At 51.6% G+C, this 115,343-nt stretch carries 99 protein-coding genes, 4 tRNA genes, 4 rRNA genes and 1 other RNA gene (2 of these 108 running past the window's edge); 63 read left to right on the top strand and 45 right to left on the bottom strand.

What is annotated here, in order from left to right; genetic code table 11:
- Window positions 1–398: the 3' portion of a thiamine ABC transporter ATP-binding protein gene (thiQ, locus tag J0X00_RS10120; protein ID WP_136485114.1), read on the top strand. Its footprint begins 316 nt before the window's first position; only the last 398 of its 714 coding nucleotides appear in the window; the start codon falls outside the window, past its left edge; its stop codon occupies window positions 396–398.
- A gap of 72 nt (window positions 399–470) precedes the next feature.
- On the opposite strand, the gene yjgA is transcribed toward thiQ, so the two are convergent.
- Window positions 471–998 (bottom strand): ribosome biogenesis factor YjgA, encoded by a 528-nt coding sequence (yjgA, locus tag J0X00_RS10115; protein ID WP_218562673.1) that lies wholly within the window; start codon window positions 996–998, stop codon window positions 471–473.
- A gap of 109 nt (window positions 999–1,107) precedes the next feature.
- Between yjgA and pmbA the strand changes: the two genes are divergently transcribed.
- Complete coding sequence (gene pmbA, locus J0X00_RS10110) at window positions 1,108–2,451, top strand: metalloprotease PmbA (protein ID WP_218562674.1); 1,344 nt, start codon at window positions 1,108–1,110, stop codon at window positions 2,449–2,451.
- A 104-nt stretch (window positions 2,452–2,555) separates the two neighbouring features.
- Here the strand turns inward: pmbA and mgtE are convergent, their stop codons facing one another.
- The 12 genes from mgtE to J0X00_RS10050 form a co-directional block, all read right to left on the bottom strand.
- Window positions 2,556–3,914: a magnesium transporter gene (gene mgtE / locus J0X00_RS10105; protein ID WP_136485107.1), complete on the bottom strand. Its 1,359-nt coding sequence runs from the start codon at window positions 3,912–3,914 to the stop codon at window positions 2,556–2,558.
- 203 nt (window positions 3,915–4,117) lie between these two features.
- Window positions 4,118–4,396, bottom strand: coding sequence for an HPr family phosphocarrier protein (locus J0X00_RS10100; protein ID WP_136485105.1), 279 nt, complete (start codon window positions 4,394–4,396; stop codon window positions 4,118–4,120).
- A 9-nt stretch (window positions 4,397–4,405) separates the two neighbouring features.
- Window positions 4,406–5,266: an RNase adapter RapZ gene (rapZ, locus tag J0X00_RS10095; protein WP_136485103.1), complete on the bottom strand. Its 861-nt coding sequence runs from the start codon at window positions 5,264–5,266 to the stop codon at window positions 4,406–4,408.
- A gap of 8 nt (window positions 5,267–5,274) precedes the next feature.
- A complete protein-coding gene (gene ptsN, locus J0X00_RS10090; protein WP_136485101.1) occupies window positions 5,275–5,727 on the bottom strand; it encodes a PTS IIA-like nitrogen regulatory protein PtsN in 453 nt (150 codons plus the stop codon).
- Window position 5,728: 1 nt separating this feature from the next.
- The gene (gene hpf, locus J0X00_RS10085; protein ID WP_136485099.1) at window positions 5,729–6,016 is read right to left on the bottom strand and encodes a ribosome hibernation promoting factor; all 288 of its coding nucleotides are present in this window, start codon (window positions 6,014–6,016) and stop codon (window positions 5,729–5,731) included.
- A gap of 23 nt (window positions 6,017–6,039) precedes the next feature.
- Window positions 6,040–7,518, bottom strand: coding sequence for an RNA polymerase factor sigma-54 (locus tag J0X00_RS10080; protein ID WP_282478000.1), 1,479 nt, complete (start codon window positions 7,516–7,518; stop codon window positions 6,040–6,042).
- A 50-nt stretch (window positions 7,519–7,568) separates the two neighbouring features.
- Complete coding sequence (gene lptB, locus J0X00_RS10075) at window positions 7,569–8,294, bottom strand: LPS export ABC transporter ATP-binding protein (protein WP_136485095.1); 726 nt, start codon at window positions 8,292–8,294, stop codon at window positions 7,569–7,571.
- An 8-nt stretch (window positions 8,295–8,302) separates the two neighbouring features.
- Window positions 8,303–8,794, bottom strand: a complete 492-nt coding sequence (lptA, locus tag J0X00_RS10070; protein WP_136485092.1) for a lipopolysaccharide transport periplasmic protein LptA — start codon at window positions 8,792–8,794, stop codon at window positions 8,303–8,305.
- Window positions 8,775–9,338, bottom strand: coding sequence for an LPS export ABC transporter periplasmic protein LptC (gene lptC, locus J0X00_RS10065; protein ID WP_136485090.1), 564 nt, complete (start codon window positions 9,336–9,338; stop codon window positions 8,775–8,777). Before lptC ends, lptA begins: the two co-directional genes overlap by 20 nt.
- Window positions 9,335–9,892 carry a 3-deoxy-manno-octulosonate-8-phosphatase KdsC gene (gene kdsC, locus J0X00_RS10060; protein ID WP_136485088.1) on the bottom strand — a complete coding sequence of 186 codons (558 nt, stop codon included), beginning with the start codon at window positions 9,890–9,892 and terminating at the stop codon, window positions 9,335–9,337. The genes lptC and kdsC overlap by 4 nt, the downstream gene beginning before the upstream one ends.
- The gene (gene kdsD / locus J0X00_RS10055; RefSeq protein ID WP_136485086.1) at window positions 9,892–10,866 is read right to left on the bottom strand and encodes an arabinose-5-phosphate isomerase KdsD; all 975 of its coding nucleotides are present in this window, start codon (window positions 10,864–10,866) and stop codon (window positions 9,892–9,894) included. The genes kdsC and kdsD overlap by 1 nt, the downstream gene beginning before the upstream one ends.
- Window positions 10,867–10,878: 12 nt before the next feature.
- A complete protein-coding gene (locus J0X00_RS10050; RefSeq protein WP_282477999.1) occupies window positions 10,879–11,844 on the bottom strand; it encodes a calcium/sodium antiporter in 966 nt (321 codons plus the stop codon).
- A 343-nt stretch (window positions 11,845–12,187) separates the two neighbouring features.
- Between J0X00_RS10050 and mlaF the strand changes: the two genes are divergently transcribed.
- The 8 genes from mlaF (at window position 12,188) to J0X00_RS10010 (ending at window position 17,590) form a co-directional block, all read left to right on the top strand.
- The gene (mlaF, locus tag J0X00_RS10045; RefSeq protein WP_136485081.1) at window positions 12,188–12,991 is read left to right on the top strand and encodes a phospholipid ABC transporter ATP-binding protein MlaF; all 804 of its coding nucleotides are present in this window, start codon (window positions 12,188–12,190) and stop codon (window positions 12,989–12,991) included.
- Window positions 12,981–13,772, top strand: a complete 792-nt coding sequence (gene mlaE, locus J0X00_RS10040) for a lipid asymmetry maintenance ABC transporter permease subunit MlaE (RefSeq protein ID WP_136485079.1) — start codon at window positions 12,981–12,983, stop codon at window positions 13,770–13,772. Before mlaF ends, mlaE begins: the two co-directional genes overlap by 11 nt.
- A 2-nt stretch (window positions 13,773–13,774) precedes the next feature.
- Window positions 13,775–14,263 carry an outer membrane lipid asymmetry maintenance protein MlaD gene (gene mlaD / locus J0X00_RS10035; RefSeq protein ID WP_136485077.1) on the top strand — a complete coding sequence of 163 codons (489 nt, stop codon included), beginning with the start codon at window positions 13,775–13,777 and terminating at the stop codon, window positions 14,261–14,263.
- 21 nt (window positions 14,264–14,284) lie between these two features.
- The gene (mlaC, locus tag J0X00_RS10030) at window positions 14,285–14,926 is read left to right on the top strand and encodes a phospholipid-binding protein MlaC (protein ID WP_168797020.1); all 642 of its coding nucleotides are present in this window, start codon (window positions 14,285–14,287) and stop codon (window positions 14,924–14,926) included.
- Window positions 14,923–15,252, top strand: a complete 330-nt coding sequence (locus tag J0X00_RS10025) for a lipid asymmetry maintenance protein MlaB (protein ID WP_136485075.1) — start codon at window positions 14,923–14,925, stop codon at window positions 15,250–15,252. The genes mlaC and J0X00_RS10025 overlap by 4 nt, the downstream gene beginning before the upstream one ends.
- Window positions 15,245–15,499, top strand: coding sequence for a BolA family iron metabolism protein IbaG (ibaG, locus tag J0X00_RS10020; protein ID WP_136485073.1), 255 nt, complete (start codon window positions 15,245–15,247; stop codon window positions 15,497–15,499). The genes J0X00_RS10025 and ibaG overlap by 8 nt, the downstream gene beginning before the upstream one ends.
- 9 nt (window positions 15,500–15,508) lie before the next feature.
- Window positions 15,509–16,774 carry a UDP-N-acetylglucosamine 1-carboxyvinyltransferase gene (murA, locus tag J0X00_RS10015; protein WP_218562675.1) on the top strand — a complete coding sequence of 422 codons (1,266 nt, stop codon included), beginning with the start codon at window positions 15,509–15,511 and terminating at the stop codon, window positions 16,772–16,774.
- A gap of 72 nt (window positions 16,775–16,846) precedes the next feature.
- On the top strand, window positions 16,847–17,590 hold the full coding sequence (locus J0X00_RS10010) for a 1-acylglycerol-3-phosphate O-acyltransferase (protein WP_168797016.1): 744 nt from the start codon (window positions 16,847–16,849) through the stop codon (window positions 17,588–17,590).
- A gap of 150 nt (window positions 17,591–17,740) precedes the next feature.
- On the opposite strand, the gene J0X00_RS10005 is transcribed toward J0X00_RS10010, so the two are convergent.
- From J0X00_RS10005 to J0X00_RS09985, 5 genes are all read right to left on the bottom strand, one after another.
- Window positions 17,741–18,130: a RidA family protein gene (locus tag J0X00_RS10005; RefSeq protein ID WP_136485067.1), complete on the bottom strand. Its 390-nt coding sequence runs from the start codon at window positions 18,128–18,130 to the stop codon at window positions 17,741–17,743.
- Window positions 18,131–18,258: 128 nt separating this feature from the next.
- Entirely contained in the window at window positions 18,259–18,726 is a 468-nt protein-coding gene (gene pyrI, locus J0X00_RS10000) for an aspartate carbamoyltransferase regulatory subunit (protein ID WP_136485065.1), read from the bottom strand.
- Between the two features lie 12 nt (window positions 18,727–18,738).
- Window positions 18,739–19,668: an aspartate carbamoyltransferase gene (pyrB, locus tag J0X00_RS09995; RefSeq protein WP_136485063.1), complete on the bottom strand. Its 930-nt coding sequence runs from the start codon at window positions 19,666–19,668 to the stop codon at window positions 18,739–18,741.
- Between the two features lie 229 nt (window positions 19,669–19,897).
- Window positions 19,898–20,902, bottom strand: a complete 1,005-nt coding sequence (locus tag J0X00_RS09990) for an ornithine carbamoyltransferase (RefSeq protein ID WP_136485061.1) — start codon at window positions 20,900–20,902, stop codon at window positions 19,898–19,900.
- 116 nt (window positions 20,903–21,018) lie between these two features.
- A complete protein-coding gene (locus tag J0X00_RS09985; RefSeq protein WP_136485059.1) occupies window positions 21,019–22,395 on the bottom strand; it encodes a PhoH family protein in 1,377 nt (458 codons plus the stop codon).
- 465 nt (window positions 22,396–22,860) lie between these two features.
- Here J0X00_RS09985 and rapA point away from each other — a divergent pair, with 465 nt between their 5' ends.
- Window positions 22,861–25,770 carry an RNA polymerase-associated protein RapA gene (gene rapA, locus J0X00_RS09980; protein WP_282477998.1) on the top strand — a complete coding sequence of 970 codons (2,910 nt, stop codon included), beginning with the start codon at window positions 22,861–22,863 and terminating at the stop codon, window positions 25,768–25,770.
- Window positions 25,771–25,863: 93 nt separating this feature from the next.
- On the opposite strand, the gene J0X00_RS09975 is transcribed toward rapA, so the two are convergent.
- Complete coding sequence (locus tag J0X00_RS09975; protein WP_282477997.1) at window positions 25,864–27,138, bottom strand: Nramp family divalent metal transporter; 1,275 nt, start codon at window positions 27,136–27,138, stop codon at window positions 25,864–25,866.
- Between the two features lie 296 nt (window positions 27,139–27,434).
- Here J0X00_RS09975 and J0X00_RS09970 point away from each other — a divergent pair, with 296 nt between their 5' ends.
- Both J0X00_RS09970 and J0X00_RS09965 read left to right on the top strand, forming a co-directional pair.
- Complete coding sequence (locus J0X00_RS09970) at window positions 27,435–28,172, top strand: pseudouridine synthase (RefSeq protein WP_136485053.1); 738 nt, start codon at window positions 27,435–27,437, stop codon at window positions 28,170–28,172.
- A gap of 31 nt (window positions 28,173–28,203) precedes the next feature.
- On the top strand, window positions 28,204–29,166 hold the full coding sequence (locus tag J0X00_RS09965) for a D-2-hydroxyacid dehydrogenase (protein ID WP_218562678.1): 963 nt from the start codon (window positions 28,204–28,206) through the stop codon (window positions 29,164–29,166).
- 90 nt (window positions 29,167–29,256) lie between these two features.
- Here J0X00_RS09965 and J0X00_RS09960 read toward each other — a convergent pair whose 3' ends face one another.
- The 3 genes from J0X00_RS09960 to pepA all read right to left on the bottom strand — a co-directional run bounded on the left by J0X00_RS09960 (window position 29,257) and on the right by pepA (window position 34,333).
- On the bottom strand, window positions 29,257–32,118 hold the full coding sequence (locus J0X00_RS09960) for a valine--tRNA ligase (protein ID WP_282477996.1): 2,862 nt from the start codon (window positions 32,116–32,118) through the stop codon (window positions 29,257–29,259).
- Window positions 32,119–32,210: 92 nt separating this feature from the next.
- A complete protein-coding gene (locus J0X00_RS09955; protein WP_136485046.1) occupies window positions 32,211–32,660 on the bottom strand; it encodes a DNA polymerase III subunit chi in 450 nt (149 codons plus the stop codon).
- A 164-nt stretch (window positions 32,661–32,824) separates the two neighbouring features.
- A complete protein-coding gene (pepA, locus tag J0X00_RS09950; protein ID WP_136485044.1) occupies window positions 32,825–34,333 on the bottom strand; it encodes a leucyl aminopeptidase in 1,509 nt (502 codons plus the stop codon).
- Window positions 34,334–34,524: 191 nt separating this feature from the next.
- On the opposite strand from pepA, the gene lptF reads away from it, so the two are divergent.
- The gene (gene lptF / locus J0X00_RS09945; protein ID WP_136485042.1) at window positions 34,525–35,631 is read left to right on the top strand and encodes an LPS export ABC transporter permease LptF; all 1,107 of its coding nucleotides are present in this window, start codon (window positions 34,525–34,527) and stop codon (window positions 35,629–35,631) included.
- Window positions 35,632–35,634: 3 nt separating this feature from the next.
- Window positions 35,635–36,705: an LPS export ABC transporter permease LptG gene (gene lptG / locus J0X00_RS09940; RefSeq protein WP_136485040.1), complete on the top strand. Its 1,071-nt coding sequence runs from the start codon at window positions 35,635–35,637 to the stop codon at window positions 36,703–36,705.
- A 66-nt stretch (window positions 36,706–36,771) separates the two neighbouring features.
- On the opposite strand, the gene J0X00_RS09935 is transcribed toward lptG, so the two are convergent.
- Window positions 36,772–37,245 carry an RDD family protein gene (locus tag J0X00_RS09935; protein ID WP_282477995.1) on the bottom strand — a complete coding sequence of 158 codons (474 nt, stop codon included), beginning with the start codon at window positions 37,243–37,245 and terminating at the stop codon, window positions 36,772–36,774.
- Between the two features lie 150 nt (window positions 37,246–37,395).
- Between J0X00_RS09935 and J0X00_RS09930 the strand changes: the two genes are divergently transcribed.
- Window positions 37,396–38,883, top strand: a complete 1,488-nt coding sequence (locus J0X00_RS09930) for a GGDEF domain-containing protein (RefSeq protein ID WP_282477994.1) — start codon at window positions 37,396–37,398, stop codon at window positions 38,881–38,883.
- 144 nt (window positions 38,884–39,027) lie between these two features.
- Window positions 39,028–39,112, top strand: a tRNA-Leu gene (locus J0X00_RS09925).
- A 247-nt stretch (window positions 39,113–39,359) separates the two neighbouring features.
- On the opposite strand, the gene J0X00_RS09920 is transcribed toward J0X00_RS09925, so the two are convergent.
- Window positions 39,360–39,788 carry a hypothetical protein gene (locus tag J0X00_RS09920; protein WP_136485023.1) on the bottom strand — a complete coding sequence of 143 codons (429 nt, stop codon included), beginning with the start codon at window positions 39,786–39,788 and terminating at the stop codon, window positions 39,360–39,362.
- A 407-nt stretch (window positions 39,789–40,195) separates the two neighbouring features.
- Window positions 40,196–41,116 (bottom strand): homocysteine S-methyltransferase family protein, encoded by a 921-nt coding sequence (locus tag J0X00_RS09915; protein ID WP_282477993.1) that lies wholly within the window; start codon window positions 41,114–41,116, stop codon window positions 40,196–40,198.
- Window positions 41,117–41,358: 242 nt separating this feature from the next.
- On the opposite strand from J0X00_RS09915, the gene J0X00_RS09910 reads away from it, so the two are divergent.
- The 10 genes from J0X00_RS09910 to rrf (J0X00_RS09865) all read left to right on the top strand — a co-directional run bounded on the left by J0X00_RS09910 (window position 41,359) and on the right by rrf (J0X00_RS09865) (window position 51,015).
- The gene (locus J0X00_RS09910; protein WP_282477992.1) at window positions 41,359–42,930 is read left to right on the top strand and encodes a sensor domain-containing diguanylate cyclase; all 1,572 of its coding nucleotides are present in this window, start codon (window positions 41,359–41,361) and stop codon (window positions 42,928–42,930) included.
- Between the two features lie 127 nt (window positions 42,931–43,057).
- Window positions 43,058–43,462 carry a glyoxalase/bleomycin resistance/extradiol dioxygenase family protein gene (locus J0X00_RS09905; protein ID WP_136485014.1) on the top strand — a complete coding sequence of 135 codons (405 nt, stop codon included), beginning with the start codon at window positions 43,058–43,060 and terminating at the stop codon, window positions 43,460–43,462.
- 132 nt (window positions 43,463–43,594) lie between these two features.
- Complete coding sequence (locus J0X00_RS09900; RefSeq protein WP_136485012.1) at window positions 43,595–44,854, top strand: HD-GYP domain-containing protein; 1,260 nt, start codon at window positions 43,595–43,597, stop codon at window positions 44,852–44,854.
- A 540-nt stretch (window positions 44,855–45,394) separates the two neighbouring features.
- Window positions 45,395–46,945 (top strand): 16S ribosomal RNA (locus J0X00_RS09895).
- Window positions 46,946–47,011: 66 nt separating this feature from the next.
- A tRNA-Ile gene (locus tag J0X00_RS09890) sits at window positions 47,012–47,088 on the top strand.
- A gap of 42 nt (window positions 47,089–47,130) precedes the next feature.
- Window positions 47,131–47,206: transfer RNA gene (locus J0X00_RS09885), tRNA-Ala, on the top strand.
- 331 nt (window positions 47,207–47,537) lie between these two features.
- Window positions 47,538–50,427: ribosomal RNA gene (locus J0X00_RS09880) — 23S ribosomal RNA — on the top strand.
- Between the two features lie 150 nt (window positions 50,428–50,577).
- Window positions 50,578–50,693: ribosomal RNA gene (gene rrf, locus J0X00_RS09875) — 5S ribosomal RNA — on the top strand.
- A 96-nt stretch (window positions 50,694–50,789) separates the two neighbouring features.
- A tRNA-Thr gene (locus tag J0X00_RS09870) sits at window positions 50,790–50,865 on the top strand.
- A gap of 34 nt (window positions 50,866–50,899) precedes the next feature.
- Window positions 50,900–51,015, top strand: a 5S ribosomal RNA gene (gene rrf / locus J0X00_RS09865).
- The 16S, 23S and 5S rRNA genes sit together here with 3 tRNA genes alongside, the layout of an rRNA operon.
- Before the next feature lie 168 nt (window positions 51,016–51,183).
- Here the strand turns inward: rrf (J0X00_RS09865) and J0X00_RS09860 are convergent.
- The 5 genes from J0X00_RS09860 to leuA all read right to left on the bottom strand — a co-directional run bounded on the left by J0X00_RS09860 (window position 51,184) and on the right by leuA (window position 56,927).
- Window positions 51,184–51,972 (bottom strand): DUF547 domain-containing protein, encoded by a 789-nt coding sequence (locus J0X00_RS09860; protein ID WP_218562683.1) that lies wholly within the window; start codon window positions 51,970–51,972, stop codon window positions 51,184–51,186.
- Window positions 51,973–52,122: 150 nt separating this feature from the next.
- Window positions 52,123–52,725 (bottom strand): 3-isopropylmalate dehydratase small subunit, encoded by a 603-nt coding sequence (gene leuD, locus J0X00_RS09855; RefSeq protein ID WP_136485969.1) that lies wholly within the window; start codon window positions 52,723–52,725, stop codon window positions 52,123–52,125.
- A gap of 18 nt (window positions 52,726–52,743) precedes the next feature.
- Window positions 52,744–54,150 (bottom strand): 3-isopropylmalate dehydratase large subunit, encoded by a 1,407-nt coding sequence (gene leuC / locus J0X00_RS09850; protein ID WP_136485971.1) that lies wholly within the window; start codon window positions 54,148–54,150, stop codon window positions 52,744–52,746.
- Between the two features lie 74 nt (window positions 54,151–54,224).
- Window positions 54,225–55,316, bottom strand: a complete 1,092-nt coding sequence (gene leuB / locus J0X00_RS09845; protein ID WP_136485973.1) for a 3-isopropylmalate dehydrogenase — start codon at window positions 55,314–55,316, stop codon at window positions 54,225–54,227.
- A gap of 60 nt (window positions 55,317–55,376) precedes the next feature.
- Window positions 55,377–56,927 carry a 2-isopropylmalate synthase gene (gene leuA, locus J0X00_RS09840; RefSeq protein ID WP_282477991.1) on the bottom strand — a complete coding sequence of 517 codons (1,551 nt, stop codon included), beginning with the start codon at window positions 56,925–56,927 and terminating at the stop codon, window positions 55,377–55,379.
- A gap of 534 nt (window positions 56,928–57,461) precedes the next feature.
- Between leuA and J0X00_RS09835 the strand changes: the two genes are divergently transcribed.
- From J0X00_RS09835 to ilvN, 6 genes are all read left to right on the top strand, one after another.
- Window positions 57,462–57,995 carry a phosphatase PAP2 family protein gene (locus J0X00_RS09835; protein WP_136485977.1) on the top strand — a complete coding sequence of 178 codons (534 nt, stop codon included), beginning with the start codon at window positions 57,462–57,464 and terminating at the stop codon, window positions 57,993–57,995.
- Entirely contained in the window at window positions 57,992–59,038 is a 1,047-nt protein-coding gene (locus tag J0X00_RS09830; RefSeq protein WP_282477990.1) for an MJ1255/VC2487 family glycosyltransferase, read from the top strand. The genes J0X00_RS09835 and J0X00_RS09830 overlap by 4 nt, the downstream gene beginning before the upstream one ends.
- A gap of 360 nt (window positions 59,039–59,398) precedes the next feature.
- Complete coding sequence (gene leuO, locus J0X00_RS09825) at window positions 59,399–60,355, top strand: transcriptional regulator LeuO (protein ID WP_136485981.1); 957 nt, start codon at window positions 59,399–59,401, stop codon at window positions 60,353–60,355.
- A 175-nt stretch (window positions 60,356–60,530) separates the two neighbouring features.
- The gene (locus tag J0X00_RS09820) at window positions 60,531–62,339 is read left to right on the top strand and encodes a long-chain fatty acid--CoA ligase (RefSeq protein WP_282477989.1); all 1,809 of its coding nucleotides are present in this window, start codon (window positions 60,531–60,533) and stop codon (window positions 62,337–62,339) included.
- 422 nt (window positions 62,340–62,761) lie between these two features.
- Entirely contained in the window at window positions 62,762–64,483 is a 1,722-nt protein-coding gene (locus tag J0X00_RS09815; protein ID WP_218562686.1) for an acetolactate synthase 3 large subunit, read from the top strand.
- A 1-nt stretch (window position 64,484) separates the two neighbouring features.
- Entirely contained in the window at window positions 64,485–64,979 is a 495-nt protein-coding gene (ilvN, locus tag J0X00_RS09810; RefSeq protein ID WP_136485987.1) for an acetolactate synthase small subunit, read from the top strand.
- A 127-nt stretch (window positions 64,980–65,106) separates the two neighbouring features.
- Here ilvN and serA read toward each other — a convergent pair whose 3' ends face one another.
- The 5 genes from serA to J0X00_RS09785 form a co-directional block, all read right to left on the bottom strand.
- Window positions 65,107–66,336, bottom strand: a complete 1,230-nt coding sequence (gene serA / locus J0X00_RS09805) for a phosphoglycerate dehydrogenase (protein WP_218562687.1) — start codon at window positions 66,334–66,336, stop codon at window positions 65,107–65,109.
- Window positions 66,337–66,712: 376 nt separating this feature from the next.
- A complete protein-coding gene (gene rpiA / locus J0X00_RS09800) occupies window positions 66,713–67,369 on the bottom strand; it encodes a ribose-5-phosphate isomerase RpiA (protein ID WP_218562688.1) in 657 nt (218 codons plus the stop codon).
- 119 nt (window positions 67,370–67,488) lie between these two features.
- The gene (locus J0X00_RS09795) at window positions 67,489–68,079 is read right to left on the bottom strand and encodes a 5-formyltetrahydrofolate cyclo-ligase (RefSeq protein ID WP_136485993.1); all 591 of its coding nucleotides are present in this window, start codon (window positions 68,077–68,079) and stop codon (window positions 67,489–67,491) included.
- 3 nt (window positions 68,080–68,082) lie between these two features.
- Window positions 68,083–68,266, bottom strand: a non-coding RNA gene (ssrS, locus tag J0X00_RS09790) — 6S RNA.
- Between the two features lie 18 nt (window positions 68,267–68,284).
- Window positions 68,285–68,593 (bottom strand): cell division protein ZapA, encoded by a 309-nt coding sequence (locus tag J0X00_RS09785; protein ID WP_136485995.1) that lies wholly within the window; start codon window positions 68,591–68,593, stop codon window positions 68,285–68,287.
- A gap of 240 nt (window positions 68,594–68,833) precedes the next feature.
- Between J0X00_RS09785 and J0X00_RS09780 the strand changes: the two genes are divergently transcribed.
- From J0X00_RS09780 to J0X00_RS09770, 3 genes are read left to right on the top strand one after another with little or no spacing between them, the layout of a single operon-like run.
- Window positions 68,834–69,409 (top strand): YecA family protein, encoded by a 576-nt coding sequence (locus tag J0X00_RS09780; protein WP_282477988.1) that lies wholly within the window; start codon window positions 68,834–68,836, stop codon window positions 69,407–69,409.
- A 20-nt stretch (window positions 69,410–69,429) separates the two neighbouring features.
- Window positions 69,430–70,605 (top strand): 2-octaprenyl-6-methoxyphenyl hydroxylase, encoded by a 1,176-nt coding sequence (gene ubiH, locus J0X00_RS09775; RefSeq protein ID WP_282478283.1) that lies wholly within the window; start codon window positions 69,430–69,432, stop codon window positions 70,603–70,605.
- A gap of 15 nt (window positions 70,606–70,620) precedes the next feature.
- Window positions 70,621–71,847 carry an FAD-dependent 2-octaprenylphenol hydroxylase gene (locus J0X00_RS09770; protein WP_136486001.1) on the top strand — a complete coding sequence of 409 codons (1,227 nt, stop codon included), beginning with the start codon at window positions 70,621–70,623 and terminating at the stop codon, window positions 71,845–71,847.
- Window positions 71,848–71,916: 69 nt separating this feature from the next.
- Here J0X00_RS09770 and J0X00_RS09765 read toward each other — a convergent pair whose 3' ends face one another.
- The 3 genes from J0X00_RS09765 to ygfZ form a co-directional block, all read right to left on the bottom strand.
- Window positions 71,917–72,123, bottom strand: a complete 207-nt coding sequence (locus J0X00_RS09765) for a DUF1107 domain-containing protein (RefSeq protein WP_282477987.1) — start codon at window positions 72,121–72,123, stop codon at window positions 71,917–71,919.
- 564 nt (window positions 72,124–72,687) lie between these two features.
- The gene (locus J0X00_RS09760) at window positions 72,688–73,167 is read right to left on the bottom strand and encodes a YbaK/EbsC family protein (RefSeq protein ID WP_282477986.1); all 480 of its coding nucleotides are present in this window, start codon (window positions 73,165–73,167) and stop codon (window positions 72,688–72,690) included.
- Window positions 73,157–74,128, bottom strand: coding sequence for a tRNA-modifying protein YgfZ (ygfZ, locus tag J0X00_RS09755; RefSeq protein ID WP_282477985.1), 972 nt, complete (start codon window positions 74,126–74,128; stop codon window positions 73,157–73,159). Before ygfZ ends, J0X00_RS09760 begins: the two co-directional genes overlap by 11 nt.
- Before the next feature lie 267 nt (window positions 74,129–74,395).
- Here ygfZ and J0X00_RS09750 point away from each other — a divergent pair, with 267 nt between their 5' ends.
- Complete coding sequence (locus tag J0X00_RS09750; RefSeq protein WP_136486007.1) at window positions 74,396–74,656, top strand: succinate dehydrogenase assembly factor 2; 261 nt, start codon at window positions 74,396–74,398, stop codon at window positions 74,654–74,656.
- Window positions 74,625–75,017: a hypothetical protein gene (locus J0X00_RS09745; RefSeq protein WP_256612443.1), complete on the top strand. Its 393-nt coding sequence runs from the start codon at window positions 74,625–74,627 to the stop codon at window positions 75,015–75,017. Before J0X00_RS09750 ends, J0X00_RS09745 begins: the two co-directional genes overlap by 32 nt.
- Window positions 75,018–75,039: 22 nt before the next feature.
- Here the strand turns inward: J0X00_RS09745 and nadB are convergent, their stop codons facing one another.
- A complete protein-coding gene (nadB, locus tag J0X00_RS09740) occupies window positions 75,040–76,653 on the bottom strand; it encodes an L-aspartate oxidase (RefSeq protein WP_136486009.1) in 1,614 nt (537 codons plus the stop codon).
- A gap of 443 nt (window positions 76,654–77,096) precedes the next feature.
- Here nadB and rpoE point away from each other — a divergent pair, with 443 nt between their 5' ends.
- From rpoE to acpS, 11 genes are all read left to right on the top strand, one after another.
- Window positions 77,097–77,669, top strand: a complete 573-nt coding sequence (gene rpoE, locus J0X00_RS09735; RefSeq protein WP_136486011.1) for an RNA polymerase sigma factor RpoE — start codon at window positions 77,097–77,099, stop codon at window positions 77,667–77,669.
- A 30-nt stretch (window positions 77,670–77,699) separates the two neighbouring features.
- On the top strand, window positions 77,700–78,329 hold the full coding sequence (locus tag J0X00_RS09730) for a sigma-E factor negative regulatory protein (protein WP_136486013.1): 630 nt from the start codon (window positions 77,700–77,702) through the stop codon (window positions 78,327–78,329).
- Complete coding sequence (gene rseB, locus J0X00_RS09725) at window positions 78,326–79,294, top strand: sigma-E factor regulatory protein RseB (RefSeq protein WP_136486015.1); 969 nt, start codon at window positions 78,326–78,328, stop codon at window positions 79,292–79,294. The genes J0X00_RS09730 and rseB overlap by 4 nt, the downstream gene beginning before the upstream one ends.
- Entirely contained in the window at window positions 79,291–79,761 is a 471-nt protein-coding gene (locus J0X00_RS09720) for a SoxR reducing system RseC family protein (protein WP_282477984.1), read from the top strand. The genes rseB and J0X00_RS09720 overlap by 4 nt, the downstream gene beginning before the upstream one ends.
- A gap of 299 nt (window positions 79,762–80,060) precedes the next feature.
- Window positions 80,061–81,854, top strand: coding sequence for a translation elongation factor 4 (gene lepA, locus J0X00_RS09715; protein WP_136486019.1), 1,794 nt, complete (start codon window positions 80,061–80,063; stop codon window positions 81,852–81,854).
- Window positions 81,855–81,947: 93 nt separating this feature from the next.
- Complete coding sequence (lepB, locus tag J0X00_RS09710; RefSeq protein ID WP_136486022.1) at window positions 81,948–82,844, top strand: signal peptidase I; 897 nt, start codon at window positions 81,948–81,950, stop codon at window positions 82,842–82,844.
- 35 nt (window positions 82,845–82,879) lie between these two features.
- Entirely contained in the window at window positions 82,880–83,557 is a 678-nt protein-coding gene (gene rnc / locus J0X00_RS09705) for a ribonuclease III (protein ID WP_136486024.1), read from the top strand.
- Window positions 83,550–84,515 (top strand): GTPase Era, encoded by a 966-nt coding sequence (era, locus tag J0X00_RS09700; RefSeq protein WP_282477983.1) that lies wholly within the window; start codon window positions 83,550–83,552, stop codon window positions 84,513–84,515. The genes rnc and era overlap by 8 nt, the downstream gene beginning before the upstream one ends.
- Window positions 84,516–84,615: 100 nt before the next feature.
- Window positions 84,616–85,341, top strand: coding sequence for a DNA repair protein RecO (recO, locus tag J0X00_RS09695; protein ID WP_218562692.1), 726 nt, complete (start codon window positions 84,616–84,618; stop codon window positions 85,339–85,341).
- Entirely contained in the window at window positions 85,338–86,069 is a 732-nt protein-coding gene (gene pdxJ / locus J0X00_RS09690; protein ID WP_136486030.1) for a pyridoxine 5'-phosphate synthase, read from the top strand. Before recO ends, pdxJ begins: the two co-directional genes overlap by 4 nt.
- Before the next feature lie 14 nt (window positions 86,070–86,083).
- Window positions 86,084–86,461, top strand: coding sequence for a holo-ACP synthase (gene acpS, locus J0X00_RS09685; RefSeq protein WP_136486032.1), 378 nt, complete (start codon window positions 86,084–86,086; stop codon window positions 86,459–86,461).
- A gap of 60 nt (window positions 86,462–86,521) precedes the next feature.
- Here acpS and barA read toward each other — a convergent pair whose 3' ends face one another.
- Window positions 86,522–89,320, bottom strand: a complete 2,799-nt coding sequence (barA, locus tag J0X00_RS09680) for a two-component sensor histidine kinase BarA (RefSeq protein WP_168797027.1) — start codon at window positions 89,318–89,320, stop codon at window positions 86,522–86,524.
- A 174-nt stretch (window positions 89,321–89,494) separates the two neighbouring features.
- Here barA and rlmD point away from each other — a divergent pair, with 174 nt between their 5' ends.
- The 5 genes from rlmD (at window position 89,495) to eno (ending at window position 97,252) form a co-directional block, all read left to right on the top strand.
- On the top strand, window positions 89,495–90,817 hold the full coding sequence (gene rlmD, locus J0X00_RS09675; RefSeq protein WP_282477982.1) for a 23S rRNA (uracil(1939)-C(5))-methyltransferase RlmD: 1,323 nt from the start codon (window positions 89,495–89,497) through the stop codon (window positions 90,815–90,817).
- 62 nt (window positions 90,818–90,879) lie between these two features.
- Window positions 90,880–93,105: a GTP diphosphokinase gene (gene relA, locus J0X00_RS09670; RefSeq protein WP_136486038.1), complete on the top strand. Its 2,226-nt coding sequence runs from the start codon at window positions 90,880–90,882 to the stop codon at window positions 93,103–93,105.
- A gap of 135 nt (window positions 93,106–93,240) precedes the next feature.
- The gene (gene mazG, locus J0X00_RS09665; protein ID WP_136486040.1) at window positions 93,241–94,050 is read left to right on the top strand and encodes a nucleoside triphosphate pyrophosphohydrolase; all 810 of its coding nucleotides are present in this window, start codon (window positions 93,241–93,243) and stop codon (window positions 94,048–94,050) included.
- Window positions 94,051–94,235: 185 nt separating this feature from the next.
- Window positions 94,236–95,873 (top strand): CTP synthase, encoded by a 1,638-nt coding sequence (locus J0X00_RS09660; protein ID WP_136486042.1) that lies wholly within the window; start codon window positions 94,236–94,238, stop codon window positions 95,871–95,873.
- Between the two features lie 77 nt (window positions 95,874–95,950).
- The gene (eno, locus tag J0X00_RS09655; protein WP_136486044.1) at window positions 95,951–97,252 is read left to right on the top strand and encodes a phosphopyruvate hydratase; all 1,302 of its coding nucleotides are present in this window, start codon (window positions 95,951–95,953) and stop codon (window positions 97,250–97,252) included.
- A 220-nt stretch (window positions 97,253–97,472) separates the two neighbouring features.
- On the opposite strand, the gene J0X00_RS09650 is transcribed toward eno, so the two are convergent.
- Complete coding sequence (locus J0X00_RS09650) at window positions 97,473–98,687, bottom strand: multifunctional CCA addition/repair protein (RefSeq protein ID WP_282477981.1); 1,215 nt, start codon at window positions 98,685–98,687, stop codon at window positions 97,473–97,475.
- 89 nt (window positions 98,688–98,776) lie between these two features.
- Here J0X00_RS09650 and J0X00_RS09645 point away from each other — a divergent pair, with 89 nt between their 5' ends.
- Both J0X00_RS09645 and J0X00_RS09640 read left to right on the top strand, forming a co-directional pair.
- Window positions 98,777–100,372: an ExeA family protein gene (locus J0X00_RS09645; RefSeq protein ID WP_282477980.1), complete on the top strand. Its 1,596-nt coding sequence runs from the start codon at window positions 98,777–98,779 to the stop codon at window positions 100,370–100,372.
- Entirely contained in the window at window positions 100,372–101,223 is an 852-nt protein-coding gene (locus J0X00_RS09640; RefSeq protein ID WP_282477979.1) for a general secretion pathway protein GspB, read from the top strand. Before J0X00_RS09645 ends, J0X00_RS09640 begins: the two co-directional genes overlap by 1 nt.
- 94 nt (window positions 101,224–101,317) lie before the next feature.
- Here J0X00_RS09640 and J0X00_RS09635 read toward each other — a convergent pair whose 3' ends face one another.
- The 3 genes from J0X00_RS09635 to J0X00_RS09625 all read right to left on the bottom strand — a co-directional run bounded on the left by J0X00_RS09635 (window position 101,318) and on the right by J0X00_RS09625 (window position 104,174).
- Window positions 101,318–101,926, bottom strand: coding sequence for a TIGR04211 family SH3 domain-containing protein (locus J0X00_RS09635; RefSeq protein ID WP_136486053.1), 609 nt, complete (start codon window positions 101,924–101,926; stop codon window positions 101,318–101,320).
- A 164-nt stretch (window positions 101,927–102,090) separates the two neighbouring features.
- Window positions 102,091–103,350 (bottom strand): inorganic phosphate transporter, encoded by a 1,260-nt coding sequence (locus J0X00_RS09630; protein WP_136486055.1) that lies wholly within the window; start codon window positions 103,348–103,350, stop codon window positions 102,091–102,093.
- 143 nt (window positions 103,351–103,493) lie between these two features.
- A complete protein-coding gene (locus J0X00_RS09625) occupies window positions 103,494–104,174 on the bottom strand; it encodes a TIGR00153 family protein (RefSeq protein ID WP_168797028.1) in 681 nt (226 codons plus the stop codon).
- A 205-nt stretch (window positions 104,175–104,379) separates the two neighbouring features.
- Here J0X00_RS09625 and J0X00_RS09620 point away from each other — a divergent pair, with 205 nt between their 5' ends.
- From J0X00_RS09620 to hldE, 4 genes are all read left to right on the top strand, one after another.
- Window positions 104,380–105,897 (top strand): inorganic triphosphatase, encoded by a 1,518-nt coding sequence (locus J0X00_RS09620; RefSeq protein ID WP_218562698.1) that lies wholly within the window; start codon window positions 104,380–104,382, stop codon window positions 105,895–105,897.
- A gap of 329 nt (window positions 105,898–106,226) precedes the next feature.
- Window positions 106,227–107,483, top strand: coding sequence for a methyl-accepting chemotaxis protein (locus J0X00_RS09615; RefSeq protein WP_136486061.1), 1,257 nt, complete (start codon window positions 106,227–106,229; stop codon window positions 107,481–107,483).
- Between the two features lie 246 nt (window positions 107,484–107,729).
- Complete coding sequence (glnE, locus tag J0X00_RS09610; RefSeq protein WP_282477978.1) at window positions 107,730–110,573, top strand: bifunctional [glutamate--ammonia ligase]-adenylyl-L-tyrosine phosphorylase/[glutamate--ammonia-ligase] adenylyltransferase; 2,844 nt, start codon at window positions 107,730–107,732, stop codon at window positions 110,571–110,573.
- 50 nt (window positions 110,574–110,623) lie between these two features.
- The gene (gene hldE, locus J0X00_RS09605; protein WP_282477977.1) at window positions 110,624–112,054 is read left to right on the top strand and encodes a bifunctional D-glycero-beta-D-manno-heptose-7-phosphate kinase/D-glycero-beta-D-manno-heptose 1-phosphate adenylyltransferase HldE; all 1,431 of its coding nucleotides are present in this window, start codon (window positions 110,624–110,626) and stop codon (window positions 112,052–112,054) included.
- A gap of 129 nt (window positions 112,055–112,183) precedes the next feature.
- On the opposite strand, the gene tolC is transcribed toward hldE, so the two are convergent.
- Window positions 112,184–113,500, bottom strand: coding sequence for an outer membrane channel protein TolC (gene tolC, locus J0X00_RS09600; protein ID WP_136486067.1), 1,317 nt, complete (start codon window positions 113,498–113,500; stop codon window positions 112,184–112,186).
- 233 nt (window positions 113,501–113,733) lie between these two features.
- Between tolC and nudF the strand changes: the two genes are divergently transcribed.
- The 3 genes in view from nudF to cpdA are tightly spaced (at most 17 nt apart) and all read left to right on the top strand, a layout consistent with a single transcriptional unit that may run on beyond the window.
- Window positions 113,734–114,363 (top strand): ADP-ribose diphosphatase, encoded by a 630-nt coding sequence (gene nudF / locus J0X00_RS09595; protein WP_218562700.1) that lies wholly within the window; start codon window positions 113,734–113,736, stop codon window positions 114,361–114,363.
- The gene (locus J0X00_RS09590) at window positions 114,351–114,800 is read left to right on the top strand and encodes a DUF1249 family protein (RefSeq protein ID WP_218562701.1); all 450 of its coding nucleotides are present in this window, start codon (window positions 114,351–114,353) and stop codon (window positions 114,798–114,800) included. The genes nudF and J0X00_RS09590 overlap by 13 nt, the downstream gene beginning before the upstream one ends.
- A gap of 17 nt (window positions 114,801–114,817) precedes the next feature.
- Window positions 114,818–115,343, top strand: partial view of a 3',5'-cyclic-AMP phosphodiesterase gene (gene cpdA / locus J0X00_RS09585; protein ID WP_282477976.1) — the 5' portion only. 296 nt of this gene lie beyond the right edge of the window; only the first 526 of its 822 coding nucleotides appear in the window; the start codon lies at window positions 114,818–114,820; its stop codon lies off the right edge, out of view.

Raw genomic sequence — 115,343 nt, 5'->3', positions numbered from 1 at the left:
GTCAGATTCAGCAGCAGCAGGTGGCTCAGGCGGCGCAAATGGTCGGGGTCGGGCATCTGCTGGAACGGCTACCGGAGCAATTATCCGGCGGGCAGAGACAACGGGTGGCGCTGGCACGCTGCTTTGTGCAGCCCAATCCGGTTTGGTTGCTGGATGAGCCGTTTTCTGCCCTAGATCCTGTGCTGCGTGAAGAGATGCTCAACCTGGTCCGCAGCCTGGCCGCTGAGCGTAACATTACCGTGTTGATGGTGACTCACCATCTTAGTGATGCGCGTGCGATCGCCTCGCATTTTGCCTTCATGGCTGAGGGACAGGTGCAGTGTATGGCTCCGATTGGCGAGCTGACCGCCAACCATCCGCATCCGCCGTTGGCGGCATTTGTCCGTGCCGGCGAATAAAAAAAGAGGTTGGCATCAGCCAACCTCTTTGCATTGATTACATCACAAGCCGCTAATAATGCGCTCGCTCGTTTAATACGGTTGATCGTTGAGTACTTTCAGAACCTGGAAAATCTCACGCGACGCTTTCGGCGCTTTATTCGCTTGCTTCTCTTTTTTCGCCTGACGCGCCAGTTGGCGCAGACGCTGACGATCCGCTTCCGGGTACATTTCCATCACGTCCTCAATCGCACTGTCGCCTTCTTCTACCACACGATCACGCAACTGCTCCAGTTTGTGCAGCACGGCACTGGACTGAGAATGCTTGTTACGTAATTTATCCAGCGCCGCTTGCAGTGGCTCAGGATCGATATTACGCATCAGGCGACCGATGTATTGCAGCTGACGACGGCGCGCTTCATTTTTAAAGCGCTGTGCGTCTTTAATTGCCTCGGCCAGATCGTCAGGTAACGGGAATTTTGCCAGAGCAGAAGGTTTGAGAGCCACCAGCTCTTCACCGAGCTTTTGCAGTTCAATCATATCGTTTTTCAGCTCGGTCTTACTGACCAAGATGATTTCTTCTTCATCTTCCCAAGGGGCTTTTTGATTCTTACGCGCCATCTTCATTCACTAATGAGTTATTTATGTCTGCTATTTTAGCAAGAATCGTGGGGAGAAAGCGAAATTCTTGTTATCCTAACCAGATTAAAGCGCAACAGTTGGATGAGATATGGATGTAAAACAGCAAGTCGCTGCGCAACGAGCCGAGCTTGAAGCTGCCGTTGCAAAAGCGCTCGACATGGCTTCAGCTCAGGCTGACGCCGCTGAAGTCGCCATTACCAAAAGCACAGGTTTAAGCGTTTCGACCCGCATGTGCGAAGTGGAAAACGTGGAATTCAACAGTGACGGTGCTCTGGGCATTACCGTTTACCGCGGACAGCGCAAAGGCAGCGCATCAACGTCGGATTTGAGTGAGAAGGCTATTCAGCAGACGGTGCTGGCGGCGCTCGATATTGCACAGTTCACTTCGGAAGATCCGTTTGCCGGCCCGGCCCCGAAAGAGTTGATGGTACAGGATGTGCCGGATCTGGATCTGTTCCATCCGGATGAGCCGAATCCGGACAAAGCGGCGCGTATTGCGATTGAAGCCGAGCAGGCTGCGCTGGCCTACAGCAAGAAAATCAAACAGAGTGACGGCGGCAGCTACGACAGCCACTACGGCGTTAAAGTATATGGTAACAGCCATGGTATGCTCGCCAGTTATGCGTCCAGCCGCCAGAGCATCAGTTGCTGCGTGATTGGTGTTGGTGAAAATGGTGAGATGGAGCGTGATTACAGCTACACCGTGGCGCGCCATATTGATGATCTGTGGTCACCGCAAGCGGTGGGTCTGGAAGCGGCCAAGAAGACAGTATCGCGTCTTGATGCGCGCAAGATGAAAACCGGCCACTATCCGGTGATGTTTGCTGCTGATGTGGCGACGGGTCTGATGGGCCATCTGGTGATGGCGATCAGTGGCGGAAACCTGTACCGCAAAGCGTCGTTCCTGCTTGATCATCTGGGTGAGCAAATCCTGCCGTCGTGGTTCAATATTGCTGAGCGTCCGCATGTACTGCGCGGACTGGCTTCGAGCCCGTTTGACAGTGAAGGTGTGAAGACCGAAGATCGCGAAATCATTACCGATGGTGTTCTGGCCAGTTATCTGCTGACCAGCTACGCGGCCCGCAAGATGAAGATGACGCCGACCGGCCATGCCGGTGGTATCCACAACTGGTTTGTGAAGCACACCGGCCAGGACTTTGAGCAGATGCTGCAAGAGCTGGGTACCGGCCTGTTAGTCACCGAAGTGATGGGGCAGGGTGTCAATGTGGTCACCGGTGATTACTCGCGCGGCGCGGCGGGATTCTGGGTTGAAAACGGCCAGATTCAGTATCCGGTCTCCGGTATTACCATTGCCGGTAACCTGAAAACCATGTTCCAGCAGATTGTGGCGGTGGGCAGTGATACTGAAACCCGCTCACAGATTCAGACCGGTTCGATGCTGATCGAATCCATGAAGGTGGCGGGTGAATAAACGGCCCCGAAGCAAAAAGCGCTGACCTGAGGTCAGCGCTTTTTTGTTGCTTGGTTGATAACCTTATGGCCGGTTATCCGGTAAGCATGATCAGGTAATGAACATCAGGTAATGAACAGGGTCGCCAGGCCAAGGAAGACCGACAGACCGACTACATCCGTCACGGTGGTCAGTGCCATCCCTCCCGCCAGGGCCGGGTCGATATTCATTTTCTTCAGCACTACCGGAATCGTCACTCCGGCGATGCCGGCCACCAGCAGGTTGGTGAGCATAGCCGCGGAAATAATCCCGCCTAGCAGCCATTCCCCTTTCCAGGCGACGACAATCGCACCGATGATCAGTGCCCAGGTGATGCCGTTCAGCAGGCCGATCGCCGCTTCTTTGAGCAGCAGTTCACGCCGGTTACTGTCACCGATATGACCCAGAGCCAGGCCGCGGATCACCAGCGCAACCGTCTGGTTACCGGCCACCCCGCCCATCGAAGGGACGATGGTCATCAGAATCGCGATTGCCGCCATCTGTTCCAGCGTGGCTTCAAACATGTTGGACACGGAAGCGGCGGCCAGTGCGGCCAGCACGTTGGCACCAAGCCAGATGCTGCGCTTGCGAGCCGATTTAAACACCGGTGCAAAGGTATCTTCGTCATCGTCCATACCGGCCATACTCATCATCGAGTGTTCGGCATCTTCACGAATCACGTCCACCACGTCATCGATGGTAATCCGGCCGACCAGGTGCTGATTCTCATCCACCACCGGCGCCGAAACCCAGTTACGCCGTTCAAACAGACTGGCGATGTCAGAGTCTTTGGTATCGACCCGAATCGCTTCGTCTGCGTCGTCCATCACTTCACTGACCGGAACATCCGGCTGGGTGGTGATCAGCGTGGTCAGTGATAAATGGCCAATCAGGCGGCTTTCATCATCAATGACGTACAATGCATCTGTCGCCGCCGGCAGTTCGCCGCGAATGCGCAGATAACGCAATACCACGTCGACGTCGACATCACCGCGAATGGTGATAACGTCGGTGTTCATCAGGCCGCCGGCGGTATCTTCCGGATAGGAGAGCGCCGTTTCGACCCGTAAGCGGTCGGCGGCATCCATCTGGGCCAGCACTTCCCGTGACAGTCCGTCCGGCAGACTACGCAGAACGTAGGCCACATCGTCGGTGTCCATGCCTTCAGTGGCTTCCGCCAGTTTTTCTGGTGCCATTTTGGACACCAGCGCATCTTTGACGTCTTCGCTCAGCTCGTCGAGGATCTCACCATAATCCTCCGGGTCGGTCAGTTGCCACAGTACGTCACGTGCTTTACGTGGCGAGGCTTCTAACAGGTTGGCGATGTCTTCGGGTTCCATGTCCTGCAGTTGGCGACGAACATGGACAAAGCGGCCGTTTTCCAGCGCTTCGGTGATCTCTTGGAGGGTGAGGTGAGCTTGGTCAAATTCAATCTGCTCTGCCATAGCTTCCCCCTAATCTGTGAATGGTGACAATATTTTGAATAATATCGTACTTTTATGTCTTATTTAATAAGAAGTTATTAATCGTCAGCCGATAGTTTGGTTAATGAAACTTCTTTCTGTGTGGCACAAAGTGTCATCGGGGCAGAGGTTTGCTTGGTAACAGGCATTTACTTGTTAACAGGCGTTGTATCTGCACCAGACATTCAGTCATCTTCTTCAAATTTGTCTTCGATCAGATGGCAGACGGCATCCAGTGCCTGCTCAGCTTGTGAGCCTTCCGCGCAGATGGTGACATTCTGGCCCTGAGCGGATTCCAGCATCAGCAGTCCCATTACGCTGTCGGCGGTGGCTTCTTTGCCATCCTGACTTTGAATGGTGAGCACGGCATCAAAAGATTGCGCCAGCTCGACCAGTTTGATGGCGGCACGGGCGTGAAGACCAAGACGGTTCTGGATAAGAACAGTACGGCAAGCTTGTGGCATGTCTGCTCCTTATGAGCGATTTTTTTCTAACGAGGTGTGGCGGATCTGAACCTGATGCCCCATTTCGGCAAAATATTCGCCCAGCTGCTGGGTCAGGTAGACCGAGCGGTGTTTGCCGCCGGTACAGCCGATCGCTATGGTCAGATAGCTGCGGTTGTTTTTTTCCAGCAGGGGTAACCAGTGTTCGATAAACTTCTGGATCTGATATTTCATCTCCATCACATCGCTGTGACTTTCCAGAAACGCTTTGATTTGTGCATCAAGACCGGTCAATGGTCTTAAGTCCGGCTGCCAGTGCGGGTTAGGTAAAAAACGCACGTCGAACACGTAATCAGCGTCGCTCGGCAGGCCGTATTTAAAACCGAAGGATTCAAACACCATCACCAGGTCTTTGCGTTCACGTCCTTCGATACGGCGTCTGACTGTTTCACTCAGTTCATGCAGTGACAGGTCACTGCTGTTGAGCACCAGATCGGCGCGCTCTTTGAGCGGTGCCAGTAACTGGATTTCCATCTCAATCGCCTGATCCAGGGTGGGCTTGCTTTCGCTCAGCGACAATGGATGGATGCGGCGGGTTTCACTGTAGCGTTTGAGTAATGTCTGTTTACTGGCATCGAGAAACAGCACGCTGACATCATTGTTTTGTTTGAGCTGGTCGAGGACATCATCAACCAGGCCCGGCTCTTTCGGCAGGTTGCGGATATCAATGCTGACCGCAACATTCTGCTGACTGCCTTGGACTGAGTGAATAAAGGCGTCCAGCAAGCTGACCGGCAGGTTATCCACACAGTAGTAGCCGAGATCTTCCAGTACCCGCAGCGCGACACTTTTTCCGGCTCCGGATTGACCACTCACAACAATTAAACGCATGGTGAGACCTATTGAGGTTGGTTAACCATGATACTGTACAGCTCTTGATCGCTTTTGGCGCCACGCAGCTGTTTAAGAGTCTGCTTGTCATTCAGGCGTTCAGCCATCGACGACAGCGTTTTCAGGTGTTGCTTACACTGTTCTTCCGGCACCAGCAGAGCGAACAGCAGATCGACCGGACGGTTATCGATAGAGTCAAACTCAATCGGCTCTTCGCACTGCAGCAGCACCGCAACCGCTTCGTCGCTGGCAGTCATACGGGCATGAGGGATGGCAATGCCGTTACCGATACCGGTACTGCCCATTTTCTCGCGGCTCAGCATACATTCGAACAACTCGGTGGCGTTCAGACCTGTGTGCAGGGCGGCTATCTCACTGATGATTTCCAGCGCTCTTTTTTTGCTAGAACACTGGACTGCACTCTTGGTGCAGTCCAGTGAAAGTACTTCGCTTAATTGCATGTTAGTGGCTACTTAGCTTTTCTTTATGCTTGTTGAGTTGACGAGAGAGTTTGTCCACCAGGCCATCAATCGCTGCGTACATAACATCTTCTTCCGCAGTGGCGTGGACTTCTCCTTGGTTAATATGAAGCGTAGCTTCAGCGATTTGGCGCGTTTTTTCAACACGTAAAATCACCTGACAGTTATTAATATGGTCGAAAAATCGCTCAAGCTTTTGAAATTTAGAGTGAACATAGTCTTGCATTGAATCGGTAAGTTCAATGTGATGGCCTTGAATATTGATTTGCATAGACTTTCCTTCTCAGTTAGGCCTTATAGCAGGCGTTTGCGCTGACTCGATGGGGAAATACCCAAGGATTCCCGGTACTTAGCAATAGTACGTCTTGCTACCTGAATCCCTTGATCAGCGAGTAGGGCCGCGATCTTACTGTCGCTTAATGGTTTGGCTGGGTTTTCCGCAGCGACCAGTTTTTTGATCAGAGCTCGAATCGCGGTAGATGAACATTCTCCGCCATTGTCGGTACTGACGTGGCTGGAAAAAAAGTACTTCAATTCGAATATGCCACGTGGGGTATGCATGTATTTCTGTGTGGTAACACGAGAAATGGTTGATTCATGCATGTCCACCGCCAGCGCGACGTCATTAAGAACCATCGGCTTCATGGCTTCTTCACCATACTCGAAGAAATCACGCTGATGTTCAACTATGCACTTGGCAACTTTGAGCAGCGTCTCGTTTCGGCTCTCCAGACTCTTAATTAACCATTTCGCTTCTTGCAAATTGCTGCGGATATAGTTGCTGTCGGCATTGTTACCGCGCACCATATCGGCGTACTGCTGGTTGATCTTGAGTCTTGGCACGCTGTCCGGATTGATGGTCACAATCCATTTGCCATGTTCTTTAAACACCGACACATCGGGAATGACATACTCCGCATGCTCGGTGGCAATCCGGCTGCCCGGACGCGGGTCCAGTTGTTGGATCAGTTGCAGCACTTCACGTAACTCTTCCTCTTTGAGTTTAGTCTCTTTCAGAATGAGTTTGTAATCGCGGTTGCCAAGTAGGTCGATGTACTGAGACAGGAGGAGTTTGGCTTCGTCCAGCCAAGGGGTCTCTGCCGGAAAGGTGGCCAGTTGCAGCAGCAGGCAGTCCTGCAGGTTGACGGACGCCACACCCAGCGGGTCAAACTGCTGAACCCGCTTTCTGACCGCTTCAATTTCATCCAGCTCAATCGCTTCACCGGCAATCTCTTCGCCGGTAAAGTTTTCCAGAATTTCTTCCAGTGACTGGGTCAGGTAACCGTAGTCGTCGACAGCATCGATTAGCGCCATTGCAATCGTGCGGTCGGTTTCACTAAACGGCGTGAGATCCAGCTGCCACAGCAGATAGTCCTGCAGTGACTGGGTGGTTTCGCCCTGATAAACAGGCGCATCGTCGTCAACAGAAATACCGGTGCTGCCGGTATTGGCACTGTAGACATCTTCCCAGGTGGTATCGATTTCCAGTTCTGAGCTGATTTCCGATTTTTCGATCAGCTCTGAGCTGTCCTGAGGTTCAGGTTCGGCAACATCAGCACTGGCTTCTTTTTCCTCACGATGGGGCTCGGGTTCAGACGGTGCCGCGAACTCTTCCATCGACTCTTCAACATCAAGCAGCGGGTTCGATTCCAGCGCTTCCTGAATTTCCTGTTGCAGATCCAACGTCGATAGTTGCAGCAGACGAATCGCCTGTTGCAACTGGGGTGTCATGGCTAACTGCTGACCTAGCTTGAGCTGTAATGAGGGTTTCATTCAGTATTGACTGCCTTGTTTTTGTTAGGATTGATCTCAATCTATGTTAATCATAGACGGAATTGTTCGCCGAGATAAACCTGTTTCACTTGCTCGTTGTCGAGCACTTCCTGTGGTGTGCCTTCCGCAATTAAGCGGCCCTGACTCACAATATAAGCTTTTTCACACACATCCAAGGTTTCCCGGACGTTGTGGTCGGTGATCAGCACGCCTAAACCGCGATCACGCAGATGTTCGATGATTTTTTTGATGTCGATAACCGAAATCGGGTCAACCCCGGCAAACGGTTCGTCGAGCAAGATAAATTGCGGATTGGCGGCCAGCGCTCGGGCGATTTCCACTCGGCGGCGTTCACCACCGGACAATGCCATACCGGCACTGTGGCGAATGTGCTGGATATGAAACTCTTCCAGCAGATCCTCCAGTTTATCCTGGCGCTCTTCACGGGTCATCTCTTCCCGCGTTTGCAGCACAGCCATGATGTTGTCTTCCACCGACAGCTTACGGAAGATGGAAGCTTCCTGTGGCAGGTAACCGATACCGAGCCGTGAACGGCTGTGCATAGGCAGCACGCTGATGTCTTGTTCATCGATGCTGATGGTCCCTTCGTCACGTGCAACCAGGCCTACAATCATGTAGAAAGAGGTGGTTTTACCCGCACCGTTCGGACCGAGCAGTCCGACGATCTGACCGGATTCAACCTTAAGGCTGACGTCGGAGACCACTTTACGCTTTTTATAGCTCTTGGCTAAATGTTCTGCTTTAAGTGTTGCCATAGTCGTTCTTATTGGGCCGCTTGAGGCTGCAGTACGGTCGAGACACGTCCGTTGCCTTCACCATCTGCAATCAACTTCTGCGACGAAATTTTGTAGCGGATTTTTTTACCGCGGATTTCACTGTCATCCTGAGCCAGCATCGCTTTTTCAATCATGGTCAGTTCGTCTTCGGACATCTTGTAATGCAACTCTTTCGCTTCACCGTACAGAGTCTTACCCTCATCCGTCAACTGGGAAAAAGTCGCCAGGTTGCCATAACCTTCGATGGTTTCAATCTGGCCGGATTTGGCATCGCGTACCACAACCAGTTTATCGGCGTTAATGTTGATGCTGCCCTGCTTGAGTTTTACATCACCCAAAAAGGTCACGCGGTTGCTTTTCATGTCCAGTTGCTGACTGTCTGAATCGATGTAAACCGGTTGCTTAGAATCGGTGGTCAGAGCCAGTGCCTGGCCGGACGCCAGCAGGCAAGCAATCAAACTAAGGTGTGAGAATTTCATATCTACCTTGCACATGGTTATACAGAACAGCCGAGTGTTCGGAGAAATTTCCTTTCATCGCCTGTCCGCGAGTTTCAAACTGCGGGCCGTTCATTTTAACTTCGCTGTCGGCCCAAAAATCGCGGTTATCGAGCTGAATACTCAGCTTGGCCGTTGACAGTTCGTCAAAGGCAGAGCCCGCCAGTAAGTTGTTTGCCATCACGTTGTCATACAAAATCAGCACATGGTCTTTGGTCAGAATGCCGCGATTGGCGGTGACCTGCCACTCCTGGGTAACCCCTTGCTGATAGACTTTCAGTACCGGATATTCGAAAGTGGTGTTGCCACTTTTCGCGTAGTAATCCAGATGCTGTGAAGTAATAACATAGTTCCGCACGCCTTGCTGATTATACGAGACGTTATCCAGATTTTTACCACTAAACATCGGCAACTCATAATTAGGAGCCACCTGAATAGCGCTGTTTTGCTTTTTGTCCAGCAGGTAATAGGCTGACCAGGAAGCAATAAAGAGAAGTATCGCGTAAAGGATACGAGAAAAACTCATATACTCAGGCCTTTATGTACGTCGAGCTCATTCCGTGCTTGTAAAATTAAATCACACACTTCGCGTACTGCGCCGTGTCCGCCTTTGATGCGGGTCACGTAATTGGCCCGCTTGGCCAGCAGAGGATGGCCGTCAGCCACACACACTTTGAGGGCGACTTTTTCCATCACCGGCCAGTCGATCAAATCATCACCAATGTAACCGGTATGCTTTGGGTCGATCGCCAATTTTTCGCAAATATCCTGATAGGCTTTGACCTTGTCGTCCTGACCTTGGTAGATCAAAGAAATGCCCAGCGCCTGCATCCGGTTTTCGACGATTTGCGAACGTCGTCCGGTGATAATGGCTATCTCAATGCCGGCATTCATCAGTGATTTTACGCCATATCCGTCGCGGGTATGAAATGTTTTCAGCTCTTCGCCCTGATTGCCCATGTAGATAAGCCCGTCAGAGAACACGCCGTCTACATCACAAATCAGCAGTTTTATCTGCCCGGCGGTAGCCAGAATATCAGCAGCGACCTCGCCGTACAGAGTTTCGACCATCTGGCTCATTACATCACTCCTGCTTTTAATAAGTCGTGCATATTCAAAGCACCGACCACCTGGCCGTTTTCGACCAGCATCAGGCCGTTAATGCGCTTGTCCTGCATCAGGTTGAGTCCTTCTACGGCCAGAAGATTCGGTGAGGCGACGGTCGGGTGACGGGTCATCACTTCGCTGATTGTCGCGCTGTGAATATCGATGCGTTTATCCAGGATACGACGCAGGTCACCATCAGTGAATATGCCGACCAGCTGATCATCACCCTCGACCACTGCGGTCATCCCGAGCCCTTTGTGACTGATTTCGAGCAGGGCATCACGTACCAGCGCATTCGGCTGAACCTTGGGTAAAGCGTCACCCGAATGCATGATATCGCTCAGCTTCATCAGCAGTTTACGCCCCAGAGCGCCGCCTGGATGCGATAAAGCAAAGTCTTCGGCGGTAAAGCCGCGCGCCTGCAGCAGAGCAACCGCCATCGCATCTCCCATCACCAGCGTGGCGGTGGTGCTTGAGGTCGGCGCCAGGCCGAGTGGACACGCTTCTTTCGGTACCGTCATCTGCAGGTGAATATCGGCCAGTTTAGCCATATTCGATTGCGGATTACCCGTCATACTGATGATACGATTATTGAGGCGCTTTAAAACCGGGAACAGAGCGAGAATTTCGGACGACTCACCGGAGTTGGAAATGGCCAGGACAATATCGCCGCTCTCAATCATGCCCAGGTCGCCATGTGAGGCTTCGCCGGGGTGAACAAAGAAGGATGAGGTGCCTGTGCTGGCGAAGGTGGCCGCCATTTTACGGCCGATGTGGCCGGACTTGCCGATGCCCATCACCACGACTTTACCGCTTTTATTCGCCAGAATCATCTCACAGGCACGGCAGAAGTCATGGTTAAAATATTGGTCCAGTTGTTGTAGTGCTTCGATCTCCGTTGCCAGCACCTGGTTGGCAACACTGCGGTAGTCAAAGTTATCCGACATCCTACACTCCCGTTAAGCGGTCATATTCATGAACAGGTAAATCTGATATGCCAAAAAGGCAACGAACAGGATAGTGCCTTCAATGCGGTTGATGCTGCGTGATTTACCCAGCGCCATCATCAGCAGCAGGACCGAGACCGCCAGCATCACCCAGAAATCGCGCCCCATTGCGTGCTCACTCAGCACGGAAGGGTTGAGAATGCCCGGCAGGCCCATGACCGCCAGAATATTAAAAACGTTGGAGCCGATAATATTACCGACTGCCATGTCATCTTCACCTTTCAGAACCCCTGCCAGAGAAGCCGCCAGCTCTGGCAGGCTGGTCCCAATCGCAATAATGGTCAGGCCGATCACCAGGTCGCTCATACCGAAGTATTTAGCAATCACCACGGAATTATCGACCAGCATACCCGCGGCAATCGGCAGTAAAATCAGGCCAATCACCACCCACATGCCCGCTTTCATATTACTTACCCCTTGCGGGATCTCTGATTCGTGCTCTTCGAGCAGGGCATCGCCATTGCTCTGCTCACTACGGCTGATTTTCAGCATCGCCAGAATAAACAGCGCAAACAGGACGAACAGCAGGACGCCTTCGTAAAAGCCCAGTTGGTTATCCCACAACAGTGCGCCGGCTAATAAAGTGACACCAAGCATCAGCGGCAGTTCACGACGAATCACGGTTGAGCTGATCGACAGCGGTTTGATCAGGGCGGTAATACCAAGAATCAGCGCGATGTTGGCGATGTTCGAGCCCAGCACGTTACCGACTGCGGTATCGGTTTTGCCTTCCAGCGCAGCCGTGGCGGACACCATCATTTCCGGAGCCGAAGAGCCCATAGCCAGAATGGTCATACCGATCACCAGCGGTGAAATGCCTACGTTGCGCGCCAGGGCGGCAGAACCGAAAACCAGTTTATCGGCACTCCAGACGAGCAAAATGAGACCTACAATAAGAAACGCAATGGCTTCGAGCATGACAATTCCTAACTTTATGAATAACTGAACGAGTAACCGCTAATTTTGACGTGTTGGTCATTAAAAGGGAAGTCGAAGATACAATTTATTGTCGCATTTTCGTGGTTCTGTGTGGTGATGATGCGTTGCTACTGACCGCATGTTTTGCTGTTTTCATCATCACAAGCGGATGTCGGTGGGTATTGATTTGATGATATTATCAGCAAACCAGAACTGCAGGCCGAATGGGGCGTGAATTGCTAATTGTCGGTTAAATGTAATTGAACGGTGCTTTTAATTTCGCAGTAATGTGCTTATGATTGCCCATTCTTAGCAGGAAATCCGACAACAGCGAATTGTGAGTATGTCTGAAACCGAATTAATCACCATCAAAAATCTGACCTTCTCCCGTGCGGAGCGCGTGATTTTTGATGACATCAGCTTGCAGGTTCCGAAGGGGAAAGTGACCGCCATTATGGGGCCTTCTGGTATCGGAAAAACCACCCTGTTACGTTTGATTGGCGGCCAGTTACTGCCCGAAAAAGGCGAAATCTGGTTTGACGGCCAGAACATTCCCGCCCTTAGCCGCAGTAAATTATACAAAATCCGCAAAAAAATGAGCATGTTGTTCCAGTCCGGAGCCCTGTTCACCGATCTTAATGTGTTTGACAACGTGGCGTTTCCGCTGCGCGAGCATACTCAGCTTGATGAATCGCTGATCAAAACCCTGGTGTTGCTTAAGCTGGAAGCGGTCGGCCTGCGTGGCGCAGCCCAGCTGATGCCCAGCGAGTTGTCGGGTGGTATGGCCCGCCGTGCAGCGCTGGCGCGCTCTATTGCACTCGATCCTGAACTGATCATGTTTGATGAACCGTTTGTCGGGCAGGATCCGATTACCATGGGTGTGCTGGTTGAGCTGATTCGTAATCTCAATCAGGCGCTGGGTGTGACGTCAGTCGTGGTGTCGCACGATGTGCCGGAGGTAATGAGTATTGCCGACTGGGTCTATTTACTCGCTGACGGTAAAGTGATTGCGTATGGCACGCCAGAGGAATTGCGTCGTAACGAGGATCCGCGCGTGCAGCAGTTTTTGCAAGGCAATGCTGATGGTCCGGTACCGTTTCGCTTCCCGGCGCGGCCGATAGAAAAGGATCTGTTCCATGTTGGATAATTTAAAACACGGTATCAGTGGCCTGGGCCGACGTTATTTTGCCGTGTGTGAAGCGTTCGGCCGGGCCAGTCTGATGTTATTCGGCGCCTTAGCCGGTCGTCCGCGGCCACTGAAAAATCTGCCGCTGCTGATCAAGCAACTCTACAGTGTCGGCGTTCAGTCGCTGGCGATCATCATCGTTTCCGGCCTGTTTATCGGCATGGTGCTCAGCTTGCAGGGGTACGTCATTCTGGTCGATTACGGCGCAGAAACCAGCCTGGGGCAAATGGTGGCATTGTCGCTGCTACGTGAACTGGGCCCGGTGGTGACCGCCTTGCTGTTTGCCGGTCGTGCCGGTTCGGCGCTGACGGCAGAGATTGGCCTGATGAAAGCCACTGAGCAGCTGTCCAGTCTGGAAATGATGGCGGTTGATCCGCTCAAGCGTGTCATTGCGCCACGCCTGTGGGCCGGACTCATTTCTATGCCGCTGCTGGCGATGATCTTTATGGCGGTCGGTATCTGGGGCGGGCAGTTGGTCGGTGTCGACTGGAAAGGCATTGACCACGGCAGTTTCTGGTCCGCGATGCAGGCCTCGGTGGAGCTGGGACAAGATATTGGCAACAGTGTGATTAAATGTGTGGTGTTTGCCATTACTGTCACCTGGATTGCTCTTTTTAATGGCTATGATGCGATTCCGACGTCTGAAGGCATCAGCCGTGCAACAACACGAACCGTAGTGCATTCGTCACTGGCTGTATTGGGCCTCGACTTTGTACTGACCGCACTGATGTTTGGGAATTAATCATGCAACAAACACGTAAACTAGAATTTTGGGTAGGCAGTTTTGTGCTGGCAGGAATTTGCGCAATTCTGGTAATGATTTTTCAAGTCGCTGACGTGAAAAGTCTGGGCTCTGGGGATACTTACACGCTCAAAGCGGAATTTGACAATATCGGCAGTCTGAAAGTGCGCTCGCCTGTGAAAGTGGGTGGCGTAGTGGTTGGCCGGGTGGAAGACATTTCGCTCGATAAAGAGCGACTACTGCCAACCGTGACCCTGTCTATCGACAGCCGTTACAGTCAGTTCCCGGATACGTCCAGCCTGCAAATTCTGACCTCAGGTCTGATTGGCGAGCAGTACATCAGCCTGATCCCGGGCTTTGTATTTGAAGATGAACAGATGCTGAAAGAGGGTGATCGGATTGAAGACACCAAATCAGCCCTGGTTCTGGAAGATTTGATTGGTCAGTTCCTCTACAGCGTAGGTGGATCTGACGATGAGAAAAGTGAGTAATCTATGATGACTAAATCTATGCTGTGGAAGCGTTATTTTGTCCTGCTGCTCAGTGTTCTGGTCTCTTGGTCGGCAAGTGCGGCGCAGGACGTTGATCAGACCAACCCGTATCAGATGATGAAACAGGTCGCTCAGCAGGCGTTTGACCGCCTTAAAGCTGAACAGCCAAAAATCCATCAGGATCCGAACTATCTTAAAGTGATCGTTGAAGAAGAGCTGATGCCGTATGTCAATGATCAATACGCAGCTCTGAAACTGCTGGGCTCTAACCTGCGCGGCGCGAAACGCGAAGAGGTGGGTGAGTTTATTCAGGCCTTCCGCGCTTATTTGATCACTAACTACGCTCAGGTGCTGACCCAGTACACGGATCAGACCCTTGAATTTGCGCCGGAACTGCCAGTCGAAGATGACCGCCGCATCACCAGTGTGAAAGTTGATATCATTGATGCGCCGCGTCCGAACATCAATCTTGAGTTCAAACTGCGCAAAGAGAAATCCGGTGAATGGCGTGCTTTTGACATGGTTGCGGAAGGCATCAGTCTGTTGTCGAGTAAGCAATCAGAGTGGAACACGAAAATTCGTCAGGAAGGTATTCTGGCGGTGGCCAAAGAGCTGGAAAAACAGGCGCAGCAACCGATCCGTTTTGAGAGTAAATCCGAATGAGCCATCCGCAATGGCAAGTCCTCAGCCCCGAGCAGTGTGCTCTGAATGGCGCGCTGGACCGGGACAAAGTCCCGTCTTTGTGGGTGATTTTACAGCAATGGCAACCACAAAGTGCGCGTTGTACCCTCTCTTTGCGTGATGTATCACGAGTCGACTCTGCAGGGATGGTAATGTTAATTCATTTAATAGAGCATGCAAAAAAACAAAACTGTCATATAATGCTCAGTTTCGTGCCAGAACAACTGCGCACACTGTTTCAACTGAGCAACATCGAAACCATGATGGCTCAGCACTTAGAACAACCAGCCGGGGTGAATTGTGGATAGCGCACAAGTACAACAGATATTAGAACAAGCACTCGAACTTCAAGAGATTCACGTCAAAGGTGAAGGCAGCCACTATGAAGTGCTGGCTGTGGATGCTGCATTTGAAGGTATGAGCCGTGTGAAGAAACAGCAGATGATTTACGCTCCGTTAATGGAGTACATCCAGCGCAACGACATTCACGCCGTTTCGATTAAAGCGTTCACGCCAGATGAGTGGGCTCGCGATAAGAAGTTGATGTCGCTTTAAGGTTTGTGAATGGATAAGTTTCGAGTTATCGGGTCAGATAAGCCCCTGCAGGGCGAAGTGACCATCTCTGGTGCAAAGAATGCTGCACTGCCTATTTTATTTGCTTCGATTCTGGCTTCTGAGCCGGTCGAGGTCGCCAACGTTCCGCATCTGCGTGATATTGACACCACGATGGAGCTGCTTAAGCGCCTGGGGGCCAAAGTTGAACGCAACGGTTCAGTGCATGTCGACCCAAGCCAGATTGACCAGTACTGCGCGCCGTATGACCTGGTGAAAACCATGCGTGCTTCTATCTGGGCTCTGGGTCCGCTGGTGGCGCGTTTTGGCCAGGGTCAGGTGTCTCTGCCGGGCGGCTGTGCGATTGGCGCACGTCCGGTTGACCTGCACATCCATGGCCTGGAGCAACTGGGTGCGACCATTACTCTGGAAGACGGTTACGTCAAAGCCAGTGTCGATGGCCGCCTGCAAGGCGCTCACATCGTGATGGATAAAGTCAGCGTCGGTGCCACCATTACAATTATGTGTGCTGCGACACTGGCAGAAGGCAAAACCGTGCTGGATAACGCCGCGCGTGAGCCGGAAATCGTCGATACCGCGATGTTCCTCAATCAACTGGGGGCCAAAATCAGTGGTGCCGGCAGCGATACCATCACCATTGAAGGCGTGGAACGTCTGGGTGGCGGTAAACATTCGGTGGTGGCTGACCGCATTGAAACCGGTACTTTCCTGGTTGCCGCGGCCGTATCAAATGGCAAGATTGTGTGTCGTAACACCAACGCAAAATTGCTCGAAGCGGTACTGGCTAAGCTGGAAGATGCCGGCGCACTGATTGAAACCGGTGATGACTGGATCAGTCTGGATATGACCGGCCGCGATCTGAAAGCTGTGACGATTCGTACCGCACCGCATCCGGGTTTTCCGACCGACATGCAGGCTCAGTTCACCCTGCTTAATATGATGGCGAAAGGTGGCGGCGTGATCACTGAAACCATCTTTGAAAACCGTTTTATGCATGTGCCTGAACTGATGCGTATGGGCGCTAAAGCAGAGATCGAAGGGAATACTGTGATCTGTGGTGATGTCACGTCTCTGAGCGGCGCTCAGGTGATGGCGACCGACCTGCGTGCATCGGCCAGTCTGGTGATTGCCGGCTGCATTGCCAAGGGTGAAACCATCGTTGACCGGATTTATCATATCGATCGCGGTTACGAAAAGATTGAAGACAAGCTATCGGCACTGGGCGCCAACATTGAGCGCTTCAGCGAGTCGAGTTAAACTGCTGTTTTGTTTATGGGCCGAAATCCGTGGGTTTCGGCTTTTTTATTCGAGCTCCTTTGGAGAATCTGGATGATTGCTTTATTGCGTATTATTGCGGTGGTGATGTTTGCCGTCGTAATGTTTGTGTTTGGTTGTGGCTACTGTCTGCTCAGTCCGCGTAACCCGAAGCACGTGTTCACGTTTGGACGTATGTTCGGTGCGATGTCGAAAGTGTTCGGCATTAAACTGGAGCTGCGCATTCCGGACAATGCTTATAACCGCGGCCAGGCGATTTACATTGCCAACCACCAGAACAACTGGGATCTGGTTACGGTTTCTTCGGCAGTGACGCCAAAAGTGGTGACGGTCGGTAAAAAGAGCCTGGCGTGGATGCCGTTGTTCGGTCAGCTTTACTGGCTGACCGGTAATATTCTGATTGACCGTGCCAATAAGACTAAGGCGAAAGGCACGATCGATCAGGTTGTCGACAGCATGAAAAACAGCGATGTGTCGGTATGGATGTTCCCGGAAGGGACCCGTTCGCGCGGTCGTGGCTTGCTGCCGTTTAAAGCCGGTGCATTCCACGCGGCGATCGGCGCCGGTGTGCCGATTATTCCTATCGTGTGCAGCTCAACCGATAAACTGCGTATTAACCGCTGGAACAATGGTCATATCATTGTTGAGATGCTGCCACCGGTCAGCACGGAAGGCCTGGGCAAAGAGCACGTGCGTGAGCTGACTAAGCAGTGTTACCACGACATGAAAGCTAAGCTGCAGGAGCTGGATGAAGAAGTTGAGCTGCTGAACAGCCACAAGGTGACATCCAACAGCTAAGGTTCAAGCTCAGCACTGCCTCAATAGCAGCAGGAGTGGATCGTCAGCGATAAAAAAGGTTGCTCAGAGAGCAACCTTTTTTGATCCGGTCACGGATGATTGGCGCACTGCAGTTTATTTGTGTACTGCAGTTTACTTGCGTACGGGAATCTATTTACGTACTGCAATCGCTTCGATTTCGATGCCAACATCTTTTGGCAGACGAGCAACTTCCACACAAGAGCGAGCAGGGTAATGAGCAACCTGGTGCTCATCAAAGAACTTGCCGTACACTTCGTTCACTGTACCAAAATCGTTGAGGTCTTTGACAAACACGGTCAGTTTGACGATGTCGCCAACAGTCAGGCCTGAAGACTCAACCACAGCTTTCACGTTTTCCAGTGACTGGCGAGCTTGCGCGGCGATATCAGCCGGCACTTCACCTGTTGCCGGGTTTACCGGGATCTGACCTGAAGTCAGAACCATGTTACCTAGGTCTACGCCCTGAATGTACGGGCCGATTGCTGCTGGTGCAGACTCAGTATGCAGAACTTTAGTCATGCTTGTTTATTCCATTGTTTAAGCAAAAAGCGGGACGATTAGTGTGCCTGTTCTTGCCTGAGAGGTAAAGAGCCAGTCACCCATTCCGTGCGACTGGCCGTCGTATCCGATCACTGAAAATGACCTCATCAGGCTTCGCGTTCAGTCACGATTTCGCGTGAGAATACTTTTTCGCAGTACTTACACTTAAGGCGGATATCGTGGTTTTTTTCGAAAATGCGGAAGCTGCTTTCCACCGGTTCATTGTGTGAAATGCAGTTGCTGTTCGGACAGGCGAAAACATCGTTGATACGCTCAGGCAGCACCAGTTCAAGCTTCTTCACCACCTGATAATCTTCAATCTGGTTCACGGTCGCGTGTGGCGCATACAGCGCCAGCTTGTTGGCCTGCTCTTCACTGATGAACACGTTCTCGATTTTGAGCAGATCTTTATGGCCCAGAGCCGAAGAGGGCAGATTCAGGCCGATCGTGACACGCTGACTGGAGTTGTGCATATCAAACAGGCGCAGCACCTTGATGCCGACTTTGGCCGGAATGTGGTCGATCACTGTGCCGTTTTTAATCGCTTCGACTTGCAGTTTGGTTTCTTTACTCATAACAGACTCCGGTTACAGTGATTCATTCAGGACAAGGGCAAGCAGGGCTTCACGAGCGTACACACCGTTTTCTGCCTGCTGGAAGAAGTACGCGTGCGGAGTCTTATCGACATCTGTGGTGATCTCGTCCACGCGTGGCAGCGGGTGCAGCACTTTCATATTGGGACGCGCGTCCTTCAGGTGATCGGCAGTCAGCACGTAAGCCGATTTGATATGTGCGTATTCCGATTCGTCAAAACGCTCTTTCTGCACCCGGGTCATGTACAGAATATCAAGTTCAGCAATCACGCTTTCCATATCATTGTGCAGGCTGTATTCAATCCCGGCGTCGTCAAGATCTTCACAGATGTAGTCCGGCATCGCCAGTGCTTCCGGCGCGATGAAGAAGAAGCGGTTGTTATTGAACTTCGCCAGCGCCTGAGTCAGCGAGTGCACCGTACGGCCATATTTGAGGTCACCGACAAAAGCCACGTTGAGGTTATCCAGGCGGCCCTGGGTTTCATACAGCGAGAACAGATCGAGTAAGGTCTGGCTCGGATGCTGGTTAGAACCGTCACCGGCATTGATGACCGGCACGCCGTTGGAGAATTCAGACGCCAGACGCGCCGCACCTTCCTGCGGGTGGCGCATCACAAACGCATCCACGTAAGAAGAGATAACCTGCACCGAGTCAGCCAGGGTTTCGCCTTTTTTAGCCAGAGAAGTGTTACCGCCGTTATCAAAACCGATCACACTGCCGCCGATACGCTGAATCGCCGTTTCAAACGACAGGCGGGTACGGGTTGATGGTTCAAAGAAACAACTCGCGACCACTTTGTTCTTAATCAATTCCGGATTTGGCTGCGCTTTCAGCTGGCCCGCGGTTTTGACAATCAGTTCCAGCTCTTCACGAGACAGCTCAGAAATGGAGATGATGTGCTTTTGATAAAGCGAATTCGCCATGATCTTCTTCCCTTTAATATGTAGCAATACAAAGCTTTTAGCCATAAAAAAGCCCCCCGATCTGGGAGGCTTTAAAATCATTGGTGAGGAGCAAAAAATAGCAGGCCCTGTAAGCATAGTCGCTTACCAAACGTGCTTGCAGTATCTAGAACCTGATTCAGTTTCACTGGCTACCCCTCAGACAAATTGCTCGGAATTATACGCCTAGTTTGTGTGAGCGCAAGGATAATCAGCTGCCGAGGGTCGCGACCATAATCGCTTTGATAGTGTGCATGCGGTTTTCTGCTTCATCGAACACGATCGAGTGGTCAGACTCAAATACCTCTTCGGTGACTTCCAGTCCTTTCATGCCGTATTTCTGCGCCACTTCTTTACCGACGGTGGTTTCGTCGTTGTGGAAAGCTGGCAGGCAGTGCATGAATTTGACCTGCGGATTGCCGGTGGCTTCCACTACGGCCATGTTAACCTGGTACGGTTTCATCAGCGCAACCCGCTCATCCCAGGCTTGCGGAGCTTCGCCCATTGATACCCATACATCGGTGTAGAGGAAATCCACTCCGTTGACACCTTCATTGACATCTTCGGTCAGCGTGATGCTGGCACCGGTTTGCTCGGCGATTTGCTGGCAGGTTTGCACCAGTTCAGCTTCCGGCCAGTACGCTTTTGGTGCAACCAGACGAATATCCATGCCCATTTTCGCTGCGCCGACCAGCAGGGAATTGCCCATGTTATTACGGGCATCACCCAGGTAAGCAAAGCTCAGCTGATGGAGTGGTTTGCCGCCACCGTGTTCTTGCATGGTGAGAAAATCGGCCAGGATCTGGGTCGGATGGAACTCGTCAGTCAGGCCGTTCCAGACCGGAACACCGGCGTATTGCGCCAGCTCTTCAACGATCGCCTGACCATAACCACGGTATTCAATGCCGTCATACATACGACCCAACACCCGAGCGGTGTCTTTCATTGATTCTTTATGGCCGATTTGCGAGCCGGACGGGCCGAGATAGCTGACTTGCGCACCCTGGTCAAATGCGGCCACTTCAAACGCACAACGGGTACGGGTTGACGACTTTTCAAAGATAAGCGCGATGTTTTTTCCCACCAGCTTTTTTTGTTCTGAACCTGTGTATTTAGCACGTTTCAGATCCGCCGCCAGGTCGAGTAAAAATTGAATTTCCTTCGGCGTGAAGTCGAGCAGTTTGAGAAAATTGCGGTTACGTAAATTGAAAGCCATATCTCAGTCCTTAGCAATAACAATTGAGTCTGGCTAGTAAAACATACTAATGCGGTTAAAGTGAATAATTATTTTAAATAAATGGCGAGATATTCGAGATATCTCGCCAGATGTGATTATAAATTCTCTTCGGCGAATTCGGCCAGACGGCTGCGAACCACGCCATTGAGGTGGATGTTAGCGCTGCCTTCAAAGTTTTTGAAGCGCTCTACCATATAAGTCAGGCCGGAGGTCACCGGAGTGAGGTAAGGGGAGTCAATCTGCGCCAGGTTACCGGAGCAGACGATCTTAGTGCCTTCGCCACAGCGGGTAATGATGGTTTTGATTTGCGAGGCAGTTAAGTTCTGGCATTCATCAAGCAGCACGAACGCATTCTGAATGGAGCGGCCGCGCATAAAGTTAATCGATTTAAACTGGATATTGGCTTTGTCGACGATGTACTTGAGCGAGCTCTCGGTACAGTGGTCATGTTTGTGCAACGCTTCCAGGGTATCGGTGACCGAGGCCAGCCACGGCATCATTTTCTCTTCCTCGCTGCCGGGCAGAAAGCCGATGGATTCGCCGATGTCGGGCGTGTTGCGGGTTACGATGATCTTATCGAACATTTTCTTCTCAATGGTCTGCTCCAGCGCTGCCGCCATCGCCAGCAGGGTTTTACCGCTCCCCGCTGCCCCGGTCAGGATCACCAGGTCGATATCGCGGTCAAGCAGGGCGTCCATCGCCATACCCTGATAAATATTTTTCGGGGTAATGTCCCACGCTTTGCGATGCAGCATACGCTCACGGCTTAAATCGCGCAGGGTAATTTTGTCTTCATTGATGACTTCAACCCGGGCAGCAAAGTCACTCTCTTCATCCAGCACATACTGGTTGATGTAGGTCGGTTCAAATGGTTCACGGTCGAGTTTATGGTAGGTTTTGCCTTCCAGGGTGTAGCTGTCGACATTGCTGACCTGGTCCCAGAAATTACCCGGCCGGGTCTGGAAGCCTTTGGTCAGGTACTGTACGTCGTCGATCAGTTGGTCGCTGCGGTAATCATCGACGAAGCGCACCCCGGCGCCTTTGGCGCGCAGGCGCATATTGATGTCTTTCGTGACCAGCACTACTTCACGCGGCGCACGTTTATTTTGCAGGTGCAGCACCGCGTTAAGAATGCGATTGTCGCCTTCCTTGTCGGTGAAGGCTTTCACGGTTTCCGGCACGTCATAATCGGCCAGGATGGCTATTGAGCCGGACGCGTTCGTGTGAGTGGTGAACGGGATGCCTTCGGTGATTTCATCCGGGGTGGCGTCGTGGAACAGGTTTTCCAGCGCCCGGATGGCGACGCGTGCGTCGCGCGCGACATCGCGTTTGCTGTCTTTGATTCGGTCGAGTTCTTCGAGCACGGTCATTGGGATGACCACATCATGTTCTTGGAAGGAGTAAATGGCTAGTGGTTCATGAAGCAGGATATTGGTATCCAGGACAAACAGTTTCCGGTCGGTATCGCCCATAAGCGTCTCCTTGCTACTGTGTAGCTTGCTAAGCAATGGATGTTTGCATTCATCGCCCTGTCAGGGGATCGTACGCTTAGGGGTATGTGTTCGATCACCTGACGGCTGACTGCAAACCCGTGTTGATACTCTCTGTTTGAACTTGCAGACTTTGTGCCAGTTTTACTGGCTGTCGTGCGCCTTCTCGCTGAGTATAGCAACCCTTGCTGAATAGAAATGCCACTTGTTTCTTACAGTTTGATGTCAGACAGATCTTGACGAAAAAAAGCCGGGTTTGCGCGTGACCTCTATCACGCCATCAAGTAAGATTAGCGACCTTTTTCTGCACCACTCTTTTTGAACCACCATAATGTTATCCAAACGATTTTAAACCCAGTGTCTGTGCTGGTTTGTGGTCGGGTTTCCCTTCTGTGGGTGCAGTGTCAGTAGATATATTCCATTCCAAATTGATGAGGTAGTCGATACATGACTTTTGCTTTGGGGCAGCGCTGGATTAGCGATACGGAAAGCGATTTAGGTTTAGGTACAGTCGTGGCTCTGGATGCCCGTACTGTGACTTTGATGTTCGCAGCATCGGAAGAAAACCGTGTTTACGCGCGTAATGATGCCCCGGTCACCCGAGTGACTTTTAACGTGGGTGATGTCATCGACTGTCAGGAAGGCTGGTCGCTGAAAGTGGAGCAGGTGCTGGAAGAGAGCAGCGTGTTCACTTATATCGGTACCCGCGAAGACAGTGGTGAGGAGGGGGTTGCGCTGCGTGAGATCTTCCTTAGCAACCAGATTCGCTTTAATAAACCGCAGGACAAATTGTTTGCCGGCCAAATCGACCGGATGGACAATTTCGTGCTGCGTTACCGCGCTCTGAATAACCAGTACCAACAACACAAAAGCCCGATGCGCGGCCTGTGTGGTATGCGCGCTGGTTTGATTCCGCATCAGCTCTATATTGCCCATGAAGTGGGCCGTCGTCATGCGCCGCGTGTTTTGCTGGCGGACGAAGTGGGCCTGGGTAAAACCATCGAAGCCGGTATGATCATTCACCAGCAGGTGTTGTCTGGCCGGGCGGAACGCATTCTGATCGTGGTGCCGGAAACCCTGCAGCACCAGTGGCTGGTGGAGATGCTGCGCCGCTTTAACTTGCACTTTTCAGTGTTTGACGAAGAGCGCTGTGTGGAAGCCTTTGCTGAAGCCGATAACCCGTTTGAGACCCAGCAGTTCGTGTTGTGTTCGCTCGATTTTCTGCGCAAAAGCCGCAAGCGTTTTGAACAGGCGCTGGACGCGGAATGGGATCTGCTGGTGGTGGACGAAGCGCACCACCTGGAGTGGAGTGTCGATAATCCAAGCCGCGAATATCAGGTGATTGAAGCGCTGTCGGAAAGTACACCGGGTGTACTACTGCTGACGGCAACACCGGAACAGCTGGGGCGTGAAAGTCACTTTGCCCGTTTGCGCCTGCTTGATTCTGACCGTTTCTACGACTACGAAGCTTTTGTGCAGGAAGAAGCGCAGTACGAACCGGTGGCGGATGCGGTCAGCGCGCTGTTCAGCGGTCATGCGCTGGCGGATGACGCTAAAAATCAGATCGCCGAGCTGCTGTCCGAGCAGGATGTCGAGCCGCTGTTCCGTATTCTGGAAAGTGACAGTGACCAGGCACAACAAGCGGCAGCGCGTCAGGAACTGATTGATAACCTGATGGATCGTCACGGTACCGGCCGCGTGCTGTTCCGTAACACCCGTGCCGCGATCAAAGGTTTCCCGGTACGTAATGTCCATCTGATGCCGATGGAGATCCCGCAGCAGTACACCACGTCGATGCGGGTGGCGGGCATGATTGGCGGCAAGATGAGCCCGCAAGCGCGGGCGATGAAAATGCTTTATCCGGAAGAGATCTTCCAGGAATTTGAAGGCGATGATGCCAGCTGGTGGCAGTTTGACTCACGGGTGAACTGGCTGCTGGAGAAAATCAAAGCCAAGCGCAGCGATAAAATTCTGGTGATCGCGTCGCGCGCCAGCACCGCGTTGCAGCTGGAGCAGGCGCTGCGCGAGCGCGAAGGCATTCGTGCCACGGTATTCCATGAAGGTATGTCAATTCTGGAGCGTGATAAAGCGGCGGCTTACTTTGCCCAGGAAGAGGGCGGCGCCCAGGTGCTGATCTGCAGCGAAATCGGCTCTGAAGGACGGAACTTCCAGTTTGCCAGCCAGCTGGTGATGTTTGACCTGCCGTTTAACCCGGATTTGCTTGAGCAGCGCATCGGTCGTCTCGACCGCATCGGTCAGAAACAGGATATCGATATTCACGTCCCGTACCTGAAAGGCACCTCGCAGGCAATTCTGGCGCGCTGGTATCACGAAGGGCTGAATGCCTTTGCTGAAACCTGTCCGACCGGCCGTGCGGTCTATGATGAGTTTGCTGAGCGTCTGATTGCATTGCTGGCCTCCGGTGAGGAGACTGGCCTGGATGAGATTGTGGCTGCATCCGCGCAGATGAACAAAACCCTCAAAGCCCAGCTCGAGCAGGGCCGTGATCGCCTGCTGGAAATGCACTCGAACGGTGGTGAACGGGCGCAGAAAATTGCCGAGCAGATTGCCGCGACCGATGGTGACACCAATCTGGTGACCTTTGCGCTGAGCCTGTTTGATACCGTGGGCCTCAATCAGGAAGATCGCGGAGAGAACGCACTGGTAGTGACGCCGTCTGAGCACATGATGGTACCAAGCTATCCGGGACTGCCGTATGAAGGTGCCACGATCACCTTTGATCGTGATACCGCACTATCGCGTGAAGACATGCACCTGATCAGCTGGGAGCACCCGATGATTCAGGGCGGTATGGATCTACTGATGAGTGAAGGTGTCGGTGTGTCGGCGGTGTCACTGCTGAAAAACAAAGCTCTGCCGGTCGGTACTATTCTGATTGAGCTGGTGTACGTGGTCGATGCCCAGGCACCGAAACGCAGTGGGATCAGCCGTTTTCTGCCGAAAACACCGATTCGTATGCTGATGGACTCGCGCGGCACTGATTTGTCAGCTCAGGTGGATTTTGAATCGTTCAACCGTCAGCTCAGCCCGGTTAACCGTCATCTGGCGAGTAAACTGGTCAGCTCGGTACAGAATGATATTCATCGTCTGATCAGCGCCAGTGAAATCCCGGTGGTTGAACATGTGGCGGCGATTCGTACTCAGGCCCAGCAGGAGATGCAGCACAGCCTGAACGGCGAACTGGAGCGTTTGCAGGCGCTGAAAGCGGTCAACCCGAACATTCGTGATGAAGAGATTGCAGCCCTGGAGCAGCAGATTGTAGCCCTGAACGGCTACATCAGTGAAGCGCAGTACCAACTCGATTCACTGCGTCTGATTGTGGTAGCACACAACTAACGTTTGCTGCCGGCAACGAAAAAGGCTTTCCCGCGGGAAAGCCTTTTTTATCGCTGTCATCCGGTGCTAAACCAGCTGAGGTACTGCAGCGGCTTACATCAGCCACTTCCACCATACAAACAGGGCCAGGAAGCCGAACAGGTAAACCAGGCCAATGATTGACAGGGCTTTCAGTTTCGGGCCGACTTTGAGCTCGTCCGGCAGTTCAGTACGGGTAACCAGAGTGTAGTTGAGCAGGGCAAACACCGGCGTGGTCATAAATGCCATGATCATGGCGAAATTGAGCATCGGCATCAGCGCAGAGGTAAAGAAGCTGACAATCGCCAGTGCTGCTGCAGAGACCAGTACAATCCAGCCTTGCAGCACTTTCGGGCTTTGTTGTTTTTGCTCTTTGAGCAGGCGCTGAGATTCGGCGATCACGCGCGAATAGCCGTCAATCACGGTAATCGTGCTGCCAAAAATACAGAAGAAGGCAATCACGGCAATCAGGTAACGTGACCATTCACCAATTGTCGAAGCGTACATGCCAACCAGCTGGTGCGAAAAGCCCATGCCGGATTTGGACAGCTCAACGCCAGTGCCGTGGATAACCAAGGCGCCCAGCGCCAGGAATACAATCGCCAGCAGCGCGGTGCCGATGTAACCAACGTTGAAGTCAAACAGTGCCGACTGTGCCGTCACTTTTTGCTGGCGGCACTGGCTCTTGAGCCACACCGAAGTCAGTGAGGAGATCTCGATCGGAGCCGGCATCCAGCCCATGGTCACCACCAGAAAGCCGATCGCAGCCAGAGTCCATGGTGACGGGCCGTCGGTGACTGCTGAGGTGACCGGCGCCGGGTTTAAGGCGGCAATCGCCACAGCCAGCAGGGTCGCGATGGTCAGCACCGCCATGATGACTTTCGATAAGGTATCCAGAGCGCGGTAATGACCGGCAAACAGAATAATCAGGCAAGTGGCCAGGATTATCGCGCTTAATACTGCCAGCGGCAGCTCAAACGGCACAAAGATGCTCAGCAGACTGGCGCTGAACAGCAGCAGGGCTGCGGTATTGACGATGCCGGAGAACACCGCCAGCACGGCAAAAATCCACAGATAAGGTTTGCCTAGTCTGGCGTAGCCTTCGACCAGGCTTTGACCTGTGCCCATGGTGTACTGAACGCCGGCGCGGAAAAATGGGTATTTCAACAGATTAACCAGCAGAATCAGAATCGCCAGTTGCCAGCCGTAGATGGCTCCGGCTTTAGTTGAAGCGACCAGATGAGAACCACCCACGGCAGCGGCAGCCATCATGATGCCCGGGCCCAGTGAACGCACCAGTTGGGATAATGACAGCCGCTGTTGCGATGGATAAGGGACGGCATTTTCCATTCTTGTTCCTTACAAATTTTGATGTTGTGTTGTGCGAGTAAAAGCGGCGCCTGCCTGCGTGGGCCGGCGCTCATTTTTTTATCAATATTGACCATCAATATCACAGTTAATATTCGTGTCAATTTTTAGTTACAATTTATCCAAAACTTTTTTTCATGTCCTTATTTGACCTTTGTCGATTGTTGTTTTAAACGGCACATGTCAACAGCGCAGAGAGGGTTTGCCTGCTGCATCCCGCAGGCAGTTAGGGTTATAATGCGCCGATTTTTTACTGACCTGTTGGAACGAGATAGCACATGGCGATGACTGAGTACCACCCACCGACCGATCCATGGATTGACGTGGTTTTCGAAGATGATTACATCCTGGCGGTGAACAAGCCTTCCGGTCTGCTTTCCGTCCCGGGTCGGCTAGCCGAGCACCACGACAGTATGTGGAGCCGCCTGCAGGAGCAGTATCCCGAGATCCAGGTGGTGCATCGTCTCGATATGTCGACTTCAGGCCTGATGTTGTTCGCCAAAGATAAATATATGGAAGCCGCCCTGAAAAAGCAGTTTCAGTATCGTCTGACCCATAAAATTTACTACGCCCGGGTGTGGGGCAAGGTGCAACAGGATGAGGGCGAGATTGATCTGCCCCTGATCTGTGACTGGCCGAACCGGCCCAAACAGATGGTGTGTCATGACACGGGCAAGCCGTCCAAAACCTTATATCAGGTGGTTAAACGTGAGGCGCATACCTCGGTGGTGCGTCTGTTTCCGGTTACCGGTCGTTCCCACCAGTTACGGGTTCATATGATGGCCATCGGCCATCCGATTGTCGGTGATGAATTCTATGCGCCGCAGGAGGCGATCGACTTTACTGACCGTTTGGAGTTGCATGCAGCCGAGCTGAGCTTTTATCATCCTCGTAGTCATTGGCTACGCTCGCTGTTTGTTGCGTGTGATTTCTATCCCGAAGCGCAAGAACAGATATTGCAGCATTTCGATCCTGAGCGAAAATTACCCGATTATAAAACTCTGCCCCGTCCTTAACTGCGAACAGTGGGCAGACCGAGGAGAAGTTATGTCGTTACCCACTGTTGTATTCCTTGACCGCGCCACCATACCGCGCCATATCCACCTGCCGGCACTGACCTTTTCTCATCGTTGGCAGGAGTTCGATACCACAGCGCCAGAGCAAGTGGTTGAACGCCTGCAGGATGCGGAAATCGTCATTACCAACAAAGTCGTGCTCAGTGCCGAGATCCTGGCTCAATTGCCGAATTTACGTCTGGTCGCGGTATCAGCCACCGGCGTTAATAATGTCGATGTTGATTACTGCCGGATTCATAATATCGCGGTGTGTAATGTGCAGGGTTATGCGACCCGTTCGGTGCCGGAACATGTGGTGGCGATGATGTTTGCTCTGCGGCGTAATCTGATGGGCTATCACCATGATATCGCTGCCGGTGAATGGCAGCGCAACAAGCAGTTCTGTTTCTTTACCCACTCGATCGGTGATATTGCCGGTAGCACGCTCGGTCTGATTGGTGGCGGCGCGCTCGGCCAGGCAACTGCTGCTCTGGCGCGCGCTTTGGGGATGCAGGTGCTGTTTGCTGAACATAAAGGTCAGGCTGAATGCCGCGCCGGTTATACCCCGTTTGAACAGGTGCTGCGCGAAGCGGATGTGTTATCGCTGCACTGCCCGCTGACCGAGCAGACACGTAATCTGATTGCTCAGCCTGAACTTACCTGTATGAAGCCGACCGCAATCCTGATCAATACCGGCCGTGGCGGCCTGGTGGATGAAACCGCGCTGGTGGACGCGCTCAAGCAGCGCACCATTGCGGGGGCCGGGGTCGATGTATTTACCCAGGAGCCGGCGGATATTAATAATCCGCTGATTGCCAATATGGATTTGCCGAATTTGTTGTTAACGCCGCACGTCGCGTGGGGCAGTGATTCTGCCATTCAGCAACTGGCTAACATCTTAATCGACAATATTGAGGCATACGCCGCCGGTAAACAGCAAAACCGGATTGTGTAGGCGTGAGCCGGGCCGGTAAAGCGTTCATCCAGCCGGACAACAGATACAAAAAAGGCAGCGAATTCGCTGCCTTTTCTTCATCCTGATAACTTACAGAGCGGCGATGGTCGCTTTCTGCTCTTCCAGTTTAGTCAGGGTCTCTTTGTAACCGTCCAGCTTCTCACGCTCTTTGGCAACCACAGCTTCCGGCGCTTTGGCGACGAAACCTTCGTTACCCAGTTTGCCTTCAATGCGTTTGATCTCGCCTTGAGCTTTCGCGATCTCTTTCGCTAGGCGATCCAGTTCGGCATCTTTGTCGATCAGGCCCGCCATCGGGATCATCAGCTCAGATTTACCCACCAGTGCGGTCGCACAGGCCGGCGTTTCTTCACCTGATGCCAGGATGCGTACGCTTTCCAGTTTCGCCAGCGACATCAGTACTTGCTGGTTAGCCTGCAGACGCTGCGCGTCGGTCTCGTTGGCTGCTTTCAGCATCACTTCGAGTGGTTTACCCGGGTTGATGTCGTATTCTGCACGCAGGTTACGGATGCTGGTGATGAAGGCTTTTACCCATTCGATGTCATCCAGCGCTTCCTGATGGAAGTTGTCGGCATCGTACTGAGGCAGTGCCTGCAGCATAATGGTGTCGCCTTCCACACCCTCAACCAGTGGCTTAACGCTTTGCCAGATAGTCTCGGTGATGTACGGCAGAACCGGATGAGCCAGACGCAGGGTCTTCTCCAGCACAGTGATCAGGGTACGGCGTGTCGCACGTTGCTGCGCTTCGTTACCTTTCCACAGCACCGGTTTGGTCAGCTCCAGGTACCAGTCACAGAACTGGTTCCAGATGAACTCGTACAACGTGTTCGCGGCCATATCGAGGCGGTAGTTGTCGATGTGTTCGTTGAACGCTTTCGCTGCCAGTTCAAACTGAGATTCGATCCATTTGTCGGCCTGTGAATACTCAAGTGCAGCGCCTGCAGCAAAGCCACAATCCTGCTCTTCGGTGTTCATCAGTACATAACGGCTCGCGTTCCACAGCTTGTTACAGAAGTTACGGTAACCTTCCAGACGCTTCATATCCCAGTTGATATCGCGACCGGTGGATGCCATTGCTGCCAGGGTAAAGCGCAGTGCATCGGTACCGTAAGGTTCAATCCCGTTTTCGAACGTTTTACGCGTGTTTTTCTCGATCTTGGCCGCCAGTTGTGGCTGCATCATGTTGCCGGTACGTTTGGTAACCAGCGATTCCAGATCGATACCGTCGATCATGTCGATCGGATCCAGCACATTACCTTTTGACTTCGACATCTTATCGCCGTTTTCATCACGGATAAGACCGGTGACGTAAACCGTCTTGAACGGGACTTGTGGCTTGCCGTTTTCATCTTTGATGAAGTGCATGGTCATCATGATCATGCGCGCCACCCAGAAGAAGATGATGTCAAAACCGGTCACCAGAACTTCTGACGGATGGAACACTTTCAGGGCGTCCGTGTTTTCCGGCCAGCCCAGGGTACCGAAGGTCCACAGCGCCGAAGAGAACCAGGTATCCAGCACGTCTTCGTCTTGGCTCAGGGCAACATCAGCCGGGATGTTGTTGTCAGCACGGACTTCGTCTTCGTTACGACCCACGTAAACGTTGCCGTTGGCATCGTACCAGGCCGGGATGCGGTGACCCCACCACAGCTGACGAGAGATACACCAGTCCTGAATATCACGCATCCAGGAGAAGTACATATTTTCGTACTGCTTAGGCACAAACTGAATGTCGCCATTCTCCACCGCTTCAACCGCAGGCTGGGCCAGAATACCGGCACGCACATACCATTGGTCAGTCAGCATAGGTTCGATCACCACACCGCCACGGTCACCGTAAGGGACAGTCAGGTCGTGATCTTTGATTTCTTCCAGCAGGCCAAGCTGCTCAAATTCTGCCACGATCGCTTTACGTGCCGCAAAACGTTCCAGGCCTTGGTACTGAGCCGGGATCTCGGTGCTGTAAGCGTCGCTCGCTTCACCGTTCGAATTGAACACTTCCGCTGCAGCGCGCACGTTAGCATCAAAGGTGAAGATGTTGATCATCGGCAACTGATGACGTTTACCCACTTCATAGTCGTTGAAGTCGTGTGCCGGGGTGATTTTCACACAGCCGGTACCTTTTTCCATGTCAGCGTGTTCATCGCCGACAATCGGGATACGACGGCCCACGATAGGCAGCAGGACATCTTTGCCGATCAGATCTTTGTAGCGTGGATCTTCCGGGTTTACCGCCACACCGGTATCACCCAGCATGGTTTCCGGACGCGTGGTCGCGACGACAATGTAGTCTTTACCTTCAGCAGTTTTGGCGCCATCGGCTAACGGGTAGCGGAAATGCCACATGTTGCCTTTAACGTCTTTGTTTTCCACTTCCAGATCAGAAATCGCGGTGTGCAGTTTTGGATCCCAGTTAACCAGGCGCTTACCACGGTAAATCAGGTCGTCTTTGTACAGACGGACAAACACTTCCTGTACTGCTTTGTAGAAGCCGTCATCCATAGTGAAACGTTCACGGTCCCAGTCAACCGAAGCACCCAGGCGGCGCAGCTGTTGAGTGATGGTGCCGCCAGATTCGTTTTTCCATTCCCAGATCTTGTCGATGAAGGCATCACGACCGTAATCGTGTTTGGTTTTGCTCTCTTCTGCCGCGATCTTACGCTCAACAACCATCTGAGTCGCAATACCCGCGTGGTCAGTACCGACTTGCCACAGGGTGTTCTTACCCTTCATGCGCTGGCAACGAATCAGGGTATCCATAATGGTGTCTTGGAATGCGTGACCCATATGAAGGCTACCAGTGACGTTCGGTGGCGGAATCATGATGCTGTAGGCGTCTTTTGATGTGTCACCGTGAGGCTTGAAGTAGCCTTTTTCTTCCCAAGTCTGATACAGATCTTGTTCGATTGATGTTGGGTTATATGTCTTTTCCATAGCGCTCTTAAATGGATACTTTGATGGTTAATACTGGCAATCTTTATAAGTGAGGTCTCTCAACAAGAGAGCTTAACTATAACGATGAACCATTATGGGTATTGGATCTCGATGGTTTGCAGCTGATAGCCCGCCTGGCGGTACAACTTATAACGTTCACGAGCCCGTTGTTTCGCATTTTCTTCGTTGGGGACGAAGTCTACCACCTCTGCGAAGGCCTTCGCAAAGGTTGTATGATTATCGGCCAAATTTATTGCCAGTTGCCGGTTCCAGGTAGGTTTGACCCCGCAGTGACCGATTTCGATCGCCGTGCCGTAGCGCGGACCTTCTCCAACCAGATTATGGGCAATAAAGTCCGTCGCGTCGACCTGCCAGAAGCGCTCTGCCATCTGCTCGGCATGGGCTTTATCATTGCATTGCAGATACACTTTGGCGCCCTGACGGGCAAAATGCTGACTGAGGAACAGCGCATAGTCAGCCAGACCGGATTCCGTCGCCTGCGGGGAATCAGGCTGGACGATATAAAACGTTGCGGTTGCCATACTTGTGCCTCATTCGGTTCACGACCAACACTCGCCGTTATTAAACATAGTTATCGATAAACATAGTTGTCGGTAAAAATAGTTGTCGGTAAACATAGTTAGCGGTAAACCTCGATTCGCGATAAACAAAAAAGGGCCTGACGGCCCTTTTATTTTCGGGAGTATTACTCCTCGCTATCCTGGCCACTGCGATTGAGCAGGAATTGGACCAGCATAGAGACCGGACGACCAGTTGAACCTTTCGCCGCACCAGAGCGCCACGCGGTACCCGCGATATCAATGTGGGCCCAGTTGTACTTCTTAGTGAATTTCGACAGGAAGCAACCCGCGGTGATCGCGCCACCCGGACGGCCACCGATGTTCTGCATATCGGCAAACGGGCTTTTCAGCTGTTCGTGGAATTCATCCGCCATCGGCAGACGCCATGCGCGGTCGCTGGCCTGCTCAGAAGCATTGACCAGTTCATGGGCCAGCGGGTTATGGTTGGCCATTACACCACTGATGTGGTGACCCAGTGCAATCACACAGGCACCGGTCAGCGTGGCCACATCGACCACACAATCGGGTTCGAAGCGCTCTACGTAGGTCAGGGCATCACACAGAACCAGACGGCCTTCTGCGTCAGTGTTGAGGACTTCAACCGTCTGACCTGACATGGTCGTCAGGATGTCACCCGGACGGTAAGCGTTACTGCCAGGCATGTTTTCACAGCCAGCCAGAATACCCGTCACGTTAAGTGGCAGGTTCAGTTTGGCAATCGCTTTCATGGTACCAAATACTGACGCGGCACCACACATGTCGTACTTCATCTCATCCATCGCTTCGCCTGGCTTGAGTGAAATACCGCCTGAATCGAAAGTCAGACCTTTACCAACCAGGACAATCGGCTTGGCATTCGGATCCGGGTTGCCCTTGTACTCGATGACTGACATCATGGATTCGTTCTTCGAACCACGGCCAACCGCCAGGTAAGAGGTCATGCCCAGTTTTTCCATCTCTTCTTCACCAATGATCTTGGTGCTGATGGTTTCGTAGTCGTCAGCCAGACGACGAGCCTGGGAAGCCAGGTACGCCGGGTTAGCCACGTTTGGTGGCATATTGCCGAGATCTTTACAGGCTTTAACACCGGAAGCGATAGCCAGACCGTGCGTGATAGCACGCTCGCCCAGGCTCAGTTCACGGCGGGTAGGGACGTTGAATACCAGTTTACGCAGCGGACGACGAGTCTCCGGCTTCACGGTTTTGAACTGGTCGAAAGTGTACAGGCCATCTTTGGTGGCTTCGACTGCCTGACGCACTTTCCAGTAAGTATCGCGCCCCTTAACATGCAGTTCAGTCAGGAAGCAGACCGCTTCCATTGAGCCGGTTTCGTTAAGTGTGCTGATGGTTTTCTGAATGATTTCTTTGTACTGACGTTCGCCCAGTTCGCGCTCTTTACCGCAGCCAACCAGCAATACGCGCTCAGACAGAACACCAGGTACTTGATGCAGCAGTAGCATCTGCCCCGGTTTACCTTCCAGATCACCGCGACGCAGCAGTGAACTGATATAGCCGTCGCTGATTTTATCTAGCTGTTCTGCGACTGGAGAAAGGCGGCGTGGTTCAAAGACACCGACAACGATACATGCGCTACGTTGTTTTTCAGGGCTACCACTTTTAACACTGAACTCCATGCGTACTCCTACATCCTAAAGACAAATAGAACTAAATGTTAGATAATGCGTTCTTACTTGTTGAATCCTCACTTGGATCTACCCTTTAGTTAAGCGCTCTAACACATAGTGAAATTTTAAAAAATAAAAGGTTCAACGGGAAATTATAGTGATTCAATCAAAAAAACAAGTTTTGCATAGGTTATTTCAGCGTGATTATTGTTAGATATTTGATCCGCGAGACACTAAAAAGCCAATTAGCGATCTTTTTCGTGCTGTTTTTAGTGTTTCTGAGCCAAAAATTTATTCGCGTTTTAGCCGATGCGTCTGATGGTGAAATCCCGGCTCGTTTGATTTTATCCATTGTCGGTCTGAACATGCCGGCAATGGGACTGTTAATGCTGCCACTGAGCCTGTACATCGGGATTTTGCTCACCTTCGGTCGCCTGTACGCGGAAAGTGAAATTACAGTGATGAATGCCACCGGGATCGGTAATAAGTTCCTGGTGCGCGCTGCATTGTATCTCGGCATTATTACCTCGTGTGTCGCCGGCTTTAACGCGCTGTGGCTGTCACCCTGGAGTCAGGATAAAGTCGAATCGCTGATGGAACAGCTGGCGGCGGAAAACAGTGTTGACCTGTTGCAAACCGGTCAGTTCCAGCGTTCGCCGGATGGTTCGTCGGTGGTGTTTATCGATAATATCGACAACAAAACTCTGAACAACGTGTTCGTGGCGCAACTGACGCCACGTGAATCGATCCTGCCGAGTGTGATGTTCTCCGATTCCGGTGACGTGAAAGAACTGAGTGACGGACGCCAGATCATCACCATGTATAACGGCACCCGCTATGAAGGGGTCCCGACCCGCGTCGATTACATGATCTCCAAGTTTGATGAATATGAAGGCTTGATTGGTCAGCGCGAGGTGGAAGAAAAAGGCCGCGACTGGGAAGCGATTCCGACCCTGGAACTGATGCATAATTCTGATCGCCGCGCGCAGGCGGAGTTGCAATGGCGTATTTCACTGGTGGTCTGTATTCCGCTGTTGACCATGCTGGTGGTGCCACTGTCGGCGGTCAATCCGCGTCAGGGCCGTTTTGCCAAAATGGGTCCGGCAATCCTGATTTACCTGACTTATTTTCTGGCCATCAGTGCGACTAAGTCAGCACTGGAAGATGGCTCTATCCCGGCTCTGGTCGGTATGTGGCCGATCAATGCAGCGCTGCTGCTGACGGCTATTATTGCCAATACCATGGATAGCGTGCCGGTGAGAAAATTCAAAGATAAGTTAAGACAAAAGAAGAAAAAGGTAGCCTAAGTCATGTTTAAGATTCTTGACTGGTACATCGGCCGCACCATTATTGCCACCACCATGCTGGTACTGGCCACCTTTGTCGGGTTGTCCGGTATCATCAAATATGTTGAACAGCTGCGCAAAGTGGGTGACGGTACCTACGATCTGCTGCAGGCCCTGCTGTTTGTGGTGCTGAGTATTCCGCGTGATATTGAAATGTTTTTCCCGATGGCTGCATTGCTGGGGGCACTGATTGGTCTTGGTGCTTTGGCCGCAAGTTCAGAGTTAGTAGTGATGCAGGCGGCGGGTTTTTCGAAAATTGATATTGGTTTGTCGGTGCTGAAAACCGCGGTGCCGCTGATGATTATGGTCACTCTGCTTGGTGAGTGGGGCGCGCCGCAGGCGCAGAAAGCGGCGCGTGATTTGCGCGCGTTCGCAACCTCCGGCGGCCAGATTTTATCGGTCCGCACCGGGGTTTGGGCGCGCGATATCAATGATTTTATCTTCATCGCTAAAATCGATGATAATCGTCTGCATGGCCTCAATATGTGGCGGTTCGATGATAATAAACAGCTAACCAACGTGGTCTTTGCCAAACAGGCCGATTATCTCGGCGATAATCTGTGGATGATGAAAGGTGTTGAGATCACGGACATGAAAGATGACGTCGTCATCACCAAACAGTCACTGCCAGAATACCGCTGGCAGACCTCTCTGGCCCCGGATAAGCTGGCGGTGGTTACCGTCAAGCCGGAAGAGCTGGCGCTGAGTGGTTTGTATGATTATGTTCATTATCTCAAAGAGTCGGAACAGGATGCTTCCCGTTATGAACTGGCGTTCTGGCGTAAGATTACTCAGCCGTTTTCGATTGCGGTCATGATGCTGATGGCACTGTCGTTTATCTTTGGTCCGCTGCGTAGTGTGACCATGGGGGCTCGGATCTTGTCCGGGGTCATCGCAGGTTTCACCTTCTATATTTCCAGTGAGTTTTTTGGTCCGCTCAGTCTGGTGTACGGTATCCCACCGGTGTTTGGCGCTGTCGCGCCGAGTCTGGTGTTCCTCAGTATTGCTATCGTGCTACTACGACGCAAACTTTAACGGGTGTTATGAACAGAAAAGGAAAGCAGAAGCTTTCCTTTTTTATTCCTTAACAGAGGACTGCGCTTATTTAACTTTCGGCAGCACGACCACACAAGTCTTGGCCCACATGTCCTGAAAAGCACGTTTCTTTGGATCAAAAAGTACCGTCAGGTTTCCCAGTCCGAAGACTGATGTTGCCAGGCGGATCAGGGCCTGTGTCGCTGAAATGCGCGTACCGTCCGGATTACATACCACCAGTTTCCAGGCCCGCATTCCGAGGGTTTGGCCGCCGCGGGTCCAGAAGAACACGAAAAAGTAGATCCAGGCGCAGGCCAGATACAGGGTATAAGCCGGGCTCCAGATCGGGTGATGGCTAAGCAGGTCACCTGCGTCCTGATAAGGGGCATAACTGAGTATCCCCGCGGCGACACACGCTTCTAGTACAGCAACAACAACGCCACCGGCAATCATCAGGATCGCCATCACCACCAGGGTATCGTAAATCAGTGCTCCGACACGGCGCAGCAGCCCGGCAGGAGGCAGAGTGGACTCGTTCATAACAACCTTTGTATCTAATCAACCGGCCGTCAGCATATCGCCAGGTTGGTCAGGTGAAAAGAGAGCTGCCGCACAGCTTAGTGATTGGTCGTAATTTGTTACCCTGAGCAAGAAGAGAGATCGAATGGGTTCACAAAAGCGTAACCAAACTTGCCTCTGCTCAGTCAGCAGGTAAAATTCGGCCACTATGCCAAAGCGGATCTCTGTGCAGCCGGCGGTATTGGTTACGACTCTTGGTCTGGTTTCACTTTCTGGTTAGGGAAAATCATGGCGCTTTTTAATTGGTATCACGCTTCAATCAAACACAAAATCGGCGGTCTGTTTGTTTTGCTGCTGACGTTTTTGCTGTTTGCGATTGTCTATTCAGGTTACAAAATTAAGCAGATAGACCATGAGATGCGTGAACTCGCCTATCTGGATATCCCTCTTAGCCAGATTATGCGCCAACTGGAGTTTATTGAACTGGAACAACACCAGCAGTTTGAACGCTCCCTGTTAGCGGGGAAGTCGTATGATGAGCTCAAACGCCATCAGCAGCTGGCATTTCAAAAGCACAAAATGAAGAGCCTGCTCGATAAAGCAGTACAGTTGATTGAGCAGAATCTGAGCCAGAACAAGGTAATTCTGATGCCTGCTAAGCATCAGCAGGTATTGCAGGAGATCAGCCGCTATGCGCAGCAGAGCGCGGCGTTTGAACAACATCTGGAAATGGTAGCTGGGCGCGATGTCATTTCTGCGGCGGAGCGGAATAGGATGGAAACCCTGGCCGATGAACTGGAAGCGGCCGGTACAAACATTATTGGTCATCTCGAGAACGTCACTCGTCAGGATGCTTACTACACCGAGCGCCACGAGAAAGATTTCCTGCTGGTCAGTATACTGCTAGGCTTTGGCGCGCTGGGGTTGGGGTTATTTCTCACCGTCTATATCGTGCAGATTATTCTGCATCGCATTCGCCGCATTCAGGGCGAAATTCATACCATGACCTCGACGCTTGATCAGGGCGACGGATCATCAGAGCTTGATGTAGCGCCTATCCAGACCCGCGACGAGCTGGCGGAACTGGAATATGAAATCAATATTGTGATGTCACGTCTCAGCGTTGAGATGACCAGCCGCGAAAGGGTCGAAAAGCAGTTATTGGCGCTCGCGACTCAGGACAAACTGACTGGTGCATTCAATCGCCATAAATGGGAAGAGCAGATCCAACTGCAACTGGATCTGGCCGAGCGTGGTGGTTATGACTTTGGTCTGGTATTGCTGGATGTAGATTATTTTAAACGGGTCAATGATCGTTATGGTCACCAGGTAGGTGACCAGCTACTACAATTGTTGGTTGCTCAGCTCAAGCAGCGTATTCGCTCTACTGATATGCTGTTTCGCCTCGGCGGTGAGGAATTCGCGATTGTGTTACCGATGCAAAATGGTGACAGCAGCTATCAACTGGCACAAAATCTGAGACAGCTGGTGGAGGATTTACGCGAAGAGGATTTGCCTGAGTTTACTATCAGCGCCGGTGTCACCAGTTATATAGCGCAGGACAGTGAAGCCTCTTTGTTCAAGCGGGCGGATATGGCGCTGTATCAGGCGAAAGCACAAGGGCGTAATCGGGTTATCTTATTGGCGCACAATGAGTAATAACGAGAGAGTTAGCCTGAATTAAGCGAGTTAGGATTGGTGGCGAAATATTCAGCAAACAATTTAGTTTTCAATATATTGTTATTGCACCGTCTTCGTTCTTACGTATAATGGCCAACCACTGAAGGGGATTCCCCCTAAGATGCCGGTGTGGTGAAATTGGTAGACACGACGGATTCAAAATCCGTTTCCTTCGGGAGTGGCGGTTCAAGTCCGCCCATCGGTACCATGATTAGAAAGGTCGCTTATTATAGCGGCCTTTCGTCGTTTTCGGGCTCAGTGAACGCGGGGCGGGAAAACGGTGTTTTCCGGAGTGGCGGCTTGAGCGCAAGCCCGGTCAGTCCGCCCATCGGTACCATAATTAGAAAGGTCGCTTATTACAGCGGCCTTTCGTCGTTTTGGGGCTCAGTGAACGCGGGGCGGGAGAACAAAAGGGGACAGCAAGGCCCCTTTTGTCGTTATGGTTTGCTTGCAGATTATTTGGCCGTAATCACACTCATGACCAGTTTGCCGTCTTCGCGTACCGGACCATCTTCTTTGGCACCTAACGTGTACTCAAAAATACCGGTTTTCATGCCGCCGGCTTCGCCGTGTAACATTAACATCAGCATCTCACCAGATTTTACCGGTTCAGTCAGTATCGCTGTGACGTCGCTGTTATTGCCTTTCTTAACCGGCGAATAACCAACCACCGGACCCGGTTTCATTTCTTTATCAGTGCGGTGCACCACCATCCAGCCATTGTCGCCGGCCATTATCATGTTGGCAGATACTGTTCCACCGGAAACATCCTGATCAGTGGCTTTAACGCCGAGATGATGTCCGGCCCATGCCAGAGAAGAAGCGGTAGTTAGTACAGTGAAAAGACAAAAGGTTTTTGCTGAAGCTGTAAAACGATTTTTCATAATATTTTCCTGTTGCAGCGTAATCTTAAACACGATTTGTCAGCGCTACTTCTGCCAACTATCTCTGATACGTAGCGACATCGATTGCAGTTCAACCATGGACGTAAAAAAGTGCATTTATTTTTGTGTCCTGATATTTAGGTCTTTGAGCGCCATTTCGACTGAGGGCATCAGATGTGATTAATAACCATGGCTTTTCGGGCAGATGATCGAGTGGTGGTATGTTGAATTGGAATAAGTTTGGGGTGTGTACCGAAATCGTGATGAACTGAGCCTGGTATTCAGTCTGGCTCATTTGGCTTAGTGAGCCTTAGGGCGTCGAGCAATATGTTTGGTAATAACAATACCCCCCCGAAATTTTCGGGGGGGGGGTATTGTTTGTGTTTATCACGGCCTGAAGATGAATATTATTCAACAGCTACCAACGGTTCCTGGCTATCACGCCATCGAGCCAGCGCTTGGATATGTTCCGGCCTGATTCCGCAACATCCTCCGAAAAGAGTGGCACCGAGTTGATACCAATGCTGCGCTAATACTAAGTAACTTTGTGGTGAGAGTTCGGAGCTTGGTGTACTCGTGTTTTGTGCTGTGAGCGCAGAGTCTGTGGTGGTGGAAAAATTGATGTATCCGCCAAGTTCGATATCTGCACGCTTGATGCGTTCCGCGGCACGAGCAATAGCCTGGGAAATGACGTCGGTTGTTTCACTCTCAAACAGAATACCCTCGCCACCGTGCTGGACGATAAAATCAATGGCATCAATAGCGGATTCTCCGGAGCGCAACTGAAGCTCGGGGGTTGTTTCGTTGCTCAGCGATAAAATGTAGTAACAGGGCTGTTGAGCGTGTTGCAGAACCGATTGCACTAATGTGAGTTCAGCTATACTGGCTATCTCTTCTGCGAACCACAGATCAACGTAGCGGTTTTGGGCTGCAAACAGAGCGTGATAGATACCCAGTGCAGATTCAGCATCAAACAGGTCTGGGTCGTCATTGCCATACGGCGGAGATAACGCACCCGCAGCCAGAACTTTATTCCGGTGCTTCACTTTTTCGTGCTGTACGACGGACTGAGCGATAATCGCGGCTTCGCGTGCCAGTGACTCACCTTTGGCCTGATAGCACTCTTGACCGAGATAAAAGGGTACGCAAGCGGAGCTGTTCGCAATGATGACTTGCGCTCCGGCATCAATAAAATTTTGATGAGCCTGGCGCACATAGCCTGGTGTTTCCAACAGTGCTTGTGCACTCCACATTGTTTGTGAAAACGGGGCACCGATTCGTTCTAATTCTCTGCCCATACCACCGTCTATGATGGTTAATTTTTTCATCTTAAGCGCCTGAAGTACGTGGGATGATGGCGGTTATTGAACCATATTGTGATTTGTATCAAATTGAATTCTGTTCAATGTTACTATGAATTAAATTCACACTTTAATCTTGGCTTAGTGTCATTTTTTGGACGTGAACAATGTTAGTACTCTGATTTATTGCATGTGATGGGAAGGAAGTTGTCGCTATTATTGTGCACGGAAATTTGGCGGAAGAAAACTAATAGGCAACGGTTAATGGAATGATAGAAGTGTCTGGAGATAAACTAAATTTAAGAAGACTCATTTTACTGTTGTGCCTATTCACGGCATTCATCACCCTAATCAATGCATTTTACTCCATGTATCGGGTGCAGCGAGAGTTAATCATCACCAATACTTTGGCTTCTAATCAGGTGTATGCCGAGAAGATGGCCGAAATGACAGATGCATTTTTGACTTCAGCACTCAATCAGCTCGCGTTTAGTGCCGCGGTGCTGAGTGATAAAATAGCGGATCCTGAATTGTTGTTAGCTGAAACTGAACGGTTAAAACAGCAGACCGATTCATTTAATTCTGTGGTCGTGGTCAACGCTGATGGTGTGATTAAGGCGATTGCGCCGCAAACGCTGCCAGTGACAGGTATAGCTCTGACCGGCGTCAACTCGCTCCAGTCTCTCACAGCACAAAAGCCGCTGATTACCGATCCTTTCGTCTCTCCAGCGGGCAACTATATTACCAGTATCTCTTATCCGATCTTTTCAGCTTCCGGCCACTATCAGGGATTTGTCAGTGGCACGATTTATCTGGAGCAGGAAAACATGCTGGCCACGTTACTGGGTAAACACAGTTATCGTGACGGTTCATATCTGTATGTAGTGGATCATAATCGTACTTTGGTTTATCACCCGGACCATCGGCGCATCGGTCAGGTGATCACGAAAAATGCTGCGATAAACGCAGTCGCACGTGGTGAAAGCGGCCACATCGAGACTTTAAATGTTTTCGGTACTGAAATGCTGGCTGGTTATGCTCCGGTTAAACAATCTGGTTGGGGTATTGTGGCGCAGAAACCGCGTGCAGAGGCGTTGATGGTTCTTGATGATCAGTTGCTTCAAGTGGTGTGGCAATCGATTCCGATAGGTATCGTCACCCTGATTATTATCTGGATATCGGCGATTTTTATCTCAAAACCACTTTGGCAACTGGCCAGCGCGGTTAAGAAACTTGAAAGTGACAGTTCACTCATGGATGAGATGAAACTCGTCAAACCTTGGTACTTTGAGGCTGCTCACCTCAAACAGAGTTTCTTACGTGCATTCGGGGTTGCGTCTAACACCATCGATCGACTGCAGTCCGATAGCTTAACTGATGCTATGACCGGATTGTTGAACCGACGTGGGTTAGAAAAAAGTATTGAGAGTTTTACCGTCCGCCAGATGCCATTTTCTGTGCTTGCGCTCGATTTGGATTATTTCAAGAAGGTGAATGATACCTATGGGCATGATGCGGGTGATGAGCTGTTGCGGGAAGTATCGAGTTTGATGAAACAGCAGGCACGGGAGCAAGATATTGTGTGTCGTGCAGGCGGGGAAGAATTTATCCTGTTGCTCAGTAATACCCATATCGCCCGGGCTTATGAGGTGGCGGAACGTATCCGGGCCTCAGTGGCCAATCATAGTTTCACTATGGTGCCAGCCATTACTATTTCAATTGGTGTGGCATATTGGTCCGCTGGTGATGAGGCGATTGAATCAGTGATGAAAAAGGCGGATATGGCACTGTATCAGGCCAAACATAATGGTCGTAACCGTACTGAGATGAGTGATTGTTAGCTAAAGATGCGGAAGACAAGCTGGCTGGACTTTTGCGTGCCTGAGTTCCTTTCTATAGAGCGACATACCAGTATTCAGATTTGGTGAGAGGAATCGACTATGCTTCTTATAAAAGCAGGAGGTGTCTATGTTTATCCTCACACCGTATATATTTTTTTCCGGCCGCTGTGAACAGGCGCTCGACTTTTATTGCCAGTGTTTTGATGGCCATGTATTAACCAAACGCTATTTTCATGAAGCGCCACAGCTGATTAAAGGCGTTAACCCGAACTGGATCATGCATGCTGAACTGGTCACGCAGCATATGAAGTTAATGCTGTCTGATGGCATTGCAACGCAGGAACTCAAAGATAATCAGATTGCACTGTCTGTGGTGATGGATGACATTGATCGTCAACTCGTATTATTCGAACAGTTAGCTGAACAAGGTAAAGTGATGATGCCATTAGAAGACACGTTCTGGGGCACCCGATGCGGAAAAGTTGAGGATCAGTTCGGTGTTCGCTGGATCATTAATTGCGAAGTTTGTTGAAGATCTCGCTTTATACGCAGCTCTCTGAGTATTGTATTGATGACCTTATTATTGAGTTCTTCTAATATATGAACACCTAATATCAAGGCCCCTGATTAGTAGGAGCCTGCGTACCAAGGACAGAGTGATAGAGTGGCAAGTATCAAAATTACGGTCGATAGGCTGCAACCTGGGTTACATATCCGTTTGCCGGTCAAATGGAATGAGCATCCTTTTCTGTTTAACAGCTTTAAGATTACGACTCAGGAGCAAATCCGCCTGATTCGGCATCTGGGTATCCAGCACGTATTTTTGAATCCGGCCCAAAGCGATACCTCGCCTTTACCTCCACAGACTCAGGGGCAGTCGGAAGCTGAACAGAGTAGTGACCCAGCGATTGACGATGAAGCTGACAAGTTATGGCAGGAAAAGCAGAAACGAATCGAGAAACTGAATGCTTATCGGCGCCGGGTTTTGCATTGTGAGAAAGAATTTGAACGCTCACTGGCCCGTATGCGTGCGGTTATGAACAAAATTCGTAATCGTCCGCAGGATGCGGTCGATGAAGCTAAGCAGCTGGTCGACGATGTTGTCGACAAGCTGCTCAGTGAGGACAGCGTCACCCTGCACCTGATGAACAGCAAAAGTGAGTTTGAAGACATCTATTTCCATTCACTTAATGTTTCAGTGATTGCCATGATGATCGGAAAGAACAAAGGATTTCCTGCCGACAAATTAAAAGAGCTCGCCTTCGCCTGTCTGTTTCATGATATTGGTAAAATGCGCGTTCCGAGTGCAATTGTCAGAAAGCCGACTCCGCTTAGCGAACCGGAAAAAAACTACCTTAAACTGCATACCAAGTATGGTCAGGAGTTAGCGGCTAATATAGAGGACTTTCCGGCTAGTGCGATGCGAGTGATAGAGCAACATCATGAATTGAATGATGGCTCTGGCTATCCGCAGGGCTATAAAGAAGAAGAGATTGATGAATTAGCGCAGGTGGTCGCAGTCGCCAATGCGTTTGATAACCTTTGCCACCCCAATGTGGTGGCTGAGCAAAAAATCCCTTATATCGCGTTATCTCACCTTTATAAGAATTGCCGCCATCTGTATAACCATGAAAACCTCAATATCATGGTCAAATTCATGGGGGTGTTTCCGCCCGGAACAGTGGTTCAGCTCTCTAATGATATGGTGGGGCTGGTCATCTCGGTGAATGCTAAGCATCTGCTGTTTCCTAATGTCCTTATCTATGACCCTTCAGTACCACGTACTCAGGCTCCGATTATTGACCTGGCTAGTAAAGACATAAAGATAGTCAGTGCGATATTACCGAATAAGTTACCGGACAAAATTCGTGATTACCTCAATCCTCGTTCACGGATTTCCTATTTTTTTGATAGTGACGATTAGTTATCCACAGTTTTTTGTGAGTAAATTGTGGGTGTGCTGAGAGTAAAGTCTGCATAAAAAGTCGTTCGTTTGTTTAATAACCAAACGAACGTTTTTTTATAAAAAAAGTGATTTTTAGTATTGCCAAGTTGAAGCAACTCTCTATAATGCCGCCTCACTGACACGGCAGACGCCACAAGGCTTCAGCGCTGGTCAGCGAGGTGAAAAGCTTCTGAGAAATAAATTTGAAAAAGTGTTTGACTCTTCAAATTAACTCGCTAGAATGCACCTCCGCTTTGAGAAGAAAGTTTCGAAAAAGCAACGCTCTTTAACAATATAAACCTATCAATCTGTGTGGGCACTCGTTGATGATAATCGAAGATGATTCTAAAGAATCAACTTAGGTATCAATGAACTGAGTGACCAAATTTGAATGAGCAATCATTCGAGCACAGTCAATTCATTACCATTCTGTTGGAATGGTAATAGCTTTGAATTACTAAGGTAATTTGAAGTCAGTATTCATTGAGCCTCCCCTAATTATTTAGGGAATCAAATCTTAAATTGAAGAGTTTGATCATGGCTCAGATTGAACGCTGGCGGCAGGCCTAACACATGCAAGTCGAGCGGCAGCGACTTAACTGAACCTTCGGGGAACGTTAAGGGCGGCGAGCGGCGGACGGGTGAGTAATGCCTGGGAAATTGCCCTGATGTGGGGGATAACCATTGGAAACGATGGCTAATACCGCATAATGCCTTCGGGCCAAAGAGGGGGACCTTCGGGCCTCTCGCGTCAGGATATGCCCAGGTGGGATTAGCTAGTTGGTGAGGTAAGGGCTCACCAAGGCGACGATCCCTAGCTGGTCTGAGAGGATGATCAGCCACACTGGAACTGAGACACGGTCCAGACTCCTACGGGAGGCAGCAGTGGGGAATATTGCACAATGGGCGCAAGCCTGATGCAGCCATGCCGCGTGTATGAAGAAGGCCTTCGGGTTGTAAAGTACTTTCAGCAGTGAGGAAGGCGGGTGCGTTAATAGCGCATTCGTTTGACGTTAGCTGCAGAAGAAGCACCGGCTAACTCCGTGCCAGCAGCCGCGGTAATACGGAGGGTGCGAGCGTTAATCGGAATTACTGGGCGTAAAGCGCATGGGTGGTTTGTTAAGTCAGATGTGAAAGCCCGGGGCTCAACCTCGGAATTGCATTTGAAACTGGCAGGCTAGAGTACTGTAGAGGGGGGTAGAATTTCAGGTGTAGCGGTGAAATGCGTAGAGATCTGAAGGAATACCGGTGGCGAAGGCGGCCCCCTGGACAGATACTGACACTCAGATGCGAAAGCGTGGGGAGCAAACAGGATTAGATACCCTGGTAGTCCACGCCGTCAACGATGTCTACTTGGAGGTTGTGGCCTTGAGCCGTGGCTTTCGGAGCTAACGCGTTAAGTAGACCGCCTGGGGAGTACGGTCGCAAGATTAAAACTCAAATGAATTGACGGGGGCCCGCACAAGCGGTGGAGCATGTGGTTTAATTCGATGCAACGCGAAGAACCTTACCTACTCTTGACATCCTCAGAAGAGACTGGAGACAGTCTTGTGCCTTCGGGAACTGAGAGACAGGTGCTGCATGGCTGTCGTCAGCTCGTGTTGTGAAATGTTGGGTTAAGTCCCGCAACGAGCGCAACCCTTATCCTTGTTTGCCAGCGAGTAAAGTCGGGAACTCCAGGGAGACTGCCGGTGATAAACCGGAGGAAGGTGGGGACGACGTCAAGTCATCATGGCCCTTACGAGTAGGGCTACACACGTGCTACAATGGCGCATACAGAGGGCGGCCAACTTGCGAAAGTGAGCGAATCCCAAAAAGTGCGTCGTAGTCCGGATTGGAGTCTGCAACTCGACTCCATGAAGTCGGAATCGCTAGTAATCGTGGATCAGAATGCCACGGTGAATACGTTCCCGGGCCTTGTACACACCGCCCGTCACACCATGGGAGTGGGCTGCAAAAGAAGCAGGTAGTTTAACCTTCGGGAGGACGCTTGCCACTTTGTGGTTCATGACTGGGGTGAAGTCGTAACAAGGTAGCGCTAGGGGAACCTGGCGCTGGATCACCTCCTTATACGAATGATTATTGCGATGAGTGTTCACACAGATTGATGGTTTATACGATTTAAGAGACGATACTGGGTCTGTAGCTCAGGTGGTTAGAGCGTTCGCCTGATAAGCGAGAGGTCGGTGGTTCGAGTCCACTCAGACCCACCAATCTTCCTCCCAGGAGATTGGCACACAGTATCAACACCTGATGGGGCTATAGCTCAGCTGGGAGAGCGCCTGCCTTGCACGCAGGAGGTCAGCAGTTCGATCCTGCTTAGCTCCACCATCTTTAAGCGCATTCCTTCATAAAGAAGAAATCAGTGCTCTTAAACATGGTTCATCTCATTAGAGATACGAATCTTGCTCTTTAACAATTTGGAAAGCTGACAAAATAATCTTTTGTTTATTCGTAAACGAAACATTATTTGTAAAGTTCTCAATGTATTCCGAAATGGAATACACCAACAACACATTCAAGTGTGCTTGGTAGAAACTTGTTTAACAAGTTTCAAAATTGAGTCCGGCAAAATCGAAAAGTCTCTCGCTCATTCAAATAATGAGAGACAACGAAACCTTGGTGACTTGGTTCATCAACTCGAAACTCCTTCGGGTTGTATGGTTAAGTGACTAAGCGTACACGGTGGATGCCTTGGCAGTCAGAGGCGATGAAGGACGTACTAACTTGCGATAAGCGTAGATGAGGCAGTAAGAGCCACTTGAGTCTACGATTTCCGAATGGGGAAACCCACCTGCATAAGCAGGTATCATTAACTGAATACATAGGTTAATGAAGCGAACCGGGGGAACTGAAACATCTAAGTACCCCGAGGAAAAGAAATCAATTGAGATTCCGAAAGTAGCGGCGAGCGAAATTGGATTAGCCCTTAAGCTTTACATGCGTCAGGTGAAGGTTCTGGAAAGGACCGCGAAACAGGGTGATAGCCCCGTAGCCGACAGCGTATGTTCAGTGAAATCGAGTAGGGCGGGACACGTGTTATCCTGTCTGAACATGGGGGGACCATCCTCCAAGGCTAAATACTCCTGACTGACCGATAGTGAACCAGTACCGTGAGGGAAAGGCGAAAAGAACCCCTGTGAGGGGAGTGAAATAGAACCTGAAACCGTGTACGTACAAGCAGTAGGAGCACCTTCGTGGTGTGACTGCGTACCTTTTGTATAATGGGTCAGCGACTTATATTCAGTGGCAAGGTTAACCATTTAGGGGAGCCGTAGGGAAACCGAGTCTTAACTGGGCGTTCAGTCTCTGGATATAGACCCGAAACCGAGTGATCTAGCCATGGGCAGGTTGAAGATTGAGTAACATCAATTGGAGGACCGAACCGACTAATGTTGAAAAATTAGCGGATGACTTGTGGCTAGGGGTGAAAGGCCAATCAAACTCGGAGATAGCTGGTTCTCCCCGAAAGCTATTTAGGTAGCGCCTCGGACGAATACTACTGGGGGTAGAGCACTGTTAAGGCTAGGGGGTCATCCCGACTTACCAACCCTTTGCAAACTCCGAATACCAGTAAGTACTATCCGGGAGACACACGGCGGGTGCTAACGTCCGTCGTGGAGAGGGAAACAACCCAGACCGCCAGCTAAGGTCCCAAATTACAGCTAAGTGGGAAACGATGTGGGAAGGCTCAGACAGCTAGGATGTTGGCTTAGAAGCAGCCATCATTTAAAGAAAGCGTAATAGCTCACTAGTCGAGTCGGCCTGCGCGGAAGATGTAACGGGGCTAAGCTGTAAACCGAAGCTGCGGCAATGCGATTTATCGTATTGGGTAGGGGAGCGTTCTGTAAGCCGTTGAAGGTGTGCTGTAAGGCATGCTGGAGGTATCAGAAGTGCGAATGCTGACATGAGTAACGATAAAGGGGGTGAAAAACCTCCTCGCCGGAAGACCAAGGGTTCCTGTCCAACGTTAATCGGGGCAGGGTAAGTCGACCCCTAAGGCGAGGCCGAAAGGCGTAGTCGATGGGAAACGGGTTAATATTCCCGTACTTCTTACAATTGCGATGGGGGGACGGAGAAGGCTAGGTGGGCCTGGCGACGGTTGTCCAGGTTCAAGTGCGTAGGCTTGAGAGTTAGGTAAATCCGGCTCTCTGTAAGGCTGAGACACGATGTCGAGTCACTACGGTGATGAAGTCATTGATGCCATGCTTCCAGGAAAAGCCTCTAAGCTTCAGATTGTAAGGAATCGTACCCCAAACCGACACAGGTGGTCGGGTAGAGAATACCAAGGCGCTTGAGAGAACTCGGGTGAAGGAACTAGGCAAAATGGTACCGTAACTTCGGGAGAAGGTACGCTTCTGACGGTGAAGTCCCTCGCGGATGGAGCTATTGGAAGTCGCAGATACCAGGTGGCTGCAACTGTTTATTAAAAACACAGCACTGTGCAAAATCGTAAGATGACGTATACGGTGTGACGCCTGCCCGGTGCCGGAAGGTTAATTGATGGGGTTAGACTTCGGTCGACGCTCTTGATCGAAGCCCCGGTAAACGGCGGCCGTAACTATAACGGTCCTAAGGTAGCGAAATTCCTTGTCGGGTAAGTTCCGACCTGCACGAATGGCGTAATGATGGCCACGCTGTCTCCACCCGAGACTCAGTGAAATTGAAATCGCTGTGAAGATGCAGTGTACCCGCGGCTAGACGGAAAGACCCCGTGAACCTTTACTACAGCTTGGCACTGAACATTGAACCTACATGTGTAGGATAGGTGGGAGGCTTTGAAGACGTGACGCCAGTTGCGTTGGAGCCGTCCTTGAAATACCACCCTTGTATGTTTGATGTTCTAACTCTGGACCGTTATCCGGTTCGAGGACAGTGCCTGGTGGGTAGTTTGACTGGGGCGGTCTCCTCCCAAAGAGTAACGGAGGAGCACGAAGGTGGGCTAATCACGGTTGGACATCGTGAGGTTAGTGCAATGGCATAAGCCCGCTTGACTGCGAGAATGACAATTCGAGCAGGTGCGAAAGCAGGTCATAGTGATCCGGTGGTTCTGAATGGAAGGGCCATCGCTCAACGGATAAAAGGTACTCCGGGGATAACAGGCTGATACCGCCCAAGAGTTCATATCGACGGCGGTGTTTGGCACCTCGATGTCGGCTCATCACATCCTGGGGCTGAAGTCGGTCCCAAGGGTATGGCTGTTCGCCATTTAAAGTGGTACGCGAGCTGGGTTTAGAACGTCGTGAGACAGTTCGGTCCCTATCTGCCGTGGGCGTTGGAAGATTGAAGGGGGCTGCTCCTAGTACGAGAGGACCGGAGTGGACGAACCTCTGGTGTTCGGGTTGTGTCGCCAGACGCATTGCCCGGTAGCTAAGTTCGGAATCGATAACCGCTGAAAGCATCTAAGCGGGAAGCGAGCCCTGAGATGAGTCTTCCCTGACACTTTAAGTGTCCTAAAGGGTTGTTCGAGACTAGAACGTTGATAGGCAGGGTGTGTAAGCGTTGTGAGGCGTTGAGCTAACCTGTACTAATTGCCCGTGAGGCTTAACCATACAACACCCAAGGGGTTTTGATGGACTCAATGACCAGTACATTGAATGTGTGATGAGAACATAAACAGCTTTCCAATCTTTTGTCTTCACTTTTAAAAAAGTGAAAATAAAAGGTAATTATCGCTTACAGCGGTAGTTAAACAGAATTTGCTTGGCGACCATAGCGTTTTGGACCCACCTGATTCCATTCCGAACTCAGAAGTGAAACGAAACAGCGTCGATGGTAGTGTGGGGCCTCCCCATGTGAGAGTAGAACATCGCCAGGCTTTAATTTCTTGTTTTCAGCTTTTTCAGAAAAGCTGAAGGCAAAGCAGAGACTTGTTTTAAACAGGTTTCTCGTCCTCAGTGACAAGATTTAGTGTGCTGATATGGCTCAGTCGGTAGAGCGCATCCTTGGTAAGGATGAGGTCCCCAGTTCGATTCTGGGTATCAGCACCATTTATTCGACACGCGTAAGCGGTCAAAAAATTTGTTTGGCGACCATAGCACTTTGGACCCACCTGATTCCATTCCGAACTCAGAAGTGAAACGAAGTAGCGCCGATGGTAGTGTGGGGTTTCCCCATGTGAGAGTAGGACATCGCCAGGCTTGATTTCAAAACCCTGACCACAAGGTCGGGGTTTTCTCGTTTTAAGCTTCCAGAATCCTAGTTCCTAGAGTGACAACTCGTCCCTTCCTTCTCTCTGTTTTTATCAATAATTGTTCTCACATGGGTGTGGCTTAGTATGCCCCTATGCGACATATTTCCTAGACTCTCTATATTCCCGCTCCCGCCTCATTTAATGCCCAGTTGTACTGATAGCGGATATTGCCCCGAAAACCGGACAGGTCTGCACGATAGGTAGCCAGGTGCTGTATGAGCTGCTGACGGGAGCCAAAATCGACCTGATACCAGTCATAAATACTGGAGAGAACCAGCTTTTCGTCTTGCATGTGCGCGCCTTTTTCACTATTGATAAACTCTTGTGCGGCACTATCGAGCAACTGATCGAGATTATCAGCAGTAAAGGCTTGAGGCTGCAGGTTGGGGCAGCCCAGGCTGGCGCAGTTGAGTGCATAGTGAGTTCTTGGTTCGAGCCAGATCGGGCGCAGTATACGGTGCTCTATGTCATTCAGGGTTAACGTCTGACCGGCAATCGTGAGCACTTTGTCATCCCAGGGCCCAAAGCTGAACAGGCCGCCTAATTGGGTAATGGAGTCGAGTGGATAGTGTTGGAGGATGAGTTGTACCGTTTGTGCATTATAGAGATTTATCCAATAGGCATATTGCTCTGAACGGTTAAGCGTCCTTGGGTCGATAGCCGCCAGAGAAGAAAGGTAACGACTGAGTTTGTGCTGATCTGTCTGGCTGACGGCGGCGTAGTTAAACAAGGTATATTCGCCATTGCGGGAGAGATAGCGATCAAGTAGTTGTTGCCAGGCGTCATGAGCTATTTTTTGCCGGTTTTCTTGGTTACTGGCCGTCCAAAAAAGCCACAAATCAGCTTTTGGTGCAGCGAATACGCTGACAGGCAAGCAGAGTAATAAACTCAGTAGGTATTTCATCGGCGTAACTTTCCTTACTGTTGCTGAGCTGACGTCATTCAGACCGGATAAGGTGACAATTGCTTATAGAATTAATACTAGCCGCTAAAATACGTCAGGTACAAAAAGGGCTGCAGTATGCAGCCCTTGTACAGAATCTCAATCGCGCCGTTATTTCAGAAACGCCGGGATTTTTGCTTCATATTCGGCGATCTTCGCTTCATGCTGAAGCGTCAGGCCGATGTTGTCTAACCCGTTGAGCAGACAGTGACGACGGAACTCATCGATTTCAAATGAGTAGCTTTTGCCATTCGCAGAAACTGTCATGCTTTCCAGATCAACCGTGATGTGTGCCCCTTCGTTAGCTTCAACGTAAGTGAACAGTTCATCCACTTCCTGCTCGGTCAGGCGTACCGGAACCATCTGGTTGTTGATTGAGTTACCGTAGAAAATGTCCGCAAAGCTTGGGGCGATCATGACACGGATACCATAATCAGCCAGTGCCCAGGGAGCGTGCTCACGAGATGAACCACAACCGAAGTTCTCGCGCGCCAGCAGAATACTGGCGCCCTGATAACGGGCTTTGTTCATCACAAATTCCGGATTGGCCTGCTGACCGGCATCATCCAGGAAGCGCCAGTCGTGGAACAGGTGCTTACCAAAACCGATGCGGTTTACTTTCTGCAGAAACTGTTTCGGGATGATGGCATCTGTATCGACGTTTGCTGCGTCCAGAGGAACCACTAAGCCTGTATGTTGTTGAAAACCTGCCATTGTTTATGTCCTCTGTCCTTAGTTAATTTCGCGGATATCGACGAAGTGGCCAGCGATCGCGGCGGCTGCTGCCATTGCCGGGCTGACCAGATGGGTACGACCATCACGGCCCTGACGGCCTTCAAAGTTACGGTTGGAGGTCGATGCACAACGCTCCCCAGGACCTAAGCGGTCATTGTTCATCGCCAGACACATTGAGCAACCCGGCAGGCGCCATTCAAAACCGGCTTCGATAAAGATCTTATCCAGACCTTCAGCTTCCGCCTGAGCTTTCACCTGTTCAGAGCCAGGGACGATCAGAGCCTGCACGTGAGAGGCGACTTTCTTGCCTTTGGCAACTGCCGCTGCTGCACGCATATCTTCGATACGTGAGTTAGTACAGGAACCGACGAAGACTTTATCAACCGGGTAGTCAGACAGCATTTTGCCTGCTTCCAGACCCATGTAAGCCAGTGCTTTTTCTGCTGAAGCGCGTTCTACCGGATCGGCAAATGAAGCCGGAGCCGGAATTGGTTGATCAACGGCGATCACCTGGCCCGGGTTGGTTCCCCAGGTAACCTGCGGTTTGATGTCAGCACCGTTCAGAGTTACGACAGCATCGAACTGCGCGTCTTCGTCCGTTTTAAAGGTTTTCCAGTACTCGACGGCCGCATCCCAGTCAGCACCGCTTGGTGCAAACTTACGACCTTTGATGTAGTTAAATGTGGTCTCATCTGGTGCGATCAAGCCAGCTTTTGCGCCTAACTCAATAGCCATGTTACACACGGTCATACGGCCTTCCATCGATAGATCACGGATAGCTTCGCCGCAGAATTCAACCACATAGCCGGTACCGCCAGCCGCCGTGGTTTCACCAATGATAGCCAGTACGATATCTTTCGCGGTAATGCCCTCGGCAACTTTGCCTTTGACTTCAATTTTCATTGTCTTGGCGCGCGCTTGTTTCAGCGTCTGGGTCGCCAGAACGTGTTCAACTTCGGACGTACCGATGCCGAATGCCAGTGAACCGAACGCACCGTGAGTCGCAGTATGTGAGTCACCACATACGATCGTCATGCCCGGCAGGGTAATACCCAGCTCAGGTCCCATAACGTGTACTATGCCCTGGTATTTGTGGTTGAGGTCATACAGGGTGACGCCAAACTCTTCACAGTTCTTAGACAGGGTTTCCATCTGAATACGGGCCATTTCGCCGGACGCATTGATGTCTTTGGTGGTGGTCGATACGTTGTGGTCCATGGTCGCGAAGGTCTTACCGACCTGACGCACTTGGCGTCCTTTTTCGCGCAGGCCGTCAAATGCCTGTGGCGAGGTCACTTCGTGGACCAGGTGGCGGTCGATATACAGAATCGGGTTTTCACCCTGCGCCGCAACGACAACGTGCGCATCGTAAACTTTTTCGTATAAGGTTTTTGCTTGGGACATTGCTACTTCCTTGAGCTCAAGAGAGCCAGAGTGGAGCCGGTTTAAACCGGCTCTTTTAGTTATGCTTGAGACGATTATGCGTTCAGAATGTATCCGGCAATCACATCACCCATTTCGCTGGTCGACAGCGCTGGTTTGTCACCAGCCAGATCTCCGGTCAGCTGGCCTGCAGACAGCGCCTTGCTGACGGCTGTCTCGATGTCCTGCGCCGCATTCTCTTCGCCCAGACTGTAACGCAGCATCAGTGCCGCAGACAGGATCTGCGCGACCGGGTTGGCGATGTTCTTACCTGCGATATCCGGCGCACTGCCGCCCGCAGGCTCAAACAGGCCAAACTGGCTCTCGTTCATGCTGGCAGATGGCAGCATCCCCATGGAACCTGTGATCATTGCACATTCGTCAGAGATGATGTCACCGAAGATGTTAGAGCACAGCATGACGTCGAACTGAGATGGATCTTTGATCAGCTGCATGGTCGCGTTGTCGATGTACATGTGCGACAGTTCAACGTCCGGGTAATCCTTGGCGATTTCAGTCACCACTTCGCGCCACAAAATGGAACTTTGCAGTACGTTGGCTTTATCGATTGAGCAGACTTTCTTACGACGCAGGCGCGCAGACTCAAACGCAATCTTGGCAATACGTTCAATCTCGTAACGGTGGTAGACCTCGGTATCAAACGCTTTTTCATTTGCGCCTTCACCTTCACGGCCTTTTGGCTGACCAAAATAGATACCACCGGTCAGCTCGCGGACCACCACAATATCAAAACCACGCTCAGAAATATCAGCACGTAAAGGAGAAAAGGCTTCCAGACCTTTATGGATCTGCGCAGGACGCAGGTTACAGAACAACTGGAAATGCTTACGCAGTGGCAGCAGGGCGCCACGCTCTGGCTGATCGTTTGGTGGCAGGTGTTCCCACTTAGGGCCACCGACAGAACCGAACAGCACGGCATCAGACTCTTCACAAGCCTGCAGAGTGCTTTCTGGCAGCGGACAACCGTGATTGTCGATGGCGATACCGCCAATGTCATGTTCTTCACGCACGAAAGTTAACTGGTGTTTCTTTTCTACTGCATCCAGCACCTTGTGTGCCTGCTGCATTACTTCTGGGCCGATGCCGTCACCTGGAAGTACGGCAATCTTGTAAGTTTTGTCTGTCATGCGAGTCCTTTACGTATCTGATATTTTTCGTTCAAAGTTGTGTTTGCGATAGTGGCGGTCTTAAACCGTCGCTATTTTCTTTTTCTGTTTAATTTCGGCAATCTGGTCAGCACGATGAATGCTGTTAATCACGTGCAGTAGTGCCTGGCCGGATGCTTCTACGATATCGGTTGAGATGCCGGTACCGTGATATTTACGGCCTTTGTAATTAGCGATGATATCCGCCTGACCTAAGCCGTCTTCACCTTCGCCTTTAGCGGTCAGATCAAACTTGTCCAGTACGATATCGTAACCGGTGATGCGGTAGATACATTGGTATAGCGCATCTACCGGGCCGTTACCGACTGCGGCTTCGCATTTCTCTTCGTCACCGCATTGCAGTTTGATGGATGTTGTCGCCATCACACTACCGGACTGGACACTCAGGTAGTTCAGCTTGTAGAAATCATCTTCTTCGCGCAGATTCGAGAAGTGCATCAGCGCTTCCAGATCGTAGTCAAATACCTGGCCTTTACGGTCAGCCAGTTTCAGGAAGTCGGCGTATAAAGCATCCAGATTGTACTCAGCCTCGTTGTAACCCATGCTATCCATGTGACTCTTGACTGCAGCACGGCCGCTGCGGCTGGTCAGGTTCAGAGCTTGGTTTTTCAGGCCAATCGACTCCGGTGTCATGATTTCGTAGGTATTCTTATTTTTCAGCATACCGTCCTGGTGGATACCGGAAGAGTGACTGAAGGCATTGGCACCGACGATGGCTTTGTTACTTTGAATCGGCATGTTACACAGCTGGCTGACCAGTTTACTGGTACGGCTGATTTCTTCATGCTTGAAGCCGGTTTTTACGCCCATCAGTTCGCCACGCGTTTTGATGATCATAGCCACTTCTTCCAGCGCGGTATTACCGGCGCGTTCACCGATACCGTTAATAGTCCCTTCTACCTGACGTGCACCAGCTTGAACAGCTGCAATTGAGTTGGCAACCGATAAGCCTAAGTCATCGTGACAATGAACGGAGATAACCGCTTTATCGATGTTTGGTACGCGGTTAAACAGCTGCTCAATAATACCACCGAATTCGCTTGGCAGGGTGTAACCCACGGTATCCGGGATGTTAATTGTGGTCGCGCCCGCATTAATCGCCGCTTCCACCATACGGCACAGATTATCGATAGGAGTACGGCCAGCATCTTCACATGAGAACTCGACATCATCGGTGTAGTTACGCGCATGTTTAACGGCATTTACGGCCATTTCTACCACATTATCGTAAGTGCGGCGTAATTTGTCTTGAACGTGGATGGTGGAAGTCGCCAGGAAGGTGTGGATTCGGAAAGCTTCAGCGACTTTCAGTGCTTCTGCTGCGACATCGATATCTTTTGCAACGGCACGGGAAAGGGCACAAACACGACTGTTTTTGATGTTTTTAGCGATGGTTTGCACCGATTCAAAATCACCAGGTGATGAAACCGGAAAGCCCGCTTCGATCACGTCAACACCCAGGCGTTCCAGTGCGAATGCGATTTGCAGCTTTTCCTTTACAGTTAGGCTGGCAGATAATGCTTGTTCACCATCGCGCAACGTTGTGTCGAATATAATCACCTGATCGTTCATGTTTGCTTCCTCTTTCCGAGAGTTAATCGTTTACTTCCTGAATTTAATTATAAAAAAACCCGCATTGGATGCGGGTTTCTGTAAATCTGTTGTGGTGTTTTTCTGCCACAGACTACCCGCGCGATGGAATCACGATAAGGAGCAGGCTGAGGAGTAGAGAAAAGCGCATTGTCATTACAAGCTGACCACCAAAATTAAGATAACAGATTAGTACCGCACTCACTTGAGCACGTCAACCATAAGTTGATTTTTTATTCGCGGTCTGGAGTTTTAAATTGCAATCGAATCTACAGTTAGCATTATATGCTATTGCTCGTATCGTAATCCCACTCTAAATACAGAGTTGCCGAAGTTTTCTCTTTTTGTCTTTTGTTCTGTTTTATAGCAATAAGGTGCTTATCTGGCGTCAAGCGCGTGCATGAACTTGTGCCTGCTGACTTTGTCATTCATTTACAAACAAAGCATCACCGATTTGTCATCTGCTGCTCTTATCTTTGGCCTAGATAGGGTATCTCAACAGGGAGAAGAGTGCTTATGCGTACCATCGAACCTATCGCTAAGCTTGACTTGGCCTTTTCAATACTGTGTTTACAACACAAATTCAATCATCCGATCGCCCGGGTGAGCAGGGCCGTATCCCATACTGGCGACGGCCACTTGTACGTTTTGTTTGGGGTATTGGCGTGGGCGTTGGATGGGCACAACGGACATCTTTTTTTGTATGCCGGTCTGCTGGCGTTTGCGTTTGAGTTACCGGTGTACTGGGGGTTAAAAAACAGCTTTCAGCGCCGTCGACCGGCAGAATTATCACCTCATCTGACCGCGTTTATTACTCCGTCTGATCGCTACAGCCTGCCATCCGGTCACACCGCAGCAGCGTTTGTAATGGCAACCCTGATTGGCCATTTCTATCCTGAGATTTATGCACTGGCCCTGTTATGGGCGGCATTGATTGGCAGTGCACGTATTTTGCTCGGGGTACATTTTTTAAGTGATGTACTGATTGGTGCCTGTCTGGGCATCGGCAGCGCGACTCTGTCGCTGTTATTGCTGGAGAGCTTCCTGTGAAGATCCTTTACGGTGTGCAAGGCACGGGCAACGGGCATATTACCCGTGCTCGCGCGATGTGTGAGGCATTTGCCCTGCGCGGTGCGCAAATTGACTTTTTGTTTTCCGGCCGGGCACAGAGACAATATTTCTCGATGGAGTGTTTTGGGGATTACCAGACCCGGCGTGGAATGACGTTTACCACCGATAAGGGGCGGGTGAATTATTGTAAAACCGCACTCAATAACAGTCCGCTGCAACTGCTGCGCGAAATTAAGCAGTTGGATCTCTCTGCTTATGATCTGGTGCTGAACGACTTTGAACCGGTGTCCGCCTGGGCGGCAAAGCAGCAAAAGGTTCCTTGCATCGGCATTAGCCATCAGAACGCTTTTCGTTACTCGGTGCCCCTGAAAGGCGCGAGCTGGCTTGATAAAGTGATCATGCGCCGTTTCGCTCCGGCCGATCACCACCTTGGCCTGCACTGGTATCATTTTGAACAGCCGATTCTGCCGCCTATTGTGCACACTTCACTGCAACCGAGCAGCTGTCAGGATTACATTCTGGTCTATCTGCCGTTTGAAAACGTCGAAGAGGTGTGTGAGCTGCTGTTCCGTTTTGCTAATCACCAGTTTGTGTTTTATCACCCCAATATTGTTGAAGATGAGGTGATCGAGAACGTTGAGTTGCGCTCGCTTTGTCACAGTCGCTTTCAACAACATTTGCATCATTGTGCCGGTGTGATGGCCAATGGTGGTTTCGAGCTTCCGTCAGAGGCGATGTCGCTGGGTAAGAAACTTTTACTCAAGCCGCTGAATGGTCAGTTTGAACAGCAAAGTAATGTCGCGACATTAGATATTCTTGGCTTGGCGTCAGTGATGGATTTTCTCGATCCTTCCGCAGTGAGCCGCTGGCTGGATGAAAAACAGGCAGAGAAAGTGGTGTACCCTAATGTGGCGAATGCGATCGTTGATTGGGTGCTGAAAGGCCACTGGAATGATCACTCTGAGTTATGCAACAGTTTATGGCAGCAGGTCGATTTTCCGAGCTATGTCTCAATAAATTGATTGCTCTCATGATTGGATTTTATGCTTCTATTAACCCGCTAAATGATGGTTAACGATAAAACTTTTATTTATTAATCCAGTCAATGAGTGTGGTTATGTCATTGATATCGATTTTTACATTTTTTTATAAAAAGCCAATGCATTGAATTTCATTGGCTTTTTTTGTGTTCGGGTAAAAAATACTGACTTTTTATCAATCGTATTGCCAATCGATTAGGGAATGTTGATATTAGATTTCCCGATGGATGTATCCGGTAGATAAATACCACCAATAATGGCTATTCACTTGCCCCTCCGGACATCAATAAGTCGTCGAATGTTTCGCGACTGTGAGCAGACAACTACGAAGAGGCGTACCAAATGCTAGATAGAAAAGATACGATGAGCGCCATAGCCAGCTATCGAATGGAAAGTACATTACGTGGTGTAGACCTCAATTTGCTGACGGTGTTTGATGCTGTCATGCAAGAGCAGAATATTACCCGAGCCGCACACAACCTGGGCATGTCTCAACCGGCGGTGAGTAACGCCGTTGCCCGTCTGAAAGTGATGTTTAATGATGAGCTGTTTATGCGTCAGGGACGTGGTATCCAGCCAACCCAGCGTGCGCGTCAGTTGTTTGCTCCTATCCGTCAGGCTCTGCAATTAATTCGCAATGAACTGCCAAGTGCGGTGTTTGCCCCTGAATCTTCAACCCGTCTGTTTAAACTGGCGATTTGCAGTCCGTGTGATATTCGTTTCGCACCGCAAATCATGACCGGAATTCACCAGCAGGCTCCGAATGTTCAGCTGCATTTAGATGCGGAATTTGATCGTCAACTGGCTGAGCGTATGCGTTATCAGGAGATCGATTTCGTTATCGATTACGCTCACTTTGATGAGCAGGGCTTCTCCAGTACAGAAATCTTCCAGGATGAGCTGGTGGTCGTCACTTCAAAACACCATCCGCGTATTCAGGGGGCTGTGAGCCGTGAAGAGTTGGCACGCGAGCAGCACGCGAAGCTGTCCAAAGTCCATGGCCAGCGCAGTTTTTCTGAGCAGGCTTATCGTGAGCTCGATTGTCAGCCAAGCTACGAAGGCACCGGTCTGAGCAATGTACTGTATGTGGTTGGCCAGTCTGAGCTGGTGACCATTGCTCCACGCTGGATGGTAGAAAATGCCGCCAACAAGCAAGAGCTGCAAATGCTGGAGTTCCCGTTTGATCACGGCCGTATCAGTGGTTACCTGAGCTGGCATGAGTCGAGTGAAAAAGACAAAGGACACATTTGGTTACGAGATCAGTTAATGATGATTTGTGGTAACGTGGTCGCCGGATAACCTGCCACTCAAGCCAGAAATGACCTCAGATTGAAGTGATTCAGTCTGAGGTTTTTTTCTCTCTGTAGCACACCACGATTACTGATAACTTTGATATCCATCGTTGTCTTTTACTCCGCGAAAGGTAGACTTGCGCGCGAAATAGCTTACAGGTGTAAGCCAAAGGTAAATAGAGATGACGAAGTTGACTTTTCATATCGTTAAACGCATCCGGGAGCAGGTGGCTACCGGCAATAATCGAATCGCACTGCAACATAAAGTTGGCGGGCAATGGCAAGGTATCAGCTGGACGCAGTTCGGCCGGCAAATGGACGAACTGTCACTGGCACTACTGAGTCTGGGCCTTGATGTGCAGGACAAAATCGGCATCTTTGCCAATAACAGCCCGCGCTGGACGATGGCTGATTTTGCCGCGTTACAGATTCGGGCGGTATCAGTGCCTATCTACCCGACCAATACCCTCGAGCAGGCGGCTTTCATTGTCCAGGATGCGCAGGTAAAAGTTCTGTTTGTCGGTGAGCAGGCACAATATGACGCGGCGCGCCAGTTACTGGCACTGTGTCCGTCTTTGCAGCTTATCGTGGTGATGAGTGATGAGGTTGCAGTCCGCGATGAGCCGCAGGTTATTCACTGGCAGCAGTTTGTTGCTTCAGCTCAGCCCGAACAGCAATCACAGCTATCTGAGCGTCTGCTGCAGGCCAACGACGATGATCTGTTTACCCTGATTTATACCTCCGGCACGACTGGCAGACCGAAAGGGGTGATGCTGGACTATCGTAATGTGGCGGCACAGCTTAGTGGCCATGATCAGCGTCTGACCCTGACAGAGCAAGATGTATCACTCTGTTTCCTGCCTTTATCACATGTGTTTGAACGGGCCTGGACCTGTTTTGTGCTTTATAAGGGAGCGACTAACTGTTATCTGCAGGATGTCGCAGAAGTGCGTGATGCCCTGACTCAGGTGCGGCCGACAGTGATGTGTGCAGTGCCGCGTTTCTACGAGAAAATTTTCTCAGCCATTCACGACAAAGTCGCCAGCGCACCCTGGCATAAAAAGTGGCTGTTTACCTGGGCGGTCAACATGGGCGCCAAAATGGCCCAAAGCCGGGCGAGGCAGGTTAAGCCAGCCTGGCTATTGAGTCAGGCTTATCGGCTGGCCGACCGCCTGGTGCTGAATAAGCTGCGCGAGCTGCTTGGTGGCAGAGTGCGCTTTATGCCGTGCGGTGGGGCCAAACTCGATGCCACCATTGGCCGTTTTTTTCATGCGGTGGGGATCAACATTAAACTGGGCTACGGCATGACAGAAACCACGGCAACGGTCTCGTGCTGGGATGATGATACGTTTCATCCGGACTCGATCGGTACCATGATGCCGGGTGCCGAGGTGAAAATTGGTGCCAATAACGAAATCCTGGTTCGTGGTCCTATGGTGATGCGCGGTTACTACAACATGCCGCAAGAAACAGCGAGTGCCTTTGATGAGCAAGGATTCCTCAAGACCGGTGATGCGGGTTATCTGGATGCAGAAGGTAACCTGTTTATTACCGATCGGATTAAGGAGCTGATGAAAACATCAGGGGGTAAATACATAGCGCCGCAGATGATTGAAGGCACGCTGGGTAAGGATCATTTTATTGAGCAGATCGCGGTGATCGCGGATACGCGTAAATTCGTGTCGGCGCTGATCGTTCCCTGTTTTGATACTTTGGAACTCTATGCCAAACAGCTGAACATTAAGTATCAGGATCGCCTTGATCTCATCAAGCACAGTCAGATCATTGAGTTGTTTGAGCAGCGTATCAACGATCTTCAGCATGGGCTGGCAAAATTTGAGCAGGTCAAAAAATTCAAATTGCTTCCCAAAACCTTTTCGATGCATGACGGAGAATTAACCCCGACGCAAAAACTGCGCAGAAAGGTGATTCATGACCGTTATCAGGATGAAATCGAAGAAATGTATCAGGATAAACCTGATCGCCGTTAAGACGATTAGGCTCTGATTTTACCTTCAATCCCCGCTGCCACTGGTGTGCGGGGATTTTGCTATTGGCAGACTGTGCTGGTGGTCTGATAGGTATTTTGTGTGGTTTTAATCCGGCTGCAGCAAAATATTCCACTTTTTTTTATGTGTATGGTTGCGTTACTGGCTGAATATGTAACCTGGGTTAGAATTGAACACTTGAGATTGCACTATTTGCCATATCTTGTCAGAAATGCGTGTTTTGGCCGGTTAGACCTGATGGAAATAAAGCGTTAAAGTTGTTGCGTTACCTTAGTGCTTGTTATGACAAGTACGGGACATAGCCGAAAGCGGAAAGTTTTCGAATTAGGCTACGAATAAGCCCTAACTATGTATAACCCATCCCGTTTACTGACCTGGTAACTGGTGTTGGGTAAGGAGAAAATATGGCAATGTTATCCGGCGCAGAGATGGTGGTTCAGTCTCTGATCGAAGAAGGTGTAGAGCAAATCTTTGGCTACCCAGGTGGCTCCGTTCTCGATATCTACGACGCCCTGCACGAAAAAACTGACAGCATCAAACACGTTCTGGTTCGGCATGAACAGGCTGCTACGCATATGGCCGATGGTTATGCGCGTGCAACCGGTAAACCGGGTGTGGTTCTGGTCTGCTCTGGTCCGGGTGCGACCAATACCGTGACCGGTATTGCGACCGCATACATGGACTCTATCCCAATGATCGTTATTTCCGGCAACGTGGCGACCAATCTGATTGGTAATGACGCGTTCCAGGAGTGTGATATTGTCGGCGTCTCACGTCCGATCGTGAAACACAGCTTCCTGGTGAAAAAAGCCGAAGACATTCCTGAGACGATCAAAAAAGCATTTTACATTGCATCCACCGGACGTCCCGGCCCTGTGGTTATCGACGTGCCAAAAGATGTGATGAATCCGCAGATCAAATTGCCTTATCAGTACCCTGAAAGTGTTAAAATGCGCTCTTACAACCCGACCACTTCCGGGCATAAAGGTCAGATCAAGAAAGCACTCAAAGCGCTGTTAGAAGCGAAAAAGCCGGTGCTGTACATTGGTGGCGGCGCGGTAATTTCCGAAGCGCACGAACAGGTGATCAAACTGGCGGAAGAGCTTAACCTGCCTGTGGTCAGTACCCTGATGGGGCTGGGCGCGTTTCCGGGCACCCACAAGAATTCTCTCGGTATGTTGGGCATGCACGGTGTGTATGAAGCCAACATGGCGATGCACAATGCCGATTTGATTTTCGGGGTCGGCGTGCGTTTTGATGATCGCACCACCAACAATCTGGAAAAATACTGTCCGGATGCCAAGATCATGCACATCGATATCGATCCATCATCGATCTCGAAAAACGTCAAAGTTGATCTGCCGATTGTCGGCTCGGCTGACCAGGTGCTGGAAACCATGCTTAAGCTGCTGGCCGAGCAGTCAGAGCGTAATGACAGCGAAGCGCTGGCAGCGTGGTGGAGTGAGATCGAAGTATGGCGTTCACGTCAGTGCCTGGCGTATGAAACCAATCCGGAGCGCATCAAACCACAGCAAGTGATTGAAACGCTGCACAAACTGACCAATGGTGATGCGTATGTAGCATCGGATGTGGGTCAGCACCAGATGTTTGCAGCCTTATACTACCCGTTCAATAAACCACGTCGCTGGATAAACTCCGGTGGTCTCGGTACGATGGGCTTTGGCCTGCCGGCTGGGATTGGGGTCAAGTTCGCCATGCCGGAAGAAGAAGTGGTGGTGGTGACGGGTGACGGCAGTATCCAGATGAATATTCAGGAACTGTCTACTGCGCTGCAGTACGATATTCCGGTCAAAATCATTAACCTTAACAACCGCTTCCTGGGTATGGTCAAGCAGTGGCAGGACATTATCTACCAGGGGCGTCACTCAAACTCATACATGAGTTCTGTGCCGGACTTTGCGGCAATCGCAGAAGCTTACGGCCATGTTGGTATTCGAATCTCCACTCCGGATGAACTGGAGGCGGGGCTGAAAAAAGCGCTGGATATGAAAGATCGTCTGGTGTTTGTCGATATCAACGTGGATGAAACGGAGCACGTCTACCCAATGCAAATCAAAGGCGAGGGGATGGACAAAATGTGGTTAAGCAAAACGGAGCGAACTTAAGATGAGACATATTATTTCACTACTACTAGAAAACCAGCCGGGTGCTTTGTCTCGTGTTGTTGGCTTGTTCTCACAGCGTGGCTATAACATTGAAACCCTCAATGTGTCGCCAACCGATGATGAGACCTTATCGCGTCTTAACATCACCACCACCTCAAACGAGATGCAGCTTGAGCAGATTCAGAAGCAGCTGCACAAGCTGATTGATGTGCTCAAAGTGCAGGAAGTGACGGAGTTTGAGCATATCGAACGTGAACTGATGCTGGTTAAGGTCAAAGCCAGTGGTTTTGCCCGTGCCGAAGTGAAACGTACTGCTGATATTTTCCGTGGTCAGATTGTTGATGTGACCGCCTCACAATACACAGTCCAGTTGGCAGGCAGCAGTGATAAGCTTGATGCTTTCATCGACGCGATTGCGGAAGTGACCGATGTGATCGAAGTGGCGCGTAGTGGTGTGGTGGGCATTGCCCGCGGTGAGCGTGCACTGCGCGGTTAACGAAGCCGTCAAATAAAAAACCAGCCGCATGGCTGGTTTTTTTATGTTCAAGCAACTTGGATATTCAAACCACTCTTATATTTAAGCGACCACAGCGGGCGAAGCGCTTTGCTCCGCCCGGTGAGGCTTAGTGCAGGATACGTGCGCGAATCGTGCCTTCGATGTTCTTTAGTTTGTCCAGCGCTTCTTCTGAACGTTCTGCTTCAACGTCAATCACCACGTAGCCGATCTCCGGAGAGGTTTGCAGGTACTGGGCTGCGATGTTGATGCCATCCTGAGCAAAGATGGTGTTGATTTGAGTCAGGATACCCGGACGGTTCTGGTGGATGTGCAGCAGACGAGAGGTGTTACGCTGCTCTGGCAGTGAGACCTCTGGGAAGTTCACGCTCGACAAGGTTGAACCATTGTCTGAATATTTCGCCAGTTTGCCCGCCACTTCAATCCCGATGTTTTCCTGGGCTTCCTGAGTTGAACCACCCACGTGCGGAGTCAGCAGTACGTTGTCGAACTTCATCAGCGGTGACTCGAACGCTTCTTTGTTTGAGCCAGGTTCAGTCGGGAATACGTCGATGGCGGCACCAGACAGGTGGCCTGACTCCATCGCATCACACAGGGCCGGAATATCGACCACAGTACCGCGTGCTGCGTTGATAAAAATCGAGCCCGGTTTCATGCGTGCGAATTCTTCTTTACCCATCATGTCTTTGGTACCTGCTGTTTCAGGCACATGCAGCGAGATCACGTCACACTTGTTCAGCAGCTCACTCATGGTGTGCACCTGAGTGGCGTTACCTAATGACAGTTTGTTCTCGATGTCATAGTAGTAAACATGCATGCCGAGGTTTTCAGCAATAATGCCCAGCTGAGTACCGATATGGCCGTAACCGATGATGCCAAGTTTCTTGCCACGTGCTTCGTAAGAGTTGTCCGCACTCTTTTTCCATACACCGCGGTGTGCCAGGGCGTTTTTCTCAGGAATACCGCGCAGCAGCAACAGAATTTCGCCTAATACCAGTTCTGCCACACTACGTGTGTTCGAGAATGGGGCGTTAAATACCGGAATACCACGTTTGGCAGCCGCGTTCAGATTAACCTGGTTAGTACCGATACAGAAACAACCAATTGCGACCAGCTTCTCTGCTGCGTCGATCACTTTCTCTGTCAGGTTAGTGCGGGAGCGAATACCAATAAAGTGAACGTCTTTGATTGCTTCAAGCAATTCAGATTCGTCCATTGAACCTTTGTGGTATTCGATGTTGGTATAGCCGGAAGCTTGCAGAACTTCAACTGAAGATGGGTGAAGTCCTTCAAGGAGCAGGATTTTAATTTTGTCTTTTTCCAGTGAAACTTTGGCCATTGTTCTCGTCCTTAAATATGGGAAGTGGGCAAAAGAAGCTATCCCTTTTCTCCCTGAAATTGCAGTGGTGTGTGCCGTACAGAACGGCCGGGCCACACAATCAGCTAAGCTCAACGGGCAAGTTTGCCTGCTGACTAACTGCAACTCCAAGTTGTTTTGGGTATATCACCCAACGAAACGCGTCATTATAGAGGCTTTTACAACGAAGCAAACGTTTGCATTGTGTATCTTCTATGCAATAAGTTAACAAAAAATTTTTGCTTTGGGTAAGAAAATTACGGAATAAGGCATAATTTTATTGGAGAAAAGAAATAAAAAACGGCACCCCAGGTGCCGTTTGTAGTCAAATGACTGAAAAAATACGATTGTTTCAATCTTATTCTGCGATTTTCGCGCCTTGCGGGGTACCGGTGATCACCACATCAGCACCACGATGGGCAAACAGGCCATTGGTGACCACACCGGCGATGGCGTTGATGTCGGCTTCCAGTGCTTTCGGGTTGGTGATACGCATGTTGTATACATCCAGAATGATGTTGCCGTTGTCCGTTACCACGCCTTCACGGTACACAGGATCACCACCCAGTTTGACTAGCTGACGTGCCACGTAAGAGCGCGCCATCGGAATCACTTCCACCGGCAGCGGGAATTCGCCCAGCACATCGACGGCTTTGCTGCCATCGACGATACAGACAAATTTATCGGCAATTGCTGCAACGATCTTCTCACGGGTCAGTGCGGCACCCCCGCCTTTGATCATCTCGCGTTGCGGGTTGATCTCGTCCGCACCATCGACATAAATATCCAGGCTGATGACGTCGTTGCAGTCAAATACTTCAATACCTAAGCCTTTGAGCTTTTCGGTTGATGCCACAGAGCTGGAGACGGCACCTTTAATATCATCTTTGATCGAACCCAGAGCATCGATGAAGTGATTGACGGTCGAGCCGGTACCGACACCGACAATGCTGCCTTTTTCTACGTATTTCAGCGCAGCCCAACCGGCGGCTTTTTTCATTTCATCTTGAGTCATGCCCATCTCCTGATTTCGATTGTGTGAGGACGCAGTTTTGCGCGGCGCGATTATACCCGCAAACTAAGGTGATATGTACTCAAACAGAGCGATAATACGCTTTGTGAAGCGGTTCTGGATCACGCTTTCCATTGCCACAAACGGCTGGGAGTGAGAATTTTGGGCAGAGGAACATCCCACGCTTCGGTCGGCAGTTGCTCGACATGCTGACAGTCATGAGCCAGGCCAATCGGCATCGCTCCCTGACCGGTTTTAAACCAGCTTTCCAGGGTGCGATCATAATAGCCGCCCCCCATACCAAGCCGGTGTCCGTGTGAGTCAAATGCGACCAGCGGAGTACAGATAAGGTCCAGCTCTCGCACTGGCTTCACCAGGGGCTGATTGAGCTTAGGCTCGAGGATACCGTACTTGTTAAAGGTCATTGCCGTATCGGTATCATAACGTAAGAACAGCAGGTTACCGGCGGAGAACGGATGCAGGACAGGCAGATACACCGATTTACCCTGGGACCACAGCCATTCGATCAGCGGCTGGGTATCGAGCTCTCCGTCAGTCGACAGATAGAGGGCGATGTGCTGACAGGTGTGCATTTCAGGCAGTGCGGCGAAACGTCGGATCAGATCCTGACTGGCCTGATAATGAATATCGCTGGTCAGTTCATTACGTCGTTGACGGATGAGCTTACGCAGCTCAGGACGAGAGTATTGCATAAGAGGGACCCCAGGGTGCCGTTGAGGATTGTGGCCCTTGAACCAGCTGGTTCAAGGCGGGTCAGCAAGGATAACCGTAGGCTTCTCGATACGAGCCGAGCTTGCTCAATAGCTACCAAATACTAACCCTTTGGTGTTGCTTATCGGCTCAGGGACTTACATCCGCTGACGAACACCCCAGGGAAAATTCGTTGTATGGTAAAGGCTACAGCTCTCCTGGCTTGACTTTACGTAGTGCTTCTTCAAGAGAAGCAGCGAGCTTTTCCATTCGCCCGTTTATTTCCGACTGCTGACCGTCTTTTTCCTGCTGCTTGGTTTGCAGCTCATAACAGATGTTCAGCGCGGCGATGGTCAGTAGCTTAACCTCATTGGTTACCTTAGTACGATCGGCCATCTCTTTCAATCGTCGGTCGAGGTCTTGGGCGGCAGTTAACAATGATGCTTCTTGTCCCGGTGGACAGTTAACCCGAGTTACTTTGCCTAAAATTTCAACGTCAACCGCTTGATTACTCATGATAAATGAACTCTATTCGCGTACTAGGATGATATCGCTTACGTGACCATCGAGGGTCAAACTATAGGTAAAGCGATAGTAAGATTCAAGCTTTTCACACTCGGAATCAAAAATTGTCAGGACAAAAACACAGTTATTGGGCAATTTGCATAAAAGCTGGTCACAATTGATGATGTGAGCGTTTTCGCCGGATCGCTGAAGTGGTACGATGGCAGTTATTTGCCTGAATACGAGCCCATTATGAGCGATAACACCTTCCCTGATTACGCAACTCTAGCTTCTGAACTGCAGTCGGCCGCCGTTGGCGTGACACCGGCAGAACTGCATGGTCTGCTGACCGGCATGCTGTCTGGTGGCCTGAGTCTGCATGATAAAAGCTGGCAAGCGCTGATTTTCGATTACACCAACGACGGAATGGGCTGGCCGGTCCAGGCGCTGACACTGGCTGAGCAAACGCTTAATGCCACCAGTGCGGAACTGACGGCAACGGATCTGGAACTGACCCTGCTGCTGCCGGCAGAGCAGGGTGAACACGCACTGATGCTGTTTGCTGATGCCGTTGCGGAGTGGGTCAATCACTTTATCTCTGGGCTTGGCCTGGTTAGCGCTAAAGTACAGAACGCGTCAGCGGTAGCCAAAGAAGCGTTGGAAGATCTGGAAGAGATCGCCAAGCTGGGGATTGATGAAGAGGATGATCTGGAAGAGCAGGCACAACTGCTGGAGCAGGTGATCGAGCATGTCAAAGCCTGCGTACTGACTCTGCACGCCGAGTTCGGTGTTAAACCGCAAAAAGATTCTCAACCAACCATTCACTAAGTGAGGTGTCAGTGAACGAGGTGCACTGTTTTGATGTGATTATCGCCGGTGGTGCGATGGCGGGCGCAACCCTGGCTCTGGCCCTGGACAAGCTCAGTCATGGCCGCTTATCCGTGGCGGTTGTAGAAGCATATCAGCCGGATCATGACCAGCATCCCGGGTTTGACGCCCGATCGATTGCGCTGTCGCATGGTACGGTGCAGATTTTAACCTCGTTAGGGCTGTGGCAGACCATTGCCCCGGTCGCCTCACCGATTTCACATATTCATGTCTCGGATCGTGGCCATGCCGGTATGACCGATATCAGCAAGGACACACTCGCTATTGATGCCCTGGGGTATGTGGTTGAGCTGGCGGATGTGGGCCGTTTGTATGCCGGGTTAATCGAACAAAGCGCCGCGATTCGGTTGTTTTGCCCGTCCAGCGTCACGTCGGTGGTGCGTCAGCACAACCAGGTGGAGGTGACGCTGAACAGCGGTGAACACCTGCAGGCTAAAATGCTGGTGGCGGCTGACGGTGCGGTTTCAACCTGTTGCGAACAGGTCGGCATGGCTCTGGCCGAGCATGATTTCGGTCAGGTGGCCGTGATTGCCAACGTGGTGGCCAGTGAAGCCCATCAGGGACGCGCGTTTGAGCGCTTTACCGAGCACGGCCCGGTGGCTTTACTGCCGATGCGTGATAATCGTCTGTCTCTGGTATGGTGTCTGCCGCCACAACTGGCCGAACAGGTGATGGCGCTGGATGATGCCGCTTTCATGGCGCAATTGCAGCAGGCGTTTGGCTGGCGGCTGGGCGCATTTGTCAAAGCCGGTAAACGCAGCGCTTATCCGCTGCTGCTGCATCACCGTGAGCAGAATGTCTCACACCGGTTTGCGATTGTCGGTAATGCCGCGCAGACGCTGCATCCCATCGCGGGGCAGGGATTTAATCTTGGTATCCGCGATGTAGCCTCTCTGGCCGAAGAGCTGACCCGAGGTGATGAGCTGGGCTGTTACGCGCAGTTGCACCGTTTTAGTCAGCGCCGCGCTGCGGATCGTCAGCACACCATTACGCTGACCTCGGCTCTGGTGCACCTGTTCTCCAATGATTTACTGGCACTGCGTATCGGCCGTAATCTTGGCCTGGCAGCGATGGATAACCTGCCGCTTCTGAAATCTCCTTTACTGCGCCGCACTCTGGGCGTAGTGAATCGATAAAGGGTATAAAAAATTATGATGCAAAGCGTGGATATTGCGATTGTTGGCGGCGGTATGGTCGGACTGGCTCTGGCTGCGGCATTTAAAGAGACTGATCTGCGAATCGCGGTAATTGAAGGCAAGATTCCCCACGAAGGGTTGAATGAACTGCCGGATGTACGCGTCTCTGCGCTCAGTCGCTCCAGTGAGATCATCCTCAGTAATCTAGGGGCCTGGCGTGGCATCATGAGTCGTCGTGCGGCGCCTTATCATGCGATGGAAGTGTGGGAACAGGACAGTTTTGCGCGGATTGAATTCAGTGCTAACCATCTCACTCAGCCAAATCTGGGCCATATTGTCGAAAACCGTGTGATTCAACTGGCGCTGCTCGACCAGGTCAAACAGCAATCCAATGTCTCGCTGTTTATGCCGGCTACCTGTCAGAACCTGGCGGTTGGCGAAAGCGAAGCGTGGCTGACTCTAAGTAATGGTCAGGCTCTGACGGCCAAGCTGGTGGTTGGTGCTGATGGCGCGAACTCCTGGGTGCGCAAACAGCTCGATATCCCGCTCACTCACTGGGACTACGGCCACAGCGCGGTCGTGGCGAATGTGCGCACTGCAGAGCCGCATCAGTCGGTGGCGCGGCAGATTTTTACGCCGCAGGGCCCGCTGGCCTTTTTGCCGATGGGGCATCCGCTGATGAGTTCCATCGTCTGGTCGACCGAAACCTCGCGCGCAGAGCGCCTGGTCGCGATGGATGATGCTTCATTCAACAAGGCGCTGACAACGGAATTTGATGTCAAACTCGGTTTGTGTGAAGTGGTTGGGGAACGCTATGCCTTCCCGCTTAAAATGCGTTACGCGCGCGATTTTGCCGTTGAGCGGGTGGCTCTGGTCGGGGATGCTGCGCATACTATTCATCCGCTGGCCGGGCAGGGGGTGAACCTCGGATTGCTGGATGCTGCCAGTCTGGCTCAGGAAGTGATGACACTGTGGGAGCAGGGACAGGATATCGGCACCAAGCGTAACTTACGCGGCTATGAACGCTGGCGCAAAGCCGAGGCCGCTAAAATGATTGCCGCCATGCAGGGTTTTAAAGATCTGTTTGCCGGTGATAATCCGGCCAAGAAACTGATTCGTGGCATTGGCATGCGCCTGGCGGGGCAGTTGCCTGGGGCGAAAGATGAAATTATGAAACATGCGCTGGGACTGAAAGGCGATCTGCCGCAGTTGGCCAAAGTCGCGCCTAAAAGCATGGTTTAGTCTGGATAAGACGGAAAGTTAAAAGGGTTGGCGTAAAAGCCAACCCTTTTTTGTTTGCGGGAACTCAGGTTATGCATAGGCGCAGCGCAAGCGCATAATTTCCTGGTTGACCTCTTTGACGGTCTGGTAATGGCGTGGTTCAGCACGCTCCGGCAAGATCAGCTTGCCGTTATCAAATTCAAACTTACCGACACCGTAGATATAGATTCGACCTTTAAAAAGACGACTAACATGTTTAGCTATCATACCAGGTATATAGCGCTTAAACAGTCTCATTTCTCGATCCTTTCTTTGTTGCTGCGCTGCATAGTATACGAATAAACCCGCTTCAAGAGTGTGATGGCCCGGGGATACCTGCAGCGAATATCAAATTACATGGATATTTGTGCTGCTACGTGCAAATTTGCCGATGAGTATCCATTTTTATGTGACTTTAACCCAGCAAAACAGCAGTTAATTTGGTTTCTTCAGTCAGAGCGCCGCTATTTAGCCAAAGTAATGTGACACTGTTAAGAATAGTTGTCCTGAATTAAAAGGTGTAAGAAACATGTCATTATTTGCATAAAAAAAAGCCCGCAGTCAGATGCGGGCCAAATAGTCACAGATGCATTACACAAAAAGTGGATGTCCTGAAACAATCAGTGGATTCACTTTTTTTGTTGGAGAAGGATATCAACCGAGTCGTACCTCTGATTGAACTTTACCAACGTCGAGAGAGTAAACGAAAATCTGGCGTGTGACTATTTATGTTTTAACATTGTATAAAAATTCACGATCCAATGATGCTAAATTGGAGGTGGATCACGATCACATGTAATGGATTACACGGATTTGCATCACTTAATCACGTTGAATATGTGCAAACTGTGGCTGACAAAGTTGAATCAGATCGTTTGGCGCCAGGCCGATCCCGGCCATTAACGATCCGCTGCTGATCGTAATCATGCGGTGCGCACAGATGGCATGATCAAAAATGACCGGCATCGGTGTACGCAGCAAGAGCGGGGTCACGGTTCCTATCCGGTAACCGGTGATCGCTTCCACCTGGCTGAGATCAACACAGGTCATACGGCGCCAGTTGAGCAGGGCACGAACCTTTTTCGGATCCACGCTGCGATCGCCGGGCGTACAGGCCAGGGCAAATCGATCACTCATATCGCGCAGCAGGATGCATTTCACCATTTGGGCAGGGTTGATACCACGCTGATGTGCGGCATCTTCTATTGTCTGAGCTGCGCTGTGGTGAGGCAGCAGGTGATAGGCCACCTGCTGCTGGTCGAGATACTCAGTGAGCGGGGTGCGCAGTGAGTTATTCATCATCTAAAGAATAAGGCAGGGCTTCAATCACCCAGCGCGTATTCGGTTGAGCGGTCAGACGTAACTCAGTACCGGCCTCAAGATTATTGGGCAGGACAATCAGGCCGATGGCGCTGTTATCAGAGAAGGTGTAATGTGCCATCAGATGGCCGGCACTGCGCCAGTTGTCACCAACCGAGCGTTCCATCTGCTGCGCTTCATCAGTAGACAGCGGCTCATTCACATCACCGCGCACTATGTACATCGCACGTTTGTTGATACCGCGATATTTTGCCCGGGCAACGGTTTCCTGACCGGTATAGCAGCCTTTACTGAAACTGATGCCGCCCAATGCCTGCACATTGACTGCCTGCGGAATATGTTCGCTCTGCTCAGAGCGTTCAATCACCGGAATCGCTTCTTCGATATCAAAACGGGTCCACAGGGTCGCATCCGCTTTGACCGCTTCACTTTGGCTGACCAGTTGTGCAGCGTGATCTTCATTCAGCAGCAGTAACCAGCGCTGGGCGCTGATCCGCACCGCCGTGCCACTTTCGATGGCACGGACATCACCTTCGCTGTTACTCAGGCTATTAATGTAGGCGTCAGCGCCGTTGCCCATGACGCCCAGTGCCACATCCTGGCTGTGCGTCAGTTCGATCTTAGAGAAAATCGCGTATTTTTTCAGTTCGCGCAGTTCCGCTTCAATTGCCGATACAGGTTGGAACATCGCGTAACCATCATGGTGATGGAACAGACGAAATACCGACCATACCTTGCCTTTGGCGTCGCAATGCGCGCCGAAGGTGGATTGTTGGCTTTGCAGCGATACCACATCGCAGGTCACCTGACCTTGCAGGTAGCTTTTTTTATCCGCACCAACGGCAGTAATCGCACCCCAGTTATCCAGATGGGTCAGCATCAGGTCTGGCAGGGCATCAGTTGGTTTGACGCGCAGCGGAGCAAATGTGTTTTTCCAGTTCATATCCTTCACCTGGGTGAAATCTCGTTTCACTTCATACTTCTGTCGGTTATTGCAGCGCGTTGAAAGCCACGACCTGATGTTAGGGCAGGTTGGCGGATGGAATCCCGGCTGCAACGATGTTGGTTTTAACAATCATGTTGTTTTAACAATATGGTAATCTGGTTCAAGTTTTTTGTCAGCATCAACAGGGACTGTGACTGAGTTACTAGTTGAGCGCCTTGTCTGTTGATAGACTTGGCGCAAATAATCATAAGGTGAGGATAACCGATGTACACCCCGGAAGAAAAAGCGCGAATCAAATGGGCATGCCGCCGCGGAATGCTGGAGCTTGACGTAGTCATCATGCCATTCTTCGAAGAGTGTTTTGACTCTCTGACTGAATCAGAACAACAAGACTTTGTTTCCCTGCTGGAGTGTGATGATCCGGACTTGTTTACCTGGGTCATGGGGCATGGACGCTCTGAAAATCTCGGCCATGCGTCGATGGTGGACAAGATTGTCGCTCATAACCTCGGCAAAGTCCGTTAAGCTCTACCTATTTCCCTCCTTCTACGCCCACATCGTTGCGCTGTTACAATTTAACATGCTGATATGGGCGTTGCTTATCTCCGCCATCCCTGTTGTTGTTAGTTTGGTTATTATTGCGATATGGCTGCGTGTGGCGCTGTGTGGCTGGCTGACGCCGACCCTGAGCGGAGCCGTGGACATCGATTTTTCCGGCCGGTTGCGGACGCAGGATAACGATGAACCTATTCGCTCGGTTGGCTTTAAGTTTGCGTTTGCTTTTGTGGTTATCGTCACGCCGCAACGGCGTTGGCTGTTGTGGCGTGATAGCTGTCGCGACGGCGATTATCGTCAGCTACTGGTGAGACTAAAACGGGAGCTGTGACGCTCCCGTTGCTATGATGAGGTTATTGCTGGTCCGGTGTCAGTATGGTCGGACCGCTGTCAGGCTGCAGTTGCGGATAGTCCAGAGTGTAATGCAGGCCGCGGCTCTCTTTACGTTGCATTGCGCAGCGTACCATCAGCTCCGCGACCTGGAGCAGGTTACGCAGTTCGAGCAGGTTATTGGATACCCGGAAGTTACTGTAATACTCATGGGTTTCCTGTTGCAGCAGCTGAATGCGGCGCAGGGCTCGTTCGAGGCGTTTGTCGGTGCGAACGATACCCATGTAGTCCCACATAAACAGACGCAGCTCGTGCCAGTTATGCTGGATGACCACTTCCTCGTCGGAACAGGTAACCTGGCTTTCATCCCAGCTTGGTACTTCCGGCGCTAAAGTCGCTTCTTTAACTTTACTGAGGATATCTTTCGCGGCTGACCAGGCGTAGACCACACATTCAAGCAGAGAGTTTGAGGCCATACGATTGGCACCATGCAGGCCGGTATAGCTTACTTCACCAATCGCATACAGCTGCCGGAGGTCGGTCTGGCCCTGCTGATTGACCATCACCCCGCCACAGGTGTAGTGCGCCGCCGGTACAATCGGAATCGGCTCTTTGGTCATATCGATGCCGAGATCCATCAGACGGCTGTAAATCATCGGGAAATGTTTCTCGATAAAATCGGCCGGTTTATGGCTGATGTCGAGATACATGCAGTCGGCGCCGAGACGTTTCATCTCGTAGTCGATGGCCCTGGCGACTACATCACGCGGTGCCAGTTCGCCACGCTCATCAAAGTCCGGCATAAAGCGTGAGCCGTCAGGACGGCGCAGGTAAGCGCCTTCGCCGCGCAGGGCTTCGGTGAGCAGGAAGTTGCGAGCATCCGGATGATAAAGGCAGGTCGGATGGAATTGGTTGAATTCCAGGTTCGCCACCCGACAGCCGGCGCGCCAGGCGATCGCAATGCCGTCACCGGAAGAGACATCCGGGTTGGACGTGTACTGATACACTTTAGATGCGCCGCCGGTGGCCAGGACAACAAACTTAGAGCGAATCACTTCAACGTGTTCGTCATTCCGGTTCCAGACATAAGCGCCAATCACTTTTTTCTCGTCACCACCGACTTTGTCTTCGGTGATCAAATCCAGAGCGTTGTAGCGTTCGAACAGAGTAATGTTAGGGTGATTATGAACGTTATCCTGCAAGGATGTCTGCACCGCCATGCCTGTAGCATCAGCAGCATGCAGAATGCGGCGATGGCTGTGGCCACCTTCGCGGGTCAGGTGATAACGGGGTTCTTCATCATCGCTGCTGTCTTCTTCTTTATCGAACGGGACACCACCGTCAATCAGCCATTGCACGCACTCTTTGGCATGTTCAGCGATAAAACGCACTGTGTCTGGTTCACAAAGACCGGCACCGGCGATCAAAGTGTCCTCGACATGTGAGTCGATACTGTCCGATTCGTCAAAAACCGCGGCAATACCGCCCTGAGCATAATACGTTGACCCTTCACTGCGCGGGCCTTTACTCAAAACGATGACTTTACAGTGTTTGGCGACACGCAGCGCTAACGACAAACCTGCTGCTCCGCTGCCCACAACTAATACATCACACTGATGTTCTCGGTTGGCGTTCATAAAATGTTTATATTCCCGAACTAGAGTAGAGCTGTCCTGCTCTGCTGCAAAATTAATTATGTCTGTCCTTTCATGCTTTGTCAGGTGCATGTGCCGCATCTGACAAAGCATGGAGAAGCGCTGCGCGCACAAAATAATGTGCGCTGACCCGAACATACCCGTATGGACTGTGAGGGTATCATCATCGCGCCAAAAGCAATACTTTATAAATACTATTGTCTTTTGTGATTGCTGTCCCCAATATCAGGGGAGAATCCCAACAATTTAGATTACATCACATTGCACCGGGAAAAAGGTAAAATTTTTCACCGGGTGTTGAACTTTCCCTGCGCGATTGAGTCACAATAGTGCTCACGTAAGCAGTGGTGTCAAGACAGCATTCTGCATAATTAGTGCCCATATCTGAGAAGGTAGGGGAGATAACAATAGGAGTAACCGCTCGAATGAACGAGCAGCTGACCGATCAAGTGTTGATTGAGCGAGTTCAGAATGGCGATAAGCAGGCATTTAATCTTCTGGTGCTGAGATATCAGAACAAAGTATGCAATCTTATCTCCAGGTATGTGAGCAATTCAGGTGATGTAGCCGACGTAGCGCAGGAAGCGTTTATTAAAGCGTATCGGGCGATCCCCACATTTCGTGGCGAGAGTGCCTTCTATACCTGGCTGTACCGTATTGCTGTCAATACCGCGAAAAATCACATCGTGGCGCAAAACCGCCGCCCGCCGGCAAGCGATGTTGATGCTGAAGAAGCTGAATTTTACGAAAGCGGTAACGCGCTTAAAGAAATATCGAACCCAGAAAACATTACGCTGTCCAAAGAGTTAAAGCAGGCGGTGTTTCATGCGATAGAAGCGTTACCTGAAGATTTAAAAACCGCGATGACGTTACGCGAGCTTGATGGCTTGAGTTACGAAGATATCGCAGAAGTCATGGATTGCCCCGTAGGTACGGTGCGTTCTCGTATCTTCCGTGCTCGTGAAGCGGTAGAAAAGAGAATCCGTTCTCTTTTATAGCGCAAACCAGCAAATTTAATGGTGAAAAGAATGGCTGACAAAGAAAAACTTTCAGCGCTCATGGATGGAGAGCTGGTCGATAAGCTGCTAATTCAGGAATTAGCCAGCGACAAGGACAGTCTCGATACGTGGAAGAATTACCACCTGATTGGTGATGTAATGCGTGGCGAGGCACCTGAACGACCAGAGTGGAATATCGCTGAAAGGGTTGCCTTGGCGTTGGAAAACGAACCTGCGCACACCCTGCATCACGCTGCTCATGCCAATGTTACCCAGCTTGACCAAGTCCGGATCGAAGAACAGCCGCAGCCGAAACAGGCGCGTCGTCAGCTTCCGGGCTGGTTGTCCCAGTTTGGTCAGGTCGCAGTGGCGGCTTGTGTCTCTTTAGCGGTAATCATTGGTGTACAGCAATATGGCGGCAGCGACAGCGCAGGTGCGCAGGATCAGCAGTTGCCTGTCCTGCAGACCATCCCGTTTTCCGGCAGTGCTGAGCCAGTAAGTCTGACCCGTGACTCAATGGAAAGACACAGTTCGGAAGCGAATGTGCAGGAACAGCGCCGTCGTGTGAATGCGTTGCTGCAAGACTATGAACTTCAATTAAGATTGAATAGTGAGAGCCTGAGCGCTCAACCAGATTCAGTTGAACCGGTAGTTGAATGAAAAAACTTCTGATCAGTGCTCTGGCGCTGTTCAGCTTGAGTGCATCGCCAGTCTTTGCTGAGGATTCCTCAGCAAAGACTTTGTTGCATCAGATGAACGAAGCCAGTCAGCACCTCAATTACGAGCTGTCCTATATCCTGATTAAGAAAAACAGCATTGAACCTTTGCTGTATCGCCATGCGCGGGAAAAAGACAATCAGCAACTGGCCCATTTGGTTTACCTCAGCGGGCCGGTGCGTGAAGTGATCCGGCGTGGTAATGAGGTCAGTTATGTCGAGCCGGGCGTAGAACCCTTTACCATTGAATCTGGTAACATGGTCGCGCCGACCATTCCGATGCTCAACAGTGATGTGGCTGAGATCAGCCAGTATTACGATTTTGTCAAAGTCGGCCGCGCACGTGAAGCCGGTACGGCATGTCAGGTACTGCGCGTAGTGCCGAAAGACGGGCTGCGTTACTCGTACGTGTTATGGGTCGATGAAAATAGTCACCTGCCGCTGCGCGCCGATTTGGTCGATCGTGACGGAGAAGTACTGGAACAGTACCGCACGATTTCTTATTCTATCAGCGACCAGTTGGTGGAGATGATGTCCGGCCTGAATAAGGTGCAGTTACCCGAGGTGCTGTCGCTGCCGAAAGGTAACATTGAGGATACTTTCTGGTCTGTTGGCTGGACACCGGAAGGGTTTAAACCTCTCGAGCTTAACCGCTACCGCATGGCCATTACCGAGCGGGTTGTGGAAAGCCAGATGTTCTCAGATGGTCTGTTCAGCTTCTCGGTGTACGTCTCGGACAGTGACAACTTCTCCCTCAAGGGACAATTAGTTCGTCAGGGCCGGCGCACACTGCACAGTTTTGTGAAAGGTAACAACGAAATTTCGGTTGTGGGTGATATCCCGCCGGATACTGCCAAGCGTATTGCGCAGTCTGTGACCTTTAAGGCCCATGAGGAAGCCAAACCATGATGACCGCACTTGCTACCGTGACCGATGTGCACAGCCAGCGAAATGGCTACCACATTGCGCTCAGTTGTGAACAAAAAACCAGTTGCAGCAGCTGCGCGTCAGCCAAAAGCTGCGGCACGGGAATTGTGTCCAAAGCGGTTGGCAAAAAGTCGCTGTTGTGGCAGCTCGATACCGAGCAAAAAGTCACACCGGGTCAGGTGGTGGAAATCGGTTTTCCGGAAAAAAGTCTGCTTCAGTCGGCGGCACTGGTTTATCTGCTGCCTCTGGTCATGATGATCCTGGGTGCCTGGCTTGGTGATGCCTGGATGGCACCTGCGCTCGGTGCGGGAGAAGGCGTGACGATTGCCTGCTCGGCACTGTTTATCGGTGTTGGGATTGCTCTTGCCAAGCGCTGGTCGGTGAATCTGGAACGGCGCAGTGCGCAGGAAGTGATCTTGGTCCGGGTTCTGGGCGAGCCGATTGCTTAGTCGGTTAGCAATTTTGGGTCGGTTAGCAATTTTGGGCCGGTTAGCTGCTTTTGGCCGGCCAGCGACCTTGGTCCGTAAACAACCTTGGTCTGTTCACAACCTTGCCTCAGCGGGGCTCACTTTGCTTGGCTGGCTTGCGACTATACCTGACTTAGCCTGCCGGGCTCGCGTTCATCTCATCCCAATTTATGATGCGAACCCCAACGAAATTGGGTAGAATCGGCCAACTTGAATGAAATGCCGCCAGCTGCGGTATTTCTTATGTCCTAATTTGCAAAGAGTTTAGTCATCCCAAACCTATGAAGCACATTCGTAACTTTTCGATTATCGCCCACATTGACCATGGCAAATCGACCCTGTCTGACCGTTTGATCCAAGTGTGTGGTGGATTAACCGACCGTGAAATGGCCGAGCAAGTTCTGGATTCCATGGACCTTGAACGTGAGCGTGGCATCACCATCAAAGCGCAGAGTGTGACTCTCGACTACAAAGCAAAAGATGGCGAAACCTATCAACTGAACTTTATCGACACTCCGGGGCACGTTGACTTCTCGTATGAAGTCTCGCGTTCACTGGCCGCCTGTGAAGGTGCGCTGCTGGTGGTCGATGCCGGTCAGGGTGTCGAAGCCCAGACTCTGGCTAACTGTTACACCGCGATTGAGATGGATCTGGAAGTTGTCCCCATCCTGAACAAAATCGACCTGCCGGCGGCAGAGCCTGAGCGTGTAGCCGAAGAGATTGAAGACATCGTCGGTATCGATGCTATCGATGCGGTGCGCTGTTCGGCCAAAACCGGCCTCGGCGTTGACGATGTGCTGGAAAAAATCGTCTCTGATATTCCGGCGCCAGTCGGCGACCCGGATGCACCACTGCAAGCTTTGATCATTGACTCCTGGTTCGATAACTACCTGGGCGTGGTTTCTCTGGTCCGGATTAAAAACGGCAAGCTGAAGAAAAACGACAAGATCAAAGTGATGAGTACCGGCCAGGTATGGGGCGTTGACCGTCTGGGGATCTTTACTCCCAAACAAGTCGACGGCACTGAACTGGAAACCGGTGAAGTGGGCTGGGTGGTGTGCGGTATTAAAGACATCCTCGGCGCGCCAGTCGGTGATACGCTGACGCTGGCCAAAAACGGCTGTGAAAAAGCCCTGCCAGGCTTTAAGAAAGTCAAACCTCAGGTTTACGCGGGTCTGTTCCCGGTATCTTCTGATGATTATGAAGCATTTCGTGATGCGCTGGGCAAACTGAGCCTGAATGACGCGTCACTGTTCTACGAGCCAGAAACGTCTGCGGCACTGGGCTTTGGTTTCCGTTGTGGCTTCCTTGGTATGCTGCACATGGAGATCATCCAGGAGCGTCTTGAGCGCGAGTACGATCTGGATCTGATCACCACCGCACCGACGGTAGTGTATGAAGTACTGAAAACCGACAACGAGATCATGTACGTTGACAGCCCGGCGAAACTGCCTGCTATCAATGATATCGAAGAAATTCGTGAGCCGATTGCCCGTTGTAACATCCTGGTACCGACAGAATACCTGGGTAACGTGATTACCCTGTGTGTGGAAAAACGCGGTACACAGGTCGACATGGTGTATCACGGTAATCAGGTCGCCCTGACTTACGATGTACCTATGGCTGAAGTGGTCCTGGACTTCTTCGATCGTCTGAAATCGACTTCGCGCGGTTATGCGTCTCTGGATTACGGCTTCCAGCGCTTTGAAGCGTCAAGCATGGTTCGGGTTGACGTGTTGCTCAACGGCGACAAAGTAGACGCGCTGGCGATCATCACTCACAAAGATCAGTCCCAGACCCGTGGTCGTCTGCTGGTTGAGAAGATGAAAGAGTTCATTCCGCGCCAGATGTTTGATATCGCGATTCAGGCAGCGATCGGTAACCACATCATCGCCCGTTCAACCGTGAAACAGCTACGTAAGAACGTACTGGCGAAGTGTTACGGTGGTGACGTGAGTCGTAAGAAGAAGCTGTTGAAGAAACAGAAAGAAGGTAAGAAACGCATGAAGCAAATCGGTAACGTTGAGCTGCCGCAAGAAGCGTTCCTGGCCATTCTGCACGTTGGCAAAGACTAAACCTCGTCAGGGGATGTCTGGTAGATTGCATTAACTCTCAAGTGAAAGGGTCCCGGCTCTTTCACTTTCGTATTTTTTAGATAAGGGAAGTCAATGGCGAATACATTTTCACTCATTCTGGTCATCGTCACGCTTGTGACCGGTGTCATCTGGGCACTGGAGAAGTGGCTATGGGCGAAGAAACGGCACGCGAAAGTGGCGCAGCTGCAAAGTGAAACCAATGGTATTGATGCCAGTCTGACTGCCAAAATCCATCCGCAGCCATGGTGGGTAGAGAACTCGGTTTCTATCTTCCCGGTTATCGCTTTTGTCCTGGTGTTGCGCTCATTTATTTTTGAACCGTTTCAGATCCCGTCCGGTTCTATGATGCCAACCCTGCTGGTCGGCGATTTTATCCTGGTTGAGAAGTATGCCTACGGCCTGAAAGATCCGGTCTGGCGTACTCAGCTGCTGGAAACCGGCAAACCAGAGCGTGGCGATGTGGTGGTATTTAAATATCCGAAAAATCCGAGCATTGATTACATCAAGCGTGTGGTTGGTATGCCGGGCGATACGGTACGTTACAGCAGCACCAAAGAGGTGTGTATCCAGCCGCAGGGTCAGTCGCAATGTAAGCCGGTCAAGTTGTCGAACGTGGTGGAAAGTGAATTTATTCAGAATAATGTACCGCTGATCAAGCTCGACGAGCAGTTGGGTGACGTACAGCACAACATTCTGATTAACCCGCTGCGCATTGATAACGTCAACGAATATGAACCGCGTCACGGCGTGAATGAGTGGGTGGTTCCGCAGGGGCACTATTTTGTTATGGGTGATAACCGTGACAACAGTGCTGACAGCCGTTACTGGGGCTTTGTGCCAGAACAGAACTTAGTCGGTAAAGCGGTGGCAATCTGGATCAGTTTTGAGTTCGAACGCTCAGCTGACAGTGTATTACCAGCGTGGATCCCAACCGGTGTGCGTTTTAATCGCATCGGAGCTATTAACTAGGTCGGCGCGCGCCGGCCACAACACATCGAGAGAGCATGAATTCTCCAATTAGTAGATTAGAAACTAAGCTCGGGTATCAGTTTAATGATCCCGAGTTTATCGCCCTGGCGCTGACTCACCGCAGCGCCAACGGTAAACACAATGAACGTCTTGAGTTTCTGGGCGATTCAATTTTAAGTTTTGTCATTGCTGACGATCTTTACCATCGTTTCCCGAAAGTAAACGAAGGCGACATGAGCCGTATGCGTGCCACTCTGGTGCGTGGTAATACGCTGGCAGAACTGGGTCGTGAATTCGACTTAGGAGATTACTTAAAATTAGGTCCAGGCGAGTTGAAGAGTGGCGGTTTCCGTCGTGATTCAATTCTGGCCGATGCCGTAGAAGCCATCATAGGCGCGATTTACCTCGATAGTGATATCGAAGTTGTGCGCGGTATTGTGCTGAGCTGGTATCAGTCGCGCCTGGACGCCATCAAACCGGGGGTTTCACAGAAAGACCCGAAAACGCGTCTGCAAGAGTTCCTGCAGGGCAGAAGAAAACCGCTGCCTGTCTACACAGTGACTAATATTAAAGGTGAAGCACACAACCAGGAGTTTACTGTGGCGTGTGACGTAGCAGGCATCGGACAGCCTGTGATCGGTAAAGGAACCAGCCGCCGCAAGGCAGAACAAGCGGCTGCGGAAACGGCACTAGAGCAATTAAGCAATGGCTGAGCAAGAATTTGATATTGATGCGTTTTTCGCATCCAGTGGTGAGCCAACCAGTTCACCAGACAACCAACACTGTGGCTTTATCGCCATCGTTGGCCGCCCGAACGTGGGCAAATCGACCCTGCTGAATAACCTGCTGGGCCAGAAGATTTCTATCACGTCGCGTAAGCCGCAGACGACGCGTCACCGTATCATGGGTGTTGAGACGGAAGGTGACTACCAGGCGATTTTCGTTGACACGCCGGGGTTGCACATCGAAGAGAAACGCGCCATCAACCGCCTGATGAACCGTGCTGCCAGCAGCTCACTGAGTGACGTGAACCTGGTGCTGTTCGTGGTGGAAGGGACGCACTGGACTGACGATGACGAAATGGTACTGACCAAGCTGAGAAATGCTAATTTCCCAGTGGTGCTGTGTGTCAATAAAGTCGATAACGTCAAAGACCGCAATGAAGTGATGCTGCACATGCAGGAGCTGTCTAAGCTGATGGATTTTGTTGATGTGGTGCCGATTTCGGCTAAGCACAGTAAAAACATTGATGTGCTGCGCAAACATGTGCGCGCGCACCTGCCAAAAGCGGTGCACCACTTCCCGGAAGAGTATGTGACCGACCGTTCACAGCGTTTCATGGCATCAGAGATCATTCGTGAGAAACTGATGCGCTTTACCGGTGACGAACTGCCGTATTCGGTCACGGTGGAAATCGAACGTTTCGATTACAACCCGGACAACGACGGTTTCCATATCAACGCCCTGATCCTGGTCGAACGTATCGGTCAGAAGAAAATGGTGATTGGTAACAAGGGTGAAAAGATCAAAACCATCGGCCGTGAAGCCCGCCTCGATATGGAACAGCTGTTCGGACGTAAGGTGTATCTGGAAACCTGGGTGAAAGTCAAATCCGGCTGGGCCGACGATGAACGTGCGCTGCGTTCACTCGGTTACATCGACGACCTGTAATCGTTTCTGCACTGGCTCCTTTGGGAGCCAGTGTCCTCTTATCCCGTCTTATTCATAAGCTCCCGCGCATCTGTTCGCGCTTTCAGAGGGTTGACCACCAATGTCAGAGGGTTTACAACGCTGTTTTGTCCTTCATCGACGTCCTTACAGTGAGTCGAGCCTGATTCTGGATGTGTTCAGCGAAGAATATGGTCGCCTGACCCTGATCGCCAAAGGCGCGCGCAGCAAACGTTCCAATCTAAAAGGTGCGCTGCAGCCGTTTACTCCCTTACTGCTCAAATGGTCCGGCAACAGCTCGATGAAAACCCTGCGCCAGGCCGAAGCCATCAGTCTTGGCCTGCCGCTGCATGGTATCCATCTCTATTCAGCCATGTATGTTAACGAGCTGATCGGGCGAGTATTGGCGCCGGAAGTGCCGTTTCCCGGCCTGTTCCATGACTATCTACTGGTCCTGACTGAGCTGGCACAGAGTGATAATCCGGAGCCGGCGCTGCGCCGCTTTGAACTCGCCTTGTTGTCCAATATGGGCTACGGCGTCGATTTCCTGCATTGCGCCGGTAGCGGTGAGCCGGTCGACCCAGATATGACTTATCGTTATCGTGAGCAAAAAGGCTTTATTGCTTCGGTGCGGCGCGATAATCTGACTTTTGCCGGTAATGAGCTGATTGCCATCAGTGAACGGCGCTTTACCACCAAAGAGCAGCTGCAGGCGGCAAAACGCTTTACACGCATTGCCTTAAAGCCGTATCTTGGCGGCAAACCTTTAAAAAGCCGGGAGTTGTTTCGGCAAGTCCTTCAACCCAGAGCACGGAGTATAGGAAAATGAGCTCAATTCTTTTAGGTGTGAATATCGACCACGTGGCCACTTTGCGTAACGCGCGCGGCACCAAGTATCCGGATCCTGTCCATGCCGCCGAGATCGCAGAGCGCGCTGGCGCTGATGGCATCACCATTCACCTGCGAGAAGATCGTCGCCATATCCTTGACCGTGATGTACGCATTCTGCGTGAAACGATTCAGACCCGTATGAACCTGGAGATGGCCGTCACAGATGAAATGGTTGAAATTGCGCTGCAAACCCAGCCGGAGTTTGTCTGTCTGGTGCCGGAGAAGCGGGAAGAACTGACCACAGAAGGTGGCCTGAACGTTGTGGGTCAGCTGGAAAAAGTTAAAGCCGCGACTCACAAGTTGAGCCAGGCAGGAATTAAAGTGTCGCTGTTTATCGATGCTGATCGCGAACAGATTGATGCCGCAAAAGCCTGTGGCGCGCCGTTTATCGAGCTGCACACCGGCCATTATGCCGATGCTGAAAACGAAGCTGAGCAGCAGAGTGAACTGAAGAAAATCGCAGCAGCAGCGAGCTATGCTGCCGATCAGGGCATCACGGTGAATGCCGGTCACGGTCTGACTTACCACAACGTAGCCGCGATCGCTGCGATCCCGGAAATTTATGAACTCAACATCGGTCACTCGATCATCGGGCGTGCGGTGTTTGATGGCCTGGCAAAAGCTGTCGCGGATATGAAAGCCGTGATGGAAGCGGCACGCCGTTAATTCCGGTATTTAGCATGATTGTTGGTTTAGGGACGGATATTGCGGAAATCGCGCGCATCGAGCAGGTGTTGGCCCGCAGCGGGACGGCATTTGCGGCGCGCATTCTGACGCCGCAGGAGCTGGCGTTGTTCGCGGCGCGCAAACAGCAGGGCCGTTTTCTCGCTAAGCGTTTTGCCGCCAAAGAAGCCGCATCAAAAGCGCTCGGTACCGGGATTGCTGGCGGGGTCAGTTTTCAGGATTTCATCATCAGTAATGATGAGCTGGGTAAACCTGTGCTGAGCCTGCAGGGTAAAGCCGCCGAGCTGGCTGCAGGCGCAGGTGTCACCGCGCTGCATCTGTCGATTTCTGATGAACGTCATTACGCGGTGGCGACCGTTATTCTTGAATCCTGAGCTGAACGCGGCTGAGCGGTGAATAAAAAGAGGTGCCTTTGTGGCACCTCTTTTTATTTGTTAGCCCTGCTGCAGATACGGCTGGGCAGTGACAATCACTTTTTCCATCTCGTCCTGCAACTCGAACAGCTCGGGTTCGACGTCACTGATGCTGGCACCGGAGCGCAGAGTCTGTTCCAGCGTCGCACATACTTTCTTGAGGCGTGGCACGCCGCTGTAGGAGCAACTGCCGTGCAGTTTGTGCACGTGATGCAACAGGTCGGCAATCGGGTACTCGTCATCCTGCAACGCCATATCGATCACCTGGTTGATTTCCGGAATCGAGTCAACCAGCATGCCTAACATCTCACGCGCCAGATCTTCTTTGTTGGCGGCTTGTTTGAGCGCGGCCTGCCAGTCGACAATGATGTTATTGTGCTGCGGTTCGCCTGTGGCAGGCTGAGTCACCTGTTCAAACGCCGTCGGATCCGGCAGATCGAGCTTATGTACGTTTTGCAGCAGTGAATCCGGGCTCCAGTGCACCAGCACCTGCTGCAGGATATGTTCCTCAATCGGTTTGGTCAGGTAGTCGTCCATGCCCGCTTTGAGCAGGCGATCACGCTCACCAGGCATGGCATGCGCAGTGACTGCGATGACAGGTGTGGTCTGGTTGAGCTCAATTTTTTTGATCTCTTTACACGCGGTGACCCCGTCCATGTGCGGCATCTGAATGTCCATCAGGATAATATCGAAATGACGCTGGCGCGCCTGGTCAATGGCACTCTGGCCATTATCACAGGCGACCACACTGTCGACCCGCTCCTGCAGCAGGGCGGTGATCAGTTTCAGGTTGGCCGGGTTATCATCGACCGCCATCACGGTCAGCGGCAGCTTGTCTTCATGCACTACCGGCAATGGCAGCGGTGCTTCAATGACGGCAGGCTGATGAGCAATCAGGGTCTGCAGCAGTTTCTTACGCGACAGCGGCTTGGTAATACATTGCACCGGATACTGCTTCATCAGTTGATCGGCCAGCGCCAGCTCGGTACTCGGTGTTCCTATGATCACGTGGGATGTCATCGCCGTGGCACGTTGTACCCACTGATGAACCAGTTCCAGATTGGTCTCTGTGCTTGGTGACAGGTTGAGCAGGACATAGTCGAAATGATCTGACTCTTCCGGCATGGCTGAGCGGTAGGTCACCGCAACCCCGGCCTGAACCAGTTGTTGCTGCACAATCGAGGCGGCCTGCATGTTCGGCTCGACCAGCAGCAGCTGTTTGGTGCTCAGCACTTGCGGATCCAGCCAGTCGCTCATCGGCATATCCGTGATGTGCAGGCGCAGGGTGAACCAGAAGGTAGACCCCTGGTGCAGACGACTGGTGAGACTGATCTCGCCGCCCATCTGGCTGACCAGCTTCTGGGTGATGACCAGCCCCAGGCCGGTACCGCCATAACGACGTGAAATGCTGGCGTCAGCCTGACTGAACGCCTGGAACAGCTGGGCCTGCTGGCGCTCGGAAATACCGATACCGGTATCGCGCACCATAAACTGCAGCTCGACCAGATCGTCACGCTGAGAGCGCATCTCGACGCTGATATCGATATTGCCGCGCTCGGTAAATTTGATGGAGTTACCGACCAGGTTGGTCAGGACCTGCTGGATCCGCAGCGGGTCACCGACCAGACCGGCCGGGATCTTCGGATCCACTTTGAGGGTGATTTCCAGCCCTTTTTCATGGGCGCTGGTGGCCTGCAGGTTGACCACTTCTTCCAGAGTTTCCTGGAACTCGAACGGAATGTTCTCCAGGGCCAGTTTACCGGCTTCCAGTTTGGAGAAGTCGAGAATGTCGTTGATGATTTTCAGCAGGTTGTTGGCCGATTTCTCAATCGTTTGCAAGTAGTCAGCCTGGCTGTTGGTGAGCTGGGTTTTCAGCATCTGACGGGTAAAGCCGATCACGCCGTTGAGCGGGGTACGCAGTTCATGGGACATATTGGCCAGGAACTCAGACTTGACCCGCGCCGCTTCCTGGGCGCGTTTTTTGGCGATATCCAGTTCGACGTTCTGGATTTCGAGCTGCTCCAGGGTTTCGCGCAGGTCCGACGTTGCCTGGTCGATACTGTGCTGCATCTCGACATGGTATTCCGACAGCGACACGGCCATCGCGTTGATGCCTTTTTTCAGCGAATCGAGTTCGCCGTGCATGGTGCCTTCAATCCGCACATCGAGGTGACCGCGGCGGATACGGTCGACCATGTTTTTCATATGCGTGATTGGCCGGGTGACGTCATGCATCAGGCGGAATGCGAATACTCCGGACAGGATCAGGCCCATGATCAGCACCAGACAGGCCGAAAAAATTTCCTGATACTGCTGCAGTCGCAATGAGGAGAGATCGAGCTCAATCGCGATATAGCCAAGCACTGGTGTGGACTGGGCGTTGAGCGAATCTTCCACCAGGCGGCTTTCGGCCAGAATCGGCGTTCGCAGGATCAGGGTGTTGTCGTCCAGTTCCGCACTGCTCAACACCGGGATCGGTTCATTTTTCGGATACATCAGTGCTTCGAAATTGGGATGAAAGTTGGAGGTGACAAACAGTTCATGCCGGGCATCAAACACGGCAATACTGCGCACAAACTTAGAGTTTTTGCGATGGGCATAGCTGATGATGCGGCGCACCGATTCGCGGCTCTGGTTTTTCAGCGCCTCTTCACTGGCGATCGCCAGCGGTTCGATGATGCTGGCACCGGCATTTTGTACCTGGGTCTCCAAATCGTGATAACGGTTAAAGGAGAATAATGCGCTGAGCAGCAGCCCGATTATCAGCGTCGGGGCTAAAGTAAGAGTAATTACGCGCGCACGTAAGCCATATCTGGTCATTATTGTCTAAACATCGTGGTGTGGATATGGGAAAATACCCGGCAAACATGATTGGCGGATTTTTCAGAATAGCGGTTAGCTTAATTCAAGTACGGCAGCTTCGACAATCTTCCCCGGGCAGAATAGTGATTCCGGGGTAAAAACCTTCTTATAAATCACACTTGGGCACAGAGCATGGCACGTTTTTTCCAACCGAAGAAAAAGACCACACTTAATCAGAAACATCAGGCGGTCAGTGTGACTAAGCTGGATCACCAGGGCGCAGGGATCGCTTTTCAGGATAACAAGCCGGTGTTTATCGACGGGGCTTTGCCGGGGGAAGAGGTGCTGATGCAGCTCACGGAGAGTAAAAGTAAATTTGCCCGGGCCAAGCTGATTAAAGTGCTTAAACCGAGTGGTGAGCGGGTGGAGCCTTTCTGCCCGCACTATGGCGAATGCGGCGGCTGCGATTTGCAGCATCTGGCGCACAGCGCGCAAATTGAACATAAACAGCAAGCGCTGAGTCAACTGATGGCAAAGTTTGCCGGTCAGACCCTTGCACTCTCCGCGCCGGTTTGTTGTGATGATCAGGGCTACCGCCGCCGTGCGCGCCTCAGCCTGCTGTGGGATAAAAAGTCCTCCCAGCTGCAGTTTGGTTTCCGCCGCAAACAGAGCAAAAATATTGTCACTGTCACTGACTGTGCAGTGCTTGAGCCGAGCCTGAATGCTTTGCTGCCTGAACTGAAAACCCTGTTGAGTGATTTTGCCCGCCCGGATCAGCTCGGTCACGTTGAACTGGTGAAAGGTGACAACACCCGCGTGCTGGTGCTGCGTCATCTTGCGCCACTGGCGAAGGCCGATATGGCTGCGTTGAGCGGCTTTGCCGAGCAGCACGCTCTGACCCTGTATCTGATGCCGGCCAGTGATGAGCTGAATCTGATCTGCGGCCCTGAGGCTGAATATCTCGAAGCCGGGGTGACGATTCCGTTCTTACCGAGTCATTTTATTCAGGTCAACCAGCAGGTTAACCAGGCGATGGTCAAGCAGGCGCTGAGCTGGCTGGATGTGCAGCCGCAAGACCGGGTGCTGGATCTGTTCTGTGGTCTGGGCAACTTCAGCCTGCCGCTGGCCAAGCTTGCCAAAGAAGTGGTCGGGGTTGAAGGTGTGGATGATATGGTGCGTCATGCGCAGAGTAATGCCGCACGCAACCAGATTAGTAATACTGACTTTTATCAGGCTAATTTGGAACAAGATATGACGAATGAGGCGTGGGCAGGGGAAAAATTTGCTAAAGTACTGCTCGACCCGGCACGAGCGGGGGCTGCCGGCATTGTCGAACAGTTGGCCCGACTTGGCGCCCAGCGTGTGGTTTACGTCTCGTGTAATCCTGCTACGCTTGCTCGTGACAGTCAAAGCTTGCTGAGTCAGGGATACCAGTTGGTGAAACTGGGCATGCTGGATATGTTTCCGCATACCAGTCACCTCGAATCCATGGCTTTGTTTGTAAAAAATCGGTAAGTGGTGTTCTTGCAATAGCGTCAGAACACCCGACCACAAAATATAACTATTAGGATAATCTCATGGTTGCGGTACGTAGCGCACACTTAAACCCAGACGAACAGTTTGAGCTAGAAAAATGGATTTCTAGTTTACAACAAGAGCCCAAAACAGCGGCCAGACTGACCGAAGTGTATCGCCAGTGCGAACACCTGCTGGTGGGTAATCCGCGCGGGCATCTGCTGTTGTGGCGTGGTCGCGAAATGATCGAAATACTGAGCACGCTGTCGATGGACCGACCGACGCTGATAGCGGCTCTGTTATTCCCTATCGCGACCAGCGGCTTACTGGATCGCGAAGAGCTGGAAGAGCATGCCGGTAAAGAGATCGTCAAGCTGATTCACGGTGTGGAAGAGATGGCGGCGATTGGCCAGCTCAATATCACCATGCAAGGCAGTGAGGCTTCGGCCCAGGTCGATAACGTGCGGCGCATGTTGCTGGCTATGGTGGATGACTTCCGCTGCGTGGTCATCAAGCTGGCTGAACGTATCTGCAACCTGCGGGAAGTGAAAGATCAGCCGGACGAGGTGCGCCGCACCGCCGCAAAAGAGTGTGCCAATATCTACGCACCGCTGGCCAACCGGTTGGGTATCGGTCAGCTGAAGTGGGAAATTGAAGACTACGCTTTCCGCTACCAGCAACCAGATACCTATAAGCAGATTGCGAAACAGCTTTCTGAGCGCCGCATCGTGCGTGAGCAGTATATCCGTGATTTCGTTGATGACCTGCGTCAGGAGATGAAAGCGTCCAGCATCAACGCCGAAGTGAGCGGTCGTCCTAAACATATCTACAGCATCTGGCGCAAGATGCAGAAGAAAAACCTGGCGTTTGATGAACTGTTTGATGTACGCGCGGTGCGCATCATCGCCGACAAACTGCAGGACTGCTACGCCGCACTGGGCGTGGTGCACACTAAATACAAACACCTGCCGAGCGAGTTTGATGACTATGTCGCCAACCCGAAACCGAATGGCTACCAGTCGATCCACACGGTGATTCTGGGCCCGGAAGGCAAAACCATCGAAATCCAGATCCGTACCAAGCAGATGCACGAAGAGTCAGAGCTTGGCGTGGCGGCACACTGGAAATACAAAGAAGGCAGCGGCGGTGGTCGCAGCGGCTACGATGAGAAAATCACCTGGCTGCGTAAGCTGCTTGACTGGCAGGAAGAGATGTCCGATTCCGGTGAAATGCTGGATGAACTGCGCAGTCAGGTGTTTGATGATCGCGTGTACGCCTTTACTCCGCGTGGTGATGTGGTCGATCTGCCGATGGGAGCCACTCCGCTCGATTTTGCTTACCACATTCACTCGGAAGTGGGCCATCGCTGCATCGGTGCCAAAGTGGCCGGTCGTATTGTGCCGTTTACCCATAAACTGCACATGGGCGATCAGGTGGAAATCATCACGGCCAAAGAGCCGAACCCGTCCCGTGACTGGCTGAACCCGTCACTGGGCTTTGTCCACTCCGGCCGAGCGCGGGCGAAGATCAACGCCTGGTTCCGTAAGCAGAGCCGCGAGAAGAACCTCGAAGCCGGGCGCGAGATCCTCGAGACCGAACTGGCCAAGATCGGTGCGACCTTAAAAGATGCTGAAGCCTATGCGCTGAAACGTTTTAACGTCAACACGGCGGATGAGCTGTACGTCGGGGTTGGCAGCGGTGACCTGCGGATTAACCAGATTGTTAACCACATTAATGCGCTGGTAAACAAACCGACCGCGGAAGAAGAAGACAAGCTGGCGCTGGAAAAACTGCAGGTTGGGGAAAGCAAAGTCGCTCACGCTCACCATCGCCCGCATAAAGATGCCGTCGTGGTGGAAGGGGTCGATAACCTGATGACCCATCTGGCGCGGTGCTGTCAGCCGATCCCGGGCGATGTCATCAAGGGATATATCACCCAGGGGCGCGGTATTTCCGTGCACCGCAGTGATTGTGAGCAGCTCGAAGAGCTCAGCCATCACGCCCCGGAGCGCATCATAGATACGGTATGGGGGCGCGGCTTTGTCGGCACTTATTACCTAACTCTGCGCGTTGAAGCGATGGAGCGCAGCGGTCTTTTGAAAGACATCACGACCTTACTGACCAACGAGAAAGTGAAAGTGACCACCATGAAAAGCCGCAGCGATTACAAGCGTCAGATGGTGGTGATGGACTTTGAGCTCGAACTGAACAGTGTTGAAGTGCTGGATCGGGTGTCGAAGCGGATTGAACAGATCAAAGATGTGATGCTGGTGAAACGCCTCGGCTAACAGGCTGATGAGATAAATCAGTTTCAGACATTGAAGGCGAGTGGTGATGCTGCTCGCCTTTATTATTTGGTCAGGGAAATAGTTGGTCAAGGAAATCGTTGATCAGGAAAATATTTTATCAAGGAAATGCCTCATATGAGCCATCCAATCGAACAGCTTGAACGTATCATGGCCAGCCTGCGCGACCCGCACAGTGGCTGCCCGTGGGATAAGGAACAGACTTTTGACAGTGTTGTGCCGCACACCATTGAAGAGACTTTTGAAGTGGTGGATGCGATTCACCAGCAGGACTGGCCCAACCTTAAAGAAGAGCTGGGCGATCTGCTGTTTCAGGTGATTTTTTACAGCCAGCTCGCCAAAGAGCAGGGCTTGTTTGAGTTTCATGACGTGGTGGACGGTGTGAACGAAAAGCTGACCCGCCGCCATCCGCATGTGTTCGGCGATGCCAGCTTCACGACAGAACAAGAGCTGAATGCCAACTGGGACGCGCAGAAAGCGCAGGAAAAAGCCCGGGCGGGCAAAAGTGAGCAAAGTATTCTAGACTCAATACCACAATCGCTGCCGGCCCTGTCTCAGGCCAATAAAATTCAGAAAAAATGCGCCAAATATGGCTTTGACTGGCCGACGCTCGGTCCGGTGGTGGCCAAGGTGCATGAAGAGATTGATGAAGTGATGGCGGAAGCTCTGCATGTCGATATTGATGAGCAGAAAGTGGAAGAAGAGCTGGGCGATCTGCTGTTTGCTACCGTCAATCTGGTGCGCCATCTGGGTAAGGATCCGGAAGTGGCTCTGCGCAAAGCCAACCATAAGTTTGTGCGCCGTTTTAAGGGCGTAGAAGCTCAGGTGGCCGGGCAGGGGAAACAGCTGCAACAGTGTTCACTGCAAGAGCTGGACGCGATGTGGGATGAAGTAAAAAAGCAGGAAAAAACGACTGACGGGCGATGATTCAGTCAATTTACAGCGAGGAAATTGCCACGAAACGAAATCCTGTTCAGTCAGTTTGATTTGAAGCAAAAAATAAAAAACTGAGTGTGATAGATTTCACGTTGTGGCGATAAATGGGTTCTGGTATAGTTTCGTCCCGTCCAGAAGAAATCCATTTCCCTCATTCAACCAATTTCAGGTTAAACATGACGACAAATTATATTTTTGTTACTGGCGGGGTTGTATCCTCTCTAGGTAAAGGTATTGCGGCAGCATCCCTTGCGGCGATTTTAGAAGCTCGTGGTCTTAAAGTGACCATGATGAAGCTTGACCCTTACATCAACGTTGACCCAGGCACAATGAGCCCAACTCAACACGGTGAAGTGTTCGTCACGGAAGATGGCGCAGAAACTGACCTAGACCTTGGTCACTACGAACGTTTTATTCGTACCAAAATGACCAAGCGCAATAACTTCACCGCAGGTCGTGTTTACGCCGACGTTCTTCGTAAAGAACGTCGTGGCGACTACCTGGGTGCAACCATTCAGGTTATCCCTCATATTACTAACGCGATTAAAGATCGTGTGATTGCCGGCTCTGAAGGCCACGACGTTGCGATCGTCGAGGTAGGCGGTACCGTTGGTGATATCGAATCGCTGCCATTCATGGAAGCGATCCGTCAGCTGGCGATCGAAGTGGGTCGTGAACACGCGATGTTCATGCACCTGACTCTGGTTCCTTACCTGGCAGCGGCTGGCGAAGTGAAAACCAAGCCGACCCAACACTCTGTGAAAGAACTTCTGTCGATTGGTATCCAGCCAGACATCCTGGTGTGCCGCAGCGATCGCATGATCCCGGCCAACGAGCGTAAGAAGATTGCTCTGTTCTGTAACGTATCAGAAAAAGCCGTTATCTCAATGAAGGACGTAGATTCGATCTACAAGATCCCTCAGCTGATCCGTGCTCAGGGGCTGGATGATCTGGTTTGTAACCGTTTCGGTATCAATGCACCGGAAGCTGACCTGTCTGAATGGGAACAGGTGATTTACGAAGAAGCAAATCCGACTGACGAAGTCACCATCGGTATGGTAGGTAAATACACTGAGCTGCCAGATGCGTACAAGTCTGTTAACGAAGCGCTTAAGCATGCCGGTCTGAAGAACCGTCTGAGCGTCAGCATCAAATACGTTGATTCACAAGACATCGAAACCAAAGGTGTTGAGATCCTGGAAGGCCTTGACGCTATCCTGGTACCAGGTGGTTTCGGTGACCGTGGTATTGAAGGCAAGATCCGTGCGGCGCAGTACGCACGTGAAAACGAAATTCCGTACCTGGGCATCTGTCTGGGTATGCAGGTTGCACTGATCGAATACGCGCGTAACGTTGCGGGTATGGAAGGTGCACACTCGACCGAATTTAATCAAGACACCAAATACCCAGTGGTTGGCCTGATCACTGAATGGGTAGACAGCGAAGGTAACGTCGAAGAGCGTACTGAAGCGTCAGATTTGGGTGGTACGATGCGTCTGGGTTCACAACTGTGTCACCTGGCGGAAGGTTCTAAAGCGTACGAGATGTACGGTAGCGCGACGATTCACGAACGTCACCGTCACCGTTACGAAGTGAACAACAACCTTCGTCCACAAATTGAAAAAGCAGGTCTGAAAGTGTCTGGCTTGTCTGCGGACAAGAAACTGGTAGAAGTAATTGAGAACCCGGCGCACCCATGGTTCGTAGCGGCTCAGTTCCACCCAGAATTCACCTCAACGCCTCGCGATGGTCACCCATTGTTTGAAGGCTTTGTAAAAGCTGCAGGTCAGTTCCAGCGCGGTGAATTGAAGTAAAAGGATACGGGTAGCGGCGTAAGTTGTGCGGCTACCCTTTTAGTTTTGACATTTAAATTCAATGAGAGGAAACATTAATGTCTAAGATCGTTAAAGTTCTAGGTCGTGAAATCATCGACTCACGTGGTAACCCAACTGTTGAAGCTGAAGTACACCTGGAAGGCGGTTTCGTAGGTATGGCAGCTGCTCCATCTGGTGCATCTACTGGTTCTCGTGAAGCTCTTGAGCTACGTGATGGCGACAAATCTCGTTTCCTGGGTAAAGGCGTTCTTAAAGCAGTTGGCGCAGTAAACGGCGCAATCGCTGACGCACTAGTTGGTAAAGATGCTAAAGATCAAGCAGCTATCGACCAAGTGATGATCGACCTGGACGGCACTGAAAACAAATCTAACTTCGGTGCGAACGCTATCCTGGCTGTTTCTCTGGCGAACGCGAAAGCAGCTGCTGCAGCGAAAGGCATGCCTCTGTACGAGCACATCGCTGAACTGAACGGCACTCCTGGTCAATTCTCTATGCCTCTGCCTATGATGAACATCATCAACGGTGGTGAGCACGCAGACAACAACGTTGATATCCAAGAATTCATGATTCAACCAGTTGGCGCGAAAACTCTGAAAGAAGCACTGCGTATCGGTGCTGAAGTGTTCCACAACCTGGCTAAAGTACTGAAAGCTAAAGGTCTGAACACTGCAGTTGGTGATGAAGGCGGTTTCGCTCCTAACCTGGAGTCTAACGCAGCAGCACTAGCAGCAATCAAAGAAGCGGTTGAGCAAGCGGGCTACGTTCTGGGTAAAGACGTGACTCTGGCTATGGACTGTGCAGCTTCTGAGTTCTACAACAAAGAACAAGGTATCTACGACCTGAAAGGCGAAGGTAAAACCTTCACTTCAGAAGAGTTCTCTAAGTACCTGGAAAGCCTGGTTGCAGAATACCCAATCGTTTCTATCGAAGACGGTCTGGACGAGTCTGACTGGGACGGCTTCAAGTTCCAAACTGAACTGCTGGGCGGCAAAATCCAGCTGGTTGGTGACGATCTGTTCGTAACTAACACTAAGATCCTAAAAGAAGGTATCGAGAAAGGCGTAGCGAACTCTATCCTGATCAAGTTCAACCAGATCGGTTCTCTGACTGAAACTCTGGCTGCTATCAAGATGGCTAAAGATGCAGGCTACACTGCCGTTATCTCTCACCGCAGCGGTGAAACTGAAGATGCCACTATCGCTGACCTGGCGGTAGGTACTGCAGCAGGCCAAATCAAAACTGGTTCTATGAGCCGTTCTGACCGCGTTGCTAAGTACAACCAACTGATCCGTATCGAAGAAGCGCTGGGTGAACGTGCTCCTTTCAACGGTCTGAAAGAAGTGAAAGGCCAAGCTTAATCTTAAGCTGAGCTCAAACGCTTAATAAAGCCCCGCAGTGCGGGGCTTTTTGCGTTGTATGGGGTGGTTATTCTTGGTTGAGAGCAAGACAAGAGAGCGATTGTGCGGAATAAGAACGCTATTCGGCAGAATAACAAAACAGTTCGTCGGTAGGATAAGCAAATAAGCCGGCAGCTCGTTCTAACCAACCGCTCGACACCAGAGCTGACCTTAACGCTGGTTAGCCGGCATTCTGAATTGCAATCACCCGCCGTTTATCCAGTTCGTCACGAATTGCTGGCCCTTTATGGCCATCCCGAATCACCTGCTGCACATCCACCGCTTTGGCGGCCACATAGGCGCGCAGTAAAATATCGCGCTGGGGATACGGTTTGTCTTCCAGTCCGAGACGGCCGCGATGATCCGCTTCACAGCACAGCAATACCTCATCCAGGCGATCCGGTTTACGCCAGACATCGAGACGATTGAAAATTTTCAGTTTAGTCGCGGCTTTGAGCTCGGCGGCACGATGGACATTGGAGTGCTGGGCACATACCGCCAGCGCCAGATCGCGGTAGTCGTTCGGCACCCTTACCCGGGCACATAACTGCTCGATCAGTTTCAGGCCGGTGTGACAATGCAGCTTATGGCTCGGCCACTCTTTTTGTGGTGTCACCCCTTTACCCAAATCATGCACCTGGGCGGCAAAGCGCACCGGCAACGCTTCTGACAGACGTGCTGCCTGCTCGGCGACCATCAGGGTATGAACACCGGTATCAATTTCCGGATGCCATTTTTCCGGTTGCGGCACGCCAAACAGGGCATCGAGTTCCGGCAGTACCACAGCCAGAGCTCCGCAGTCACGCAGTACCTGAAGAAAGACCTGCGGGTTTTGGGTCGACAGGGATTTATGCCACTCCTGCCACACCCGCTCCGGAGTCAGGTGACTGAGCTCACCGCTGGCGCTGATGGTCTGCATCAAAGCCAGTGTCTCGGGCGCCACCTGGAAACCAAGGTGAGCCAGTTTGGCCGCAAAGCGAGCCACGCGCAACACGCGCAGCGGATCCTCGACAAACGCCGCTGAGACATGCCGCAGCAGGCGCTGCTCAATATCGCGCTGGCCGCCATAGGGATCAATGATGGTGCCGTCTGTATCCTGAGCCATGGCATTAATGGTCAGATCGCGGCGCTGCAGATCCTCTTCCAGCGTCACATCCGGCGCATAGTGGCAGGCAAAACCGGTATAGCCGCGGCCGGTTTTACGTTCGGTACGCGCCAGCGCATGTTCTTGTTTGGTCCGCGGATGCAGAAAGACCGGGAAGTCTTTGCCGACCGCCTGAAACCCGGCTTGTTGCATTTGTTGCGGGCTGCTGCCCACCACCACCCAGTCTTTGTCATATACTGGAAGCTGAAGCAGCTGATCGCGGACAGCGCCGCCAACGAGATAAATTTGCACCACCAGACCTCAATATTTACGTTTATTGCGTTGGAGAATCATAGTCATAATGATACTTTGCGCCTAACCACATTCAAAGAGACGACATCATGTATCCAGAATTTTTTGGCCTGATCGAACATCCTTTTTCCATCGTGCCTAATTCTCGGTATCTGTACCTCAGCCAGCGCCATAAAGAGGCCATGGCTCATCTGCAGTCAGGGCTGGGGGATGGCGGTGGTTTTGCCATGCTGACCGGTGAAGTGGGGACGGGCAAAACCACAGTCGCGAAGGCGATTCTGGCCGGCTTACCCGCCCATACCCGGGCCGGATTTATTCTCAACCCGACCTTCTCAGAGCGTGAACTGCTGGAAGCCATTTGTGATGAATTTGCTATTCAGTATCCGGCTCAGGCGACGCTGAAACAGCTCAGCCAGGTGTTGTATCAGTTTCTGCTCAATGAATATGCCAACGGCATTCAGGTTCTGCTGGTGATTGATGAGGCGCAGCACCTGGCACCGGATGTGCTGGAGCAGTTGCGCCTGCTCACTAACCTGGAGACCGAGAGCCGTAAGCTGCTTAAAGTACTGCTGATTGGCCAGCCAGAGCTGCAGTTTAAATTGCAACTGCCGCAGTTGCGCCAGCTCGCGCAGCGTATCACTGGGCGCTATCATCTGCTGCCACTCGATGAGAGTGAAACGGCGCACTACATTCGTTTTCGCCTCCAGCAGGCCGGAGGGGACGGTAATCTGTTTTCGGCGCGCGGGGCGAAATGGATAGCCCAGCAAACCCATGGTATTCCGCGTCTGATTAACCTCGCCTGCGATGCGGCATTAAAGAATGCCTACCAGGCTGGCGAGCGCAGCATCAGTCTGGAGCGGGTCAAACAGGCCTGTACCCAGGTGATGAGCTTCCAGTCGACCGTTTATCAGCCGCAGAGTGCACCTCAGGCGCGCCGTTTCCCTCTCGCTGGTGTGATGTCTGCCCTGATCGGTATCGCGGCCGCGGCCGCGATTGCTTACTGGCTGCCGCCACTGATTAGCCAGCAGATAGAGCAGCAGTGGCCGTTACCGGCACCTGCTGAGGCCGCTCAGCAGGCCGTTTTTCCACAGACAGTTGAAGATGCGTTACGCCAGTCCACAGACCGTGAGCAGGCGGTGAGAGCGTTATACGCAGTGTGGGGTTATGAAGCATCGGTGATCGAAAGTTTCTGTCAACGCTCGGCGTCTTCACTACTGGAATGTGAGCAGAATATGGGCGACTGGAGCACTCTGGAGCAGCTCGATTTGCCGGTGGTGCTGACCTTAAGTCTGCGCGGTTTGCGCACTTATGCCGTGCTGTATCATCTGCAGGGCCAGCAGGTTGACCTGCTTATCAATCAGCAGCGCGTGCGCCTGGATCGCAAATGGATTGAGCCGCTGTGGCAGGGCGAATATCGGGTGGTGTGGCAGCCGTCTTTCTATCAGACGCTGCGCAGCGGGATGCGCGGCGATGATATCACCTTACTGGACCAGAAGTTATCTCGCCTGCTCGGCGAGCCGCAGCGCCGCAATGTGGTACTGTTTGATAAAGAGGTAAAACGCAAAGTGGAAGTATTTCAGCGCTGGCAAAATATGCAGGTGGACGGGATTGCCGGACGACAGACTCTGCGTCAGCTTGATTTGATGACGCAGCAGGACGGGCCGCGGCTGATGGAGGCGCAGTAATGTCACAAGTGATGAAAGCGCTACAGCGCTCAGAGGCCAGCCATCAGCAATACAGCGCCCAGGCCGCGCAGATGATGTTGCCGGATACCGCCCATCGGCAGCGTGGTTTTCGTTGGTATCATGCTTTGTGGCTGCTGGTACCGGGCATTGTCACTGCTGTGGTGGTCGCGGTGCAGAGTTATCAGCATCAGCAGGCGCGAATCGCGGCGCTTGGGGATATCGGCCCAAGTGTGGTCCAGGTGCCAGCCAGTGTCGAACAGCTTGATTATCCGGATTTCGGTCCGCTGGCACGCAGCGAAGTTGAAGTGCCCGAGTTTGACCAATCAGCCGCTGACGAACTGATGGCAAGTGAGTCCGTAGGAGCCAATGAGCCGGCAGAGGCTGTGCCGGTTGCCTTAGCGTCTGCTGCTAATCAGGTTCCGCTTGTCAGCAATAGTCGTCGTCTGACTGCGGCGCAAAGTGAGGCTGAGATGGACCGTCAGAACCAGCAGGCGCTGCGTTCACTCGACCTCAGTCAGTTATCGCCGCAGATGGCAGCACGGGTTGAATCGGTTCTGCAGCAGGACGACACAGCCGCAGCGCAGCAAAACGAGCATCATGACGAAGATGCGATTGCCCTGGTTCAGCACAGCAATGAGTTCAGTGGTTATCTGCCGGCGATGAACTTCCAGACTCATGTTTATGCCAGTAACGCGGTTAAACGCTGGATTAAAGTCAACGGGGTGGAATATCAGGAAGGGGATAAGATTTTCGATAATGTGCAGCTGGTGGCGATTAAGCCGCAAAGCACGATTATCCTGTTTGGCCAGCAACCCATAGAGATCCCGGCACTGTACGACTGGCGCGGTTGATGGCGCGCCTATACCAACAGTATAAAAATACACGGTCAAGATAAAAAAACGGTCACTGCAGAGTGACCGTTTTTTTATCTCATGATGTTGGCACTTAAGCCCAGCCAGCCGGGTTGCGTTTACGGCGCGGAATAATGTGTGGCAGGATAAGACCCAGCAGCAGGCCGATACCAGCGACACCACCACCGTACATAAAGTACTTCAGCAGCAGGTCTTCTTTCTGGGTATCCAGTTTGGCGCGCAGTTCACGGACTTCGCTCTGCGAGGTGGTCAGCTGTTTGCTGATGTCGCTGTAGTTCTTTTCCAGCTCCGCAATTTGTTTATTGCGAATTTCCAGTGAATCGACCAGGCCGGCTTTTTCACTGTCGGCGGTCTGACGTGCGTTAGCCAGCTTGCTTTTCACTTCAGTCAGCTCTTTTTCCAGCTGAGGCAGGCGAACCGCCATACTGACATCACGAGTAATAAAGCGGCTTTCTACCCAGCCGGTACGTCCACGCTCGTCGACGATTTGGCTGAACTCAGTCTCTTTATTCTGGCTAACTAATTTCACTTTCTCACCGGCATCGACACTACCGATAATTCGATACTGGTTACTAGGACCTGAATGCATGTAGGTAAATAGTTTGTCCGCGATATAGCGGTCTTGTGCAAACGTTGGTGCGGCCAACATGGAAAATAGCACCATGCAGATCAGTTTTTTCACGGTAAATCCCTTGTTATGACGAGTTTGGCGTGGGTAGCCATTGTGTTTAACTGTCGATAGTAAGAATTTTCATTAAGCGGTGCAACAAAGAAGGGAGGCAAAGCCTCCCTTTCTGTGCGTTTGAGTCAATAATGACAAAGCGCTTACAAACGTCTGACTGGCGTTTAGCCGAACACGCCCTGAATCGCGTAGAAGAAGACGACTGCCAGCAGGGCGCCTGCCGGTAGCGTTACGATCCAAGATGCCACAATGTTGCGAACCACACCCAGGTTCAGAGCAGCGATACCACGGGCAAAACCGACCCCGAGAACTGCACCCACCAGAGTCTGAGTGGTTGAGATGGGTAAGCCGGTACCTGAAGCCAGAACCACAGTCGAAGCGGTTGCCAGCTGTGCGGCAAAGCCGCGGCTAGGAGTCAGTTCTGTGATGCCTGTTCCCACAGTTGCCATCACTTTATGGCCCAGAGTTGCCAGACCCACCACGATACCAAAACCACCCAGCGGTAGAATCCACCATGCAATCGTGCTTTTCGCCCCCACTTCACCCAGGCTGGTGACGGTGGTGACTACCGCAGATAGCGGACCAATCGCGTTGGCGACATCGTTAGAGCCGTGCGCGAATGCCATCGCACAGGCAGTGATAACCATCAGAACGCTGAAGATACTCTCTACGCCGGCAAAACTATGGTCGTCATCACGGTTGGCAAAGCGTTTCTTGATGTAAAAATAGCCGCCGACCATGACGATAGCCGAAACCGCCGCCGCAGATAACCAGGCTTCAGTGCCGGTCAGGTGCAGGCCAACGTGTTTGAGGCCCTTTTTGATGGTCACCAGTGCAATCACCATAGTAGTGATAAACATGTATACCGGCACAAAACGTTTCGCATTAATCAGCGGATCTTCGGTATCGAAAATCAGGCGTTGGGCGCTGACAAAAATAATATAAGCAAACACCCCGGCGATAATCGGTGTAATGATCCAGCTACCGACAATGCCTTGCACTGAGTGCCAGTCAACCGCTTCTGTACCCACAGACACACAGGCAAAACCAATGATGGCACCGATAATTGAGTGGGTGGTGGATACTGGCCAGCCCATGTACGAGGCAAGCAGCAGCCAGGTACCGGCGGCCAGCAGTGCTGACATCATGCCGTAGACCAGAACTTCTGGCTGACTGGCAAACAGAGAAGTTTCGATAACGCCCTTACGGATCGTTTCGGTCACTTCACCACCCGCCAGGTACGCACCGGCGAATTCAAAGATCATCGCGATAATGATGGCTTGTTTTACCGTTAGCGCTTTGGATCCAACGGAGGTGCCCATTGCATTCGCAACGTCATTTGCACCAATACCTATCGCCATTAAAAAACCGAAGATCGCCGCAACAATAATCAGGATAGTGCCGTAGTTCGCAAGGATATCCATCGTAATACCTAGTTGTTTATAACAAGCGGAGCGGATTCGAATCGCGCTTTTCAGGCACGAGTTGACCCCTTCAGCGAGGAAATACTCTACGCCTAATCCATGGTGTTCGAATACTGCTCTTAGTTATGTGTTTACTTTATGATTTAAGAACGAGATAGCATCAGTTCCAGACGAGCGCCTACACGCTGAGCCTGGTCGGCGATGCCGCCTACCCATTCAAAGATTTTGTACAAGAACATGACATCGATAGGGTTCATACCAGATTCGAGCGCGAGCAGTTGCTGACGCAGACGGATCTGCATGGCATCGGTATCATCTTCAATCACATCCAGTTGGTGGATCATTTCAGCCACTAGCGTGACTTCACGGCCTTTAAAGCCGGTTTCCAACAACTCATCGAGCTCATTGATGACCTTTTGTGCCTGGTTTGCAGCATCAAGACAGCGGCGCACGTAAGCAATAAAGTTTTCTTGAAGAGGCTCTGGAATTTGGAGTTGACGACCGTAGACACGGCCTGCGATGTCCTTCGCAAGGTTGGCCAGTTTGTCTTGTTGAGTCAAAAGCTCCAGCATGTCGGTACGATCGACAGGCAAAAACAAACCGCGAGGAAGTTTAAGGCGAATTTCGCGTTTTAACACATCAGCTTCTTTCTCAAGATGAGAAATCTGTGCACGGATTTCACCGGCTTTCTCCCAGTCACCTTTCGCACAAACTTCGAAGAAGTTGACCAGATGAGAGCAGCATTCATTCACACACACGACGTGGCGTTGCAAAGGCTTAATAGGGGACTTTGCAAATAACCCCATGATTGTATTTAGTGGCATGGTCATTCAACCTAATAGCTATAACCTATAAAGAACATACACCATTGTATGGCGAAATGTTGAACGTTGGCTATAAAGGCGCGCATGGTAACCCATTAAGTTATGCATTTAAACTGTTTTAGATCATGTGATGGCGGATATTTGTCACTTGCTCAGTCGCCGATTAGGCAATATCCTGTCGCTATCTGCTGCGAAAGGTATAACTATGGAAACCGAGATAGAACTGAAGTTTTTTGTTTCTCCAGAATTTTCAGAGGTTTTACTAGAAAAAATTTCTGAAACCAAAGTACTTCAGCATCGTTGTCGTGAGTTAGGAAACACCTATTTTGACTCGCCTGACAACTGGTTGCGTCAACACGATATTGGACTTCGTATCCGCCGTTTTGATGATGTGTATGTGCAAACGGTAAAAACCGCCGGGCGTGTGGTGGCCGGTTTGCACCAGCGTCCAGAATACAACGCTGAACATAACAGCAATGACCCCGATTTATCCCTTCACCCTGCTGATATCTGGCCAGAGAATCGTGATATTGCGACGTTGCAGTCGCAACTGGTGGCTCTGTTCTCCACTAATTTTAACCGCGAACAATGGTTGATCGGCATGCCGGATGGCAGCCAGATTGAAGTGGCGTTTGACCAGGGGCTGGTGATTGCCGGTGACAGTGAAGACCCGATTTGTGAGGTGGAACTGGAGCTGAAATCCGGTCAGACCGATGCGCTGTTTACTCTGGCCCGTCAGCTGTGTGACCAGGGCGGTATGCGCCTTGGCAACCTGAGTAAAGCGGCGCGTGGTTACCGTCTGGCCGCGGGCTACCAGGGCGATGAAGTTAAACCGCTCAGCCTGGTCAACACTCAGGCACAAGACACGGTTGAGACCTGCTTTATCCAGTCCCTCGAGCATGCGTTATCGCACTGGCATTACCATGAACAGATCTACACTGAACGGGACTCGGTCGAGGCGCTGCATGAAATCAGCCACGCGATCAGCTTTATTCGCCAGGTGCTGGCAGTGTTCGGCGGGATTGTGCCGCGCCGTGCCAGTGCTATCCTGCGCCAGGAATTAAAATGGCTGGAAGGTGAGCTGAGCTGGCTCAAACAATACGACTACCTCGAGGAGCTGCTGGAAGATAAAGGTTATGCTTTGCGTAAGCTTGATGCACGCAAGTTCCTGATAAGCGAACTCAAACAGTTGCAGCAGGCTCTGCCGCAACGGGACGAGATCCTTAAGCTGCTCAATTCTGCCCGTTACACCGGTGTATTACTCGACTTAAGCCGCTGGATTCTGACCCGAGGCTGGCAGCCATTCCTGGACGAAAAAGCGCGCGACAAAATGGCGCTCAATGTCCATCACTTCTCAGTCAAGCAACTGGAACGTACCTGGGTCGAGCTGCTGGAAGCGTTTCCGCCTGAGCGTCAGCTGTCGAGCCAGGAATATATCGATCAGCAATATCGTCTGATGCGCAGTCTGTATACCGGCATCAGTTTTGCCGCACTGTTCGATGAAGAAGAGCGTCAGGCATTTCGGATGCCATGGGCTGACTTGCTGCATGGTATTGATGACCTGCTGACCCTCAAGCCGCTTGAGGGATTGGTTGAAAAACTGGCCCAGGAAGAGCGTGAGCAATTGCAGCGCTGGCTGATCCGGCAGGAAAACTCGATTCTGCACGCCATGGAACAGACCCGGATTATCGGGGTTGAAACGCCGCCATACTGGCGTGATTAAGCGGATGTGAACCTCATCAGCAAAAACAAGAAGGGATGCCTATGGCATCCCTTCTTGTTTTGTGTATCTGAGCAGAGTTTTACGCGTCTGAGCCGGTTATTGTTACTACAGTTGGTCTGTTGTCAGCCGATAGAGTGTTCAGGGCGGGATAAAATCGTGTGCGATCACAATACACAGATAAAAGCGTGAATACGCGACTGTAAGCACATGCGAAGTGTATCATTTTTGATACTATCCCATTCATACGAAGCACGAAATAAATCAATTGGCGGTGTTTTTGCATCGCCGGCTTGTTGAGAACGATGATAACACCGAGTGGAGAACTGAGAATGGCGAAAATGGCTTTTAAGCCTTGGGAGCGTTTGATCACCGATGTCCGTCTGGTCCCCAAGATGGTGATGCTGATGGTCTTCAGTACGATTTTGATTATTGCCAAGCAGTTGTGGGATGCCAGTACGTTTTATAATGCCCTGTTGGCGGCAACCCAGAATGTTGATGTGGCCCAGCGCCACTATGATGATTATCTGGTGCAGGTTGCCTGGCAGACCGGCCTGATGATCATGGTCTTTGTGGTCTTACTGCTGTTTGCTGCGCGCACTATGTTGCGCCAGACCCTGTATCTGAGTGAGTCAATTAAACAGATGGCGAGCCGCGATCTGTCTGAGCCGATCGAGATGAACTGTAAAGATGAATATGGCGATGTGGCGCGTGAACTGGAGAAAACCCGGCGTCAGTTGCAGGAACTGATTAAAACTCAGGTCAGTGCCTCACAGGAACTGACCTCTCTGACCGAAATCATGACGCTGAGTATGGCGGAGACCAAGGAATCGGCCGAAGAAGAGTTTAATGAAATCGATCAACTGGCTACCGCGATGAGTGAAATGTCCTCGACGGTTCAGACCGTCGCTGAACATGCGCAGAGTGCCTCGTCACTGACCGAGAATGCGTCGCACCAGGCGGGATCCGGCCAGCAATATGTTACCGAGACAATCGGTAAAATGCGGGCGCTGTCGCAAGACATCGCGGCGTCAGCCGATGCGGTTAATCAGGTCGAAGAGCGTGTGGTGTCGATTGGTAGTGTGGTTGGCACGATTCAGGGCATCTCGGAACAGACTAACCTGCTGGCGCTCAATGCGGCGATTGAAGCCGCTCGTGCCGGAGAAGCGGGACGGGGTTTTGCTGTGGTGGCCGATGAAGTGCGCAATCTGGCGCAGCGCACCCAGACCGCGACTGTTGAAATTCAGGAGATGATTTCCCAGTTGCAGAACAGCGCGAACTCGGCGGTGAACCTGATGGAAAAAAGCGTGGTTGAAGCGGCGGAAGGGGTCGAGCTGATTACCAATGCTGGTGGTGAGCTGGACGGTATCGTGCTGCAGGTGCAGCAGATCAATGACATGAATTTCCAGATTGCGACGGCTGCCGGGCAGCAGAGCAGCGTGGCTGAAGAGATGAATCAGAATCTGACCAATGTCCGTGAGCTGGTGGAAGCCTCGGTGACTGTGGTCAGTGAGCTGCTGGAAACCTCGGAGCTGATGCAAAATAATGCCGAGGCACTGGATCGCAAAATCACGGTGTTTAAAGTGTAAACCGCTACCTTGCCGGAGTATGAAAGAGCGCTCACTATTGATTAGTGGGCGTTTTTTATTGGCCTAACTCTGTTATAACTAGTCGCATCGATTCAAACGAATCACATCGTTGATAATCGTTCACACAGGTTTCAGGTCAACCAGCGCCGCTTCTTGCCCGCCCAGACATGCGTTTATCGGACCTGCATCATCGCCGCCGACTGCGTTCGGCCTGTGTTTGACCATCAGATATCACAAGGATGAATCATGCAATTGCCGCCCAAACTTGAGGCTCATGCCGAGCACCAGTATCAACAGCTGCTTCAGCAAACGCCGGAAGTGTCCGAGTGGAGCCCTGAGCTGACTCAACAGCTTAAAGCCGTGCTCGGCTTCAGCCAGTTTGTGGCTGATACCCTGCTGCGTGATAGTGCGTTATGCCTGCAACTGCCCACGCTGCTCAGTGAAGCGCAGCGGGCTGAGCATTACCGGCCCCGTTTGCAGGCGCTGCTCAGTGAGTGCCATGATGAGACCTGCGGCCAGCGCGTACTGCGTCAGTTTCGTAACCGGGAAATGGTGGTGATTGCCTGGCGCGATTTTCTCAGCCAATGGAGCCTGGATCAGAGTCTGGCGCATCTGTCGCAGTTAGCTGAAGCGCTGATTTTTGAAACTTATCAGTGGCAGTACGCTATTTGTTGTCGCGAGTGGGGCACACCGTGTAATGCCGCCGGTGAAGCGCAGCCGATGCTGATTATCGGCATGGGTAAACTGGGCGGCAAAGAGCTCAACTTCTCTTCTGATATCGACTTGATCTTTACTTATCCGGAAAACGGTGAGACCCAGGGCACGCGTCGTTCGATTGCTAATGCCCAGTTTTTCACCCGCCTTGGCCAGCGTATTATCAAGATGCTTGATCAGCAGACTTTTGACGGTTTCTGTTACCGGGTCGACATGCGTTTACGTCCGTTTGGCGAAAGTGGCCCGCTGGTGATGAGCTACGCTGCTCTGGAAGACTACTATCAGGAGCAGGGACGTGACTGGGAACGCTACGCCATGGTCAAAGCCCGGGTGATGGGGCGTGAAATGTATTCCCAGTACCAGGAACTGCGCCAGATGCTGCGTCCGTTTGTGTTTCGTCGTTACATCGACTTCAGTGCGATTCAGTCATTGCGCCGCATGAAGTCGATGATCAAAAGCGAGGTGCGCCGTCGCGGACTGAGTAACAACATCAAGCTGGGTGCTGGTGGTATCCGCGAAGTGGAGTTTATTGCTCAGGTCTTTCAGCTTATCCGTGGCGGCCGTGAGCCGGCGCTGCGTCATCGTGGTTTGTTGGACACACTGCAGGCCATTGGTGAATTGCAGCTGCTCGGTGAACCGGAAGTACAGCAGCTGACCGAAGCCTACCGTTTTCTGCGTCGGCTGGAGAACCTGCTCCAGGCCCTGGCGGATAAACAGACTCAGACGCTGCCGGATAAGGCTGATGATCAGCTGCGCCTCGCTGTAGCCATGGGCTTTGCCTCCTGGCAACTGCTGCTGGATGAAGTGCAGCTGCAGATGAGCCGTGTCCATGCGGTGTTCAGCGACTTGATCGGTGAAGAAGAGGACGAAGAGGATAACTTAGCCGCTCATTTCCATGAATTGTGGGATATGGCCAATCATCCGGACATGATCACGCTGATTGTCGAGCAGGAGCTCGCTCAGGCCGATCCAGCCGGTGTCGCTGCTACACTGATGCAGTTTAAACAGGACCTGGATAAGCGCACCCTGGGACCACGTGGCCGTGAAGTGCTCAACCGGCTGATGCCGAAAGTTTACCAGGCAATATTTGCGCACCCGGATGCGGAATTTGGCCTGGCGCGGGTGCTGACTCTGCTGCGCAGTATTGCGACCCGTACCACTTATCTGGAACTGCTCGATGAGCATCCGGCAGCACTGACCCAACTGGTGCGGCTGTGTACCGCCAGTCCGATGATTTCCGAGCAACTGGCGCGATATCCGATTCTGCTTGATGAGCTGATTGACCCGCAGCATCTGTATAACCCGATTGCACTCGATGCCTATAAAACAGAGCTGCGTGATTTCCTCGCCCGGATTCCGGAAGACGATATGGAACAGCAGATGGAAGCGCTGCGCCAGTTCAAGCAGATTTGTATTCTGAAAATTGCCGCGGCTGATATTGCCGATGTGCTGCCGGTGATGAAAGTGAGTGATCACTTAACCTATCTGGCCGAAGCGATTGTTGAGGCGGTGATTCATCAGGCCTGGCTTCAGGTCAGCGCGAAGTATGGCGAACCGACTCATCTTAGTGAGCGTGACGGTAAAGGATTTGCTGTGGTCGGTTACGGTAAGGTCGGTGGCTGGGAGCTGGGCTACAACTCAGATCTCGATATTGTGTTTTTGCATGACTGTCCGGTTGATGTTTACACCGACGGGGTCAAAGAGATCGACGGTCGTCAGTTCTACCTGCGCCTCGCGCAGCGCGTCATTCATATTTTTTCCACCCGCACTGCGTCCGGCATTCTGTATGAAGTCGATACCCGTTTACGTCCTTCCGGTGCTTCCGGCCTGTTGGTCAGCCCGGTCGATGCGTTTGAAGAGTACCAGCGTCAGGATGCCTGGACCTGGGAGCATCAGGCTTTGGTCAGAGCGCGGATGATTTACGGCGACACACCGTTGCAGCAGGCGTTCGCGGCGACACGGCATGCGATATTGTCGCTGCCGCGTGAGGAAGCGACCCTGAAGCAGCAGGTGGTGGAGATGCGCCAGAAAATGCGCGATCACCTCGGGGGGAAGAAGCCGGGCCGTTTTATGCTCAAACAGGATAGCGGCGGCATCACTGACATTGAGTTCCTGGCCCAGTATTTGGTGCTGCGTTACAGCCATGATAAGCCTAAGCTGACCCGTTGGTCGGACAATGTGCGTATTTTTGAATCTCTGCTCAATGAAGGTGTGCTGGATGAAAGTCAGGCTCAGGCGCTGACTCAGGCTTATACCAGCATGCGCGATCAGATCCATCATCGTAACCTGCTCAATCAGGATGCGGATGTCAGTGAAAGTAAATTTGTGGCAGAGCGCGATTGGGTAACACGGGTTTGGGCGCAGTGGCTTCTTTAGTTGGCACAGTGTGATAAACTTCGCCCAGTGATAAATATTGGAGATCCATAATGAAACCAATCCTACCTGACTACAGTGATGCTGGGGTATTAATCATTGGTGATGTGATGCTGGACCGCTATTGGCATGGTCCGGCTGGTCGCATCTCACCAGAGGCGCCAGTGCCGGTAGTAAAAGTAGAACATAACGAAGAGCGTCCGGGTGGGGCAGCAAACGTGGCGATGAATATCGCATCACTCGGCGGTCAGGCGCATATTATTGGTTTAACAGGCATGGATGAACCGGCTCAGGTGCTGGCAGATAAACTGACCGCCCTGAAAGTGAACTGTGATTTTGTTGCATTGCCGGACTATCCGACCATCACCAAGCTGCGTGTTCTGAGTCGTGGTCAGCAGCTGATTCGTCTCGACTTTGAAGACAAATTTGAAAATACCGATGCGGATCTGATCCTGTCGCGTATGGATAAAACGTTGGCCAGCGTCAATGCCGTGATCTTATCCGATTACGCCAAAGGTGCTCTCGAGCATGTGCAACTGTTTATCCAGCGCGCCTGTGCTGCTGGTGTGCCGGTGTTTATCGATCCTAAGGGCGCCGATTTTGAGCGTTACCGCGGTGCGACTCTTTTGACCCCTAACATGGCCGAATTCGAGCAGGTGGTGGGTAAAGTCAAATCGAATGAAGATCTGGTGCAAAAAGGCTTAGGTCTGATCGAACAGTTTGATCTCGATGCATTGCTGGTCACGCGCAGTGAACATGGCATGACACTGCTGCGTCGCGGCATGGCGCCGTTCCATCTGCCGACTCAGGCCAAAGAAGTGTATGACGTGACGGGTGCCGGTGATACGGTCATCTCCGTTCTGGCCGCATCAGTGGCCGCCGGTAAGGCGCTGGATGAAGCGTGTGCTCTGGCCAACGCGGCAGCCGGTGTGGTGGTCGGTAAACTGGGTACTTCCACCGTTTCTACCATTGAACTGGCCGAAGCCGTGCATGGCAGCAAAGATACTGACTACGGCGTCATTGAAGAAAACGCGCTGATCGCGGCAGTGAAAAAAGCCCAGGCGCGCGGTGAAAAAGTGGTGATGACCAATGGCTGCTTTGACATTCTGCATGCTGGTCATGTCTCTTATCTTAACCATGCTGCTGAACTTGGCGATCGCCTGATTGTGGCCGTCAACACCGATGAATCGGTCAAACGTCTCAAAGGCCCGGCTCGTCCGGTCAACCCGACTGAACGTCGTATGGCGGTACTGGCTGGTTTAGGTGCGGTCGACTGGGTGGTGCCGTTTAGCGAAGATACTCCGCAGCGTCTGATTTCTCAGGTGTTGCCGGATCTGCTGGTTAAAGGCGGGGATTACCAGCCGGAAGAGATTGCCGGTGGTAAAGAAGTGATCGCGGCGGGCGGTGAAGTGAAAGTGCTCAACTTTGAAGATGGCTGTTCCACTTCCGAAATCATCGCAGCGATCAAAGGCGGACGCGGCTAACGGCCGAATTTGCCATATTGGTATTGATCGCTGTAAGGTTGGCCCGGCATGCCGGGCCAAAATAAAAAGGGCTCTGATGAGCCCTTTTTTGATCGTCTGGATACCGGCTCAGTGGGCCGGTAAGCCTGCTTATTTGATGGCTTTCAGACCAGCGTTGATGTCAATCACGTCTTGCTCGCTCAGTACACCGACAGCCTGGCGCAGTTGCAGTACGCTCAGGATGTAGTTGTAACGCGCATCTGACAGGTTACGTTTCACGTTGTACAGAGTACGGGTCGCATCCAGCACGTCCACAATAGTACGGGTACCGACATCAAAACCGGCTTCGGTCGCATCCAGAGCAGACTGAGCCGAAATCACTGACTGCTCATACGCGCGAATCGATCCAATCGCCGCGTTGATGTTGTTGTTTGATGCACGTACATCGGTCACAACACCACGGTAAGTGGCTTCCAGATCCTGACTGGCTGAGACGTACTGGTATTCGGCCTGTTTAGTCAGTGAGGTGGTGTTACCACCGGTGTACAGCGGTACGTTGAGGTTAACGCCGATATTGAAATCGTTGTTCTCGTGGTACATATCGTAGCTGCTGGCATTATCGTTGTATTCGCGGCCATAGTTATAACCACCGTCCAGAGTCAGCGTCGGCAGATGGCCGGCGCTGGCAAGGTCGATGTTATCTTTCGCCACGTCCTGAGCAATACGCGCTGACAGCAGTGACAGGTTTTTCTCCTGCGCCTGCTCAAGCAGAGTATTCATTGATTCTGCCGTACGGCTGGTTGAGAAACGCGCGGTGTCCAGGATGCTCAGGTTGGTGTGCTCCTGACCGGTGATTTCACGCAGTGCTTCGTAGCTGTTGATCAGGTCATTGTTTGCCAGCACTTCATCGGCCAGCACGGTGTCATATTGTGCCTGAGCGTCATGGACGTCAGTAATTGCCGACAAGCCCACTTCAAAACGTTGTTTGGTTTGTTCGAGCTGACGACCAACCGCGGCTTTCTCGGCGCGTACAAACTCGAGGGTATCCTGAGCGCTGAGAACGGCGAAGTAAGCTTGTGCCACCCGCAGAATCAGGCTTTGCTGTGCGTCTGCATACTGAGCGTCGGCCTGACGGGCTTGCTTCTCAGTCGTGTCCAGAGAAATCCAGCTGGAACGGTTGTACAGTTGTTGTGAAAAACCGACGCCAGCGGTCAGGCTGTCGCTGTCACGTGCATCAACATCGCTGCGGTTCAGGTTGTAACCCGCGGTCAGATTAATCTGAGGTAGCAGTGAGCTACGACTGGAGTTAATCGCTTCAAAGGCTGAATCACGTTGTGCCGCTGCACTCAGCAGTTGAGGATCGTTCTGTTTTGCTTGGTCGTAAATTTGCGCAAGGTCGTCAGCGAGTACTGAGGTACTCAGGCTGCCTAAAGTTGCACTAATCAAAAAAGGAAGCAGTTTTTTCATTGGTCCTATTCCTGCCTGAATATGAAAGGAGTTACGCTCACGAGAGTGTAACCCAAATTGCTGGTATTTCACTCGAAACTTTGCACTTTTTACACTTAGCTGTCCAATTGTGCAATAAAAATCGCTTATCGACTTAACTATGAGTACAATTTTTGTATAAAAAGTTGAGCAATGTCCTTGGAAGTAAGAAAAATTCATGAGTAAACTATAAGATTGCTTAAGAGAGGTTACTAATGCAACAGTCTGACCAGCCACAGGGAGCATTTTCGCCCGATGACGTTGATGTTGTCTCACGTGAGACACTGTTCCAAGGATTTTTCCGAATGGTGAAGTATCGGTTCAAGCATCGATTATTTCAAGGCGGATGGAGTCCGGTCATTGAAAGGGAAATGTTTGAGCGTGGCCATGCGGCTGCTATGTTACCGTATGATCCGGTGCGCGACCAGGTGGTCATTATTGAGCAGATCCGGGTTGGCGCATTAGAACATTCCCAGCCATGGCAACTGGAAATCGTCGCCGGCATCATTGATCGCGACGAGAGCGCCGAACAGGTCGTGCGGCGCGAAGCAGAGGAAGAAGCTGGGATCTTGGTCAAAAGAATGGAAACTATTACGTCGTACTATCCGTCAGCCGGGGGATGTTCTGAGAAACTGGATGTCTACGTAGGTGAGGTCGACGCTTCACTGGCCGGTGGCGTACATGGGTTAGACTATGAAGGTGAAGACATCAAAGTGCATGTGATGAGCCGCACACAGGCGTACCAGCTGGTACGTGAGGGCCGGATTGAAAACGGCGCCTCGATCATCGCACTGCAATGGCTGGAGTTAAACTACGAGCAGTTACAAACGAAATGGCACAATTGACAGCATTAAAGAAGACGTATCATGTTGATTTACCGGAACTGATGCGGACTTATGAAACGAACTACGCCAAGTTGAACGCTTTGCTGCCCGCGCAGCCGGGCGTCGGTGACGTGCGCTGCTACCAGGCCGCACACCAGGCTTACCAGTTGCAAGTGCTGGAAGTCACAAAGTACACAACTTTGGTGGAGATCTGTCAAAGTGATGATATCTCAATATTTCCATTGCCAACCATGTCTGTCAGGCTGTACCACGATGCTCGCGTCGCAGAAGTGCTGACCACAGATAAACTTGTCCGGGTTCAGGCCAAATATGACTACCCGAACGAGCAAATGTTGCAAAAAGATGAGAAAGCACAAATTAACCGTTTTCTGGGCGATTGGCTGACCTTTTGTCTCAAGCGAGGTATCAGCCGTGCTCCCATCAACATTAATCAATAGCATTAGGTTTATAGACTTTGAACGTGTCGCCCAGTTTAGATAATTCCGACAGCATAAAGCTGGTTCAGATTACAGATACGCACCTTTTTGCGCCCGATGATGGCAGCCTGTTGAGTGTTAATACCGCCGACAGCTTTCGTGCTGTGGTGGCGGAAATCATGGCACAAAAGGTCGAGTTTGATGCCATTCTGGCAACCGGGGATATTTCCCAGGATCACAGCACCGAATCCTACCTGCGTTTTACTCAGGGCGTCGCGCCACTGAGTAAAACCTGTTTCTGGCTGCCGGGTAATCATGATTACAAACCGAACATGAATACGGTTCCACCCATATCACAGGTGCATGCAGTAGAACATGTGTTGCTGGGGCATCACTGGCAGATGATTTTGCTGGATTCACAGGTGGTGGGTGTGCCGCATGGCCGTCTCAGCGATCAGCAGCTGGCGTTGCTGGACAGTAAACTGAGCGCTCATCCGGATCGTTTTACTCTGGTTTTACTTCATCATCATCCGTTACTGGTTGGTAGTGCCTGGCTGGATCAAC

Source organism: Vibrio sp. ABG19 (assembly GCF_029962385.1).
Lineage (GTDB): Bacteria > Pseudomonadota > Gammaproteobacteria > Enterobacterales > Vibrionaceae > Vibrio > Vibrio ostreae.
The sequence above is the reverse complement of the archived record's forward strand: the minus strand, read 5'-3'. Positions and strand labels throughout refer to the sequence as shown.

Excerpts from the sequence above, each read along its gene's own strand:
- lptA (WP_136485092.1), bottom strand. The coding sequence starts at position 8,794 with ATGAAATTCTCACACCTTAGTTTGATTGCTTGCCTGCTGGCGTCCGGC.
- ygfZ (WP_282477985.1), bottom strand. The coding sequence starts at position 74,128 with ATGAACTGGAAAAACACATTTGCTCCGCTGCGCGTCAAACCAACTGAT.
- serA (WP_218562687.1), bottom strand. The coding sequence starts at position 66,336 with ATGGCCAAAGTTTCACTGGAAAAAGACAAAATTAAAATCCTGCTCCTT.
- J0X00_RS09660 (WP_136486042.1), top strand. The coding sequence starts at position 94,236 with ATGACGACAAATTATATTTTTGTTACTGGCGGGGTTGTATCCTCTCTA.
- J0X00_RS09975 (WP_282477997.1), bottom strand. The coding sequence starts at position 27,138 with ATGGAAAATGCCGTCCCTTATCCATCGCAACAGCGGCTGTCATTATCC.
- era (WP_282477983.1), top strand. The coding sequence starts at position 83,550 with ATGGCTGAGCAAGAATTTGATATTGATGCGTTTTTCGCATCCAGTGGT.
- J0X00_RS09640 (WP_282477979.1), top strand. The coding sequence starts at position 100,372 with ATGTCACAAGTGATGAAAGCGCTACAGCGCTCAGAGGCCAGCCATCAG.
- lptC (WP_136485090.1), bottom strand. The coding sequence starts at position 9,338 with ATGAGTTTTTCTCGTATCCTTTACGCGATACTTCTCTTTATTGCTTCC.
- J0X00_RS10010 (WP_168797016.1), top strand. The coding sequence starts at position 16,847 with ATGATTGCTTTATTGCGTATTATTGCGGTGGTGATGTTTGCCGTCGTA.
- ptsN (WP_136485101.1), bottom strand. The coding sequence starts at position 5,727 with ATGCAATTAAGCGAAGTACTTTCACTGGACTGCACCAAGAGTGCAGTC.
- J0X00_RS09750 (WP_136486007.1), top strand. The coding sequence starts at position 74,396 with ATGTACACCCCGGAAGAAAAAGCGCGAATCAAATGGGCATGCCGCCGC.
- rseB (WP_136486015.1), top strand. The coding sequence starts at position 78,326 with ATGAAAAAACTTCTGATCAGTGCTCTGGCGCTGTTCAGCTTGAGTGCA.
- J0X00_RS09860 (WP_218562683.1), bottom strand. The coding sequence starts at position 51,972 with ATGAAATACCTACTGAGTTTATTACTCTGCTTGCCTGTCAGCGTATTC.
- ilvN (WP_136485987.1), top strand. The coding sequence starts at position 64,485 with ATGAGACATATTATTTCACTACTACTAGAAAACCAGCCGGGTGCTTTG.
- murA (WP_218562675.1), top strand. The coding sequence starts at position 15,509 with ATGGATAAGTTTCGAGTTATCGGGTCAGATAAGCCCCTGCAGGGCGAA.
- rapA (WP_282477998.1), top strand. The coding sequence starts at position 22,861 with ATGACTTTTGCTTTGGGGCAGCGCTGGATTAGCGATACGGAAAGCGAT.
- J0X00_RS10100 (WP_136485105.1), bottom strand. The coding sequence starts at position 4,396 with ATGCCACAAGCTTGCCGTACTGTTCTTATCCAGAACCGTCTTGGTCTT.
- lepA (WP_136486019.1), top strand. The coding sequence starts at position 80,061 with ATGAAGCACATTCGTAACTTTTCGATTATCGCCCACATTGACCATGGC.
- rlmD (WP_282477982.1), top strand. The coding sequence starts at position 89,495 with ATGGCACGTTTTTTCCAACCGAAGAAAAAGACCACACTTAATCAGAAA.
- glnE (WP_282477978.1), top strand. The coding sequence starts at position 107,730 with ATGCAATTGCCGCCCAAACTTGAGGCTCATGCCGAGCACCAGTATCAA.
- J0X00_RS09990 (WP_136485061.1), bottom strand. The coding sequence starts at position 20,902 with ATGGCTTTCAATTTACGTAACCGCAATTTTCTCAAACTGCTCGACTTC.
- J0X00_RS09985 (WP_136485059.1), bottom strand. The coding sequence starts at position 22,395 with ATGGGCGATACCGACCGGAAACTGTTTGTCCTGGATACCAATATCCTG.
- tolC (WP_136486067.1), bottom strand. The coding sequence starts at position 113,500 with ATGAAAAAACTGCTTCCTTTTTTGATTAGTGCAACTTTAGGCAGCCTG.
- pepA (WP_136485044.1), bottom strand. The coding sequence starts at position 34,333 with ATGGAGTTCAGTGTTAAAAGTGGTAGCCCTGAAAAACAACGTAGCGCA.
- J0X00_RS09630 (WP_136486055.1), bottom strand. The coding sequence starts at position 103,350 with ATGGATATCCTTGCGAACTACGGCACTATCCTGATTATTGTTGCGGCG.
- leuD (WP_136485969.1), bottom strand. The coding sequence starts at position 52,725 with ATGGCAGGTTTTCAACAACATACAGGCTTAGTGGTTCCTCTGGACGCA.
- acpS (WP_136486032.1), top strand. The coding sequence starts at position 86,084 with ATGATTGTTGGTTTAGGGACGGATATTGCGGAAATCGCGCGCATCGAG.
- J0X00_RS09905 (WP_136485014.1), top strand. The coding sequence starts at position 43,058 with ATGTTTATCCTCACACCGTATATATTTTTTTCCGGCCGCTGTGAACAG.
- hpf (WP_136485099.1), bottom strand. The coding sequence starts at position 6,016 with ATGCAAATCAATATTCAAGGCCATCACATTGAACTTACCGATTCAATG.
- J0X00_RS09915 (WP_282477993.1), bottom strand. The coding sequence starts at position 41,116 with ATGAAAAAATTAACCATCATAGACGGTGGTATGGGCAGAGAATTAGAA.
- lptG (WP_136485040.1), top strand. The coding sequence starts at position 35,635 with ATGTTTAAGATTCTTGACTGGTACATCGGCCGCACCATTATTGCCACC.
- rnc (WP_136486024.1), top strand. The coding sequence starts at position 82,880 with ATGAATTCTCCAATTAGTAGATTAGAAACTAAGCTCGGGTATCAGTTT.
- J0X00_RS09965 (WP_218562678.1), top strand. The coding sequence starts at position 28,204 with ATGTCGTTACCCACTGTTGTATTCCTTGACCGCGCCACCATACCGCGC.
- J0X00_RS09730 (WP_136486013.1), top strand. The coding sequence starts at position 77,700 with ATGGCTGACAAAGAAAAACTTTCAGCGCTCATGGATGGAGAGCTGGTC.
- J0X00_RS09970 (WP_136485053.1), top strand. The coding sequence starts at position 27,435 with ATGGCGATGACTGAGTACCACCCACCGACCGATCCATGGATTGACGTG.
- J0X00_RS09615 (WP_136486061.1), top strand. The coding sequence starts at position 106,227 with ATGGCGAAAATGGCTTTTAAGCCTTGGGAGCGTTTGATCACCGATGTC.
- kdsD (WP_136485086.1), bottom strand. The coding sequence starts at position 10,866 with ATGTCGGATAACTTTGACTACCGCAGTGTTGCCAACCAGGTGCTGGCA.
- J0X00_RS09935 (WP_282477995.1), bottom strand. The coding sequence starts at position 37,245 with ATGAACGAGTCCACTCTGCCTCCTGCCGGGCTGCTGCGCCGTGTCGGA.
- J0X00_RS09780 (WP_282477988.1), top strand. The coding sequence starts at position 68,834 with ATGAGCGATAACACCTTCCCTGATTACGCAACTCTAGCTTCTGAACTG.
- pdxJ (WP_136486030.1), top strand. The coding sequence starts at position 85,338 with ATGAGCTCAATTCTTTTAGGTGTGAATATCGACCACGTGGCCACTTTG.
- rapZ (WP_136485103.1), bottom strand. The coding sequence starts at position 5,266 with ATGCGTTTAATTGTTGTGAGTGGTCAATCCGGAGCCGGAAAAAGTGTC.
- recO (WP_218562692.1), top strand. The coding sequence starts at position 84,616 with ATGTCAGAGGGTTTACAACGCTGTTTTGTCCTTCATCGACGTCCTTAC.
- J0X00_RS09590 (WP_218562701.1), top strand. The coding sequence starts at position 114,351 with ATGGCACAATTGACAGCATTAAAGAAGACGTATCATGTTGATTTACCG.
- rpiA (WP_218562688.1), bottom strand. The coding sequence starts at position 67,369 with ATGACTCAAGATGAAATGAAAAAAGCCGCCGGTTGGGCTGCGCTGAAA.
- J0X00_RS09785 (WP_136485995.1), bottom strand. The coding sequence starts at position 68,593 with ATGAGTAATCAAGCGGTTGACGTTGAAATTTTAGGCAAAGTAACTCGG.
- mgtE (WP_136485107.1), bottom strand. The coding sequence starts at position 3,914 with ATGGCAGAGCAGATTGAATTTGACCAAGCTCACCTCACCCTCCAAGAG.
- lepB (WP_136486022.1), top strand. The coding sequence starts at position 81,948 with ATGGCGAATACATTTTCACTCATTCTGGTCATCGTCACGCTTGTGACC.
- mlaD (WP_136485077.1), top strand. The coding sequence starts at position 13,775 with ATGCAACAAACACGTAAACTAGAATTTTGGGTAGGCAGTTTTGTGCTG.
- mlaE (WP_136485079.1), top strand. The coding sequence starts at position 12,981 with ATGTTGGATAATTTAAAACACGGTATCAGTGGCCTGGGCCGACGTTAT.
- J0X00_RS09920 (WP_136485023.1), bottom strand. The coding sequence starts at position 39,788 with ATGAAAAATCGTTTTACAGCTTCAGCAAAAACCTTTTGTCTTTTCACT.
- J0X00_RS09910 (WP_282477992.1), top strand. The coding sequence starts at position 41,359 with ATGATAGAAGTGTCTGGAGATAAACTAAATTTAAGAAGACTCATTTTA.
- leuA (WP_282477991.1), bottom strand. The coding sequence starts at position 56,927 with ATGAACGATCAGGTGATTATATTCGACACAACGTTGCGCGATGGTGAA.
- J0X00_RS09820 (WP_282477989.1), top strand. The coding sequence starts at position 60,531 with ATGACGAAGTTGACTTTTCATATCGTTAAACGCATCCGGGAGCAGGTG.
- J0X00_RS09620 (WP_218562698.1), top strand. The coding sequence starts at position 104,380 with ATGGAAACCGAGATAGAACTGAAGTTTTTTGTTTCTCCAGAATTTTCA.
- mazG (WP_136486040.1), top strand. The coding sequence starts at position 93,241 with ATGAGCCATCCAATCGAACAGCTTGAACGTATCATGGCCAGCCTGCGC.
- leuC (WP_136485971.1), bottom strand. The coding sequence starts at position 54,150 with ATGTCCCAAGCAAAAACCTTATACGAAAAAGTTTACGATGCGCACGTT.
- nadB (WP_136486009.1), bottom strand. The coding sequence starts at position 76,653 with ATGAACGCCAACCGAGAACATCAGTGTGATGTATTAGTTGTGGGCAGC.
- J0X00_RS09955 (WP_136485046.1), bottom strand. The coding sequence starts at position 32,660 with ATGGCAACCGCAACGTTTTATATCGTCCAGCCTGATTCCCCGCAGGCG.
- pyrB (WP_136485063.1), bottom strand. The coding sequence starts at position 19,668 with ATGGCGAATTCGCTTTATCAAAAGCACATCATCTCCATTTCTGAGCTG.
- J0X00_RS10050 (WP_282477999.1), bottom strand. The coding sequence starts at position 11,844 with ATGCTCGAAGCCATTGCGTTTCTTATTGTAGGTCTCATTTTGCTCGTC.
- J0X00_RS09645 (WP_282477980.1), top strand. The coding sequence starts at position 98,777 with ATGTATCCAGAATTTTTTGGCCTGATCGAACATCCTTTTTCCATCGTG.
- yjgA (WP_218562673.1), bottom strand. The coding sequence starts at position 998 with ATGGCGCGTAAGAATCAAAAAGCCCCTTGGGAAGATGAAGAAGAAATC.
- J0X00_RS09760 (WP_282477986.1), bottom strand. The coding sequence starts at position 73,167 with ATGATGAATAACTCACTGCGCACCCCGCTCACTGAGTATCTCGACCAG.
- relA (WP_136486038.1), top strand. The coding sequence starts at position 90,880 with ATGGTTGCGGTACGTAGCGCACACTTAAACCCAGACGAACAGTTTGAG.
- barA (WP_168797027.1), bottom strand. The coding sequence starts at position 89,320 with ATGACCAGATATGGCTTACGTGCGCGCGTAATTACTCTTACTTTAGCC.
- J0X00_RS10025 (WP_136485075.1), top strand. The coding sequence starts at position 14,923 with ATGAGCCATCCGCAATGGCAAGTCCTCAGCCCCGAGCAGTGTGCTCTG.
- J0X00_RS09625 (WP_168797028.1), bottom strand. The coding sequence starts at position 104,174 with ATGCCACTAAATACAATCATGGGGTTATTTGCAAAGTCCCCTATTAAG.
- J0X00_RS09815 (WP_218562686.1), top strand. The coding sequence starts at position 62,762 with ATGGCAATGTTATCCGGCGCAGAGATGGTGGTTCAGTCTCTGATCGAA.
- leuB (WP_136485973.1), bottom strand. The coding sequence starts at position 55,316 with ATGACAGACAAAACTTACAAGATTGCCGTACTTCCAGGTGACGGCATC.
- mlaF (WP_136485081.1), top strand. The coding sequence starts at position 12,188 with ATGTCTGAAACCGAATTAATCACCATCAAAAATCTGACCTTCTCCCGT.
- J0X00_RS09795 (WP_136485993.1), bottom strand. The coding sequence starts at position 68,079 with ATGCAATACTCTCGTCCTGAGCTGCGTAAGCTCATCCGTCAACGACGT.
- J0X00_RS10005 (WP_136485067.1), bottom strand. The coding sequence starts at position 18,130 with ATGACTAAAGTTCTGCATACTGAGTCTGCACCAGCAGCAATCGGCCCG.
- leuO (WP_136485981.1), top strand. The coding sequence starts at position 59,399 with ATGCTAGATAGAAAAGATACGATGAGCGCCATAGCCAGCTATCGAATG.
- rpoE (WP_136486011.1), top strand. The coding sequence starts at position 77,097 with ATGAACGAGCAGCTGACCGATCAAGTGTTGATTGAGCGAGTTCAGAAT.
- kdsC (WP_136485088.1), bottom strand. The coding sequence starts at position 9,892 with ATGAGCCAGATGGTCGAAACTCTGTACGGCGAGGTCGCTGCTGATATT.
- pmbA (WP_218562674.1), top strand. The coding sequence starts at position 1,108 with ATGGATGTAAAACAGCAAGTCGCTGCGCAACGAGCCGAGCTTGAAGCT.
- J0X00_RS10080 (WP_282478000.1), bottom strand. The coding sequence starts at position 7,518 with ATGAAACCCTCATTACAGCTCAAGCTAGGTCAGCAGTTAGCCATGACA.
- J0X00_RS09835 (WP_136485977.1), top strand. The coding sequence starts at position 57,462 with ATGCGTACCATCGAACCTATCGCTAAGCTTGACTTGGCCTTTTCAATA.
- J0X00_RS09770 (WP_136486001.1), top strand. The coding sequence starts at position 70,621 with ATGATGCAAAGCGTGGATATTGCGATTGTTGGCGGCGGTATGGTCGGA.
- eno (WP_136486044.1), top strand. The coding sequence starts at position 95,951 with ATGTCTAAGATCGTTAAAGTTCTAGGTCGTGAAATCATCGACTCACGT.
- lptB (WP_136485095.1), bottom strand. The coding sequence starts at position 8,294 with ATGGCAACACTTAAAGCAGAACATTTAGCCAAGAGCTATAAAAAGCGT.
- J0X00_RS09720 (WP_282477984.1), top strand. The coding sequence starts at position 79,291 with ATGATGACCGCACTTGCTACCGTGACCGATGTGCACAGCCAGCGAAAT.
- J0X00_RS09960 (WP_282477996.1), bottom strand. The coding sequence starts at position 32,118 with ATGGAAAAGACATATAACCCAACATCAATCGAACAAGATCTGTATCAG.
- nudF (WP_218562700.1), top strand. The coding sequence starts at position 113,734 with ATGCAACAGTCTGACCAGCCACAGGGAGCATTTTCGCCCGATGACGTT.
- J0X00_RS09765 (WP_282477987.1), bottom strand. The coding sequence starts at position 72,123 with ATGAGACTGTTTAAGCGCTATATACCTGGTATGATAGCTAAACATGTT.
- hldE (WP_282477977.1), top strand. The coding sequence starts at position 110,624 with ATGAAACCAATCCTACCTGACTACAGTGATGCTGGGGTATTAATCATT.
- pyrI (WP_136485065.1), bottom strand. The coding sequence starts at position 18,726 with ATGAGTAAAGAAACCAAACTGCAAGTCGAAGCGATTAAAAACGGCACA.